We start from the raw sequence: 115,343 nt of genomic DNA on the forward strand, positions 1-115,343 counted from the left end.
AGCCGAAGTTTCTGCCTGGCTGAGGCAATCAATGGGGTGTTTGTCCTATCGGCTTCCAGCAGGTAGAGTAGTTCGCGTTGCGCCGTAACGAGGTCGGGACTATAGAGTTCGAGCAGTTTCTGTCCTTTACGAATCGGCTGGTAGGCGTACCGAACGTACAACTTCTCGATCCGCCCGCCGTAACGGGCAGGAATGGTGTAGAGTCGCCGGGTATCGTAGGTGACAATGCCGTTGGCTGTCAGCGTTACCCACTCGGTACGTCGTTCGGGTTGGACGGTCGCCACGTTGGCGACCACGAGGGCATTCGTCGGTTTCAGCAAGGCGTTCAGGTCGGCATCTACCGCAACACTGTCACCCGCACCCGGCTGTGCTTTTTTGACCAAGTCCATGCCGCAAATGGGGCAACTGCCCGGCTCGCTCTGCACAATCTGCGGGTGCATCGGGCAGGTGTATTCGGTGGCTTGACCGCCCTTGCCCGTAGGGGCGTGGTCGTGACCCGCGTGGTTGTTGGGATTGGCCGGGCCTTGCTTTTGTTGTTTGCCGTCGGATGAGCAACCGACCAGCCAAGCGAGCATTAGCAGCCCGGCCCAAATCCCCTTATTTTTCCAGTTCTTTCTCATAGCTTACCAGCATTCGGTAATAGTCACCCAGCCGGGTCAGGTAGTCCATCTGGGTCATGTTCAGCGTCTCCCAGGCATCGATCACGACGGGCAATTCGCCTTTGTTCTGTTCGTAGGCGATAAGCTGCGCGTCGTAATTCCGGCGCAACGTGGGCAGCACCCGTGTTTCGTAGTTGGCGAGTTGTTGCCGGAGGCTACGTAGGTCGGTGAGCATCTGAGCCACCATGCCCTGCGCTTCGTTGAGCATCCCTTCCCGTTGGTAGCGCATCGCCTGGATGTCGGCTTCCATGCCCTTGATCTCGGCTTTGTACATCCGCGAGGCCCACGGCACAATCGGGATCGATACCATGCCCATCAGGGTAAACTGAGTCGGCATCATGCCGCTCGGCCCCGAAAAGGGCTGCATGTGGTCGAACCGTACCCGGAAATCGGGTCGCCGTTGGGTCCGTTGCGCTTCGATACCCGCCTGCATACTCAGAATCTGTCGGTCCATTTGGAGCACGTCGGAGCGACGGGTAGCCAGCTCATCCGTTGAAGGGATCGTCGGTACGGGTTCGACGGGTCGGTACGTCGTGTCGATGCCGAAGACATCGGTCTTGGGCCGGTTCATCAGGGTGTTGAGGCCGATCCGCCGACGAGCGATCTCGGCATCGGTCATGGTCAGCATGTTTTCCAGTTCGGCCAATCGTCCGTCGGCCTTGTAGATGTTACCCAAGCTGCCTTGATTGTAGGGGTAGCGGATGTCGGCCAGCTTTTTCATGGTTTGCAGAATGCGCCGGTTTTCCAGCACCACGCTCCGCCGTTTGGTCAGCACCAGCCAGTCGAAGAATAACCCTTTGGCATCGGCCCGCAACTGGTTGAGGGTAATACCCCGCCCGGCTTCTTCTACGGCGGCTTTCGACTGTTGATAGACCTGATTAGCCCGTTGTTTGACCGGGTTGGGAATGTCCTGCTCGACCGACACCATGCCATAGCCTTTATCCCGGTCTTCCATAATCATCTGACCCGGATACGGAGCCATGAACGTACCCACACCCACCATCGGGGCCATCCAGCTTCGGGCACCCTCGGCGTAGGCGCGAGCGGCTGCGGCCCGGCTACCGAAGGGGCGCAGCAGGGGGTTCCGCTCGTCGATGCGCAGCAAGATGGTATCCAACGACAGCACCGATAGTACCGTGCGCAGCGTATCGGGCCGGGGTGCCTGTTGAGCCAATACCGGCCCACCCAGCAACAGGCCGACCAGCAGGGTGCTTGTCAGGAAACCGGTATACAGACCTTGATTAATGCGAAGCATTGAGTACGTCGAGTTTGCCGAACTTGCGGAGTTCGTATTCTTTCGTCAAGAAGAAAATCAGGGGCGTGACCAGCAGAATGTGCGTCGAGGAGGTCAGCACGCCCCCTATCATGGGCAACACGATGGGCAGCATGACATCGCTCCCCACGCCGTTGGCCCAGAGTACGGGAACCAGCCCGAACAAGGCCACCGATACGGTCATGATCTTGGGCCGAAGCCGCTTGGCGGCCCCGTTGATGACGTATTCGCGCAGTTCTTCCCGGCTGATGGTTTCGCGGGAGTTGCCCCGTTTGGCGACCAACTGCCGCATCGCATCGTTGAGGTAAATGACCATCACCACGCCCGTTTCGACGGCAATGCCGAAGAGGGCAATGAAGCCTACCGCCACCGCCACCGACAGGTTCACCCCGTAGAAATACACCATGTACGCCCCACCGATGAGCGCGAACGGAATGGTGATCAGGCTTAGAAAGGCTTCCCGCGCTGAACCGAAGGCCAGGTAGAGTGAGAGGAAAATAACGATCAATACGACCGGCGCGATGAGGAGCAACGTTTGCTTGCCCCGGATCAGGTTTTCGTACTGCCCGCTCCATTCCAGAAAATAACCGTTGGGTAACCGCAGCTCCCGGTTCACCTTGGCAATGGCGGCTTCGACGGTGCTGCCCAAATCCCGGTCACGCACGTTGAACATGACCGCCCCCCGCAGCAGCGCATTGTCGGAGGTAATCATGGGTGGTCCATCCTCGAATTTAATGGTGGCCACCGTCGAGAGGGGGATGGTGCCGAAGGCGGGCGTAGCAATGGGAATGCGCCGGATACGCTCCACGCTGTTGCGGTAATCCTGCGCCAGCCGCACGTTGATCGAAAACCGCCTGCGCCCTTCGATGGTCTGCCCGATGGGGGCACCCCCGATGGCCGATTCGACGACCTCGTTGACAGCATCGACGCTTAACCCGTAACGGCCCAGGGCCTCGCGGTTTACGTCGACGGTCAGGTATTTGCCCCCGGTAACGGGTTCGACGTAGAGGTCTTTTACGCCCGGTATCCCTTCGAGCGCGGCCTTCACCTGTTCGGAAACCGTATAGATGCTGTCGAGCGATTGCCCGTGTACCTTGATGCCCACGTCGGTACGGATGCCGGTGGAGAGCATGTTGATGCGGTTGATGATCGGCTGCGTCCACCCATTGACGACCCCCGGAATCTGAAGCTTGGCATCCAGTTCGTTGATGAGGTCTTTTTTGGTGAGGCCCGCCCGCCATTGCGCCTTGGGCTTGAGCATAATGATGGTCTCGATCATACTGATGGGCGAATTGTCGGTGGCTGTCGAGGCCCGGCCTGCCTTTCCCAGCACCTTGTCTACTTCCGGCACGGACTTGATGAGCTTGTCCTGCACCTGCAAAATCCGCTTGGCTTCAGCGTTCGACACGTCGGGCAGGGTGACGGGCATAAACAAGATGCTTTGCTCATCGAGGGGGGGCATAAATTCCGACCCCAGACTCAGCAGCATGGGTACGCTGATGGCTAAGGCCAGCAGGTTGATGCCGAGGGTGGTTTTCGGCCAACGCATCACCCAGCGGATCAGAGGTTCGTAGATCCGTTCGAGAAACCGGTTGATGGGATTAGCGTGGTCGTCCTTGAAGCGGCCTTTCATGAACAGCGAGAGCATCACCGGAGCCAGCGTAATGACCAGCACGGCATCGACCAGCAGAATAAACGTCTTGGTCCAGGCCAGCGGGTGAAACAGCTTGCCTTCCTGCCCCGTTAGCAGAAACACGGGCAAAAACGAGGTAATGATGATGACGGTCGAATAGAACACACCCCGCGATACCTGTACGCTGGATTTTTCGATGATCGCCAGTCGCTCTTCCTCCGGTATCTCGATGTAGTTCTTAGGGCCGAAGCCCAACGCTCGTTTTATCGTTTTCCACATGGTTTCCTTATCAGTTAAGCCCTGATCGCTGAAACGAGCAGAACAAAAAGTTCTGGCTAGTCTGGAAAGGCGTGATATGATCTTCGGTGATGCATCGGATCTTCCGAAACCCCCTGAGCAGCTCGTTAGTCAGGGTTTGTTCGCTGTAACGTCGCACTGGTAAACCGCTACATTTTTCTGGACCGGATTCGGAGAAGGTGCCGATGGTTACGTATCCGTTCGGGACTACGCCCAGGCGGGCCGTTGCCAGATACCGACTGATTTGGTCGGCGGTGTTCATGAAGTGGAAAGCCGCCCGGTCATGCCAAAAGTCGAAAAGGCTTTTCGGCCTGTACTCCGTGATGTCGCTGACAATCCACTCAACCCGATCTGCCCGGTTGCCCAATCGCTTTTTAGCCCGGCTCAGGGCCGCTTCACTGATATCCAGCACACTAATGTGCTCGTAGCCTTCGTCTAACAGGAAGTCCACCAGATGGCTGTCACCCCCGCCAATGTCGATGATGCGAGCTGACTTGGGTAGTTGAGCCTGCTGGATAAATGCCAGCGAGGTAGCCGGAATAATCTGCGTCCAGCTAACTTGATCGGCTTGCTTGGTTTGGTAGATAGCCTCCCAGTGCTTTTTAGGTACGTTCGTTTCCATTCGATCTGGTAGATTGGGGGGCAGGTTGGCGGGCTTGCCCATTTAGTTTGGGTTGACTTGCGTGCGTTGCCTGACCTGTCAATGGTTGGCTATCCCGCTGGGCGGTCAGTTCAGCCTGCCGGATCGCCAGATTTTTATAGGCGTTTTCGGCCATGATGATGCCGTTATCGACAATGACCCCGATGGCCAAGGCAATACCGGTAAGCGACATGATGTTGGAGGAAATGTCGAAGGCGTTGAGCAGGATAAAGCTGGTGGCGATGGTGATCGGTATCTGAATGATGATGCTGATGGCCGACCGCCAGTGTAGCAGAAACAGGATGACAACCAGCGAGACGACGATCATTTCTTCGACCAGGGTGTGGCTGATGGAAGCCACCGATTCCTGAATCAGGCCGCTCCGATCATAGACGATGTTGAACTTGACCCCTTCGGGTAACCCACGAGCTACCTCTTCCATCTTTTTCTTGACGTTGGTAATAACCTCGTCGGCGTTTTCGCCGTAGCGCATCACGACGATGCCCCCGACGGCTTCCCCCGCCCCGTTCAGATCGAAAATACCCAACCGCGTTTCCCCTGTCATTTGTACCGTCGCTACGTCGGCTACCCGCACGGGAACGCTGCTTAGGGTTTTAAGCGGAATGCTTTGAATCTGCTCGACGGATTGCAGATAGCCTGTCGTCTTGATGATGTAGCCGATACCGCTCAACTCGAACTTGCGGCCCCCGGCTTCGTTGTTGTTGGCCCGAATCGCGCCGATGACCTGGGGTACCGATAGCCCGTAGTACGTCAGCTTGTTGGGGTCGAGCGTGACCTGGTATTGCTTCTGGAAACCGCCGAATGAGGCTATCTCCGCCACGCCGGGTACGTTCTGAAGGCCGAATTTGACGTACCAGTCCTGCACCGCCCGCTGCTCACCCAAATCCATGCCCGGCGCATCGAGCGTGTACCAGAGAATGTGGCCTACCCCCGTACCATCGGGGCCGAGCGTGGGCGATACGCCACCGGGCAGCAGCCGGGCCGCGTAGTTCAATCGTTCGAGCACCCGTTCTCTGGCCCAGTACACGTCCGTATCGTCGTTGAAGATGACGTAGACGAAGCTCATGCCGAACATCGACGTACCCCGGACGTACTTCACCTGCGGCAGGCCCTGAAGATTCGTCACGAGTGGATACGTGATCTGGTCCTCGATGATCTGAGGAGATCGCCCCATCCATTCGGTAAAGACGATGACCTGATTTTCCGACAGGTCGGGGATGGCATCGATCTTACTGGTCCGCACCGAATAGATGCCCCAGGCGAACAGCCCCCCCGCCACCAGCAACACCAGAAATCGGTTCTGGAGCGAGAATTTAATGAGCCTCTCAATCATGATTAGATCCAGTCTAAAGGGTTCCGGTCTGAGGTCGTCTGGCTGCGGTAAGCGGCTGGTGTCAAACCCGTGATCTGTTTGAACTGGTTGGTCAGGTAAGCGGTGCTGCTGTAACCCAGCGTTTGCGCGATGTCGCTGATCGACAGTTCGTTGTAGCTGAGTAGCTCCTTGGCCCGCTCGACGCGCTGAAGAATCCAGAATTTTTCAATCGTCAGGTGCTCCGTTGTCGAAAACAAATGGCTCAGGTGCGGATAATCCATCCCGATTTCCTCGGCCAGGTAATCCGACAGGGTGGTTCGTAATTGGGCGGCCTCACCACTCTGAATGAGCGATCTAATCAACGTTTTAACCTGATTGACCAGGCGGGCATTTCGCTCGGAGAGCAGCTCGAAGCCCTTTGTGGTCAGCCCATCGGCGATGGCCGTCAGGTCGATAACTGCCCCTTCGACCCGCGCCCGGCCCAGCTCAATGTGATGTACCTGGTATCCCTGCCGCTCAAGCTCCTGCTGCACGGCCCAGATGCAGCGGCTACACACCATATTTTTGATTGCTAATTCCTGAACTGCCATTACGTACCGCGTTAAGTGCATCACTCAGGTGGCCCCAACAGCGGAGCCACCTGTACTCCTCAGCTACCGGATTTCTTCCTTCACCGAACCGCACTTGAGCATCTTGTCGCCGTAATAGGGATTGCGAACTTCCTTTTTGTCACTGAGCCACGAGGCTCCCTTTCCCTCAGCCGCCATCGGACAGAACTGCACGTAGGTCGGAGCGGTCTTCGGCTTGGTTGCCTTGGCCAGAGCGATCATGCTTGTCGATAAGTCCTCAAACTGTTCGCGTTGCACGGCTACGTCGGTGGTCTTGGTCATGGCCGTTGCCCTTAGTTTAGCATCAGAAAGAGCCTTCTTATCTGCCGTAGACAGGGTATTGACCTCTACCTTACCCAGCGCAGCAACCAGCTTGACTGCATTTTGCTTGGCCTTTGGTGCGTCTGTGGCAACCAGTGCGTCTTTTACCTGATAATAGGCCGTGAGAGCTGGGGTTGTGGTTTGGGCCGAAACGACGAGTGAGCTGATTGACAGGCCCAGGGCCACGATGGTTTTCTGAATTGGTTTCATCGATTGTGATTCGTTTTCGTTGACTAAAGCTTCTTTTCCCACTCAGCAATGAGTCGGTTGTTCAGGGTTACGTAATCCGTAAACTTCTCCTGTTGCGCAGCCGCAGCCGATTGACGAGCGGCTGCAATGGCTCCTTTGTAGTCGCCGGAGCGGGCCAACAACTTCGCTTGCAGGTGCAGGTAGTTGAAGGCTGGTTTCAGGGCTACGGCTTTTGTCGCCCAGGCTAACGCTTGTTTCGTATCCTTCTCGTTGTCGAAGTAGTACAGGGCTGCCTGGTAATACAGACCGGGTTTGTCTTCTTTTTTGCCGTTGATCCGCTCCAGGATCTCCGCCGTGATCCGCTCGTCGGCATTGCTGACGATGGGAAAATGCACCGACGTGTTGGCCCAGTTTAGGTAAATCATTCCCCGATTGCGGACCAGATCCTGCACCTCGATGGTGAAGGATTCGTAGAAGCGAGTTGAGGTGTCGGGCTTGACCGTGAAGCGCAGAACATCGTTCTTTTCGTCGTACCCATCCAATCCGTGGCCACCTACATGCTTATTCAAAATGATGGTCCACTGGCTTTGGGTAGGAATCGTAAATAGCGAGTAGCTGCCTGCGGGAAGTGGTTTGCCACCCAGCCGCACGGGGTCACTCGTGGTGAGGATGGTTGCATCCGAGGCTCCCGTCCGCCAGAGTTGACCGAAGGGGACCAGTCCGCCGAAGACGATACGGCCCTTTACTGCCGGTCGCGAATAGGTGATCGTCAGGTCGGTAAAACCGATTTTCTGCTGAATGGTCGTCGGTGGGCTGGGTTCGGGCAGGCTCAACTGCGCCTGAACAGGCCCGGCAAGGGCCAACAAACCAACCTCTACCATAAGCCGACAAAATGTGTTTCGTTGATTGCTCATGATGGAATACTATTATTGTTTGAGGACAATGCCATTGGGCTTCTTACCCACGGCGATGTCTTTGACCTTCGTGCGATTTTTGACATCAACCACCGATACGGTAGCCGCCCCCTGATTGGTGACGTAGGCCGTCAAGCCGTCCTTGGCGAACGCAATGGCGTGGGCATCCAGGCCCGTCTGTATCTCGCCCATCTTCATCCAGGCATTGTTCATGCGCTCGAAGACGACGACTTTGTTGCCCGTGCCGGCCTGACTAACCCACAGTTCATTCCGCACCCCATTGTAGGCTGCGTAGCCGGGGGTGAATCCCAGCGGCACCGTTTCCACGACCGACAGGGTCGCCACGTCAATGACACTGATGCTTTTTCCCTTCTCGTTATCGACGTACATCTTCCCGTCGCTGCCCGGCCACGCGCCCACCGGATCGTCGCCTACCGGGATTGTCTTCACGACGGACTTGTCGCTGACCCGGATCACCGTAACGGTGTTGCTCATACCGTTGGCGACAAACGCGTACTGGCCGTTGGTAGTCATGGTGACCTCGGCGGGTTCCATACCGACGGCTATCGTCTTTTTCAAGGCCGTCGTGCCCGCGTCATACACCAACACTTTACCAGCGTCGTCCATCTGCGAGGTCCATAGTTCCGTGCCATCGGGCGAAAACACGGCGTTGTGGTTCATCACCGGTGTTTGCTGATTCTGAGTCGTGGCCCCTGTCTTGGCATCCAGTACGACGACCCGGCCAGCCATGCCCGTCGTACCGCCCGTATGCCCGGCACTCAGGTCCATTCCCGGTACGCCCACGCCGAGCTTGGTACCGTCCGGGGAGAGGTAGATATGGTGCGGCCACATGATCATCGTGCCGTTCATATTCATGCCCGGCATGGAGGCATCACCGAACGAAATGGTCTCCTTCACTTGCTGGCTGACCAGGTCGATGACGGATACACTATTTCCTTCCGCATTGACGACATAAGCCGCTGGGTACGTAATGTTGAGGGCAGGTTGCATGTCGGTCATGTGGTTCATGTTCATGCAGCCAGACAGGACAAAAAGGGGCAGCGTAGCCGCCCAGGTGGACCGGTTTTTCATGGTCGAACGGGGTTTGTTAACGAGAAAATAGCAGGGAACACACGGCCCGAAAGGCCAGCGGATGACAGCACACAAAGGCTGTTGCACAGACAGTATGTCGAAAAGGGGACAAACGCCGATTGCCCGCTAACACGAGGGCAATAGCCCCAGTTAGCGAGTCAAAAAGCAGGTCATTAGCCTATATTAGCCAGGTACAGTTGGAAGCCAGCCGAAAACGCCCGGTTCGGGGAAGCGGGGACTGGCTGTCAGGACGAATCGGCTCGGTCGGAGCGGTCGGCAGGAGTGCTGCCAGCAAGAGCCGGAATTCGGGATTGGAAATAAATTCAGCCGGTTGTGGGGCTGAGACGGCATGACCATCAACCACGAAACGGCTGACGTCTAAATGCTCGTAGGTAAGGGTTGTTTTGCAGCAGGGCATCCGCTTGACCCCTGACCCCTCTGAAACAGGCCGTGGCGCGTCGTCCAACGTACACGCCTTTTTGCAGCCTTCCTGGGCCATGAGGAGCGTTTTGGAATGCCCCCGCATCTGACACCAATGTTCCACCATACCTACGCCAACGCTACCCATCAGGACCCAAAGGGCCATCAGGCAGCAGAATATGCGGGTATACAGTGGCGTTTTCACAATTGGCTTTTTTACACCAACAAAGGTAGAAGCCCTTTTGTGTTGATTAATTACAGGATTCAGCCCCTCAGTTATAAAATTTTTAGAAATTGACTCTGACCTTCAAGTCGAAAATCTAACCTGCTTGTTTGGTTATGCCCATCGGTAGCTCACCGCCGTTTCGGAAAAGGGATTGGGGCGGCTAAACCAACGCGCTCAACCGGACTGAACCCTCCTGTTTTGGTGAACTTCATCGTATGGTTGAAGTTCCGCATGGAGTCGGACGGGTCTATTGCCATCATATTAATGCCGTCGAGCGTAAAACGGGGCATGGCAACCGACAGAATAACCTGCTTCTCAACCAAACCCGTTGCCGTGTTTAAGTTTCTGGCAAGGGCGTGAACAACTACCTGGCTAACGGGTAAGTGAGCCTGGACTTCACGGCCTATCCGCAGCAGGCAGCTACAGACATAGTCTTGATACAATTCGTTGAATTTACTGGCCGATAAGGGTTTACGGGAAAGCTTTCCGCTGGCTAATTGGGACACGGTAAAATCAGGGACCACATCGGTAGCATTCACAAGCAGATCTACTTCAATGTGGTCGCTGGTAAACGTAAACTCCAGTCGGCTCCCTAATTCGGCAATGTCCTCAAATGGTGCGAATGCCTCAATAACCTGCCCATACACATCACTGTTCTTTGCCAGTACCTGACGGGCCAACTCCTGGCGATCCTGCCACTCTTCGTGCTGGCGGTTGTACTCAGCCTGCTTATCCCTGAACAATTGGTCGTCCTGCTGTTTAGCCTGGCCAATGGCTTCTTGCAATCGCTGACTCTTTTTAGGTCCCGACCTGAACAACTTATCCAGAAAAGAAGGCTGATATGTATCAAACTTCGCCTGCGCACTACGTTCCTGTTCGTCGGTACGTACCGGCATAACGGGTGGAGCTTCCTGTTGCATAGCGGCCCAATCTACTACGTCGCTGCAATCGCAATGCACGGTTTTGAGCACGCTGACATATTCGTTGTATTCAGCAACTGCCTGAGCGGCATCGACGATAGCCTGGTGTTTCTGAAATTCTTTGTACTGTCGGGCGGCCAAGCGGGCGCGTCGCTGTTGACTACGCTCTACGCGCCGGGCCGTTGTGGTGATAACACGGACTGCTCCTCGTAAACTCATTTCGGTTCAGGTATGATTCGTTGACTGCCTCTGGGTGGTATGTTACAGTTCCTGCTCCTCGACTTCCAGTTCAACGGCTTCGTTTTCCAATTGGAATTTCTCCCACTCAGCCCGGTCAAGGGTGTTATTGGCCAGTGCTTTTTCGACCGCCAGACTCTCGCGGTATTGTCGCGCTTCGGCGGCAATAGTCCACTTAGTATCAATACCCAGTCGTTCGATCTCCGTTTTGATGTCGGCCAACTCAACCCGAAAAAACTCCTTGCGTGGGTTGACCTTGTTCACCTGATTATTCAGGAAATGCCGGTGCAGACTGCGTTCCAGCGCGGGGGCATCGTCGCTGAATAATAGCGCGTGAACGTCGAACTCGAAGGGCACGGACGCATCGCCCAGTTCGCGCACCCGGTCAAGTGGTTCAAGCCGACGAGTCATGCCAATCTTATAGACATGATCTCCGAACGAGCCGATGTTGGAGATGATATAGACGTGACCCGATTTGGTCTGTTGAGCCATCGACAAGGCCCGCTGATTTTTCTCCTGGGCCGCCTGTAGTTTAGCGGTCAATTCCAGTAGTTGGACTTTAAAAGCGGTACGTTGTTCCTCCGAGGCTTTCGCTGCCTGCTGCTGCACTTTGTCGATAGCTTTCTGAATGGTCTCCTCCTGTTTGGCGGCATCGCGCTGCGCTTTTTCGTACTCACGACGGGCCTTCTCTTCTTCCCGGATCTGCTCCCGAATAAGTCGTTGTTCGTCGCGCTCTTTCAGCTTCAACTCGTGGGCTACAACCGCCCAGCGCAGTTCTTCCAGCCGAGCCTGCAAATATTCGGGTGTGATCCGGGCATCCTTGAAAGGTTTGCCCAAGTTATTGACCAGCGCGTAGGCATCGTTGATCTGCTGCGCCAACGTACCGTAATTATCGTGTTTCACGTTTGCCAGGATCGAATCAACTTTGCCGTTGAAGGCATCGGTAACGAAATTTTCAGCACTCGTTTTCCGCACCGCTTCTACGTAGTCGCATCGGGCAGCAGCCCGCGTTGTCATCAGCAGACGAGTACGTTCGCGAGCTTTTTTCAACTCCACGCCAGCTTCCGTAAAACCAAACGCATCGGCCAACTCGTCCAGCAGGGTAAACGACGGCACCAAGTACTGGTCTCCATAGCCGTTGATGACATTCTTCAGGGCCTGAATGGTACGTTCCAGATCAGCCGCGTTACGGGTAGCAGCCAGGGCTTCACCAGCAATCTCCTCCGCCCGCACGTTGGCATTGCTTACAATCCGATTGGCTTCTTTAGTGGCGTTGAGCAGCACGGTTTCGGCCTGGGTCTGGAGAGCACTGGCTTTGAAACCAGCCTGGTCACGGACGTCTTTTGCCTGCGAACGGGCCTGCCGCAGCTCCTCATCTGCCAGTACCCTTAACCGTTCGGCTTCCTGTTGTGCTTCCGCCAAGACGCGGTTTGCTTCGCGCTCGGCATTCTGGCGTATCTCATCGGCGTACCGTTGCGCATCAACGATAGGCCGGTACTGGCTCAGTAAATCAAGTTCCTGCTGAAATTGGGTTTCACGGCTTGCAGCGGCCTGTTTCGCCTGATCGATTTCCTGTTCTTTCGCCTTCAACTTCTTTCGTTGAGTGAACAGCAGGATCAAGGCAACAAGCAGTAGAGCGGATAGAAGTACGGACATGAAAGAGAATTATAAGTCTTGACGTATCTATTTATACAGTAGAGCAAGACTACTAAAAAGTTACGTTATCGCCTAAATCGTCGTAAAAATTTCCCGCAGCTCACCTGAAAACGCCCAGAAATACTCCCGCCCGCCAGTCCCGATGTAAGTAGCTGACGGAGCGAAACTCATAGGTAAAGTCGGCGTGGTAAAGGAACGTCAGGTATTGCTGCTGTTCGTCGACGCTGAAACCGCCCAGATCGTCGCCCGCTTCGGTGATGATGCTTACACCACCGCCTTCGTAGCACTCACACACCACGGCACGGCTTCCGGCTGGACTGTCTAAGAAAGTGGCCTGGGTTTGCACTACGTCGCCCACGATGAACAGCGGCTTCCTCTGTTGCGTTTGTACAGGTACGCATGTGCGTACCGTGGTTTCAGCAGCTACGGGATTCAGCAACCGTTCAGCCTCTTCGAGTAAACTCCAGCCCATTAATTCGTCCTCTTCGGCCTCGTGATCGGCGGCACGGGCTAGGTCTGCCCGATGATCGATCAGGAAATCAGCAATGTCAATCGTTCGCTCGAAGCCCTCTTTCTGCGGTTGCCACTTGGCCACAAACGCCCACTTGAAATCTTGATACAACATTTCAGCCACGTAGCGATTCTGGAAGATGTGCAGGCAAATTGCCAGAGCCGCCTGCGCCGGTCCCGACCCACCGTATCCCCAATTAAGGCCCGATGGCGAATGGTTACGCACCGTCAGGCTTTCGGCCAGCGATACCTCCTGCCCATCCACGAACAGGCGGCACTGCTCATCCTCACCTCGTTCAGTATCACCGGCGTGATACGTACCCCGGATGTGGAAGGTTGTTTTAGTGAGTTGAAAAAGCGGCTTTGTCATACGGCTGGTCCCTCCCACTCGGTTCCTTTGTAGTATTCATCCAAAGCAAGCATTTTCATCGAGTCTCGCTCCGCGTCTGATCGCGCCCGAAACCGTTCCGGGTCGTTAATGCCTTCAGCAATCACCACGTTCACTACGTCGCCTACACTATCGCGTATCTCATAAACCGACACAGACTCCTGATCTATAAAAAATAACTGCACGTCGTCGTGCTCCCACCCATCCACAAGCTTGTTGCGAGGGTTATCAGTGTGCTCTTCCATAGCTGAATAGAAAAATAATTAGATAGTCAAATATACAACTATTCCATTATATATCTCTTCACTGAATGGAATTTACAACGTTGGTCGAGGTTGTCGTACTTTGGGGTTCTGAACGGTCTTGGTTTGGTCGGTAGTCGGTCGCTGTTCGGTATGCGCCTGTTCTGACCTGGCAGGATTCGTCGTTACATCGGATTGCTTCACTGGACTATCGATGTTCATCGGTGTACCCGGCATCAAACCGTGCCGCTTTTCCATCGCCCGACAAAAACGACCGACCTCTCGATAGTTAAAGCTTGTTTTGGCCGTGTTTTTACCGTCCAGATCAACCCGGCTGGCTACGATGTGAAAATGCTCGTGGTCACAGTCCCGGTGCCGAAACGCGACCATCGGGTTATTCTCCATGCCAAACGTTCGGGCGAACGACTGGCAGATACGGAGCATCACCTCGTCGGGTGGGCGTTCGCCAATTGGAAACGAAAAACTCTGGTGCCAGACGGGTTTACGGATGCGGTCGTTTAGGGCGGCTACCAACTTCATGCTGTCAGCCATATCCTCTATGTTCAACCGCTGTTTCACGTCTTGTCGAAGCCGTTGGTCCGTTACAACCGATACGCCGACGTGTTGCGCGTACAGCAATTCACCGCGCAGGCGGGTCCGGTCGAGGCTCCGGTTGGTGCGGGTTTCGTAATAGCAATACTGGATGGCCCCCAGGAAGCTGGAGCCGAAGAGGGCAACTTTGCCAATCATAATCGCTTGTCGGTTTGGTAGCCGGCTCGAATGCTCTGCAATATCTTTGTTAGATCAGGCTTCTTGACCGCAGTATCATCGGCGCGTTGCAGTACGTCGATGAGCGTGTCCAACTGTTGGATCGTACCCCAATCAGTCCTGTTGTCGGCGCAGAACCGTTTCACTTCGCCGATGACTTCACCGACACCATACATCATCTCTCGGATGTCCTGTGCGTACAGTGCGTCGGACTCGGCCCGTTGGCTGAGATACAACAGGGCGGTTGTGAGCCGGTCCAACTTAGCCAGTTCCGCTGTCATGTCAGCCGGTAGCTTCCGAAGGCGGGGGAGCCGATGTAGGTTATCCAATGCACCCGACCGTAGCAGTTGCGACACGCTGATGCCCACTTGCTGACTAATCGCTTTCAACTTCTTTTTTTCGGCTTCACTCAACCGAACGTAAACGCCCGTCGAGCGTTTTTGCGGCTCTTTTTCTGACTTCTTACCCAACTGGTCAGTAGTCGATTTTGTGGTTCCCTCCCTCATTTTGTATATACAAAAACATAGCTTGCTGCACACCAAAGAGCCGGTTGCCTGATGCAACTTAGGTTCGGCAGGTACGTCGGTGGTGCAAATTGCGCGGGTTGCCTTGGTTGCTCGAGTTGCATCAAGCAACTGTGTTGTATGAGTTGTCCAATTCTATCTATTCAACTCAGTTGCTTATGGTGCAACGGGCAATTAAGTTGCAAAACTATATTTTATTATCTATTTTTGTTTAATTAATTATCTATTACACTTATGAGTGGAAAGATCATTACTATACATACATCGAAGGGTGGCATGGGAAAATCCACGCTGACAGTGGTTATAGCCTCCTATCTGGCTTATGCAGCCGGGAAACGGGTTGTCGTATTCGATTGCGATCCACCCCAACATTCGGTCGTTGATTTGCGGGAAGACGAACAGGCGGGGCAGGCCATGCTGGCTCAGGCGTTTGGTGAGTTGACCGATGCCGAATTAGCCGCGAAAGGTCAGCCCTATACCAGTGTCAACGATCAGGCGGCTTTTGAGCGGTATCGGTACAACCGGCAACAGGGCATCAGTGCCTACTACCCCATTCACCCCCTACCCTTCCAAGCTCTGAGCGAACTGGACATGGACCGGGTACGTGCTGATTTCGACTACATTTTTCTCGATATGGGCGGGCAGTTTAACGCCGGTATCCTACGTACCCTGGCTGAGACCGACGTATTGCTGGTTCCCTTCACAACGCAGCAGGTTGACGTAGCGGCCTCCATTCAGTACGTCGGGGCCATTCTGGATCGGGTCATGCGTAGCCAGCTACCTAACTATTTGACTATCCGCTGCTTTTGGAACAAGTACAAGTTCACCTTTGCCCGCCGGGCCGACGTACTGGAGACGTACTTCGCCAACCTCTTCCGCAACGATGCGCTACCAATCAGTTTCCTAAAAACCCGCCTGAACGATGCCGATGCCGGATTCGACCGGGCCAAAATGCTAACGACGGTATCATCGCCAGTGGTGCTGCCTGCGGGCCGGTACGTTCGGCGCAAGGACGACGGCAGCAGCCGACCGCCCAAACCCGCTGAGTGGCGTGAAGCGCAGTACTTACAGGACATCGTTAGTCTGGTCGCCGAGGTCAATGCACTTTTTCCCGAACTGACTAAATCAACTCGTTGATGGACCTCGACAAATATCGACGTACCCCGGCTACCACCACTGATCCGGCCCCAACGCTTGGCAGTTCAGGCGAAACGTTACGGCAGAAAGCCAATCGGTATCACGACTTTGTTGCCGACAACGTACCCACTGAGTCAGTCCCGACCACTGAGACAACAGCGTCGACCTCTTCGGCTGAACAAGTATCGAAAACAGAGATTGATGCTGGTGAGTCATCAAGTACGAAAGGCAATAAATCTAAGTCGAATAAACGCCCTTTGCCTGCGCCAAAACGGCTTACCAATCAAGAACCCGCTTCCCTGTCTGGCGTTAAGATTGTCTTTATTGAAGAGGCTATGCGGAAGCAGTATATTCAGATAGCGGGCTATGTCATGCTGAACTACGGCGTGAAGCTAACCATGACGGCCTACTTCTGCTTCCTGCACGAACAGGCCGTCGCGCAGCAATCCGACCAAACCTTCCTGAATGCCCTGGCTCAGTTTAACCAACCCCGTCCCTAAGCCTATGTTCTTACTGATTTCAACCGGTACGTTTCTCGCCCTGGCTACGCTCGCCCTGATCGTATGGGCCGGGCTGGTGCTGGTCTTTACGGGTCGTTCTAAAGCGAAAAAACATACCCGTCCCGCGCCCGCTATCAAATCGTTTTTCCAGCCAACTGCCGGAAAGATTGCGGTGGACGTACCCTTCCCGATGGCTTCGTATGATCGCACAGAATTGATACCGTTGCGCACAAAAGCCTCAACCAGTACGGCTGAGCCTATTTTAGCCCCAGAAACCCCCACTGCTTCAGCCTCTTCATCAGAGTCTATACCACCGGTATTGGACGATCCGGCTTTTGCACCCGCAGACCCAGATGAAGAGACGACATCGGATACAGCACCCGACACAGCGTCGGCACTGGAAACCACGAACGTACCCACGTACTCCGCCGACACGATCCACCCCTCCCCTACCGGTTTCCGGCTCTCGCTCGACCGGCAGTTGTTGAGCCGACTACTCAGCGACGATTTGCTTTGCCAGGAGTTCGAAGCTGTTCGCGCCCTGACCCTCGACCGGCAGCGCGATACGGGCCGCTCCTACGCCAGCCTATTCCGCGAAGCCGTAGCCGACAAGCCCGCCGACGTGCAGGCGATGCTCCTCAATTTGCTCGACGAGGAAGAAGCCAACGACTACGATTACGCAACGTCCGATTATGCTTAAGTGCGCTTTGACCGCCCAATCTGATTTATTTATTGCCTTTCCTGCTTACCCCTTGATTCGTGCGCGAACCGGGCAGGGTCTTTCGGGGCGCAACCGGCCACGCAGTGGTGAGGGCGCGACCTGAAAGATGCTGCCCCGCGCACCCGGCGGGGCTGGCCCGAAGGGCGTTCCCCGCCGTACCCCTTGATTATTTATGAGCTATTTAGCTATTTGCATATACATCAATCACTAATTCTATTACTCATGGTCAAGGAGTATATCTACGTAACTACAAATCCTATTCATAATGTTGAGCTGGTTAAGGTTGGGCGCAGCAACTCGCCGAAAGATCGCGTAAAAACCCTCTCTAATGGTCAACCGAGTAAGCATGTGCTGGAATGGTACATGGAAGTACCAGATTCACATGCTGCTGAGAAAATCGCGCACATGGTATTAAAGCCGTATAAGTATAAAAACGAGTACTTTAAAATTGGTTTTAACGAAGCCGTAGTCATAATCAAAGAAAAAGTTTGTCATGCCCTCGACCTAAATCAACCGGTCTGCTTTGAAGGCAGGAAACTTCGCGCTTTGAATAGAAAGGCTACTGCCGCTACGCTGCCAACAGCTTCAGCAACAACGGAAACGACTACAAATCAATCAGAAAAAAAAATAGCGAAAGATCAAAAAGCATCGTCAGTAGCCAGTGATGTTTCAGCGCAACTAACTCAGACCGAACGGCTGAGTCAGTTTGTTCATGAGGTACACACGAAGTGGCGCAAAGCAAACCGAAGTCTGGCCGGTTTATTTTCTAAACAGGTTGGTGATGAAGGTGAAACCTACATCAAGCGTACGCTTGAAAGCAAACACGGTTATTCAGTTGTGTTTACACCTGCTAGCCAAACCCCGGTTGACGTAATTGGCATAAAGTGGTGTGGCTATTTCTGGCACCTGGTAATGATTCAGGTTAAGACGTCAACGACAAAAACTGCCTATGAACTTAGTGGTAAGGAAACCCAAGCAATCCGAGATTTCGGACGTTTCTTGAAAGAAGAGTATCTAGCCTCTGAGTTATATAGAGACTACGCCGATAAACCGATTGCCTTCTCTGTCGGACTGGCAAATGTCAAAAATCATAGACCTGCACAGCCCCGATGTACCTTGAACAGTGCTTACTTCGTCAACTGGTACTGGAGCAAGCTGCCCCGCGAAAAGTTAGCCCGAATACAAGAACTGGTTGAGGAAGCTCATTCACTAAAATGACCTTATCCAATCATGGTCATTAGCTGGAAGCAGTGCCAAACCTACGATGAAGCCCGGCACTTCAGAAACTGCATTTATCTGCACGAATGGGGCGGCAAACCGTTTTACTGGGGCAAAGTCCACAATAGCTTCTTTGGTGGACATATGCGAACCCGCGAAGGTTTTCGGGCGAGTGGTCGATATAATGCTGGGTACAAACATTGGATAGAGGGCTGTTTGAGACACGGAGCCTCACTCTATCTTGGTCAGATCTCCACTAATGATGCCTTTACAATTGATGAGGTTGAGAATCATTTGATTGCTGCCTTTCCAAGCGAAATGAATGTCAAGCACGTCGATAGCAGGCGAGAGATTACACTCGTACACGTTGGTGAAGTACCTGGCTGCATTCTTGCGAGAATGGATGAGGCTCGATAAGTATTGCGTAAGTTACCCCTTTGATTCGTTTCACCCGCGCCGACACCCGTAGGCATCGGCGCGGGTGAACGGGTCAGGCTACCAACTCGGCGACTTCAGTTTCTATGGGTTCGCTTTCGGTTTCCATCTTCCGCTTTAGGTCGGCTACTTCGGTTTCTAAGCGGTGCAACTCGGCTTCCTGCCGGAAGGGTTGGGCAAGTTTGCGGCTAAATTCCTGCTCAATAAGCCGGGCGCGTTCCAGTTCGCGGATGAGTTGGGCGGGGGCTTCACAAGCGCGGGCAACGGCGGCTTTCAGCGAGGAAAACAACCCGTTGGCCGACCCGACCACGCCCGACACTTCCCGACCCCACTGATAGCGTACTACCGCCTGACCGGGCAAAAAATCGCCAATCAATTCCTGTGATCGCTCCCCGGTTAGAGTTAGCGGCAAGCCGTTAACCAGTATTGTTTTCGACTCCTGTACCCGGCGTTTCGCCAATCCCTTGACTTGCTCAATCAGGTATTGCACCGGTTCGCCCCATTTTTCAGTATAGGTCGTGCCGTTTACCGTCACGTTCGTCACGGCGTAGATCTGGCCGAAATGTGTTTGTAAGGTCGCCGTTTCCTGTTCCAACTCGGCCAACGTTGGGCCTTGCTGCCGGATAAACCGTTGGGCGTTTTCGACCTGCCATTGAGCATCCATCACCCCGCGTTGCCAGTTTTTACGGGCCTGCACTACCCGCGATAGTTCAAGCTGCTTTGTCGTGTACAATAGGGCGTGTTGAGAGCCTGACAGCGTCGCCATCATTTGGTCGAACGACATAGCGGCAAAATCATCGTCCGCGCTGATGTCGGCCATTTGGTCGTCGGCAATGTGGCCTTTCAAAACTTGGTTGATAAATTTTTGCTTGATGGCTAACCGCCCGTAAGCCGTAGCGTCGAGCGTCCGGTCTACGCCGTAGGTCAACACCTCTACCGGCAAGTTCCAAACGGCATGTAAGTTGCCCTGCCGAATCAGCCGCCCATTCCGTTGTTCAAAATCAGTCGGTCTATTCGGCGCGTCTAGGTGGTGAACGGCCACTAAGCGTTCCTGCACGTTTACGCCCACGCCCGCCCGTTCCGACGTACCGAGCAAGACACGTACCTCGCCCGTGCGAACTTTGGCAAAGAGCGGTTCGCGCTTGTCGGCCTCGGCGGGAACAATGGCAATTTCAGTTTCTGGTACACCCTGCGCGATTAGCTTAGCCCGTATGTCCTCAAACAGGTTGAAGCGTTTAAAATACAGGTCGGCCCCCTCAACATCGAAGAACCCTTTTATAGATGGGCTTTGGTAGTTGTCGGCAAAGACCAACTGCGTTCCCAGGTACGTAGCCGATTTGTGATAGAGACGCAACACTTCCGTTACCAACCGGTTACACTTCGACCCGGTTTCGTCGGGATTCTCGGCATCCAATAGCCGTAAATCAATGGTGGCTTTGCGGGCCTGCCCGAAACACACCAACGGAATATGTGAGTTATCGCGCTTCTCGGCCCCGCTCAGGTTCTCAAACCAACGTAGCGTTTGCTTGATGCGGTCCAACTCGTCAGCTACGCCCTCGGTCTGTGGCAGAATAATGCGCGTATGCTGCCCGTCTTTCAGTACCGGTAACGTACTGTCGCGCTGAAACTCGATCACGTCTTCGTTCAGCACCACGTCAACATGAGCGCGGTACAACTCCGACAACTGCTGTACGTTAACGAACTTCGCAAACCGCTCTACCGCCTTAAAGTTGCCCGTTGCGGTCAGTTCAAACGACTGAATCACGGTGCCGAACGCTCCGGCGAATTGGTCAAACGTGGACAGCATAGCCTTGTTCAGCCGGTCAGGGGCAATAAACCGTAAGGTCGTCCATGCTTCGGCCATCGTGTTCGATATGGGCGTACCCGTCGCCAACACCACCCGGCCCCGCCGTGCCTGCACCGTGCGGCACTTAAACAACGCGCTTAGTGCATCCTCCGAACCCGCCGTATCAATGCCTTTTACGTTCTGTCGGGCCGTGAAAAAACCAAGCCGTTTGTAGCGGTGGGCCTCGTCCAAAAACAGCGCGTCGATGCCTAATTGGTCAAACGTCAGCATCTCGTCTTTTTTGCGGTCGGCCTGCCGGATGCGTCGGTTTGCCAGTCGTAGTTTCAGTTCGTTCAGCCGTTTTACGCTCATGGGCCGGTCGCGTCCCTGCCGGGCGGCTGCGGCTATGGTGTAGGCCACCCGGTCAATTTCTTCCTGAATAAACGCTTCCTCACTGGCGGGGTCGTCGGGTATCAGTTTCAGGAAACTTTGCGGAATCAGCACCCCGTCAAAGTTGTTTGTCGCAATTCGCTGTAAGAATCGTTTGCGGTTACTGGCTTCCAGGTCGGCGGGTTGCGGTACGTAAATAATGGCCGATGGATAGAGCGTCCGCCACGCACGGGCAAAGTCGTTGAGCGTTGAGTTTTGCACCACAATCATAGGCTTGTGGGCTACGCCTAGCCGCTTCAATTCCATAGCCGCCGAAATCATCGTGAACGACTTGCCCGACCCGACAACGTGCGCCAACAAGGTATCTTGCTCCTTAATCCGCTCCACGCCCCGAAACTGGTGCAAGCGTAACTGAATCGCAGGCGATGCGCCGGGGTACTGTTTCAGGGCGGGTTCGCGGTACGTTTTGTGTACATAGCTGTTGTACAGTTCGTTGTACACGGGTTCGATGGCCGCGCTGTGGTGGTCCCGTACAAAGTCAATAAACAGGTCGTTTAGAGCCTCCTGCGCCTGTACCGCCTGACTGGTGGCTTCAATGTCCTTTACCGTTTTCTCCTTACCCTCCGGGTCAATAATCGTTTTGGTAACAACAACGGTACGTCCCTGCAACGCTGCTTCGATGAGTTGAATAGCCGTTCGGCGTGACGTACCCAACGAGCGGTTTTGCACCGATGACACGTTCCCCGCTCCTGTTACCTCGTACTGCCCCACCCGCTGGTTATAGCCAACCGTTACGCTGCTGGTCTGCACGGTTTGGCCGATAAACTGTTCAATGATGTACGTAGGAATCCAGGCCGACCCCAACCGAAACTGAATAAGCGGGGCGGGTATGGTAGCCGGTACTACGGCGGTTAATGCCCGAACATTCACAGCGTACCGGGCATCTGTTTTGGCGGCTTCGGTGGCCTGCCCTAACTTTTTTCGCACGTTCCCCGACAGGTACGTATCTCGGTCGTCCAACTGCCCCGAAACCGGATTTGGGTACGCCAATTCACCCGCTACCAGTTCACTCTTGACTGCATCAACCGGTTTTTGCATCCACCGGCTAATCTGCCCCACATTAACCCGGCCCGTTAAGGCAATAGATAAGCGTAACGCATCGGCCAACGTTTCTACCCGTTCGGGGCAATGGGTGGCGGGGTGTACGCACTGACGAAAAATATCAGCCCTGTTAATAGTATGGCCCTTCTCGGCTCGGCTCACTACCTCCAACGCCTGAACGGTAGCAAATTGCGGGTCGTAGTCCTCCAGGAACGTAACGGCCCGGTTTCGGTTGAGCGTCCCAAAATAGCGCGTGAACAGTGAATAGGCGTGGTTTAACTCCATCCGTAACTCGTCGGTGATGGCCTCCCCCCTACCCTGCTGCTCGGCGCGTCGCAATTCCGTAAAGGCTTTCTTTACCCGCTCGTATTGGGCAACAATGAGCGTTTGGCTGTAACGTTTGCCCCGAATTGTTACCGACTCCATAAACCGCGCTAATTGAGTAGCTGGCCGGGCTGCGGCTCGTGGGCTTTCTTCGTAAACGTTAGCTGGTAGTTCAGCAAGGGCCGCGCTTAGTAACTGCGGCAACTGGTCAGAGTTGGGCTGGTGTAAGGTCGGCTGATCGGCCCGGTACAGCCCGCCTTTACCCACCTCATCGGCAAAGTGCATCGTACCAAGCATCATAGCCGGGCGGCTATGGTAATACTCGTTAACCGCCAACGTTCTTGCCGACTCTAGTTCATTGCCTTTCGCGTCCGTTAATTCGGCGCGTATAGTGATTGTCCGCTCAAACGCATTGGCCGCGAAGGGCCGCGCGCTACCTAACCGCTTCCGTAAAAACAGTACGTCGGTCGTTACCTGCGTTCCGGCGTTGGCTTCAAATGCATTCGACGGTAGCCGGATGGCTCCCAATAGTTCTGCCTCGGCTTCGTTTGTCAGGAATTGGCGAAACTCTGTACCGGCTGCATCAAGCGTACCCGCCGAAGTAATCAGGGCCACAATACCGCCCGGCTTAACCAACTGCACCGACCGCCCAATGAAATAATTATGAATGGCAAATTGGTTTAGTTCGGGGTGGTTGCGGTCGTACACCGTGTAACTGCCAAAGGGTACGTTACCAATTACCAGATCAAAGCTGCCGGCTTCAAACCCGGTCTGCTCCAGACCGCAAACGTGGGTGTCAACCTCCGGGTACAGCGTTTGCAACAACTGCCCCGATAGGCTATCTTTTTCCACCGCTACCCACGCCGACCGTTCGCGCAACGTCGGGGGCATCAGTCCAATGAAATAGCCAATCCCTGCGGCTGGCTCCAAGATGCGACCGCCCGTAAACCCGAACTGCTCAACGGCCTGCCACATGGCCGCTACCACTTGGGGAGCCGTATAGAAAGCATTCAACGTGGATGCTTCGGCGGCTGTCTGCTCGGCGGGGGTTAGCAGGTCGCTCAACCGCTGCCGGGTACGTCCGTACTGGCTCCCCCACCGGCTTACGGCATCATCGACAAAAACCGTTTTGTCCGTCTGGCCCCGCTGCCACGTCTCGAACGCATTCGCTTTCCAGATGGCTGACAGCCCACCCCAACCCGTATATAAAGACAAAATTTCTTGCTCGGCTGGTGTTGCGGGTCGTTGGGCTTGCTGTAGTTGCTTGAGCGTTTCCAGCGCGGTAAAGTTGGCCCGTAATTTGGCCGTGTTGCCAATTGGTATGACAAACGAATCTGCGCTAAGCGTAAAGCCGGTTTGCTGCTCCGTTGCAGGTACGTCTATTGGCTTAACGGCTGGCGGCTGGCTGGCTCGTGTCGATAGGGCGGGTTTGGGGCGGGTAGGTGGCACTAAGCCGGGCTGACCAAACAGCGCGTATTGATTGGCAATCAGGACAACAGGCCGAACGGTGGCCGTGCGGGTGCGTGGCGTTGGGTAATGGGTCATAAATAGCTGACTAGTTTAACACTATAAAGATAGCCAAATATTCAGCTATTTTAATATCTATATAGCTATTACTCAGGCTTTTACAACCCGTTTGATTCAGACCACTTTTACCAATTACCCCTTGATTCTTTTTAGCTCAGCGTATTTCGATTTCGGTGCTATATACCCGAAACTCGACTTCATGATTGGTTAGCGTAACAAACCGGTACGGTGGGTCTGTTTGCGGGCTTTCTCTTGATATCTGTGAATCACTTATAGCCCAGCCCTCCTGCCCTACCTGAAGTGTTGGTCCTACTCGTTGTATCAACTTGACCCGCTGCCAACCTTCACCTGGTGATGTATATAGCTGTTTATCCATGTAGCAAACTAGCTGAATAGCCAACAACGAACCATTCTTTATAAAAAGTGAAATAGCTGAATATTTTTTTATTCAGCTATTTCACTAATCGACTATACATATACTCGATTAGGTATGGCGTTGTCAATTATCGCGTTCCTATATCTTGGCGTACTCGCTGCCGCAGTTGCCCAAGACGAGGGCTGAAACGATGACTTTGCCAGCAGAGCTAACAAACGCTTGTATCGTTCACGTCCCTGTTCGATAAACGCATTACCCGTTGCGTCGGCGGTTGGTTCAAAGTAAAATACCTGAAAGGGAGCCGTTTTCTGCACACCGAGCAAGACGAACCGTTTAGCGTTAAGTCCGTCCAGATAAAAGGCCGTTTGCCGGTCATATTGATACAATTCGCAACATTCCAGGAACTGCTGGTATGTGCGGGCGCGGGTCGTTTTAATATCCACGATCAGACCGTGCCGTAGCCGAAGATCTGTTTGACATTTGCACAGTAACCCGGTTTCCGGGTCGCGGAAGAGGTGCGGCTGTTCTTTCTGACCCCATTGCAACGCCCACCGGCCAAAGCGGGTGGCCCGCACAGCCGTAGCCATTTTGGTTAATCGCTCCCGGTCAATGTCAGCGGGAATTGGTCGCCCGCAACGCGGTTCCAAAACCATTTGATGAAATGCCGATCCCTCAGCATAGGCAGCGACGGGGGTTTTATTAGGCGTCGCAGTAAGAAACCGCTCAAACTCAATCAGGTCTGAATTAGAAATAGCGGGATAGGAACGATACGTCGCGGGCTGAAATAGCATGATATACGGATAGTTAATTAAAGACATAAAAAATTATTTGGTTATTTGACTAGTTAAATAGTCAAATAACCAAATAAAAAACTACACAGTTATTACTTCAGCCTCTTGTACAGCCTGTTCAGTAGACTCACCAATAGGCAGCGCGATTGAGTCTGTAGCTGGCAGGGCGAAGGTTTCGGAGAAGCTGAGGTAGTTGGCCGTTTGCTTCAACGTATCGCGCCGGTAGATCGGACAATCAGCCGCGTACTCGGCCAATGCCTGCACCGTTTGCGGATCGGCGAGGGTGTAGCTGAATCGCCCGATGAACCATGATTTCGTCGGGTCATTTTTGCTCGTCACTTTTTCCGGGCGAACCGTCAGTACCACATCACAGAGCGTTTTTGGCTCGTTGCCTTCGTAAAGCAGCTTCTTGAAGATGCCACGCAACTCGGCAAGCGTGGTGCCATTGAACATGATGCTTGATACGCAGTTGAGCGCGTCGATAAAGAACAGTTCTGCCCAGGGTTCGCGGGTGCGATTGAATAGCCCGTCCTCAAACACACGGAACACAAACGGCTGAAACGAAAACTCTTTTACTGCTTTGCCATTACTATCCAGTACAACCGTGTCACCGTCGATATTGAACTGCCCGGTTTGGGAGTTGTAGCGGTACTGTTTTGGGTCGCCCTCGATGTAGCGGAAGCGGTTAGCAATGATAACTTCACCCTGCGTGTTGGTAATTTCATGCTGGTACGATTTCATAATCGGTATAGCGGAAAAAGGAGTTAATTAGTCCGGGCTTCACCGGCCAGACGTTCCGGTTTCAACACTATAAAGATAGCTATCTATCTGGCTATTTTCAAGTTAACTAACTGATAGTCAGAGTTTTATGAACCCGATCTGATTCTGTTTCTATAAAACACCCCTTGATTCTCAGCGAATTATTAAAATACATAAATAGTTAATTATTTGAATATTCACTCCTTACTACGCTTGGGTGAAGCCAGTAATTCTTGTTCGCGTTGTTGCAGCAAGTAGCGTTGACGGCGGGTATCGAGTATACCTTCGAGTCGGCTCAGTTCAAGTTGAAAGGAAGGCGATTCGGCAAGCGTGTCTGCCTCGGTAAGTAACTTCCGCAAAGCCGGTGAATCATCCACGGTTGCCTTGGCAACTACGTAGCGATGTTGCCAGTAGCCAACGGCAAAGCTATCCCGCTCATGAGCGGCCTGTAACCAGCCATAAAATAGACCACCCATAGCCAGTCCGGCCAACACCATCCCCACCGTCAGGTAACGTACCAGTCGAAGCAACGACTGCCCAGGCTGCTCGACCTTAACCAGCTTGGGGACGAGTTTCTCCAAACAAGCTTCCACGGTCGGGGTGAGCTGATCTGAAAGCTGCGGAAGCCAATTGGTGAGCCGTTGCACTAATTCGGTACGTTGCTGCTCACCGGCATCTTGCAGGGCAGAAACCAGCGCGCCAATCAAGTGGGGATCGAAAAGCGGAGCATCCGGGGTGGTGGCCAAATCGGGTTGAGGGGGTACGGGTAGGGGAGGAGTTGACGGTTGGGGCGATTGCTTCCAGTAGGGATTAGTTGGGTACATCTGACCGGAGTTTGGCTGGGCAGGCAGCGGTCGCTGCTGACCGATCATGTCCTGTTCAGGGTGAGTAGGAGAGGGGGCTGGATTCATGGACAAAAATTTCCCTGCCGACCCGTTTCACCGGTCGGCAGGGGAGAATACAGTTAGAGTTTGGTTCGATAGGCCCGGACGGCTTCAGCAGCCGGTTCTGCCATTGTTTGCTTCGCGCTCTGCTCAGATTTCAACTCAGTGTGGGGCCGGATTGTAGGCGGTGCGCCAACTTTCAGCGGGCTGGAATCCGGCAGCGGTTCACCTTGCCGGTTCTGGAGTACGTCGTTAAGATCTTTCTGCTGCCGGGTGGGGCGTACCACCTGGTACAATGCCTGGCCCTGCCGTTGATTGATTTCATCCGATAACATCGTCAGGGCCTTAACAAGTAAACGACCATCGTTGGGGAAGTGAATACGGGTGCGGGTCACGGCCTGATTTTGCTGTGAATCGAGCAACGTCTCGCGCTGAAACTCCTGCACCTTTTTCTCCTTATCATTCGCGTCGCCATTGTAATGAAACTGCTTCGTGAAGCGATTCATTTCATCGAGAAATCGCCCTAAAAATGCTTCGTTACGTTGCTGGGCCTCGCCGGGTCCGGTTGCGCCGGGCGTGAGGGGTTGGCGGAGTTCGAGGTCAAGCTTATTGACACCCGAATACAGGTCTTTCTCCAGCTTGGCATCTTTGTGCAGTTGCAGTCGGTTGTCAAACTCATTCCCGGAGATCATGGCTCGCTCCCGCGCGAACCGGAATTCATTACCCACCTTGCCCGTCATGTACTCCGACTGTGCCAGCTTCGATATGTCGTCGGGCAAGGGCACACCGAATGCTTTGGCATACGTAAAAGCCGGAATGACCGACTGCACCATCTCGACCGACACCTTCACATAATCGTCGGGCATGATTTCCTTAAAACGAGCCTGGTGGTTGATTGCCAACTTGTGACCTTCCGACAACGTACCGTCGGCGACGTCGAACCGTTTCAATACGTCGCTGAACGTTTTGACCTCCGGGTCGAAGGCAAATTTTGGCCCCAGTACGTTCGCCAGTGGGTTAGGAGGGAGGTTTGGTCCCGAATAGGCAATCTCCGGTTTGATGCGCAGGGCCGGATCAGCCGCCGGATGGGTTAGGCCGAGGTAGTTGATGGCGAACCGAAGCCCGGCGTTATCGCCATCCTGCGCGATGACAAACTGAGCTTCCGGGTTACGATCTAGTACCTTTTGAATGAACCCCATCTGTCGGCTTCCTGGTTGGCCACCCGTTGCCATGTAGAACCGTCGTTCGCCTTCCGCTTCGGGATTCAGTTGTTTGAACGATAGCGCGTCGATGGCTGATTCGGCCACCAGAATCCGCTGCGCCTGCACTTCCTTAAAGGCGTTTCGAGCCGACTCAATCGGTAACTGAACCTGCCGGGCAACGCCCTCTTCCACGAAATCGAATGAGATGGTATCCGCGCGGGGTCGATGAACCGTACCGATGGTCCCGACAGGTAAGTCATTGCGGCCATGCATGGCCAGGGGCATGGTCAGTTTGTAAAACCGGTTCGAATGCCATATGGCCTCGCCCCGCTCGCCTGATGGAAACGACTTGAACCGCTCGTTGCGAATATCCATCGATACCAGATGCCCGTCCTGCGCGTACATCGGGAAAGCCGTGTTGTGATGGGTCGTGCCTTTGTCGGAGGTATACGAGATGTTCTTGATGCGACCGTCAAACTCCGGCGAAAACAGTACGTCTTTGTGCAGTGACCGCCCTTCGAGGTAGCGCGTATCGGTCAGGGGTGCAATGGCGTATCGACTGTGCAGGTCTTTCTCGCGGAGTTTGGTGTCGATGAGCGCGTCTTTCACTTGCTTCAGCGGGGCTGTAACGGTTTTTTGCAGCGTGTAGTCGGCTGAAGCCATAATGCGATCAACAGCTTTGAACACGTTGCGGTAGATACCGTTCTCGACCCGTTCCAGAAACTTTATCACGTCGCCCCGCCAGCCGCGCTGATCGTTCATGTCCACGAACATCTTCTGACCGTACTTGTCGCCGGTGTACACGGCCAGGCGTTCCTTCGCGTTCTTCTCGCCCCGTTCGTAGATAAGCCACTCGTCACTCGGTTTCGATTTCTTGGTGTCGAGTTGAAACCCGTAGTCTTGCAATACTACCTCCAGATCAAGATCGCGCTTGATGGCCTCGAAATCACGCACCAGCTTTTCGGTACGTGGTTTGGTGGGGGTATCACCCTCTGTCGTTTTTGCGTCAGTAGGCTGATTGGGTTTGGTGGCTTTGGAAACCTCGGCTTCCTCCTTCATACCGGTTGGCGCAGTACGTTGAGTGCCGTTGGGCGACAAGTCAATTCGCCTGTCGTCGGCGTATTTCTCCAGCGTCTGGATATTCCACGCCTTATGATAAGCCGTCGACTCGCGAACATTCTGGTAGAGGTCCGGCACGGCTAACTGACGATAAGCGACAGACCCGTCCAATTTGCCCCGGTTGGTGATGAGCGCGGCCCGGTTGGTCTGGGCGCGGGTAAACAAGTCGCCAAAGTCATTGGCCTGGAAGCCATTGATGGCCGGGTACAGGCCCACCCGTTGTGGGCCATCACCGAGGGTAAGCATCTTTTTCGGTTGCGGATTGTCAGTCAGGTCAGGGTTCGTCCGGGTCAGGACGCGGGGGCCGTACATCGCCTGGATGGCTGTATCGAGTCGTTCGAAATTGGCGCGGGTCGGCTCGATCCAGAGTTGCACATTCCCAATGGCACGGGCCGGGTCGATGGCATTCATAGCGTAGTCGCCAAACGCCAGGTAACGTACCCCCGCTTTGTTGAGGTGGCGCAGAATGGCCAATTGCTCACGAGTAGCGCGGTTTTGGGCTTTCTGTTTCATACGTTGCGCTGGGTTAGTTCGGTTGGTCAGGTACGTTCAACTCGAAGCCGCCGAGGGTCGGTTCGTGTATCCGGTGGAGATCCCCGGCCAAGACGGTTAGATCATGCTGAAGTTCTGTGAAGGCCAAAAACAAGCGTTCCCGCTCGTCGGGGGTGAGTACCTGCCAGAGATCAGGGTCGTTGACGGCGGCATTGAGTACGGTTATGGGTGGGTCGCCGGGTTCTTCGCCGTCACCAATGAAAAGGGGCTGAATCGCCTGGTGAATGCGGTCACGGCCCCATTGTTCTTCAAGGAAAGTCAGATAAAGCATACGTCAGAATTAAAGCGTTGGCTTGGAAGCTACGGCCAGTTCGTCGACTGGCCTGTTGTGCTGGACAGGGTCAATCCCACGGGATGAATGATTGGCTGGAGCGGGCAACAACGTCAGCGATAGGGTAGGAGAGTGGGTCTCCGCTGATACAGTTTGTTGAATCAAGACCGGGCTGATCGAATGCACTATCTGCTGGTGAATGTCTGTCAACATCGGGTGCCAGATCATCGCGCTGGCCTGTACAACTCCGGTAGTTTGGTTCACAGGACTCTCAAATGAAGGTCTGAATAGGTGTATAAGTCGGTTAGCCTGTGCATCACTGAGTTCAATCGGTTCTCCGTTGCTCTTATTCATTGCTTTTGTTTAATATTTTATCTAAAATTAGGTAGTATTTTAAATATTTAGCTGATATAAGGCTTATTTTTGTCTTGTGAAAGCAAACGCACAGAATGATAGTACACCCTCTATTTTGGCTAAATTGGCTGGTACTGAGCTATTATATAGAAGCTAGCCCTCTACTAAAGGCAAGAAATCAGAGTCAGGATTCAATAGCTCAATGGTACCCGATAGTTGGACAAACAGACGGACTTGACTCTGTACCAATTTCGAGAGAACCATACAGCCGAATGTGGATTGTCACGGCATTGCCAGACCAGATTACAGCTCAGTTCGTCGCGCTGTTCTGGCAATCGCCTGCATTGGCGCAAACTATCCCCTGCCTGCCACCCCTCGGCGACTGGTCGGGCAACTACATCTCATCAGGGTTTGGCTGGCGAAACCATCCGACGCTTCGCACCGTCCGACACCATGACGGTATCGACATTGCCGGTCCGCATCAGTACGTGCGGGCAGCCGCAATGGGTCAAGTGAGTACGGTCGGCTACAGCAAAACCTTGGGCCACTTCGTCTGCATCGACCACCTGAACTCGTATCGTACCGTCTATGGCCACCTTTCGCTGACGTTGGTGCGGGTAGGCCAGACATTGCGAATTGGTGAAACGCTGGGTATCACGGGTCAGTCGGGCCGGGCCACGGGCGTGCATCTCCATTACAGCATTACGAAACAGAACGTACCTGTCGATCCGATACCCTACCTCACGCTGGCAATGGATGTGGTACGTACCTATCAGCAACAGGCCCGCCGACAGACCGGGTCTCATCCTTAACCTATTTTATTACTATGCCGGAAATGACCAGCAAAGAACGCGAGGGCCACACCCAGACCGTTGAGTTATTCATTATCGCTGCCGTAGGGCTGCTATTGCTCCATTGCCTGTGGTTCTGTCATGAACTTACAGAGCCGGTTATTTGGCTACGTAGCTATTTGTATAGTTTTCTATCTACGCTCAATAATCGGCTGGGCCTGTTCCGAAATCCGTTCACTAGTAAAGCGTTTGTGCTGTTGTTGCTCTTCCTGTACGCCATCGGCTCGAAAGGCAAGATTGATCCGGGCATTGGGCGGCATCAGGTACTGCGGCACACGGGCGCGGGCCTACTGTTATTTCTAGGCTCGATACCGCTGTTGTATGCCAAAGCACTCGTTGCCCCACTGGCAGTCGACATACTGTATATCGGCCTGACGGTAGGCGGTACCATGCAATTAATTAAAGGAGGGCAGTACCTGTCGCGCATCCTCTTTACGCGGTCGCCGAACGATATTTTCAACGATACCAACGAGGAGTTTCCACAGAATGAAACCTTCGTGCAGAATGAGTTCTCGATTCATTTCCAGACGCAGTACTTTTTCAAAGGCCAGTGGCGGCAGGGGCTGATTAATATCGTGAATCCATTCCGCTCAAACATGGTGCTGGGTTTGCAGGGGTCCGGCAAAACCTTTGCCGTGCTGATTCAGGCACTCTGGCAAAGTCTTTACAAGGGCTATACGGCCTACGTCTATGATTTCAAATTTCCTGACCTGACTGAAGAAGCCTACAACGCCTATCGCAAAACGCTGGCCGAGAACACCTACGCCTGGACACCCGCCGACCAACTGGCCGAGCGCAAACGAAACCGACAACCGCTGATTCCGAAGTTCTACGTCTTGAACTTCGACGACATCGAGTTTTCGCACCGCTGCAACCCCATTCACGCCGACGGCATGACCGATGTGATGGATGCCTACGAAGCCGCCCAAACAGTAATGCTCAACTTGAACAAAACCTGGGCGCAAAAACAAGGCGAGTTCTTCCCGGAGTCGGCGATCAATTTTCTAACATCGGTATTCTGGTACCTGCGGACGGTTAGCCTGAAGTATCGAGCTTTGCTGGAAGCAGAACGAGCCAAACACGAATCAGCGCAAGACCCGGATCGGCTGGCGGCTTATCAGCGACTGGCCAACTGCTGCACCTTCCCACATACGCTGGAATTCACGAACCGACGCTACGACGAAACGTTCGCCTTGATGGAGCGCTACCCTGAAGTAGAAATCTACGTGCGACCCTTTATCGATGCCCGCGATGGTGGAGCAATGGAGCAGTTGGAAGGGCAGATCTCGTCGGTACGTATCCCAATGGCCCGGCTCTCCTCACCCACGTTGTACTGGGTCATGACGGGCCACGATTTTTCGCTCGACATCAACAACCCCGACGACCCGAAAATCCTGTGCACCGGCAACAACCCTGACCGAACGGCCATTTACGGAACGGCCTTCTCGCTTTACACGGCCCGGCTGATGAAATCGGTCAATCGGAAAGGCCGACTTAAATCGGCCCTGTTCTGGGACGAGCTACCAACGATGTTCCTCAAAGGTCTCGACATGCTGATCGCAACGGCCCGCTCGAATAAGGTCGCCACTTGGTTGGGTATCCAAGATTTCGAGCAGCTCACGCGGGACTACGGGGAGAAAGAAGCGAAGGTGATTATGAACCTGGGAGCCAACGTGTTTTCAGGTACGGTGGTCTATGAGACCGCCGAGAAGCTGTCGCGCCGATTCGGCAAAACGAACCAGGCCAAAGAGTCGATTACCTACTCGAAAAACGACACCACAATCAACGTATCGCAGCAACTAACCGAGATGATCCCGGCGGCTAAAATCTCCCGGCTCAAGCAGGGGGAGTTCGTCGGGCAATTCGTTGATAACTTCGGTGAAGAGCTGGACCTGAAAACCTTCAAGTGCCTGATCAGTGTAGACAGTGAGCAGCTAAAAAAGCCTCACAAATTGCCTCCCATGCTCGACCTCGACGGCATCATTCGTGACGTATACGGTGGTGATCCAGGTACGTTAACGTCCACCGAACGGCAGCACTACAAAACCCAGTTGCTTCAGGATAACTACCGGCGGGTAAAGGAAGATATTCAACTCCTGGTCGATTATGAGGTGGCTGAGTTTGGGATTGTGTTTAAGGAGCGAAAGGCAACGTAGTCTGCTCGGTAAGCTTACCTATTTAACTTATAGTTTAGTTGCAAAAGAGTGCTACAGTAACCTGAACGGGATGAGCAGCAGGAGGGGAGTTTAATCGCTGTTCTATATGCCTTATCATGTCGTTCGTACCTTGACGGTACCCGTACTGTTGTCCCCATATAAACCCAGTCGCAGTTCCTAAAGCAATCAGCACGATCATAAGTAGGAGTCGTCTACGTGCGTAGTTTGGTATCTTTTCAGGCATTATAGTTATTTTAAAAAAGTGAGCTCTTCGTAAGAAAGTCCCGACGTTGGTTCATAAACTCTCTTATGTTGTATGGTCGTTTCAAATAATAAGTTGATTCTTCGCACTATGTGTAAAGCTTATAAAAATACCCCTTTGTTCTTTTCTGACTGCCTTTAAGGGCAGTCAGCTTACTTGTTACAAAACGTAGTTTGCTGCGATAGCGTGGAATGCCTTCTCGTCGAGGGCGTAGCGGGCGGGTAAGTTCAGCCCGGTGTTACCATTGAATAGGGCGTGGTTAACCCCATTGTACAATAGCCAAGCGTTTGGCCCCGTACTCAAAACGCTTTCTTCAATAGCCATACGTTCCATTGCGGCATCAACCAACTTTTGTGAGATACCCACCTTACGAACCAGTTTAGCGGCCTCCTGCCGGTCGGTTACGGCGGTGTCCTGCATCAGTTTAAAAACCTCGTGCGTGGAGCTGGGAGCCTGCTGCGCGTACTGCATAAAATCACGCAGGAAATTAACCAGGAACGCCTTAAACTGATTAAGGTTAATACCTCGGTGCGTAAAGATGTGCTGATAGGCCCGGAGCGTTTCCGCGCTCTCGTACACCCATTCCAGCCCCTTCACCTTGGCTTTCTCCGGTGTTTGACCCGTTACGAGCCAATCGAGGTACTGGTCAAGGCTAATAAATTCATCCGCCCAACCCATCATGCCGTTAGAGCAGATTTGCCGGTAGTAAGCAACGCGTACTTTTTGCTGTCGTACCCGCTTCATCTCTGTACCCTGGATGGTGAACTGCGACTTACCCGTGTACGAATTGGTAAACGTTAATTGCCGCTGAATGATGTCGTTGGGGCCAACGGTCGTTTCGTCGGGCAGTAGTACGTTGATAGCGTATTCGCCGTTTCGGCTATAGCGGATATGAACCGGCTGCTCTATTCCGGCCACCTCCGTTACAGCATCGCGGATAATGGTATTCGGAACGAGCGAGTACCGGGGCGACTGAGCGGCAAAAACCTGCCGTTCCTCGTTTGGCATTGTGCCGACTATTAAGTGTTGCCGGTCGGTCGGAACCATCCGGTAGGGTTCGGGCAGCACGTCGCGGGCGGGAACGGACTTAACCGGGAAACAGATGGTATCCCATGACGTAGTGGTAAGCAGTTGGTTGTTGACATTGGCCTTTTTCATGGCGATCAGCAAGTAAAGAGTTTGAAAATCCGGCCTGTCTTTCAGGCCGTTTGCTGATATAAAAATAGCCAATTCAATAGATCATAACTAATTGAAAAACAGGTATATATGCCTTTATAGCCCACTACTGTTCACTGATTTTTTCCAATACCCCTTGATTATTTTCAGCGCACGAATACCCCTTTGCAAAGGGGTATTCATATTAAAGGTATTTTTGCTAACTGTCGATCAGAATCGTTATGGAATCGCCCCAATCTGTGTTTTTTATCGAAGGCCAAGCGGACCCGGATAAGCACCTGCAACAAACCGTCCAACTCATGATCGACGCGGAAGCCTGGATCAGCATCACGCTGAAGCAACACCCTATCAAAGGGCTTGAAGTGGATGTTAAATCGGCCAACCTAAGTGGCGAGCAACTGAACCAGATACTACAATTTGCGGTCAGTGCTACCAGCGGCCCGCCGACACCTCAGAATTAGCCAATTAACTATCCTGTTTACAGCTCAGGCATACACGCGAGCCAATGAGAGCCGTAAACCCGTCATGCGCTCAATAGTGGCGTGTAGGTCACTGGCTTCGACCTGCTCCATGACGACTTCTGTGATAGTCTGCTTTGTTTCAGTCGAAAATGTTAATTGATATAGATCTTCGCCGATGTCGTAACGTACCTGAACAGAGTTGAACTTAGAATTGGCTATGCGCCATTGCAGTACGTTCGATGCGTTGTCAAACGTGATGTTTTTGGCTCCCATCATAAAGAAGGCCATTCGACCAATCTGGTCGTAGAGGGTTTGCAGATAAGGGTTCATCGTCTTTGCCATTGCGGTACTTTATATTGGGTTATACACTGTTAGTTCTGGTCATAGGTACGTTGCATACAAGCCATTCGCCGGGATAAATACAGTTGAAACAGGGTAGCTTCAATAGCCTTGCCCACGAGCCAATGGGCAACGTCGGGCGAACACATTTGAGCCGGGTTTTCTAAATCAGCTTCAGCGATGCTCTCCCATATCGGGAAATCATCGGCGGGGTTACTAAACACAAATCCGTGCTGCCGGGCAGTGGCGACAAGGTCGCGGTTAATTCGGCTGTCGATGGCTAACCGGATGCGGGCGGGGCTGATAAAGCAATGCATAAAAGGCCGTTGAGTCAGCGTATTATCTATTGCCTCGCGCTGAACTCAATATAAATTTACAGCCTAATATTATATTTTAAAATATTGATAGTCAGTGTTTTACGCTTTCAAATCCTCTTGATTACTACGTAGTTTGCTTTTCGATTCCCCTTGATTTATACATAAAAAAACCCGCTTACGGGCGGGTGAAACAACCAATTGCAATTTGTATTACTCAGTCATAGGCTGCGGTTTGGGTTCAACATCTTTAGCGGCTTGCTGCTGTTCAATCCAAGCGCGCTTGTAAACCGCGTAACATAGACTGAATACCTGTTCGGGGGGAAGCTCAAGAAACATAGCCAGTTCGTCAACTTCGTTGATGGTGATGTTGCGAAGATTGTTTTGCCTGGTTTTGTACCAGTTGTTGTACGACATCTTCATCACCTCGGCAATTTTTGCCTGTTTTATGCCTCGGAAATCAATGAGGCCAACGATGTCTTCGTACAGTAATTTGGGTTTCTCTTCCATTTTTTGCTGAGATAATAGCGTCAAGACATATGATGAATTCGGATGTATTGACGCTGTAATTTCAGCAAAAAATGGAATATCTCCTAACAACACTGTAAATTTTATTGACTTTTTGTTTAATTTTTTATCTGACTGTTTTCGACTACTGGGAAACCGTATTTCCGTAGCAGGTCGCAGAATCCCTTTGTGTAGGACAGTTTCCCCCCATTAACCGCCTGCACCATAGTCATCAGATCGACAATGGTGTCCGCACTTGCGCAGTAACCAGCCAAGTCTGCATTGAAGGCGTGAATGACCTTGCCCAGATCTGGCTGATCGAAATAGACAATCGGAGCAAACCAGCTATGCTTTTCCCGCATGATCCGAATCTCGATCAACTCTTCGTGCGAAAGCTGACTACTGTCGAAGAGAACAATCAAGCGACTTCGACATAATGTAGAACGTAACGTAGCGGCTTGTCGAAACGCTGGCCAATCGGCTGCTATTTTGATAAGACACCCTGCCCGCTTCTCGGTTAAAGTGGTGGGAGATATCTCGATTTGACGTTGTTGGATGGAAGGCCCTACAAACCAGATTTCTTTTGATGAAATTGAAAAGAGCGTACACATACGGCGGATATGTGGCGATTTAAAGGACTTCTGGGTCCGGCCACATATCAAAAAAAGAGGTTGAACCGGATGGCTCCAACCTCTTTTCGATCAACCTAAATCCGTATTCGGCCAATCCATAAAGGGGCATTTATGTTCGGTGAACTACGTTGGCAAACGTAACATCTGACTGCTTTGCCTGGCTTGTTCAGAAGCGTACCGCCTGGCTAAAAAGTGGTACACCACGCCTTCACTCAACCGCTGATCGCTGCTGAAAAACCGATTGAAATGCATGTGCAGTAATGAAGCGATGAAATCTACTTCAGGTGGTTGCGCGGTCGATTCTGCGGTACGTACCGCTCGTAGTTGGCCAATGAGGTGATTCATTTCCGAAGGCATGGCCAGCAATCGTGTTCTGTATGCTTCTTCGCGACACAAACAGCGGGCATGCCACACCCGATACTGTTCGTTCAGGTGCTTTCTCATTGCAGGGTTGTGGCCGTGTTCGGCAAGGAACCGTTCCTGAAGGGTATTCAGTAACCTTTCTTTCTGCATGAGTGTAAAGCCAAACCCACCCAGCATCTGATCGGCCTGCTGACAGGCTACCCACCAATGCTCGTCCTCCTCCAGCTCATCTCGCCGGATGATCCAGTCAATAATCCATTGGCTATCAAGGCCAAATAGCTGTTCGCACTGTTCGATGGTTGTTGTTCCGTACCGCTCTACTTCCCGTTCATACGTATCAATCTGCACCGATTGAACCCGGTCCTGATCGATCCATCCTTGCAGACTTGCCATTAAGGTGGCCAATACTTGGGCATTCGTTTCAGGCTGGCCAAAAAACCGAAGTCGGAGGTGTGGTTCCGGGTCGTAGTAACGAACGAAAAACCATTGTTGAATATGCCCCTGCCCAATGGCTTCGTCCGTGAACGGAGCTATGACACTCGTCAATAGTTCGTCAGCCGTTTGCTCTCCCACGTACACTTTTACATACAACCACTCACTGCCTGGTAGAAACGTGCGCTGGACAGTTCGGATAGACTCAGTAAACGGCGATGGTCGATAGGGGAGGGGAGCAGCGGTTTGCCTGAACGGGATGACCAGCTCGCCCGTGAACCGCCCTCCTTCGCCCGTCAGCCAGCAGGCTTCTGGCGTGGCCAGCCATTCTACAAGACGTACCGTTTTGCGTTTTTGTAATTCCGTAAACAGAATTTGTCGGCACGGTGCTACGGTCAAGTCGAGCAACAATTCGTTGTCGGCTTCTGCCAGAGCAACGTACCGGGGCAGCGTCAACGATTGTTGTACTTGATCGACCATCGCGTTGGCAGAAACCCAGTTTGTTTGCCAGTTGAGTTGCCATTGAGCACGGGACACAACAATGTTCTGGTACGTTAGCCGGGGTAGGGCCGGTTGATCAGCCAGTGTTCCCCACGACCAACGCAGATGCAGTGACTCATCCTGATGGCTCAGATCGCTTAGGAAACGGTAGATGTCGTCGGAACCGTGATAGTTGTGAGCCGTTGAGTTACGGGGCAACACGCGTTTATCGTGTTTCTTAGACCACAGCTCAACAGTTTTACCGTCAGGCACCCGAATCCACAAATCCGACAACAATAATATATGGTCGTCACCGACCCCGCCAGGCGTTAGATATGGGATTTCATACGCCCGTAGACTTGGCCGACACACCACATTCCCAACCCGGCCCGTCGGTAAATGCACGATTTCCGCCAGTAAACAATCCGGGTATTGTTGGGCCTCCCAGTCGGTCAGTTCCTGCACTTGACGTGTTAGCACATCATCCAGCGCGGTAAAACGAGTCATCAGTGAAGCGGCAGTCGGGCCGGTCACGCTTTTCAAGACAATTTGAAACTGACCGTTGTCGATAGCTTCAGTATCCGCTCCGAGCAAATCACCCAGTACGGCCCAGCTTCGTGCCGTTATCGACGCAGGCGTTTGCTCTTTTGCTAATTGGGTTAGTTCGGCATCCGTGATCGTCTGCGCTAGTTGCCCGGTTCGGAGAAAGTCTGTCAGTTTTGCCAGTCGGAAGGCATCAAGCTGATCGGAGACGGGCATTTTTCGGTTGCTTGCCGAGATAGTGAGTTGCTGAAGTAAGGCTGAATGCCCCGATGCACCCGCCAATCCATTCGGACCGTATCCGATCCCCGATTCGTGGTCCAAGGCCACCAGCAACGGTTTGGGTTCACTACCGTACCGGTCAAAGAAACGCCGGGCAAACGTACCTAATGTTTCCGGTACGTAGTGTGTTCGAAGCGGCATCAGCCGGGTGAGCTGCTGGCTAATTTTCCCAACCACTGGTTCACCGACGGTAACGGTTGCCGATAGACGTATCATATCCGTTTGCAGCACGTCGCCGGGCAGATCGTCTTCGCCCAACATGGCCCGCATCTGTTTGTCAAGGTTTACCAGTTCGGCTACCGACAAGTCAGGCTGACACAACGTATTCTGTAACGTGGTTAATGACTGGACAACGGAGCTGGCGGCAGGAATTGACCGCAGCCGTTTCAGTACTTGCTCGAACGCAGGTGGCCCTGTTACACCCGGCTCCAGCTCACTGATGAGTACATGTTCGTTGATCAACGCATCGACGTACGTAGCGGCCTCCTTTTCAGTATCACCTGTGCATTGCTGAACCATCTCAATCAATGCCCGAGCCGTTACGCCGTTGGGTATCTGCTTTACGTGGTTCAGCAGGGCCTCAAGCAGTTCGTCACGCTCAACAGAATTGATATAGAAGGAGCGTTGCCCGTCGATTAGTCGATAGGCAGAGTATCGGTACTGCCCCCCCAGTTGATATAGGCTATTATTGAGACAATATCGAAGCTCGCTCTGTATTGCCCGATGCTGCTCCAATGACGCTATCAGCCTAGTCAGCCAGGCCATATCGGGCCGGGTACGTAGCGTACTATTGCCTGATACAAGGACACCTGAAGTCTGGTCAGAAAGGGAAATGGAACTCACTCCAGCGAACAATCCAAATGGCGTACATCGGCTGCTCATGCGAACAATGTACCGCCACAAAGCCAACCGGGCCGCTTCAGAGGGGATACATCCTGGATTATTCCGCCAATCCTGCCATACCTGATACAAAGCTGGCGATGCTACGTACAGGGCTTTTTCTGCCAGTGGCTGTTCCAACCACCAACGGAGAGTATTGTCGCCGAAATCAGCCAGGTGTTCCCACTGGGTGATCAGTTGATCAATTGAAAATAAGGGAGATCGCAGCAGTGCGAACCGGTAAGGCTGTGGCAAAGCGTTCATTCAGATAAAGCGCAAAGCAAAAGGCCGTCAGCTTAAGAGTTGACGGCCTTCGCAATTAGAGGGTGAAGATGATGGTTAGATCAATCGTCGTTGGGTACTTAATTGGCCGGGGGTTCGTTTGCGGCATCCGTGAGCCAATTGATTTACTCTTCAGGCGGTTTGCTTTGTTAGCAGTCATTGCATTAATGATTAATTGATGAAACAGATTTATTAAAAAAACAGGTACTCGCTTCGTTAAAGACCACTCCGAATCATACTGCCGACAATACCCCGGTACGTCGAGCCGACCCGAACGGTGTGTCCGTTTTGCATTTCAATCTGCTGACCGTTGGTTTGGCGAATTTTGGCCGTGTTGACAATGAAGGACCGATTCACCCGGATGAATAAGGGAGTGGGTAATAGTTTTTCCAATGCCGATACTCGCTGGTGGCTTACCACCACCTGCTCAGGCAGTTGAATTTTTACGTAGTCGCTCATGGCTTCGATCAGGATAATGTCCTGACACGAAACATTAATGAGTTTGTTGCCGTCTTTCACCGATAATTGCCCTGTTGGGCTAACTGTTGGGTAGGCTAAAGAGGGTGCAGCCGGAAGTTCATCCGCAGCCTGCATTCGCTCCTGTACTTTCGTGATTGCTCGCACGAACCGACTGAATGTGATGGGTTTCAGAAGAAAATCCACCACATTGTTTTCGAATCCTTCAAAGGCAAATTCCTGATAACCAGAGGTTACCACTACCCAGGGGGCTTTACCAGGTAAGCTTTTCAGCAACTCGTAGCCGTTCATGCGCGGCAGGTTAATATCCAGTAGCAGCAAATCGGGTTTTAAGTTTTTGTACAACTCAATAGCTTGGAGCGCGTTGCCGGCAACCCCCACTACATCCAACATGGGAAGTTGGGCCATGTGGTCGAGGATGAGTTCCTGTGCCAGCGGTTCGTCGTCAACAAGCAGACATCGTATGGGCTTTGTCATGGTACATTGTGGTGTCTTCATTCCACTTGAGTGGGATGGCTAACCGGACCGTAAACTGATCGGGTTGTTCAGCCAAGACGAGTTCATAAGCATGTTGAGGAAACAGTAACGCCAGCCGGCGTTTGACATTTTGCAGACCAATTCCTCCATCTGGTGTTGTTTGCTTTGGGATATCCGTTCGGTTGTTGACAACGGTCAGGGTTAGCCAACCCGACTCGTTGAGTTCTGTTGTCAGCGCGATCCGAACCCATCCATCACTGTACACAGCGTTCAGGCCATGTTTAAATGCATTTTCGATAAACGTTACCAGTAGGAGGGGAGGGATCTTCCAGTTGGCCATCTCAGGCTCTATCGCCGGTAATTGACACGTAATCACGCCGGGCTTATTATGTCGGATACGTTCCATGTCGATGTACCCGTAAATGAACTCCAACTCGTCAGTCAGAGGTACAAAATCTTGTCCCGTTCGGTACAACGTGTAACGCATCAACGTCGAGAGGTTTGCCAATGTATCGGCGGCTCGGTTGTCTTTTCGGTAGATGAGCGCGTAGATGTTGTTAAAGGCATTGAGCAGAAAATGCGGGTTGATTTGTTGTCGTAGAAACAGCAAGTCTTTCATCACATTCTCTTTCTCTAAAGCCAGATTATCGACTTCCAGGCGACGACGTTCCTGTTCGATGGCCAACCGGGCCTGATTTCGAGCGTATCCATCCCGCACTGCCTTGATCAACAGCGGAGAGATTACATAAGAGATAAACTGCCCATATATGAAAAAGAGAATAACCGGATTAACCAGATACGCGTACCAGGGTGCGGTTATAAATAGCTCAACCCGCCGTTCGAGGTACATAGGTAATGCGGTAAAGTGTGTTTGCGCATAGCTTAACAATACGTATGTATTGATGCACAAACACCCGTAGTACAGTAATAGCACCCCGATTAAACGCACTCCTCGCTTCCAGGTCGGTACTGATTCGTAGAGGACATAAGGCATCGCCCAGTAGCCAAGTGCAGCAAACGACAGCACTGTCGTCAGAAACTGATGCGTGTTGACAATGTGGAGCAACGTGGAATTGGGCTTATCCTGAAAGGCGCGTACAAACTGACTGTACGTAACGGCGAACATAATTCCCCAATACACTATATGGCAGACAATACGACCCCAAGTAACAGGACGTTGAAAAGGCATAGCAATCCCACTGTCGTTCTGAAGCGAAGACATAGACGGTTACAGAAAATGGGATTATTGCTTAATTAGCCCTCTTCACCTTAAGGAGATCGACGAGTAAAGTAGCCTTGGCTCCAATCTCCATATTTTTCCGACCAGGAGAAGCGGTAGCGCGAACCAATACCTGCTTCACATTCTGACCCTTATCAGGCGTTGCTTGGGTGTAAATGCTCCAAATGCGGTTTGGTCCTTCAATCCAGCTTGCTGAACTTTCTGCGCCTTCTATCGGAAATGCTTCCTGTAGGTCAAGACGGTGCCCAACATACGTGTATCCGTTAGGAATTGTTACCGTCTTTTCAACAATTACGGTTGGCCGTCCGTCCTTGTTTTCAGCGTAAATCGGAACGGTAATGGTTGAATCAGGTAGTGGGTGTCCTGATAAGAGTTGACCCGACTGGGTACTAAATGGATGCGTACTTAAAACGGTGGAAGCATAGATACTTGCTGCCACCACCAGTTCATAAACTGACGAAAGCATAACTCAATATTACGGGTTACTGATTGTCTATTAATTAGGTAGATTCGATAGTTTAACGTCTATCGAGTGTCAAATAGTGCGAATAATATTTAATTTTTTATCTGTTTTTAGATATTTCTGACTATCAGTGTGTTAGGCTCACTGACTTTTGTTAGTCAAACAACGTCGGCGTATTGGTAGGAATTGGTGTCGTCGCCGGTGAGACAATACCTTTTTCAAACGCCTCAAGAGAGTCCTCCGGCCTTGGTCGGGCATATAGTTGCTGCTTACCTGCCTGACTAACAATCGAAAAATTATTCAGGAAGTTTTCGATCTCCTTATGCTGATGCGGGTGTTCCCGATGAATCTCCCGGATGTCGATGAAAATGATGTTGTACCGGGGTTGCGTAATGACTCCCTGCTTATCCCGTTGCGAATTTAGTAGATGCTCCTGCCCGTTTTCATATTCTTGCTCCCCATTGGGTGATCGGTACTTATAATTCAGAGTTACGTAGTGATAATCACGTTGGTAGTTCGATACAGCTAAGTCATATTCATCAAGGTGCTCAAGTACCTGTTGCCAAGTTTGAATTTCTTGCTGCATAAATCCAACCTGTCCTTTTCCGTCCGACAGTGCGGCCCCTGACAACTGATCGACTTTGTTCAACAGGATCTCTCGTTTGACGATGAGTTCATTGATGTAGTTCGTAATCCGTACGATCTTGTCCTCTCTTGGTAGATCAGCGTTTTTCAATACCCAATACCGATGCTTTTTGAAAAACGTCAATCGGACAGCCGGCTTATCAAAATTCACCAACTTGATAGTTCGGCAATCAAAGTCTGCATAGTCAGCAAAGAGTGATTGAAGCCGACCATCGACAAAGTGGATAATACCAGTCCCGTTCCAATCGCCTTCAATGTCCCACTCATTACGATCAGGGTGCAACTTATCAACGGCGTTCATTAGACGAGTCAGGCCCCGCAGTTTCAGAGCGTAATCTTCAGGGGCGTAGCTTTTGCGTTTGCGGGATGCCTTCTCCATTGCGAATGAGTTTTAGCAAATATAATAAAATCGTCTAAGTTTCCTTTAAAAGGAAACTTAATACCCCTTTTGCCAATCTATCTGTTGATTTTCTACTATTTTTTGATGGCTAATTTTAGTGTAACCTCTCGATGCCGCCTTCAAAATCAAAAGTTGTTTATTTTTTATTGTTCTGAGATTGATAATAGTAGGTGTGGACAAACGATTGCTAAACGGTTGATTATCAATGGTCAGCAATGTGGATAAGTACCCCTTCGGCAATACATCAGAGTAGTTAGGCAATGTTTCAGAGTAGTTAGGCAATAAAAAAGAGTTAACATTCAGGCTTAAAGGCAAGGCATTAGAGTGGCACAGGCAATAAGTTAGAGTAAGATGGGCAATGAATTAGAGTAGTTAGGCAATAGATCAGAGTAAATCATATAGTTGTTCGCCATTTTAGGGTGGATCATAAAGTCAGGCAATAAAAAAACGGCAAAAACCTTTAAAAATTTAAATATCGTCTATTATCGGTAAAATTCTGATAGTCAGTATATTATGAATCTAAAGGCAAGAAATTTAAGTCATAAATGATGCTCTACCGACGTAAGTTGAGCAAGCATTGTCTTGGTGGCTTTGCTTTTAACTGACGAAACTAGGTACTTTAAGTGCATGAACGATGAACTGGTGATTCGTGAACCGCTCACGCTGCTATTAGGTCGGTCTGAGTTTTCTCTGTACGAGCGACGCCTTTATTGGAATATTTTGAAGGCACTCAAGGGTGAGCAGACGTTTGATGTTAAGTCATACCGGGTCGAGGATCGGCAGTTCCGCATTCACTACTCAGACGTGTTTGTCGGTGAAAATTCGCACGCGCAGACCAATGTCATCCTGAAAATCTTAGATAAAGTCACCTCGCGAAAAATCAAGATTTTTGATCAGGATAAGGGTAAATACACCTTTATCGTACCCATTCCTTATATTCACTACGAAGCGAACAAAGGGTATTTTGATATCAATATCAACTCGGTTGTGCTCCCGTTCTTTATTGACTTGAGCAAAGGCTACTCGCAGTATGAGTTGAGTGCGGCCGTATCGTTAAGCAGTGAATATTCACAAGTTCTCTTTCCACGGCTCACCCGTTTTATTGATACTGGTTTATGGCGCGTTGACGTGACAGAGCTGCGCGAGACCATGAACGCTCAGAAGTACGTCCGTTACTCCAACTTTAAGCAGATGGTCCTGTCGAACGCTGTAGCGGAGATCAATCGGAAAACGTATCTGGATGTTCAGATCGTTGAGCAGAAGGAGGGAAGGTCGGTCAAGTGGATCAACTTCATTATACGCCGTCAGGGTAACGCTAACCCCAAGGCCCGGTACTATGCGCTGGTCAATAACGACTTGCAGAAAGCCAGCGAACTTTCCCTTGCTGAAAAACAGAAGAAAGCCGCCGAGTTTTTGTACAACTATCAATTCACTGACAGCCAGAAGAAAACGATCGTACAAAACGAGCAGTATCTCAACGAGTTTTTGCGATTAGATAGCATGGTTACGCATGGGGCGGTCACTGTGGCCACGACACCCACCCGGTACATTGCGGGTATTCTCTTCAAGGATAAATCTGGCCCGAAATCAAAAAAACGGCCAAATCAGACTGATCCAGGCATTTTTTCAAAGTAGTCGCGCTCCGTTTTTTTCTTAATGTAGAATTGGGTCGTCTCAAAGAGTTCATGACGCAGATGCCGCTGCACCCAAACCGGTTCCACACCTTTGTCGATTAACAATTGACCCGCCGTATGGCGCAGGCTGTGCGCCGACATGCCTTTCCGCTTCAAGTCAAGGGCTTTAAAGTACTTATCAACCCGGTAGCGAATCTGGGCTGTTTCCAGATCGGGGAAGAGGGCAGCCGAGGCAGGAGCCGTTAGGGGAAGGCCCTCCCCAGATTGGATATATTGCCGAAGGATAGCCGAGCAGCTATCAAAAAGCTTAATAGCTTTTTTGGTGCTCTTACCTTTCCCACGCACCTGTAGTAGTCCCTTACTAAACTCAACATCACCCAGCGTCAGCCGAGTTACTTCGACGGTACGTAGGCCCTCTATCACCAATAGGGCCACGATGGCTTTGTCAGTCAAGTTATCAATACTAACCAGCAAGGCATCACGCTCGGCTTCATCGAGACTGTCCTTGTAAAAACCGCGTTCGATGGTCAGTCCCCGAATTAGGGCCACGTCGCGCAGGCCGTCTGCCTGCTCATCACTTAATCCAAGTCGAGTCCGGTGCTTGATGACCCATTCGGTTAACTGCTTGATGGTCGACAAATAAAAATTGACGGTAAACGCCGAGAGACCGCGTTGCTTTAAGTCATTGACGTACTGCCCAATCGTTTGTGCGCAGTACGTGGCGTGCCGACCTGCTTCTTGCCCCTCGAAAATATAGGTAAAGAATGCATTGAGGGCTTGGGTATAGTTTTCTTTCGATTTATCACCCCGGAGGTGTGTGGCATCGGCCAGATAACCTAGGATCAACTCGTTGGCTGCCGGTGGTACTCGTCGACGCTTAGGCGGATCAGGTGCGACCGCTGGGCAACCCTGCGCTTGGTAGAACAGAATAAACTTCTTAACCGGTGAAATCTGATTGCCTGCTTTGCCACCCGCATAGATACGTAAGCTACCTCCATCGAGCGGTAGTTTGTTCTCCAGGCAATACAGTACGAATTGCCGCGCCAACCGAGGGTAGTTACCCGGCTTCTCCAGCCAAGCTGTAAATTGGTTGATGAGTTGGCTTACCGTGACCCGCGCATTACTAGCCTGTCCGGCAATAACGGCCGTAGCGGTGTGATTTGTGGTCGCCGGTAGTGATCGTGCCATTGTCTGCGTTAATCCGGGATGCTCATCACATCAACACGCTGAACTGGATATTGTCCTTTCTCACGCGGCATTAAATGAATAAAGCGGGATGTCGCATCCTGAATGACGTTATCCTTTCCGAACAGTAAGGCTACCTGATACCCAGTAATATTGATCTGAACTGGTTTTTCCAGTTTCAAAGCTGTTTCCAGACTTTCCCGCATAATGGGTGGATACAGGCTAAAATCATCTTTGTTGAGAAAAGCAGTCAGCCAATTATGTAACTCGTTCACCGACCGACACATGTCGGGGTTGATGAGCACGTCGGGCCGTTCGGTTTTGATAAAGCCAATGGTGTACATAGTGGTTTGTCTAAGAAACGGATACCTTTTGTTGCCACATTTGCGCCACGCCTACCTGGGTCTCCAAGCGGTGGCCCTGAGCATCCACTTCAGCGGCTGATGTATACTGCTGCATCTGCTGCTCACAAACTTGCCGTAACTGATCGGCCCAAGGGATGGAATGCCGTTGAAACCCATAAAACTCATTCGTCCCGTGCTGGGCCAGAATCAGGTTCAACATGGCCTTCCCAGACAAAAACCAAGCCTGCCTAATGGTGGCATCCACGCGCCAGGCGTTGTAAGGACAATCAAACGTCATCCGGCTCAACGGAAAATGGACCAATAGGTAAGGCAGCGCGTTGCGATGAAACAGTCCAAGTTGAGCGGACTCCCGCTGCCACATTAATCGGTCGGCCTTGGCCTGCGATGAATACAGGATGATATCCAAAAAATCCGTATTTGTTTGAATCACCGGGCTGTCGGGGGCAATGCTCGGAGGTGCCGGAAAAGGTAACGGCTCGTCAACGATATAGGTGGTAATGTCGCTCAATTGAGTAGTCAGTTAGGTACGGCTGTCGCGGTTTAACATTTGACTGATCACTGCTTCAGCCTCCGGTTCTGGCAAGGCCAGCAGGTAATCACCCCAGTTCGCTGTGTTGCCAAATCGGAGGGCAAAGTTCTGTGGTAACGACGGCAAGGTAACATCCAACGAGGGCTGTAAACTGATACCGTGATTTTCGAAGTATAGCGCCAATTCGTGAATTTGACGTACCAATAGGGGCGGTGGCCCCACTAGGGCATACCGACTATCTCGCTGGCATTCCCACAAGTAGGTAGCGTCCTCATAATGGACAATTTCCCAGTGGTGAAGCAGATAAAGTTGCCGGTAATGGGGCAAATTCAGATAGAACCGGCCAAACGCCCGTTCCTTGCTGTACCAATGCGCGCGGAAATGTTTTCGGAGTTGCTGCTCAGACGCTTCGTCAGGGTCTGTTGATACACAGGCCAACTCGGCAAAACCGTCTTCCAGCGGTAGTTGTTCAAGCCGCCGGTAACAACGAATGAAGTGCAGCACGGTCTCGGTTGGAATCAACGCCGATACATTAGTCATGATCGTCGGAAGCTTCGGGGTGATGGTCTTTCAGAAGCTGGCTCAGGCGTTCTTTCCAACCCATCGCCTGGTCAATGTTGCGGTAGGCTTCCTCTCCATACCGCTGCATGGCGTAGTCCAGTAGGAATGCCTGCGTTTCTAACTCAAACTTATCGGTCCATGTCGCCCAGAATTGTTCAATCGTTAGTCCGTCCTGATCGCCGTTCCAGTAGTACGTCCAGGCATGGTCGAAGGAGCGATTCTGTCGTAAGTAAGCTACGTCCTCCCGGCTGTAATTATGCACCAGCTTGTTCAACGCGTTAATCGTGGTCAGTTCCAAGCGATAGCTACTGACTAATCTATCTGTTGTCATTGTTCGGGTTTAATAAAGCTAACCTACGTAGAATTCCAAATCTTCCCAAGGGTGTATCAAAAAAAAGGTTGACAGGGGCATCATTTCGAATTACCTTGTATCAAAAAAAAGATGCATAATCCCGATGCCGGACTGTATCAAGCCTGGTTGCAGGTAGGTCTCAACCGGCAGGAGCAGTTGATTCACATCAGCGAGTCGCCACGCGGGGAGGCTTGTGCGTTGGTGTGTCCTCACTGTCATGGGCCTTTGACGGCCAAAAAAGGCCGCATCAAAGTGCATCACTACGCGCACCTGGCGAATAGTTGTCGGCCCCTGATCCCCCACTTCGATTTCTGGGCAACGAACGTCGATGAGACGAGTTGGCCGCTGGACGAGTTTGCCCAGCGTCATGCCCAGCAGCTTTTGGCTGAACAACAACGGCTGAACGAACAACTCACGAAACTCCAAACCAACTGGCAGACCATTAAAAGCTTAATGACTGAGCTGCTCAATATCCTTGACGATGTATCACAGCCTTACAAAACCGGAACCCGACCCGCGAACCGGCAGGTTAATCAGGAGGTACTGACCGACGTACAGGCGTTTTTGGAAAGTTCTTCTTCTGACCGGGGACCGGTACCCGCCCTGCACAAGGTGCGCCACAGCCAGTTTAGTAGCTATTGGAATTTGGATCTGAAGCCCAGGAAATGGGGAAGTGTTTCAGAATGGGGCTATTCAGTTTCTCCGAGTCAGCTCTGGCAGGAAGAGCTATCTGGTACGGCATACCTGATCCCGTCGAAGCTGCGTAAACACTACGACGCCCTGATCAGCTATCACCGCACGTATAATGAACTGGCCGATCTGACGACAGAGCATGATGCGTTTGAACGAACGCTGACGCGGTTCGTAACCTTCAACTTCTATTTCCTACGTATTGACCTGCCTTCAGGTACGTTGTACAAGTCCGGCGTAACCAGTCGTCCGCTACCAGAGCGAGTAACCGAAATTGAGCGCGACCTGCGCCCGCTGGGACCGGTCATTATCGAGCCGCTAGCTCTTGTTAAACAGGTCGGGTATCTGGAAGCCTATTTTAAGCGAAAGTATGTAGCCTACCAGCACCCATTGAACACAGCAGGCGGGCCGCTAACGGAATATTTTGACTTACCACCGGATGAAGTAAGGGCGATTGTAACCGCCTTGCAATCGTTGATGCGAGACGATGCTACCCCAGCCGAACCAACGACTCGATCCGAACGAGTACGGGCAGGTATGCGCCGGGCACAGGAAGCTGGCAAGACGTTGGGGCGACCCAAAGCACCCGAACGTACCGATGCCTTTTTGCAAAAGGCAAAATCGCAGATTGTCGTGCAGCTTTTACAGGCTGGTCATTCGCTGCGCGAGATCGAACGACAAACTGGTTTTTCGATAAACACCGTTCGCAAAGTCAACGAGACACCAAAACCGCCAACGTATCATTTAGCCGACTTGATACGCGCGAAGCGAGCCAAACGAGGTGTCAATGCGGTGGCAGATGAGGTAAACAGCCATGTTCTCAACGAAGTAGCGAAACCCAGTACAATCCTTAGTGCTGAAAATGGCTACCAACCGACTCCTGATCTGTTAATGGCTTTGTGTCAATGGCTTCAGGTAGATGCCTCACAGCTTAAGCCATTTAGGCAACGGGTGGTGGCTAAGCGATCTGTTTAAGCGAAACCTGAACTAACTGTCGAGATATGTAATTTGGTACAACTCTTGCGCAAACACCCGCATAGCCGGATAATTCTGGCGGAACTCGCGGGGAGTGCAGCCGTGCTTGCTGCGGAACACACGATTGAAATACAAAATACTGTTAAACCCGCATATATAGGCTACCTCCGTGATGGTATAGGTCATATTAATCAGCAAGCGTGAGACTTGCTCCAGACGGATTTCATCCAAGCCTTTGATATTGGTACCTAGCTGGCAGTTTATTCAATGCCATATTCTTGACCAGAAGTGAGCCATAACCAACACTCTTAGATTGAGCGTTGTGTTGCGGCTCATCCACCGGATTGCTTATACCTTATTTGTTGGGTAAGACAACATCTTTCGCCCGCTCTGCCGGACTAACGCGCAACTGCTCAATCTTGCCCCCTACGACCCGGCCTTCAACGACTGTTTGGTAGGGGGCGTGCAGTTTGAACGTGACGTTCCAGTTGCGGGGCCAGGCGGGTAGCAGTCGGATAGTTCTGCCGTCGGTCTGCATCAGCATCTCCTGCAAGCCGATCATGCCCGACCCACCCCAGTTATGATCGGGTGTCCAGTCGAAGCCCGGCCCCCAGAAAGCAGGGAAACGCCGCCCCGAATTTTGCAGTTTGAGCGTCGTCAGCCGGGCGGCCTCGTCGGTCAGGCCGAGCCGGGCGCAGAAGATGTTGTCCTGCTTCCAGCCTATATAATCCTTGACTTTGGCGGCTTCGGTATCGTACCGCCACGTATTCAAAGCCAAATCAAAGTCGGGTTTGCCCAGCCCGTAGAGGTTGTAAGGAAATAGGGGGTATAACTGCGGAATCTCCGTGTTGTTAATTCGATCCCACGTCACGGCGGGGGCAATGGTTGCACGGCCTTGCATCACCCGCGTCGGGATGGGCGGGATACGGGTAAGCATGGCCTGAAAGCGTGTTCGCTTGTCGGCGGGCAAGTACCGGTTGGGCAATTCTAGTAGCCGGGTCAGCACCGCCCGAAGGCCCGCCACCGTCGTAACGGCGTTGTAGGCTGTTTTGTAGGTCTCGGCGGCACTGCCCGGATAAAGCACCAGGTGGCCCTGCTCATCGAGGGGTTTGGGACTACGTCGAAGCTGTTCCTGCTGGTAGTGTTCATCGAAAAACGTCAGGCTGCTTTCAATCAGAGGCAGGTACGTACTGACATCCTGCCCGGTGAATCGCTCTGCGTCGAGAATCATCAGGCAAAACTCCAGCACCGTGTCCCAGGTGTAGGCCACCCAGTTGTTGTATTCAACTCCTTTATCATACGTACTCGACCGTGTGGTGTTGAAAATGTGCTGATTCGCTAAGTATTCGAACGCTTGGGGCAACCCGAAATTTTCGAGTTGCTCGGTAAAACAGGCCCCGCCGTGTCCCCAGTAAAAGCGGCTCCGTCGTTCAGCATTGGGTAGTGCCTGCTGGTAAAACTCAAACTGCGGCTTCATCAGGTCCACATCACCACTTTTTAGCAGGGGCCAGTACACCAGCCGCTGGTTCTGGGCCGTGAACGTACCGCCACCCCACAGCCGAAAATCGGGCGAAAAGGCCAGATCGGGATTCACAAACACCGGGTCGTAGGTAAACAGGCCCCCGTTGAACTTGGTCGGGTACGTGCCGAAGGCGTTACAGCCGAGCAGGTAGCGAAACAACTGGTAGTTACGGCCCACCTGCCAAGGGGCCGCGCTGCTATCGGGCTGGTCGGGCTGGATGTAGATGTAGCTGCGTTCCCAGAACTGCCCCCACCACTGTCGGCTGCGTACCTGAGCAGTGTTGAGAGCTTCGTCGGCCTCGCTGATGGCCCCATTAAGAGCCTGCTGCCAGGCCCCAACGCTGGCCGATTGTGCCTGATGCAGCACCAGCGTAACCTGAGCGGTACGGACCGGCTTGCGGCTCTTCAGGCTCCAGGCGGTGAACGGGGTGTTCTGGTACGTACCCTGTGTCATTCCGGCGGGTTGCATACCTGTACCCCGCATCTCACCCCCGAAGGTCAGATTACGCAGGGGGTTCCACAGGCTGTCTTTTACCGAGGCCATGCCCTGCTGACGCACTGTGTAATCAAACACGGTCGAATCCTGGTTACGGTGGTAAAAGCGAACGCTCTTATCCGTAAACGCGACCTCATCGCGTCGTTGTACCACCGGCAGATTGGGCAGCGTTTTGTAAGACGTTGTTGGCCCTTCTTTGGTCATTAACAGGTGGTCCTGGGTACGCCAGTTCTCGTAACGTACCTGCGCGGTTACCGGATGACGGCTGCTCAAATCAACACGCACGACGGGCCGGAACACGTCTACCCAAACGTTGATACGTACCTGTTGCGTCCCCCGCCCGCCCGTCACGCTCACGTATCCCTCCCGGAGGTGCAGTTCCTGCCGAAACGTGGTTGAACTACTGAACGGATTTGGGCTGAGTGTCAGCCGTAGCCGCCCTAGTTTAGGCATGGCATTGTTTTCATCGAACGTACCGCTCCGTGACACGTACAGCAACAGATCGCCCCCTTCCACCCAGACGTTGAGGCCCACATCCCCTCCGCCACAGGGCATCGACTCCCCAGAATGGCGGCTGGGTGTCGTCCAAACGACGTTATAATCGCGTAAAGGTTGGGCCTGAGCTGTCCAGAATACGGTTAAAAACGGCATTCCTGCTAACAAAAACAGATAGCGATCAATCAGAGAATAGTTGAGCATGGCATAGCGTACAGTTTCATAGAATAAGCACTTAAGTACGTCGGCCAGTGAATCCAACAGACAGCAGTGCCTCCAGGCCGGGGCCAACGCGTACCTGACCAAACCCACTATAATACCAGATCTAACCAACTTAGTACGTGGCGTGGCTCAACAGTGGTTAGCTACTGATCAAGTGCCGGAAAGACGGGTAATTGGCCCACCCGTTTCCGAAGATCATCGTATTCACTCGGAGAAATTTTTCCTGAGTGCAGCAGGACATGCATTACCTCCCGTACTGTCTCGACACACTGCCCTTTCTTGATAAAGACCTGCTCTTCATGCTTGTATTGTTTCCATTGCCGCCAGGAACCAACGCCAAAAGCTACGGCAATGACCAAGCTAAATAGAGTCTTTACCCACAAAGCCAAGAGCAGAAAGGCTACTGTGACGACAATCATTATCACTGATACGGCTACCAATCTAATCCAAAAATTATACTGATAAATCAACTCGGTTTTAGCCTTCTCGCATCCGGTCAGGCATCGGTCGCACCATTCATAATCGATTTTGGATGTCGCCACGTTCCTAAATTTTAATCAGGCGGAGAGGTAGCCCCATTTTTGTGAAATAAGCCATGAGTATTGCAATTGACGCGCTACTCTCTGTCGCCCATAATTTCCTTTACCACCCGAAACACTGTGGTAGATGACTCCTCAATAGCCGGGCTACGGTGGTCGTACTGGTCAAACACCCGCTCGGCGCGGGTAATGGCTTGATCAATGCGTCGGCGACGGGTTTGCGGGTCAGTGGCCAGCATCAGATCGAAGAAGTTGGTGTTGATACGTTTGCTTTTACGGCCCTCATACTGCACACCATACGGTGCCAGGCACTCATTGAGTCGAGCATCATACTGTTGGCGGTGCATGGCTCCGCCCTGATGATCCAAGAAATGGAGTAGCAGCCAGTATTCAAACGATTGATTGGAATAGGCCACCCGTCCGTCACCAAACAGATGTTGAGCTAGCCGCACCGCTTCGTTAAAATCTTCAGCATCAAAGTCGTCTCTGTCGAAAACGCACCAGACTTGATCGTACTCGCTGCCCTTCAGCCGTTCTTCATCCCGAATCTGTTCGGCCCGACGTACCAGTGACAACGTGTTATACCCGGTGCCCACAGTACGTACCTGCACGTTGGGCATCTGGAATTGCCGGAAGTAGCTCACTTCCGTGTTGACACCTTCCGTCACGACTAATAGTCGAATGAACTCCGTAGCCGTTGGGTCCGCCCGATCAATAGCAAGGGCAGAGGCTCGTTTTGCCCGTTTAGCAGCCCGTTTTTCGTCGCGTTCCTCAGCCTCGCGGATGCTTTTCTGCCTACTCTTCATCGGCGACAGGTTGCAGTGTTTGGCTCACGGTTTCGTCATAGTCGTTCAGATACGGCACCGCCCCGAAGCGGCCTTGCAGATACTTCTCGCGGTAGTCGTCACCTTTGCGGACGGTGTCGGTTTTGAAATCCGACAGTGCATAAAGCGACGAAGCCCCGTACCGGTCTTTGCTGACAAACCAGATCTGATCGCGCCGAAGCAGTGGACGCGTTGGTCCACCCGCACTGAGCAGGTTGCTGTCGTGAGTGTTGAAAATCAACTGGGCGTTGTGCGGGTTGGTCTCCGGCGAATGAAACAGGCCGACAATTTTACGGACCAGGTTCGGATGTAGCTTCGATTCCAGTTCATCTACCACCAACGTATCGCCTTGTTGCAGCGTCTCCAGAATGGGGCCGGACAGGGCGAAGTATTTCTGCGTCCCCGACGATTCATCGTCCATATCGAACTCGACCGTACCCAGCGGGTTGCCGTCGGAGTCATAGCGTCGGTGCAGGGTTTTGGTACCGCCCAGAATAACCCCGTCTTTTTCCGTGAGGGCTTCGACCAGGCGTTCACGCAGGCTCGACGGTAGGTTGCCCGGCAGGTCGCTTTCGTGCTCGATGGGCTGTACGCGCACGTCGGCTATGCCCAGATCAGCCCCGGCCAGGAAATTCATGACTGCCGATTTGCCCTCGGTGTGCATAACGCGGCTGACAGTAAAACCTTCGTACCCTTCTTCCTGTAAGCCTGAAATGACGTTCAACTTGGCCAGCCAGGCAAACACGCGCCGGGCAAGCGGATCATTGAACTGAGCCGCTACCGACAGCATCAGCGCGTTGGGCCGGATCATGTCGTCTTTGGCCAGCCGCAGGCCCGTTTTGAACTGCCGGGGATTGATCACGTCGAACGTTTGCTCGTCGCGGTAGAACACTTCGATCTCTTTGGTCTTCGGGCGGTGATAGAGCCACTCCGACACTACTTTCTCAGTCGTTACCTCGAAGCCATACCGGAACAGCTCACCCTCGTGCAGAAACACCAGCTCAAACTCTGACGGGGCCTGCTCCACCTCCGGGTTGAGCCGAAACGAAACCGTCGGAATCTTATCGTTCAACTGCGTACCGCCCGACGAGCGGAGCATGAAGTGCCGCATGAAGCCCAATGCCTCAACCAGCTTACTCTTGCCGGAGGCATTGGCCCCGTAGATCGCCACACTTTTCAGCAGCCGGAACGGTCCACTATCCCGGTCGAGGGCAGGTACGTTCAGCCAATGCGTTTCCGTAGCCGGGTCTTTGTCGTAACGCGAAGCCACCAGCGACAGCTTGGCTTCATCGCGAAAGGACTTATAGTTCTTAACCGAGAATTGAACGAGCATGATAAAATACGGACGACTTTTGCACAAATAACGCAAAAACTATTTTTATTATTCCAATATGATATCCATCACGCTGACGGTTGTAGCTAAAATTGCTACTTTTGATTTTCCGTTTTACGTATTCGTATGCCCACGCTGAATTGGATTGGTAAAGACAAAGTCATCAATCACCACCTCGACGTACCGTTTCGGACGCTCGACGCGCAGTACACTTTTCAGGCCGGGCCACGTCAGGCCGATAGGTCTGCGGCCACGGCTCTTTCCGACAACCTAATCATTCACGGCGACAACCTCGAAGCCCTAAAAGCCCTGCTCCCCCGCTACGAAGGGCAGGTGAAGTGCATCTACATCGACCCGCCTTATAACACGGGTAATGAAGGCTGGGTCTACAACGACAACGTCAACGATCCTAAAATAAAACGGTGGCTGAACAGCGTCGTTGGTAAAGAAGGCGAAGACCTCAGCCGCCACGACAAATGGTTATGCATGATGTACCCCCGGCTGAAATTATTACACAAGCTGCTGGCTGAAGATGGAGCAATATTCATTTCAATTGACTATAACGAACACAGTAATTTGAAACTCATCATGGATGAGATTTTCGGGCTGAACAATTTCATCGGCGACATACTCTGGCAGAAAAAATATACGGTGGCTAACGATCACAAGACTATTGCACCAATGCACGAGTACATTCTTGTTTATCAGAAATCGTTCCGTTGGAAGAGAAACTTACTTCCACGAACTGTAGAAAACGACAGTCAATACCGATTGACGGACGAAAAAGGTCTTTTCAGACCGGATAATTATACATGCAACAAAACGGCTACTGAAAGACCCAATCTTTATTACCCAATTACACATCCTCACACGGGAGAAGATGTCTGGCCCAAACGCACCCGTGTTTGGTCTTACTCAAGAGAAGAACATGAACGACATATAAGGGAGGGTCTAATTTATTGGGGCCGAGATGGAAAGGGCAAGGTCCCATCATACAAACGTTATAAAAGTCAACTAAAGAACGCGGATGGCGTAGTTCCCCAAACTTGGTGGCCGTTTGAATTTGCGGGACACACTGATGCTGCGAAGAAAGAATTCAAAGCGATTTTCTCAGGTGAGGATGTCACTCAGCATTTTGACACGCCTAAACCCACTACACTTATTGAACGAGTTCTACAGCTTGGATCAAACCCTGGTGACATCATCCTCGACTCGTTCGCGGGTTCCGGCACTACAGCTCACGCGGTCGAAAACCTGAACCGGCAGGATGGGGGCAGGCGCAAATTTATCTTGGTAGAGATGGAAGACTACGCCGAAACGATTACGGCAGAGCGAGTAAAGCGGGTGATGAAAAGTAACCTTACCCCCCCCCTCGCAGTTACAAATAACTGATAATCAGTCATATAATAGTAGCTTTACGTACTACACATTAGGCGAGCGGCTGTTCGACGACGAGGGCAATTTGAACCCGGCGGTGAGCATCGACAAGATCCGGGAATACATCTGGTTTACCGAAACACGGACCACGTACCCCAACGCCCAGCTCACTCCTTCGGCGGAGTCCGAAACCGGTACGTACCACTTAGGTACGTATGGTGGCACGGCCTATTATTTCTGCTACGTCCCTGACGCGCAGACGACGCTCGATTTTGCCCTGCTGGGCCACGTTCAGGAGCAGGCGGAGCAGTACATCATCTACGCCGATGTCTGCACGTTGCCGGACACCTTTTTGCAGCAACACCACATCATCTTCAAAAAGATTCCGCGCGACATCGCCCGCCTGTAACCACCAACGTCATGGAACTCAAACCGTACCAACAGCAGGTCATTGCCAACCTCAGCCTGTTCCTGGACTATCTGATCCGGGTACCCGACATCCGCCATTCGTTTCAGGACTACTGGACAGACCGGGGTTTTCGACCGATGACGGGCCATACCATCGAACCCTACAAAAACAACGTTCGTGACGCGAAGGGCCTGCCCGTTCCGCACGTGTGCGTGAAGGTGCCCACGGCGGGTGGCAAAACGTTCATCGCCTGCAACGCACTCCAACCCATTTTCGGACTCATCTCGCCCAACGACGGCCCGCCCGACGTACCTAAAGCCGTTGTCTGGTTGGTGCCATCGATCTCTATTCTCGACCAGACCATCAAGAACCTGCGCGATTCGAACCACCCGTACCGGCAGAAACTAAATGCCCATTTCAACCACCGCGTCGAGGTGTTCGACAAAGCCGCCTTGCTGGCCGGATCGGGGTTCAACGCGACCGCCGTGCAGGGGCAACTGAGCATCATCGTGATGAGCTTCGATTCGCTACGGGCCAGGAACAAAGAAGACCGCAAGTTGTTTCAGGAAAACGGCAACAACCTCAGTTTCGTAGCCGGTTCTGCCGCAGCCAACCGGGAGCAGCCCGACCACGTACTGGAAGGCACGGACGAAACAGCGGTGATCAACGTCATCCGGTCGTTGCAGCCGGTGTTGGTGGTCGATGAAAGCCACAACGCCGAAAGCGAGTTGAGCGTGGAGATGCTGGCCAACCTGAATCCCAGTTTTATTCTGGATCTGACGGCCACCCCGCGCCGGAACAGCAACATCATCAGTTTCGTGGATGCGCTCGCTCTTAAGGGCGAAAATATGGTGAAGCTGCCGGTTATTGTCTATAACCAGAAAGACAAAACCGATGTCATCAACGCGGCTCTGGAACTCCAGCGCAAACTGGAGGTTCAGGCACGGGCCGAGCAAAAGCAAGTGGGTGGGCGGCTGATCCGTCCCATCGTGCTGTTTCAGGCACAATCGCAAACAGCAGCAGACAACCATACTTTCCAGCGGATCAAGGACATTCTGGTCAAGGCAGGCATCCCCTCAGTTCAGATAAAAATCAAAACCGCGTCGGTCGATGAATTGAAAGGAGTTGACCTGATGGCCGATGACTGCCCCGTGCGCTACATCATCACCGTCAATGCGCTCAAGGAAGGCTGGGACTGTCCCTATGCCTATATCCTGGCTTCGCTTGCCGACCGTTCATCGGCGGTTGATGTCGAGCAGATTCTGGGGCGGGTGCTGCGTCAGCCATACGTTCGGCAGCACCAATCGCCCTTGTTAAACCTGAGCTACGTACTGACGGCCTCATCCAAGTTTCGCGAAACGCTGCAACACGTCGTCAACGGCCTAAACAAAGCCGGCTTCAGCAGTAAAGATTACCGGGTCGTCTCCGATGAGGTAAAGCCAACCACGCCACTAATACCGGACGGACCTAATCCGTTGGCGGCTCTGTTCGACCCCAAGCTAACCAATCCAGCTACGGACCAGCCTGCACCAACGGCCACCGAAGACATCGACCCCGACCAGATAACGTACCCACCCCAAACCGCAGCCAGTGAGGCAACGAAGGGTTCAGTCTCCGCTAATCCGGTTCACTCGCCAGCCGGGAGCGGTGCCGGTGGTAGGTCGGACGTACCGCCTGACGTAGTCGATTCACCCGTCATACAGGACATTCAGCGGCAGGCTGAGGAAGAAGCCAAAGCCTTTGAGCAACAGCTTGCGGATATGAAAGATAACGGGCAGCAACCCGACGACGCGCAGCAGTCGGTAGGCCGGTACGCCATGCGCGATCACTTCAGCGAACAGGCTAAAGCCATTCGTCTGCCTCAGTTCTACATGCGCGTACCAACGGGCCTGTTCAGCACCGACGGCGAAGAGCGATTAGACCGGACGCACCTGCTGGGCGGGTTTCCGCTGGGCAAACAAAGCACCGACATCAACTTCGACAACGTGCAGGCTGACCTTTACAAGGTCGATCTGGAGCAAACTGAAAAAGGCCAATACACCCCCGCCATTGCCCGAATCGACGGGAAGACTAAAGAAGCCCTGCTGAGCAACATCCTGGCGCAGCAAAGCCGCGACACACAACTCAACAGTATGACGGGTCGCCTGATGCGTTTACTCGGGGACTTCCGGCCCATCTCCGATGCCGACGTGCGTAAGTACGTTAAGCGTATCCTCGACGAGATGGGCGAAGAGCAGTTCCGCGACCTAATTGCTCACGAACACACCTACGCCGAACGGATCAAACGCCACATCAACACGCTGACCACGGACTTTGCCGCCGAACGGTTCCGCAAGCTGCTCGACACCGACGGGGTGTTTGTAAAACCGGCCTACTCGTTGCCTGCCTCGAAAGCTCCAAAAGAAACGGCCAAGGATATCACCAAGTCGCTCTACAGCAAGGAAGAGCGCATGAATGGTTTCGAGGAGCGGGTTATTCTGGAGGTGGCTAATTTAGAAAACGTCGCCTTCTGGACGCGCAACGGCGAGCGGGGCCGTGGCTTCTGGCTCAACGGATACCTTAACCACTACCCCGACTTCATCATCGTCACCAAACGTGGCAAAATCGTGCTGCTGGAAACCAAAGGCGACGACCGTGACAACTCCGACAGCGAAGCCAAGCGTAAGCTGGGTGATTATTGGCGGCAGAAAGCCGGCGAAACGTACCGCTACTTTATGGTCTTCGAGAAAAAGGAGTTTGAGGGTACGTACACGCTGGTCGAGTTTTTAGGCGTGATGCGGGCGTTGTGAAAAATTGCCATTTAGTGTTCAATAACGTAACTTACCGCATACACTAATGCTGGCTCGTGAATCGACAGGATTTATTAGGAAAAATTAATACATATTTAGGCCGCTTTACGCAGGAAGTCAAGCAACTAAATGCAGCCAATCAATATGATATTAACATCCACTCGGAGAATGTATTAATTCCTCTTTTAAAAGAAGTTTTTGGCTATCAAGGACTTCAAAATGCAAACGTTCAATTAAAAAACGCGCCTGCTATCGATCTCATAGATTATGAAAGCGGTGTTTCTATCCAAGTAACAGCCACAGCCGATGCTGATAAAATTTCCCATACATTGAATAAATTCAAGGAGAATGAACTAAATAAACCCTTCGACCGACTAATCATTTACATCATAACTGAGAAGCAAGCAAGTTATCGAAAGGACTTTAAAAGTCTTCTTCCTGACAACTACGACTTTCAACCTGAACGTGATATTATTGACAATATTAGTTTATTTAAATACATAAGCGAACAAGTTCTTAATACACAAAAACTCAACAAAATCGCTCACTTATTGACAGATGAGTTTTCAGAGCTTAAAATAGAAGCAAGGAAGGCGACTAATGATTACATCAGTCGCACAGATGGTAAGAGCGACAGGATTTATCCTAATTTGCTTGAAATGACAGTTCCTAATCAACTGTACATTGCTGATTTACAATTTGACTTTGCACATTATCGTGAAGAATTAAAAGCTGATCTTAAAGCAAGAAAGCGATTTGGCAAATTGAGGCATCTATCCGACAAGGACGATGTTAAGTTCTTCTTTCAGCAGTCGAATTGCTCTTATTTTGATGATTATGTACTATATGACAAGAAGGTTTTAACTTTTCGCAACCTACACCATTCTACAGAATCGCTCCGACGTGTCATTGATTTGGGGACAATTACAGTCGTAACACCTGATGAGTTTATTGGAACAAATTTGGACCGAGAGAATGTGTTTAAAAAAGTATTGAATACATCACTCACGCAGGACCTGAGAAGCCGTCAGATTGAATGGGTTTACGACGAAAAAGTATTTCGCTTCCGAATGACTAGTAGACCTCCCAGGCCTCTTAAGGTTCAATGGAAGAGCAAAGTTGGGAGAAGTGTCGTATCCGGGGTCAAATCAAAAGGGAATGAAACAAAAGTTACAGACGAAGATGGTACACAACGAACGCGAAAAGGAAAGCATTATACCAGTTTCCGGCATCTCGCATTTGGCGTGACATTCAATAAGTTTGGTGAGAAGTGGTATCTGGCTATAAAACCAGATTGGAGTTTTACAAGTCCAGCGGACGGATATAAAACCAGCTCGTTGTCCGCTGTATACTCTACTGGTTTGAAAAAACTCGAAAAAAATAAAGCTGTTCTAGAAAGCTTTCAGTTTTTGGCGGGTTACCTTATCCATCTTTCTAAAGGCGATTTATGGTCGGCAGGTTTTACACTAAAATTCTCTGAATTTGCGAATTATTTTGAAATGCAACCTGCTGTTCCTGATGATGTGTGGGTAAAGTCAGAGCCAAAAGGCAAAGATGATAAGCTTCAATTAGATATTGAATTTGAGGAATGAAATTAACAAATTTACCCGAACCTCTTCTTGAGTTTGGCAACGGCAACACATCAATATGTCCTAAAGATGGTATTCGTCGTTTTGGACCATACGACATTCACCAACAAGACCGCCCTGAGAAAGTCGTCGTGGGTGTGATTGGCAAAAGTGATAGCGTTGATGTTGTTTTAACGTGGCTTTCGGAATGCAAATATATCGTTGATGCAAAACCGAGTAAGCAATCTAGGTTGTTTCCTAGCTTCATGGGATTTCAAGAGCAAAATGGATTTTGTTCTCGATTAGTTTATGAAGAAGAGTATATTCGCAGAATTAACAATACAGAATTCGAGGAAGTCTACAAGGTTGGTAGCGAAGACGATGTCATTGAAAGTGCTGTAGAATTATATGTAAGAAAAATAAAGTGGCTATCTGAAAATAAAAAACCTAGTGTCATTCTTTGCGTGGTACCTGAGTCATTCGTACAACACTTCAACCCCAATACTAAAGCTGAAGAGGGAGATGCTGTAGATGAAACATCTGATGAAGAAGAGAAAAGCAGTACTAAACAAGAATATAATTTTCGCCGTATGCTGAAAGCTCGGGCTATGAAGCATCACATCCCGATTCAAATCATTCGAGACCGAATAAATAATCCATCTGGGGAGATGCAGGATAAGGCGAGCATTGCTTGGAACCTCTTTACTGCCCTTTATTACAAAGCCGCTGGTACACCTTGGAGCCTGATACGCCCCCCGGCCTCGGTTGTATGCTATGCTGGTATCAGTTTCTACCAAAGTCGGGATCGTAAATCCATGCAGACGAGCATTGCGCAGATATTTAACGAATTGGGCAAAGGTGTAATTCTACGTGGAGAAGATCCAATTCACGTGAAAAAGAATGACCCTGTTCCACATTTAACAGCCGAACAGTCTTATCGCTTAATGAACCGTGCATTAGCCGAATATAGAGAATCCCTACATTTGGCACCTCAACGTTTAGTAGTACACAAGACATCTAATTTTACTGAAGCTGAACAAGAGGGAATTGTCGAAGCAGCACGTGAGAATCGGATTGATGCTTTAGACATGGTTACTATTCATCAAGGTACAACATTTAGGCTGTTTCGAGAAGAGCGATATCCTCCTGTTCGTGGCACATTATTAAGCTTTGATGAGAAGAACCACTTACTGTATTCACGAGGATCAGTCCCGTATTTTGAGACCTATCCAGGTCAATATATCCCAAATCCACTTCAAATTAGATTATTCCGGCACGACGCTTCTGCTGAGTTAATTTGTAACGAAATACTGGGACTTACCAAAATGAATTGGAATAACACTCAGTTTGACCGTCGACTACCAATCACGATTGAATGCGCTAGAAAGGTTGGCGATATTTTAAAGTATCTACCGGAGGGCGACGATAGTGATATGGAACTTCGATACAGCTTCTATATGTGAATCTGTCACGATCACATAATATTGCATGAAGTTAATTTTTCAACGTTGTACAAATTATAGTTTGTACGAATTGTTGAAAACCGAAATTTTCTGCTGTCTGAGTGGTGTAGATATCTTTGTCAGTGTTCACGCTTTGCGTCGTGAATTTGCTCATGCTTTGTGTCGTCGGCCCTCAAAAACAGCTTACACAGCTCGGAAATGGACATCATTTACCAAAAAGGCCATTTGTTCAACACAAATGGCCTTTTTAGCTGATCATTGGACCGGTACCAAGTAGCACCTCAATCGTACCGCTGATGAACTTATTACTGTCACTGCTCGGAGGTATCTTCATTTGTTAATGGCTCACCCACACTAGGCCGTTGAGCTATGAGGGCTTCCAATTCGACAAGTCGCTCAATCATGGTCATAGGAACTAATGCCCCTACCTTCTTGGTACCCTTTACTAGGATAAACGCTTTACCGGCATAATATGTCTGATTGACGTACTCGCCGACTTGGCGGCGAAACTCGTTCATTGCGATTGTCTCCATGCCGTAAACTTACAAAACAATCAATACCGGCGAAATGGTACAATGCCTAAGTTATATATGTTGACATGTACTTGTCAATATGTGAGTGAGCTGGTTGTGTTTTACGTCTAAAAATCACGATTAGCCTGTCCGTCATTGCGCTTCATTTGTACTGAAAGATCTATATTCACTCCTTAAAATAGGTATTGATAAGTAAACATTATCACTACTTATTCGCCATTTGTGTGAAGCAACTCATTCCATTATCTTGCCTGTTATAAGCTTCAGCCGTTTCACATGACCGAATCATCGCTCTCATTGCCCGCACCGGATGATCGACAGGAACTGGTGCCCCTCACGTTGCCGGACGACCATCCCCAGCAACGATATCTGCTGCGGGGCTTACAGGGAGCCGATAATACCGAGCGGGCCTACCGCGCCGATTTAGCCGATTACACTATTTGGTGCAGTGACTACAAGCTACCGGCTTTGCCCGCGATCCCTGCTGTGCTAGGGCAATACGTATCGGATCTGGCTCCCCGCCGCAAATGGGCCACCATTGCCCGGCGGCTTGCCGCTATCGCCAAGTGGCATCAGTTACGCGGTTACTCGTCCCCGCTCTCAGATACTTGGTTGCAGGCGACGCTTCAGGGAATTCAACGGGAACACGGTACGGCGGTCAGGCAGTCACCAGCCTTCAGTGCGGCTAAGCTTAAGGAACAGATCCGGCAACTTGACACCCAGAGCCAGGGCGTTCCCCGCTTTGGTGCCCTACGCGATAAAATCATTCTTTTATTAGGCTTTACGGGGGCCTTTCGGCGTTCCGAACTTGTGGCACTCAACGTTGACGACGCCGCCTTTTCTGAGGAGGGTGTCGTACTCAGCTACCGGGGTAGCAAAACCAATCAAACCGGTGAGACAGAACAAAAAGCCTTATTCTACAGCCCGGAAGCGGCCCTTTGCCCCGTCCGAAGCTTACGCCACTGGATCGATCTGTTAGAACGATCAACCGGTCCCTTATTCGTGCGGGTGCTGAAAAGCAACGAACTCACCGAGGAGCGGCTCACGGCACAATCCGTATCGAAAATTGTGAAGAAGCAAGTGGGGAAGGAGTACTCAGCTCACTCCCTCCGGGCCTCGTTTGTGACTACGGCCAAACTCAATGGGGCTGACGATTCGGAGATTATGCAACAAACCAAACACAAGACGACGGCCATGATTCGGCGGTACACTCGGCTCGATTCCATCCGGCAGCACAATGCGGCCAAAAAACTGGGATGGTAGCGCATTTCCTTGGTAAGAGAATACCACTTGACAAGGTGTACGAACTGGTCAAGTGTGAGCCATATATTTAATAGCTGTAGACTAAACGCGGCTATCATATGCTCTTCTATACAACAGGTCGATAAGCTGCTTACATGAGGGTGCCTCATAAGCTGCCAATAACAGAACTACGCTTCCTGATCAGAGTCGCATAGCAGGTGGTTTAGACAAGCTTTTAGCTCAGGGATCGACACGTACATATCATCTTCAAGGCCCCGCGTCCATTTGCCGACGTGGGCCTCGCCGTGAAAATAAGCCGTGTACTGCATACCCAGCGATTGCGCCAGATTGCGGAAGAAGTCGGGGTAGTAGGTTGGGGCGAACAGTTCCAGCAGGTGCGTACCGGGCTGACACCAGATAATATTGCTGAACGAGGCCCCGTGCGGCCCAACAATGACTTCCGCATTCCGGTAAATAGCTACTTGCTCCAGTACCGACCGGGGGGTATCGGCGATACAGTCAAACCCATACTGCCGAAGCAGCTCGATTACCTCTGCTTCGTTCTGCACGCGCCGCCGACCACCGCGACTGATGTACACGCGGGTACGTTGCCCGTTGGGGGGAGCCGCCTGAGCCAATACGTACCGCCGTAGTGCCTGGATGTCGGCCTGATTGGGGTAAAACCAATGGCCCGCTCCGGCCAGCAAACACTGCTGAAACGACACATCGACCAGGCGGCTATCGACCACGCGCTCCATTGGAATGTTGAGCAGGGCCAAAAAATCGCGTTCATACTGCGTGTCGAACAAGGGGTAGGCAATCAGGGCGCGGTTGAAAACCGCCTCCAAGACGGCCCCTTTGATTCGGCATAACTTGGCCGCTACCAAAATGACGTAGTCAAAGTAACCGCCCCAGACAACGCCATCCAGGTAGTGACTCCAGGGGGCAATCAACACCTCGCAGGATTGCGCTGTGCGTCTGGCTCCGTGCAACGTATTTCGGTAGTGATCGTCGGTGATCAGGTCGGTACAAAGCAGTTGCCGATCTAGCTGTATGCTACCATAAGGGTGTTGTCGGGCTGATTGCCGGGCATTATCCAGATGCCAGACAGATACCGGTTCGGTAGATACCGTAGCTGACTCAAAATAAATTTTGGTCGGATCGATGAGATCAACCACCTGGTCGAGAGCCAGCGTCGTGGCCGGACACACAGCAAGCCGAAACGGACTCAGGAGCTGTTCCGTCTCGGCTTTGGTCAAAAAGCGAAGGCCACGGGTGCGGTCAATCCGATGAATACCGTGCCGGAGTAGTTGCAGCCAAAGCCTGCCGGACAGTCTCCGCAGCCGGTTTAGTATGGTCAATCGGGAGGGTGCGATCAAGTGGGACATGGACGCGGATAATGGCACATTTATAGCATGAGGTTGCCCATATTACCGGGCAATAGCCGCTCCGAGCGACTGCTTGATACCCGTCTGAGCCTATCGGCAATACATTGACGATGCCTGATCGTCGTTAATTGGGGTGCTGCGGGGCAGGTTATAGTCAATCCAGCGATTTATGCAGGAAGCCGGGTACGTTTAGCGAAGTCAGCCTGATCGTTATTGCTTCAGAACAATGCCGTTGGGTTTTTTGCCCACCACAATGTCGTTGAGCTTCGTGCGCGTCGATACGTCGATGACCGAGACCGTTGCCGCTCCCTGATTGGTCACGTAGGCCGTGCGCCCGTCTTTAGTGAACGTGATGGCGTGGGCATCCAGGCCCGTCTGAATCTCGGCGTGTAGCATCCAGACCCCGCCCATGCGCTCAAATACAGCCACCTTGGTGCCGGTTCCGGCCTGACTGACCCACAACTCCTTGCTAATCGGGTTGTAAGCCGCATAGCCCGGCGTGAACCCTAATTTCACGGTCTCTACGACACTCAACGTACCTACGTCGATGACGCTGATGCTTTGGCCTTTTTCGTTATCGACATACATCCGGCCATCGGCTCCCGGCCAGGCACCCACCGGGTCATCGCCCACCGGAATGGTCTTGGCAACCTGCTTGTCGGCCACGCGAATCACTGTGACCGTGTTGCTCATGCCATTGGCCACAAACGCATACTGCCCATTGGCCGACATCGTGACCTCCGCCGGTTCCATCCCGACCGCGATGGTGTTTTTCAGGGCCATCGTGGTGGCGTTGTAAACCAGCACGTTCCCGGCATCGTCCATCTGCGAGGTCCAGATTTCGGACCCATCCAGCGAAAACACGGCGTTGTGGTTCATGATGGGCGTTTGCTGATTAGTCGTCAACAGGCCTTTTTGGGTGTCAAGTACCAGCACCCGCCCTTTCATGCCATCGGCTCCGCCGCTGTGGCCGCCGCTGAGGTCCATGCCCGGTACGCCCACCCCCAGCTTGCTGCCATCGGGAGAGAGGTAGATGTGGTGCGGCCACATAATTAGGTTGTCCATGTTCATGCCCGCCATCGTTTGCGACGAGGGATGCCCCAGCGAGATCGTTTCCCGGACCTGGTTGGTTGCCAGCTCAATGACGGATATACTGTTGCCCTCGGCATTGACCACGTAAGCGGCGGGGTACGTGATGTTGAGTTCGGTTTGGGCGGGTTTCATGTGGTTCATGTCGTGCGTGTTGCAACCGACGAGAACCAACGACAGCCATGCCGCCAGGGGCGTAGCCGTCGCCCGGATCGACTTGTTCATAAGACGATAGAAAATAAGATGGATGAAAAACAGAAGGGTACGGCTACCGCCGACAGTGCGGGGTGAGCCGATGGTAAACGCGCGAAACCCGCCGACCGGGACGCGTAGGCATCCGTCGGCGAGCGCGGCTTAAACCAGGTGGCTTAAATTAGCCAGCCACAGAGGGAAGTGAGCCGAAAACGCCCGGTTCGGTGCAGTGGGTCGTCGGCGACAAGCGGTGCCGTTGCTGGTACGTCGGTAACCAGCAGCGCGGCAAGCAAAAACTGAAACTGGGGCAGGGGTACGTAGGCCAACGCAGGCGAAACCAGTGTCGCCGACGCATCGGCCACTACGCTATTGACATCAACGTGCTGATAAGTAAGTGTGGTTTTGCAGCAAGCTGCCCGGTTGAGGGAGGGTTGATCCGACGGGGAGATCGGTACGTTGTCAACTCGGCACGTTGGCTTGCAGGGCTGCTCGGCCAGCAGGGTCGTTTTAGAATAGCCCTTCATCAAACACCAGTGCTCGATGATACCCACACCCATGCCGCTTGCCAGGACGGTGGCAGCCAGCAGCAGATCAGACGGGTGAGCCAGGGCGTTTTCATGGAGGTGTCGGACTAATTCCGGTGCAAACGTAAGGGCTTCAGGGGTAATAATTTTTACAGGATTCGTCAGGGTGCTTACAAAATTTATAGAAACGTACACGATACCGAGCCAACGGCCTGATCGGGATAACTTCACCACGACGAGTCAGTTGTAGTCATAACAACATAAATAAGAATGCTATGACAACTCAACTCGTGCCAACTATGTATCAGGCCTGTATCGATGCCTGCCAGGCCTGCGCCACATCGTGTGACGCCTGCGCCGAAGCCTGCCTTTCCGAACAGGATGTGGCGATGATGGTAGCTTGCATCCGCCTCGACCGCGATTGTGCCAAAATCTGCTACATGGCGATCTCGTTCATGGCGAGCGGTAGCCCTCACGCTGCCGACGTGTGCCAGCTTTGCGCTCACCTCTGCGAAGCCTGCGCCAATGAATGTGAAAAACACGCGCAACACCACGACCACTGCCGCCAGTGTGCCGAAGCCTGCCGCCGGTGCGCCGAGGCTTGCCGGAAAATGGCGCAGGGCGCGCACAACACGGCGGCGTGACAGCCGCATCGTCTGCTTTGTTGGCAACGGAACCGCCGACAAAGCAGACGATAGCTATTCTCTTTTTGACTACCCGTTGCATTTGCTGGGTACGTACCTTTGCTGCCGTGAAGTGGCTGACAACCATACTGGCTATTTATCTGATGATGCTCTCGTTATGGCCCTGCGCCGACGAGGCCATGACCACTCGCGTCCCGGTAACGACGGACGTGGTGGTGGCCGCGCCACCGAGCCATCCCGCTTCGCACCAACACGACCACGACCAGTGTACACCGTTCTGTACCTGCTCCTGCTGCGCGGCAACCATCACGGCAATACCCCGCTTTAGCTACTCGCTCGGCCCGGCGGTACGTTTCGTCGCCATCACCACCGATGGCTTCTGCTACGCTCCCACCCGCTGGGTCGCCCCCCCTGCCACCATCTGGCAACCCCCACAACGACGGGTCTGAACCCCCTCGCCGGTCACGCTAAGCTGCGTTGCCATGCCCAAAAACGGCGTGGTTGTGCCGTTTGTGCGCGTCCGGCATCTTTCTACTATCCATTTGTTCAGACACGATTATGCTGGATCGCATCATCCGTTTTTCCATTCACAATAAGCTTATCATCGGGCTGTTCACCCTGGCCCTCATCGTGTGGGGGGGCTATTCGCTGGTCCGATTGCCCATCGATGCCCTGCCCGACATTACCAACAATCAGGTGCAGGTCATCACCCAAAGCCCGGCCCTGGCGGCGCAGGAAATTGAACGGCTCGTGACGTTTCCCATCGAGCAAACAATGGCGACCATTCCCGACATTGTGGAAATTCGCTCGTTTTCGCGGTTTGGTTTGTCGGTCGTGACCATCGTTTTCAAGGACGACACCGACGTGTACTGGGCCAGGCAGCAGATCAGCGAACGGCTGGTTGATGCCCGCAGTCAGATACCCGCCGGAACCGGCGAACCAACCATCGGCCCGGTCTCCACCGGTCTGGGCGAGATTTATCAGTACGTGATCTACGCCAAACCCGGCTTCGACAATCGCTATACTCCCACCGAACTGCGCTCCATTCAGGATTGGGTCGTGCGTCGGCAATTGCTGGGTACGCCCGGCGTGGCCGACGTGAGCAGTTTCGGGGGGCTGCTGAAACAGTACGAAATCGCTATCGACCCCGACCGGCTGCGGTCGTATGGGCTGAGTATTGCCGACCTGTTTACGGCCCTCTCGCGCAACAACCAGAATACGGGCGGGGCCTATATCGACAAAAAGCCCAACGCTTATTTTATCCGTACCGAGGGCCTGGTGACCAACTTAGACGACATCGGGCGGATTGTGATTCGGCGCACAGCGGGCCGAACGCCCATCCTGATCCGCGATGTGGCCACGGTGCAGTTTGGGTCGGCGGTGCGCTACGGAGCACTCACCCGCAACGGCGAAGGCGAAGCCGTAGGTGCGCTGGTGCTGATGCTCAAAGGTGAAAACGCCAACATCGTGATCGGGCGGGTGAAGACCCGCATCGAACAGATTCGCCGGACGCTGCCCGAAGGCATTGATATTCACGCCTTTCTGGATCGCTCCGAACTGGTGGGGCGGGCCATCGGCACCGTTACCAAAAACCTGATCGAAGGCGCGTTGATCGTGATTTTTGTCCTGATCCTGTTTCTGGGCAACCTGCGGGCGGGGCTGATTGTGGCCTCGGTGATTCCGCTGGCGATGCTGTTTGCGGTCAGCCTGATGAACTTCTTTGGCGTGTCGGGCAACCTGATGAGCCTGGGTGCCATTGACTTTGGCCTGATCGTGGACGGGGCCGTGATTATCGTGGAAGCCTCGCTGCACCACCTGGGCCTGATCAAACTGTCGCGGCTCACCCAACAGCAAATGGACGACGAAGTGTATGAATCGGCCTCGCGGATTCGGACGTCGGCGGCTTTCGGGGAGATCATCATCCTGATTGTGTACCTGCCGATTCTGGCCCTGGTGGGTATCGAGGGCAAAATGTTCGGGCCGATGGCGCAGGTGGTGGCCTTCGCCATCGCGGGGGCCTTTATCCTCTCGCTGACCTACGTACCCATGATGTCGGCCCTGTTTCTGAGCAAGAATCTAGTGCATACGCAAACGGTCTCCGACCGGATGATGGCCTTTTTCCACCGGGGTTACGAGCCACTGCTGCGGGGAGCGATGCGGATGAAAGCCCTGGTGCTGGGTGTGTCGGCCCTGCTGCTGGGGGGAGCGGTATGGCTCTTCACCACGCTGGGGGGCGAGTTTATCCCGCAACTCAACGAGGGTGATTTTGCCGTCGAGATGCGCGTTCGCACGGGCAGTTCGCTCAGCCAGACCATCGACAAATCGCTTCAGGCGAGTACGTTACTACGCAATCAGTTCCCTGAAGTGCGCGAGGTGATCGCGAAGATCGGGGCCGGTGAGATTCCCACCGACCCCATGCCCGTAGAAGCCTGCGATCTGATGGTGATTCTCAAACCCCAGGCTGAGTGGACCTCAGCGGGCAACATGGACGAATTAGCTACTAAGATGGCCGAAGCCCTCGAAGCGATTCCGGGCGTGGAATTCGGTTTTCAGCAACCCATCCAGATGCGTTTCAACGAACTGATTTCAGGGGCCAAACAGGACGTGGCCATCAAAATTTTCGGGGAAGACCTTGCTGAACTGACCCGGCTGGCGGCTCAGGTGAAGGGGCTAATCGGGGGCGTGTCGGGTGCAACCGATCTCTACGTCGAGCAGGTATCGGGGTTGCCCCAGATTGTGGTGCAGGTGGACCGTGAAGCCCTGGCCCGCTATGGCCTGAGCGTAGACGAGGTCAACCAAACCATTTCGGCGGCTTTCGCCGGGCAGAGCGCGGGCCTCGTGTATGAAGGCGAACGACGCTATGACCTCACCGTGCGGCTGGCCCAAAACCAACGCAGCAGCATCGACGATGTCCGCGCCCTGACGATTCCCGTGGCCGATGGACCGCCCGTGCCACTGGCGCAGGTAGCCAGCGTGGAGCTACGCCCCGGCCCCAACCAGATTCAGCGCGAAGATGCCAAACGGCGATTGCAGGTCGGGTTCAACGTGCGGGGCCGCGATGTAGAAAGTGTGGTGCTGGAACTCCAAAACAAGCTGAACCGCCAGATCAAGTTTCCACCCGGCTATTACGTCACCTACGGCGGGCAGTTCGAGAACCTCATCGAAGCCCGCGACCGGCTCTCCATTGCCGTGCCGGTGGCCCTGACCCTGATTTTCCTGTTGCTGTTTCTCACGTTTGGCTCCGTCCGGCAGTCGCTGCTGATATTCTCGGCCATTCCGTTAGCCGCCATCGGGGGCGTGCTGGCCCTGTGGCTGCGCGATATGCCCTTTAGCATTTCGGCGGGTGTGGGGTTCATTGCGCTGTTTGGCGTGGCCGTGCTGAACGGCATCGTGCTGATTGGCGAATTCAACCGGCTTCGGCTCAACGGCGAAACCGATTTGGTCAAGGTTATTTTCGAGGGTACGGCGGTGCGGCTCCGGCCCGTGCTGATGACGGCGACGGTGGCTTCGCTGGGCTTTTTGCCGATGGCCCTGTCCAGCTCTGCCGGGGCTGAGGTGCAAAAGCCGCTGGCGACGGTCGTGATTGGTGGGCTGATTACGGCTACGCTGCTAACCCTGTTTGTGCTGCCGGTGCTGTACGTGCTGATCGAACGGCGGTTTGGCAAGACATTCGGTCAGCCAACGCCCGCAGCCAAACCGGAGTCGGTGCCCTTGGCTAACTGGCTGTTGATCGGGCTGTTGGGGCTGGGTACGTTATGGACGACCTCCGCACAGGCTCAGGTCACGGCCCAGCCTTCGCCGGTTCGGTCCAATGCCGGCACCGACCTGTCGCTGGCTCAGGCGTTGCAACAGGCTACGACCAACAACCCGCAGCTACGGGTGTCGCAACTGAACGTTGGCTACCAACAGGCGTTGCGCAGCACAGCGGGCGACGTGGGCAAAACCGACATTGGTACCACCCTCGGCCAGTATAACAGCCGCTACTTCGATCAGTCGATTACAGTGGGGCAGCGGTTGCCCAACCCGGCCCTGGTGCGGGGGTTGCGTTCGCTGGCCGATGCCCGCACCGCCGGGGCCGAAGCCGACGGTCGGCTGACCCGCGCTGAGTTGATCCGGCAGGTGAAGGCGGTGTACTACCAGCTTTGGTACGTGCAGTCGCTGGCCGGGTATCTCCGCAGTCAGGACAGTTTGTACGCGGCCATTGCGCGGGGGGCCGAGGTACGTCGGCGCACGGGCGAGGGTACGTTGCTGGAACAAACAGCCGCCGAGGTGCAACGCCGACAGGCGCAGACGGCCCTGAGTCAGAACGCGCTGGATGGGCAGATTCTGGCCCGACAGTTGCAAACCCTTCTCGCGTCGCCCGCCCCGCCCACCCTGCCCAATGAACCCCTGTCGGAGCGGACCTTGCCCGGTATCGACTCCTCGCTGGTGGCTCAAAACCCCGAACTGGCCCTCTTGCAGCAGCAAATTGACGTGGCCCGGCGCGAAACCGACGTGGAAGCCGCCCGGCTGAAACCTGACTTTAGCGTGAGCCTCACCAACCAGTCGCTACGGGGCTTCGCGCCGTTAGGAAATGGAGAAGGGGAACAGTTCAACAACTTCGGCAATCGCTTCACCTACGGGCAGGTGGGCCTGTCGATTCCGCTGTTTGCCAAACCACTCAAGGCCCGCGTGGAAGCCGCCCGCCTGGGTCAGCAACGGGCCGAGGCCCAGCGCACGGCCCGCCAGCGAACGCTGGAAGGCGAGGTAGCCACGAGTATTAAGACGTACCAGAAAAACCGGCAGGCCCTGGCCTACTACCGCGAATCGGCCCTGCCCCAGGCCGCGCTGATCCGGGAACAGGTGACGAAAGCCTACCGGGCGGGCGAGATCGGGTACGTTGAACTGCTGCAAAATCTACGCACCGTCAGTGAGATTCAGACCGGCTACGTGGCGGCCCTCAACGACCTCAATCAAACGCTAATCAACCTCGACTTTTTGTTGGGACGAACCGACTCATGAAACGCATCCATCTGATTATCAAGTCCATTTTCCTGCTTTCCCTTGTCTTCATGACGGCCTGCAAGCAGCAGCCGAACGAATCGGCCACGCAGGAAGCAACCACCAAAGCCGATTCGGCCACCGCAGGCGGAGCCGAGAAAGAGGAAGAAGCGGGTCTGATCGAACTGACCGAAGCGCAGTACCAGACCGTTGGCGTGAAACTGGGCCAGTTGGAACGTCGGCAAATGAGCCAGTTGATTCGGGTGAACGGGTCGCTCACGGTCCCCCCCGGTCAGCAGGTGTCGGTCGCTACGCCCTACGGCGGCATTCTGAAATCGGCCAATCTGCTGGCCGGAACACCGGTTCGGCGGGGGCAAACGCTGGCCGTGCTGGAAAACCCGGAGTTTATCCGCCTTCAGCAGGAATACCTGGAAACGATGAGTCAGCTCACGTTTCAGCAGCAGGAATTTGAGCGGCAGCGCGAGTTAAGCCAAGAGAACGTCGGCGCGTTGAAAACATTTCAGCAGGCCACGGCTCAACTGGGTACGTTGCGGGCGCGGGTGGGTGGCCTGCGGCAGCAACTCGCCCTGCTGGGCCTGAACCCGGCGAAGCTGACACCCGAAACCATCACCCGCACGATGAGCGTTCGGGCACCCATCGGCGGTACGCTCACCCAGGTCAACGTGAACCGGGGCAGCTACGTAGCCGCCAACGACGTGCTGTTTGAGATCATGAACACGGCGGGCCTGCTGGTTGAACTGACCCTGTTCGAGGGCGACCTGAGCCGGGTGTCGGTGGGGCAACGGGTGCGGGTGTCGGTGGTGGGCGTAGCGAGTGAGCGCACGGGGCGTATCAAACTCGTCAACCGCGAGGTTGGCCCCGACCGGACGGTGAAGGTCTACGCGAGCCTGGACAACCCGGCATCAAATGCCCTGCGGCCAGGTACGTTCGTGAAGGCGGTGATCGAAACGGGGGCGGCCAATGAACCGGCCCTGCCCGAACCCGCCATTGTACAGGCCGGCAACAGTAGCCAGATTTTTGTGTTTGCGGGCAAAGAAAACCACGAAGGAACGGTCCATTACCGATTTCGGCCCGTACCGGTGCGGGCGGGTGCCGCCGAGAATGGCTACCGGGCCGTGACGCTGCCCACGGGCGTAGCGGCGGATGCCCAGGTGGTGCTGACGGGTGCTTACGACATTCTGTCGGCCAGTGCCGGGGGCGACGAAGGCGGGGGTCACGATCATTGATAAACACCTGCTTACGAACGCGATTCGTCGGCGACTACTAGCCAGATCGACGGTTGATTGTCGCCGACGGATTGCTTCTTTTCAGCTTTTTAACCCTCATCATTAACTGTATTATGCGCTATATACTTCTGACAATCAGTCTACTAGTAGTTTTTGTCGACGCGGCCCCGCTGTTTGGTCAGTCGGCAACGCCCCCCACGGCCACGAGCAGCCCGGCTCCGCGCCGACCCTCGCCGTTGCGGGCCATCGGACACACGTTCTATTCGGAAAAAAGCGAGTTGTTTGCCGAATTCAGGCCCCTGCTCGTTGGGCAGCCCAACCGATTTACGGCCCACCTGACCCGGTTGGGTACTCTTTTTACGCCCTACACTGAAGGCGAAGCCACGCTGACGCTCGAAACGGCGGGCAAGCTCAACTACCGCGAAATAATTCAGAAACCCGCAGCACCGGGCATCTTTCGCTTTGCCGTAAAACCGGAAACCACCGGCCTGAGCAAGATCACGATTTCCTTCGTTACGTCTGTCGGCACCGAGCAATTTGTGATTGACGGCGTGATGGTATACGACACGGAATCGGCGGCGGTGGCTTCCCAACCGAAGCCGGAACCCGAAACGGGCGACGTGGCCTACTATAAAGAAAAATCGTGGCTGGTTCCCTTCGCCACCGCCCCGGTTGCCCTGGGGAAACTGGCGGGAGCCAACGTGCTTTTGGTGCCGCAGAAAGCCCTGATTCGGGCGAATGGCGGGGTGTATGTCTATCGCCAACAAGACCCGGAACACTTTCGCAAACAGGCCGTTACCATTGGCCGCACCGATGCCGAAAACGCGGAGGTGCTTAGCGGCCTGCGGGCAGGCGACCGAATCGTGACCGTCGGAGCCGACCAGATCAACTAACGGATGCCGACAACGAACGCCTTTTCCCGGTTGTTGGAACCGTTTCAGGCCCTTCGGAGCCGGGTTTTCACCCTCCTGTATGTCGCCCAGACAGTCAGTTTACTGGGTGATGCCTTTACGTGGGTGGGCCTGGCACTGTTAGCTTACCAGTTTGGCCGGGAGCAGTCGGCGGTGATTCTGTCGTCGGCTTTGACGCTCCGGGTGCTGGCGTTCATCCTATTCTCGCCCTTTGCCGGTGTATTGGCCGACCGCGCAGACCGCAAACAGATTCTCTACGTCACTCACTTCGTCCGCATGGGTATTGTCGCCTGTCTGCCATTTGTAACGGCGCAGTGGCAGATCTATAGCCTGGTGTTTCTGCTCAACGTGTTCAATGCGTTTTTCACCCCAACCTACAAAGCCATTATTCCGCAGGTGGTCGATAAACGCTACTACCGGCAGGCCATCGGCTTATCGACGGCGACGTTTCAACTGCTGGGGGTGCTGGGGCCGGGTCTGGCCGGCATCCTGGCCGTGTGGCTGGGGGCGCGGGACATTTTCTTTGTCGATGCTGTCTCGTTTGTTTTGGCCGGTGTCCTGATTCTGCTGTTGCCGGGTACGTTGCTGAAGACCCAACCGGCGGATAAACCGGTGAGCAAACCCCTGTCGGCCTGGGCCGACGTGAAGAACGGGGCCGCGCTGCTGTTTGGTACGCCCGTGATCCGGTTCGCACTGGCTATCGAGTTTGTGTCGGCAGTGGCTGGTGCTCAGATCCTGGTCAACACCATCGGCCACGTCAAAGACGAACTGGCCCTGACCGATGCCCACTACGGCTGGGTCATGGCGGCTTTTGGCATTGGGGCAACGGTAGCCGCGTTTGGGTCGGGTATTCTGGACACGACGCCGAGTCGGCGAAAGTCGCTCATTGGGGGGGCATTGCTGTTGGGTGTCGCCATTGCGGGGGCCAACTACGTGGGGTATCCGGTGCTGCTCCTACTGTGGGTGTTGGCCGGGCTGGGGCAAAGTTTAGCCGAAATTCCGTCGGAAACGCTGATTGGTGAGCAGATCGAGGATCGGCAGCAGGGCAAGGTATTTGGTTCGCATTTCGCGTTCTCGCATTTGTGGTGGGCCATCGCCTATCCCATCGCGGGTTTCACGGGCAGTCGGTTTCCGGGTCAGAATTTTCTGTACGGCGGGCTGCTCACGCTGGGCTTACTGGGCCTGGTGCTGGTGCTGTTTCGGTCCAAACCCACCAACGCGAACCCGGTGACGACCGCGCAGCTAACCTGAAGAGTTAAAGACAGAACGCACGATGGCTCCACTTTTTCAACAAATCCTGACCTACGCCCTGCTACCCACGGTCGCCTTGACGGGCGGGGGTTTGCTTGCCCTGTTCATTCGCTTCGGTGTTCAGGCTCGTTCCGCCATCCTGCACTTTGCTGCCGGGGTAGTGTTCTCGGTTGTGGCAGTCGAGATTCTGCCCGACGTGGTGCGGCTGCACGATCCGTGGCTGACGGCTCTGGGTTTTAGCGCGGGTATTGGCCTGATGTTACTCATTCGTCAGCTCACCGAAGTACCGGTTGAGCCAAACACCGGCTCGCCTGCCGCACCGACCGGACAGTTTCCGCTGGCTTTTCTGCTGGCCATTGGGGTCGATCTGTTCATCGACGGCCTGCTGCTGGGGGTTGGTTTTGCTGCCGGGTCCAAAGAAGGTGTTTTGCTGGCGTTTGCGCTGGGTATAGAGGTGCTGTCGCTGGGGCTGGCTACGGCCACCTCCCTGACCAATGACGGTGTGACTCGTTCCCGAATCATCCGCCTGCTGCTGGGTTTGTCGGCTTTGTTCTTTGTCAGTGCCGTTGGCGGGGCGACCCTGCTGCACAACCTGCCCGAAACCGGCTTAGACATTGTGCTCTCTTTCGGGCTGGCGGCTCTGCTGTTTTTAGTGACGGAGGAACTGCTCGTTGAGGCCCACGAAGAACCCGAAAAGCCCTGGCTGACGGCCACCTTCTTCGCCGGGTTTCTCTTGTTTTTGGTGCTGGGCATGGTGGCTTAAGCCGGTACTCTAAACGTAATTAACACGATACCATAACGCTATGTCCGGTAAACAAATCTGGTTGCCCAAATTAACTGCCTTTCAGCGGTCATTGATCGCGCTAAGTGTTGGTCTGCTTGTTTGGCTGCTGACGGCTGACCGATTTGTCCTCCAAACCCGGCTGCTATTGTCGTTGCTGGCTTACGGGCTTTTTATGCTGATCTTGATCTGGGCCATCATTGGCTGGGCAGATGCCCGTCAGGTCGCCAGGCGGGAAGATGCCAGTCGGCCCGTAATTTTTCTGCTTACGGTGGGTGGCGCACTGGCAAGCCTGTTCGCCGTGGTGGGGATGCTGGGTTCATTGCGGGGACTATCAACCGCCGAAACGACCCGGCATGTGTTGCTGTCGGGCCTGACGGTGGGGAGTGCCTGGACGCTCATTCACAGCGTTTTTACGCTGCACTACGCGCACCTGTACTACTATGACGCGCAGGACACCCGGCAGGAAGGCGGTCTGGAATTTCCGGGTACGAAATCACCAGACTACCTTGATTTTGCTTACTTCTCATTCGTTGTCGGAATGACCTGTCAGGTTTCTGATGTCGCGGTTTCCCAACAACGGCTTCGCCGACTGACGCTTCTGCACGGGGTGCTATCGTTTGCCTTCAACACGCTCATTATTGCTTTTAGCATTAACACGGTTTCCAGTTTATTCTAACTTGTTTGACCACCAGAAGACAGACTCACCTGGCTCTCGTTACCTGTCAACGAACTATGGACGCAATCTTTATTGGTAGCTTAACGCTGAGTCTGCTCCACGCACTGATACCCAGCCATTGGCTGCCGTTTGTCACCATCGGCCAAACCGAGCGGTGGAGCGGGCGGCAAACGCTGACGGTTACGGCCATTGCGGGGCTGGCCCACACGGTGAGCACTACGCTATTGGGCGTACTGGTGAGTCTGGCGGGCTGGCAACTGGCCGAGAATTACCACGATCTCTCGGAGCGGGCGATCCCCCTGCTCCTGCTTGCCCTGGGGCTGTGGTATCTGATGCAACACCTGCGCCACCGCCACGTTCACGACCATATCGACGCGAACAGGGCGCGGAAAGCTCGTTCCTTCACCGCGTTGCTGCTGTCGCTGGGGCTGGCCATGTTTCTGTCGCCCTGTCTGGAAATCGAAGCGTATTTCCTCAGTGCAGGCGCGAAGGGCTGGAAGGCCGTAGCGTTGGTCGCCCTGATCTACAACGTGGTAACGCTTTCGGGTATGCTCCTGATGGTGAGCATTGGCCGACGGGGGCTACAGCGAGTTGACCCGCATTGGTTCGAGCATCACGAAAACCTGATTACCGGCCTGACACTCGTTGGGCTGGCCGTACTTAATTTTTTCATCGAATTTTAAATAGATTATGGCAGACGAACATAACCATGACGATGGTCACGACCACGGTGACGATGTCGAACTAATTGAAGAAGGGACAACGCCTGCCGCTGTGGCGGCTGAGAAAAAAGGGCCGTTCCAAACCTGGCGTACCTACGCCCCTGCCATCATCAGCTTAGTACTCCTGCTGGGCGGTATCGTGCTGGACAACTACGCGAAAGACTGGTTCAACGACCCCATCCGGCTTATCTGGTACGTGGTGGCCTATCTGCCCGTTGGCTGGCCGGTACTGAAACGGGCGTGGAGCAGCAGCATCCGGGGCGACGTATTTACCGAATTTTTCCTGATGGGCGTAGCCACCCTCGGTGCATTTGCCATCCGCGAATACCCTGAAGGCGTGGCCGTGATGTTGTTTTACACCATCGGCGAGTTGTTTCAGGATGCCGCCGTGCTGCGGGCGCGCCGGTCGATCAAAGCCCTGCTCGACGTGCGGCCCGACGAGGTGACGGTACTTAAAAACGGAAAAGCACAGGTGGTGCAGGCGGCAACGGTGGCCGTGGGCGACATCGTGCAGATCAAACCCGGCGAGAAAGTTGGCTTAGATGGTACGATGCGTTCGGACACAGGTACGTTCGATACGGCAGCTCTGACGGGCGAGAGTGTGCCGCGCACCATCGAGAAAGGCGAAGCGGTGCTGGCGGGCATGATTAACCGGCAGTCGCTGGTGGAGATGGATGTGACTACGCCCTACCAAGATTCTAAGCTGTCGCGCATTCTCAAACTCGTGCAGCAGGCCACGGGCCGCAAAGCACAGACGCAGGAGTTCATTGCCCGTTTTGCCAAGATCTACACCCCGATTATCTGTCTGCTGGCGGTGCTGATTACGGTCGTACCGTACTTCTTCGTGGCTGATTATCAATTCAGTGACTGGCTTTATCGGGGTTTGGTGTTTTTGGTGATCGGTTGCCCCTGCGCGTTGGTGATTTCCATTCCGCTGGGCTACTTCGGAGGTATCGGGGCCGGGTCGCGGCAGGGTATCCTGTTCAAAGGCTCGGTGTTTCTGGATCTGATGACCCAGCTAAAAACGGTCGTCATGGACAAGACCGGTACGTTGACCAAAGGGGTTTTCAAGGTGCAGGAAGTGAAACCCGTCGGCGTAGATGCCCTTGAACTGGCCCGGCTAACGGCAGCCCTGGAAAGCAAATCGACCCACCCGGTGGCTACGGCGATAATCGACTACGCCGGTCTGAACGCCGGAGGAAAAGGCTACGAAACCGTATCGGTCGATGGCGTAGAAGAGATTGCCGGGCACGGGCTGAAAGGCCGGGTCGAAGGAAAAGACATGCTGGCCGGAAACGCTAAACTACTCCGCAAATTCAACGTGGCGTTCGACGAGGCCCTGACCCAAATCCCCTTTACCATCGTTATGACGGCCCTCGATGGGCAGTTTGCGGGTTACTTCACCATCGCCGATGAGGCGAAACCGGACGCAGTCGAAGCCGTGAAACGACTGAAAGACTTCGGCATCCGCACCGTCATGTTATCGGGTGATAAGTCGGCGGTCGTCGAGATTGTAGCCAAACAGGTCGGTGTAGACGAGTGGCACGGCGATCTGCTGCCCGAAGACAAAGTGGCGCAGGTCGAGCGGCTCAAAGCGGATTTGGCGGGTAACCCCAAAGCCAAACTGGCCTTCGTCGGCGACGGGGTCAACGACGCGCCGGTGGTCGCTTTGGCCGACGTAGGTATGGCGATGGGGGGCCTCGGCTCCGACGCGACCATCGAAACCGCCGACGTAATTATTCAGAACGACGAACCGGCCAAGATTGCCACCGCCATTGCCATTGGCCGGGCCACGCGCCGGATCGTCTGGCAAAACATTACCCTCTCGATGGTGGTCAAAGCCATCGTGCTCGTGCTGGGTGCGGGCGGACTGGCGACGATGTGGGAAGCGGTCTTCGCCGACGTGGGCGTGGCCCTGCTGGCTATTCTGAACGCGGTTCGGGTGCAGAATCTAAAGTTTGACTAATTTTACACCTGACTTCTTGATTTCTAACGGATGAAACTAACCGGATTACTGGGACTTGCAACCGCTTTTATGTCGTCGCTTTGCTGTACGGTTCCCTTGCTGGCTTTCGTTGTCGGAGCAACCAGTACGGCTGGTTACTGGGCATGGCTTGAACCGTTACGACCCTATACAATTGCCCTGACGATTGGCGCGCTAGGATGGGCTTGGTATCAGCAGCTAAAACCACAAAAAACAATGGAATGCGCCTGTGAAACGACTAAAACGGTTTTCTGGCAGACTAAAGCCTTCCTGAGCTTGATCACAGGAATAGCCCTGCTTCTGTTGGCTTCTCCTTCGTATTCAAACTGGTTTTATCCAGGTAAAACCCTGGCGAACCAATCCATTTCATCGGATATACAACAGGTAGTGTATGTGACGATTAAAGGGATGACTTGTGGAGGGTGCGAACAACATGTGAAGAGCGAAATAACCAAACTGAAAGGAATTGCAGCGACTGCTATATCGTATCCACAAGGTCGGGCAGTTGTCAGGTTCGATCCCAAACAAACTTCGGCAGCAGCCATCAGAGAAGCCGTTTCTGCTACGGGCTATCAGGTCACAGCGGTAAAAATAGCCCCAGAGTTATGACACTTGTTTTAGAATCCGTATTGACCTGCCCGCAGTGCGGCCATCAGCAGACCGAAACCATGCCAATCGATGCCTGCCAGTTTTTTTACGATTGCACAAACTGCACGACAGTTCTCCGGCCAATAGTTGGCGACTGTTGTGTTTTCTGCTCATACGGATCTGTAAAATGCCCGCCGATGCAGGAAAATAAGGTCTGCTGCGGCCATTAATCTAGACAGGAGTTTCATTTTCGGTAAGAGCCGGTGGGCTGGCGACCATGTGGGAAGCGGTCTTCGCCAACGTAGGCGTAGCGATGCTGGCTATTCTGAACGCCGTTTGGGTGCAGCATCTAAAGTTTAAGTGAGTACAATCAACAAGACCCGTAGCTATCCGCTACGGGTCTTGTTGAAAGCAAACCGGCAGAACACGCCCCAATCAGGCTACCGGGTCCGAATGCTCTTTATCGTGCCCTTCGGCGTGATGCTCAGCAGCCGCGTGGGCATGCTCATCGGCCAGGCTGTGTTGACCATACGCCATATAGGCTGCATGGGCCTCTTGTTCGTGTTCGCCAGCCTCGTGGAGTTGCTGGGCCTTTTCGTGGTATTCGGCGGCTTTACGGAAATGGTAAGCGGCTTCTTTGTGATGTTCGTGTGCCATTTTTAACGTTGGTAGACATGAATATTGGTTTTACAACTGTTTGCTGTGTTGAAAGTTCAAATTCTCAAACCATAAGCCATGAAAAAATTACTCACCTCCTTATTCTGTCTGCTGTTCCCCCTGCTAACCCAGGCCCACAGTTATTGGCTCGAACTGAAAGGGTCCGGCAAAGTCGGCGAACCCATGACGGTCCAATGCTACTTCGGCGAACTCGACAATGGGGTGCGCGAAAAAGGGGCCGCTCTGAAGGGTATCAACGCCTTCACCGCGTCGGTGCTGCTGCCCGATGGTAGCCGGGAGCCGCTTACGCTCACGCCCGCCGAAAACTGCTACCAGGCGCAGTTCACCCCCAAACAGGTAGGTACGTACCAGGTGCTGCTGGTCAACGACACCCGCGCCGTGCAGGACTGGACTACACACGGAATGGGCATCGTGCGCCCCCGCGAATACCTTCGGGCCGTCTGTCAGGTCGGTGGGGGTACGTTGTCGGCTAAACCCGTTTTCTATTTGGATGCCACCCCTCAAAGCAAGCCAACGTCCGTTCTGCTTACGAAAGACGGTGCCCCCTATGCCAACGCATTGGTTAAACTGACCCCGCCCAACGGCAAGCCGGGCAAGCTAACAGCCAATGCCAACGGCCTGCTGACCCTCCCCACCGCCGGAGCCGGGCAGTACGTTATCGACGTGGATTTTATGGACAAAACGCCTGGGCAGTATCAGGGGAAAGCCTACCAGGCCGTTCGCAACAAAATGGCCCTGACTCTTACCGTGCAACCATAAATCGTCCCGAATGAGCAGCTAAAAGCCGGTCTTGGGTCAGCGTAGCTACCCAAGCCGAGTCTGCTCCCTCGCCCCGCCCGATCAATTCGCCGTAGTGGTTATAAAACAGAAAACCCCGGCTCTGACCACAGTAGCGGCACAGATGAAGAACAAACACCTCCTGCCCCCGATATTGGGCCTGATGTACTTCCCAACCGTAATGATAGGTCGGCCACGATTGGGCATTTCGAATCATCTGGTTCAGCCAGCGCAGTTTATGAACGGGCTGTTCGCACCAGTGCCGGTTAGCCGGGGGAAGACTATCCCGGTGAGGCTGAATAACCAACAGGCCCAGGCTGATAAGGAGAAAAAGTTTCATGCAGACAGAGTTTAGGAATAGTCATGGGGTACTTTGATTAGAAATACGTCGAAAAGCCAAATTGAAAACCGGCTGTCCTGCTGGGCGGATTACCCAGCAGGTCTGTCTGCCAGTGGTAGCGGTAGTTGGCCCGCACCACGGTTGTGGGGGAAGGGCGGAAACTCAGGCCCGGCACGATGGCCCAGAGATCATCGCGCAACGGATCGCCCGTCTCGGCGAACGTCCCTACGTTATAATCGACCCGCTCGACGCGCAGGGCCGCGTTGACGACGGCTTTTTTCCAGCCGAACAGCACTTTCTTCACCAGCGGATGCACGATGTCGATCCAGCCTCCCTGTTGCCTCCGGCCAAACTGCTGCGTATAGGTGGCGGGTACGTCGATGCTGGCCCACACAAATTCGCTGTTGATGAATGTACCGGTGGGCAGGGTGGTATTAAAATCCAATGCCCACAGATCCACCCGCCGCCGCTGATCCAGCACCAGCCCATCGACCTGGAATTTATTGTACACGCCCCCCATCCACGACAGGCCGATTTCGCCCCATTTCCGCCGTTTGAAAGCCGTTTTGAGCGTCACCAGCGGCACCCCGTTGAAACTTTCGTCAAAGCGGTCGCGGTTGGCTTTGGTTGCAGGCAGAAACGTGCGGTTCTCCGTGTTAGCGATGATCTGATCGTCGAAGCCGTTAGTCAGGTACGCTTCATATGCCCACACCCAGTCGCGGCTGTACTTCTTGCCAAATAGCCCGAAGCCCACGTTGCTCCAGGTTGAAGGGATGATCGTGACTGACGACAGTGGCCGGTCGATGAATTCCCACTTGGGGCCGTCGTGGTTCTGGTTGAACGAGCCAATCGGATTCATAATAATGCCCCCCCGCAGATTGAGCAGCGGAGTCAGCTCGATGTCCATCGCCGCAAACTCGATGTTGATTTCCTTCGTACCGTCCTCAAATTCGATCTCGGAGAGAAACTTGATCCGCCGATTAATGCTCGAAGCCAGGAAAATGGTCATCCGTCGGGCCTGAAAGGAAAGGCCATCGGTTTTGCCATTAGTCTGCATATACTGGCTGTTGGCTTCCAGATAGCCACCAATCGACACGGGTGCCTTCGTTGAGGTAAGAAACGGGCGGTCGTAGGTAGCGTCCATGTTGATCTTGAGCGTACCCTGCTCCTGTTTACCCTTGCGAAGCGTCGAGTCCCGGTAGAACAAGTCGGCAAAAGCCTTGGGCATGGGGGTCGAATCGGCGGCCATCGCTCCGGTTACAGCCGGAACCGAGGCAGACGTAAGGGGGGTCGAAACAGCTTGTGCATAAGCGGTCATTGTCGTCAGCACGTACCCAATTAGTAGCTGTAGTGTTCTCATAATCAGGCGATGTTGATGTAGATGTACTGGTCGTCGGTCGTTACGTCATAGCGTTTTAAACTCTCCTCGGCGGGACCTTCGGTTACCCGCCCATCGGTGTCGTATTCGCTGCCGTGGGCCGGACACGATAGGTATCCGTCGTGGGCATTGAGGTCATTGCCCTGATGGGTGCATTGCATCAGCACCGCCGTGTAGTTGTCGCCTCCAACCCGGCGCAGGTAAATCGGGTGGGTCTGATTTTTCATCTCAACCACCATAAACGGGCGTTGCCGTTTCCCGTTGGGGTCGAGGTCAAACTCTTTTTTACTGATTTGAATCGCCCATCCTTTGATGCGGGGGGCCTGCGCGTAATAGACGCTTGCGCAGCTCGTTAGGGTGGCCGTCAGCACCGATGTGCTGAGGCAGGCCATACCACAGGTTTTTAAAAAGTCCTGCCGGTTTAGTATCGCTTCTTTTTTCATGAGTGAACGCGTTGAGGTTAGAGGGAATCCAGAAAACGGAGCAGCTTATCGCGTTCAGCCTGAGCCAGTTTAGCGTACTTTTCCACGCTACGACTGGCTTCCCCGCCGTGCAGGCGGATGGCCTCGTTTACGGAGTGAGCGCGACCATCGTGGAGCAGGAACACCCGCCCGCCCTGCGAATTCTGCGACAGGCCCAAACCCCAGAGCGGTGGTGTCTTCCACTCGGCATTTTTAGCCATTCCTTCGGTATAACCGTCGTCAAGCCCTGCACCCATGTCGTGCAGGAGCAGATCCGTATAGGGCGAGAAAGCGCGGTCCGTCAGCGCGGCCACATCCGACGGCCCCGTTTTCCAGTCGGGTGTGTGGCATTTGCCGCAATCCAGGCTTATGAACAATTGTTTACCGGCCACCACCATCGGGTCAGTGGGGGTACGTTGTACCGGTACCTTTAGTGTTCGCAGGTAAAAAACGACTGCATTGACTTTCGCCGACGACACCTCCGGGTCATCTACGCCGTCATCCTGCCCCGACACATCATAGTTTACGGGATCTTCCGAATCAAACTCGGAGGTGATACCCATATCCTGCTTGTAAGCATTGACGGTCTGGTGCAGCAGGTCGATGGCGGCTGCTTTTTTGCCAAACCGCCCAACGTACCTGCCCTGCTGCACTTTATGAAACCATTGCGGCTTAAAGTAATCGGGGGCCTGAATCCAGTTGGGTACACCCGAAATGCCATCCCCATCCCGGTCGGTTGGGTCGGCGTTTGCCAGAATCTGCTCGTCGGAGAGAGCAGCCAGTAGGCCCAGGCCAGTGTTGGCGGGTGGTGTAAACCTGGAGAATGTCACCCCTACCGGCAGCCGTTCGGCTACATGGCCCGGAATAGCCCGGTTCTGAAGTTGCGGCCCGCCCTGCTCCATAAATTGGTTTCCCGTATCGTCGTGCTGTCCGAAGCGGGTGAGCGTGGTGAATGGCGTTCCTTTGCCATCACCTGCATGGCAGGAACCGCAAGAGTTGGCGACGAAAATAGGACCCAAGCCTGTTGCGGGCGTAAAAATATCGCGGTTAAAAGCGGCATCCCCCAGCAAGAACCGGGCATTCTGTTCGGGTGTCAGCTCGGCAATTGGCCCATCGAGCAGGGCATCGTTGGCGGGAGCCGCAGGCAGCAGAGCCTCACAGGCTACAATGCCAAAAACGACGGTTGCCAGTAATAGACACAGTATAGTTATCTTCTTCATCAGAAAGCAGAAAAAAGGTGAGTAGCACGACACAGCACTCCCGGTCGTCATAGACTAGCAGGCTGTTTAGTGCCAATAGCAGACCTGAACAGGTCTGTTAATGCAAGAAGCGGAGTGAAATGGGCGGGCCGCGTAGCGTGGGCCGGGCCAGCGTGACCGTTCGTTCCTTAGATGTTGGTGCGACAGGAACGGAACGGATGATAAAGCGCACCCACAGGAGCAGAAAAGCGATCAGCAGGGCGAAGGTGGGTACGAATGCTACGTTACTGATCGCATCCAGCAACACCAATTCATGGGTCGTGTGCGGATTAGCCGACAGCGGGCACGATTTGGCAAACAGATTGTAAGGGTGCGCGTGGGTGATAATCTGCCCGTTTGCTAACCGGTGAGCATGGCGAAAAACCACCGAGTTGATTTGCATCAACATGAGTAGTCCAAGCAACAGCCGGGCGATCCATTGTCGTATGTTTACTCGCAGTAACAACTATCTGTCAAGGCGATTAAAAGAGTTTAACGCACTTACTTCACAGGCATAACATACGGAGTAATCAAAAGTTTAGATTACCCTAAATTTTTATTTTGACTAACGAAAATGCGTTATTTTGTCAACTGCTTTTGTATCACCTTAAAAAAGGATTGAGTGCAATCTATGAAAAATACTTATCCGCAAATTTTTCTACATGCACGTCGCCAACTGCCGGGAATACTGTTCGGGGGCGAAACCTGGCGATAACAGACACACTCCTTGTTCGTTGCGAAACCATGAAACAGTACGTTGTTACCGGCCTGATATGGCTGACCTCACAGGCTTGCTGGGCGCAGGCGAAACCGACAAAGGCAATGGAAACCAACTTGAAACAGAAAATCGCACTGGCCTGCAAGCTCACTGATCGCGATCAGATCAAGCGAATGAATGAGTTGCACCAAACGCTGTTCAAGAAAGTAGCCCGAACGGTCGAACATCCGAACAGCTATGAATTGGTCTTCAACCAGTCAGATGACGCAACGCTTGCGGACCTGACCGAATTTATCAGGTTTGAACGGCAGTGCTGTCCCTGGCTGGTCTTTCACCTGACATGTCAGCCCGAACAAGGCCCGATATCGTTGGAAATGGGCAATTCAGCAGAAACCAAGCAAATGGTATATCTGGTCATGGAACTGGATAAACTCCCCCTCTCTGCTTCCAGGTGAGTGGCATATAGGTCAACTAAAGGGATGCCCTCTACGGACTGCGAACATCGCGTGAAAGCGAAGTAACTCGGCTCATAGAGGTTACAATCGTCGCTATTCAAACAAACCAACTGATATGGCTCTTCTCTTAGAATCTGAATTGACCTGCCCTCATTGCAGCTACCAACAGACTGAAATCATGCCAACTGATGCCTGTCAGTTTTTTTACGAATGAGCAAAAAACACAACAGTCCTCCGCCCAAAGGCCGGAGACTGTTGTGTTTTTTGCTCATACGGATCTGTAAAATGCCCGCCGGTCCAGGGAAAGATGTTCTGTTGTAGTCAATAAACCTACATAGTTACTTCATTCCTGGGTACGTCCCGGTTCCAATGCCCTCCTAGCCCGTTGCTCGGTACGCAGTCGTCAGCCTTGGCAGCTTCGTCTTTACGCGGCTGAAATGGAGTTTCTAAATCAGTTTTTCGGTCGCTATTTCCGCTCAAACTGGCAAAACGTGAACGCCTGCTTGGCTCCAGATGGGGTTTGGTGCTCGGTAGTTTCGCAGTGCCGTTTGGTAAAGTGTGCGCTGAACTGCCGGGCCAGCGTATCGGGGGCGTACTGCCGGACGGGTAGGCCGCTACAGTGGGTCGGGCCGTTTTCGGCGAACGTACCTACTGTCAGTATCCCCCCCGTTTTGATCCCGGCTTTCGCCACAGCCAGATAACGGGCGACCTCGGCGGGGGTGGTTAGAAAGTGGAACGCAGCCCGGTCGTGCCAGATGTCAAACGGCTGATCGGGTTGGTAGCTAGTGATGTCCGCCACGATCCAGGATACTAGGTCGGCTCGGTTGCCCAGACGCCGTTTGGCCCGCTCCAACGCACTCATTGAGATGTCCAGCACCGTCAGGTTAACAAAGCCCAGATCCAGCAACGCGTCTACCAGGCGACTGTCGCCGCCCCCTACATCGATAAGACGGGCCTGTGGGGATAAGCCAAACGACACTATGGTATCGACCGAGCGTTGGGGATAGGCTTCGTACCAGCTAACCGTCTCAGCGGCTTTAGTCTGGTAGACTTGGTTCCAATGGGTCTGATCCATATGAATGGCTGGTTTATAGAACAAAGAATGGCAGCTTTCCAGAGAAAGTCAACGTCTCAAAAAGCATTACCCCGTTATCGGTAAGCGATCAGTTCTCTTTTTAAAACGGGCAGCTTATGTTCTTAATCAGTAGAATGTCCACTTAGCAAAGGTCTGAGTACTGTTGAGGACGTAAACAGCAGAAAACGGGCGCGACCTCGTGTGATAACCTGTAGCCGGGAACCGCTAATTAGGTCGGTTACAGGAAATTGATTAGCGATCACTCACCAAAAATTGACCGTTGTGATTCTGAGCACAATACCATGCCACTAAATAAGATGTTTGTATGATTGTCAGTATCTTATCATCGTTAATGCAGGGGATTGGCCCACTTATTGCGGCAGTTTGGCCAACGTGCTGACCGCACTGAGTGATGAAACAGCTTCCCGCCCCCGGCCATCGACGCAGCTACGCCGCCACGGAGAAACATGCCTGCCTTGAACCTGTCTTAGCCGGGCAACAATCCGAACAGCAGGCCGCTCAGCTAGCCGGGGTGGCTCATCGGACTGTGCAGCGATGGCTCCGTCAGTATAAACAACACGGGCTGGCTGGGTTAGATACCGCCTGTCGGGCCGATCAAAAAAAGCCCCGCCCGTTGAATACAGGGTGGCAGGAAGTTACCCGGGCGTTGGCCCTGGCACGCCCGGCGTATCAGGTTTCGGACATCCATGCCTGGATTGTCAACCAGGCCACCCTGACGAAACGAACGCCCCCCGCTTACCCAACCGTACGCCGCTGGTTTGGCCAAATTGACCCCGCTCTGTTGGTCTTAGCCCGTAAAGGGCCCGAAGCCTACCGACAGGAATGCGAACTGGTGTACCGCTGGGAAACTGCCTACCCCAACGCGCTGTGGCAGGCTGACCACACGCCGCTGGATGTGGCCGTGGTCGATGAAAAGGGGAACGTTGTGCGGCCCTGGCTAACCTTGATCGAGGATGACTACAGTCGCTGTGTCTGTGGCTTCTATCTCTCGGTCGACCATCCCAATGCGTTGCACACGGCCTTAGCGTTGCGCCATGCCATCTATCCCAAAGGCAAAGCCAACTGGCCGGTATGTGGCATTCCTCAACGCCTCTACTCCGACCGGGGGCGCGACTTTCTCTCCAAGCATTTAGCCGAGATCTGTTTACGACTGCACGTCGAGGTCGTCCGTACCCGGCCCCGGCGGCCCCGGGGAAAAGGCAAAATCGAACGCTTATTTGGCAGTCTCAACACGGGTTTATTGCGGACCTTACCCGGTTACACGAAAGCACCGGCCCCTGACCCCGACCTACCCTTGTTGACCCTGAAGCAGTTGGAGGCAAAGTTAGAGGTGTTTATTACCGACGTGTATTTAGTTCGCGCCCATCGCTCGACGGGCCAGACACCTCTAGAACGCTGGCAGGCGGGCGGTTTCGTGCCGCAGCAACCGGTAGATTGGTCCGTACTGGACACCCTGTTACTAACCGTGAGCAAGCCCCGTCGAATACTTAAGGATGGTATTCACTTCCGAGGGTTGCGGTATCTCTCCACGGTGCTGACGGCGTACGTGGGCGAGTGGGTGACGATTCGGTATGACCCCCGTGACTTGGCCGAAATTCGGGTCTATCTGGGCGAGGAATGTATCGGCAAAGCGGTTTGTGTACGCATCAGCGATCAAACGGTGAGTCTGAAGGAACTCGATAAGGCCCGCCGTCAGGTCAATGCCGACCGGCGCACTAAACTCCGGCAGGCCCGTGACTACCTGGATGCCCTGACGCCGACAGCCGCACTGGCTGCCTCGTCGGTGGCGACCACCGCCCCGGATGCTGTGCCTGTGGTGGAGCTACTGCATCCTACACCCAGTTCAACGGCGTTAAAACTGTATGCCTATGGCCATCGAACTGAATAAGCCCTTTGAAGACCAGACGGGGGTTCGCTTCATCCAGATGCCGGGCAGCCGCTGGTTTGATGAGTTCGCGACGGCCTGCGGGCAGTATCGCTACATCGGCCTGTGCTACGGGGCGGCGGGGGTGGGTAAGACGTGGTCAGCACGCTACTTTTCCCAGTGGGAAACAGCCCAGCGCGTCCTGAAGCAAGCCTACTACGATTCCCCCGTGCTAACGCCGCCGAATCGGGAACCTCTGGTCAAAGCCATTTATTACACCGCGCCGGTCACCAACACGCCCCGCCGGTTACAGGAGGATCTCGCCCTCGATTTCAATACGTATCGGCAGGTAGGTCGCTTGTCGGAAGAGCTAAACCGTACCCTGCTACCGACGGTGCCCGCTATTCTGCTGGTCGATGAAGCGGATCGGCTCAACGTGAACTCCCTAGAATTCTTACGCGATCTCTACGACCACCACGGCTTTGAGCTGGTGTTGATTGGTATGCCTGGTCTGGAGAAGCGGCTCAAACGCTACCCACAGTTGTATTCCCGAGTGGGTTTTGCCCATCATTTTCGGGAGTTGGCCAATCAGGATTTAACCATGCTGCTCACCGGGCGAGATCAGGCCAATCAACCGTTGCTGGTTCACCCGCCGTTCGCCGATGAGCTGACCTTGGGGGCGGTGGTTCGGACTTGCCGGGGAAACATGCGCCTGCTGACACGTCTATTGAGCCAGATTGACCGGATTGTCGCAATAAATCAATTGAAGCATGTAACCCTGGAGGTGGTTCAAAAAGCCAGCCTGCTGCTGACGATTGGCCCGCCGGATTAACCCGCCCGTCAACCCGTTCCATTCAGGATGTCAACCCACCGCTCTATGCCCGTCAGCCGCCTGCTGCCCACCGAACTGGATCCGTCCGTCTGTTGCTCGCCCACCTATCTGTGGTTAGTCCATGCGCAATACGATGATGTTATCGATCAGTATCCGCAACCCATTATCGCCTTCTTACAGTATTGTGCCGGTACAGGCCAGCCGGCTGACCGGGACAGCCTGGGCGCGTACCTGGTCCATGTTCAGCGGCAGGCGATCATGGGCGTGGGGCGGTTTCTAAGCCTTAGTTTTCGTCTGGCGGCTCCAGGGCTGTTATCGCCTGCGCGCTGGCAGCAGCAGCCTCAAGTTCCCCCGTATTGTCTCTCCGAGCTGATTCGCTACTGGGGTTGGTCCCAGCGACGGATCGGCCCCATGACGCTGAATGGACTGACCCATTGGTTCGCTTTTGTGCAGCAGCGGGGGTGGCGGGGACAACTTTGTGTGGAGTGGGTTGATGCCTATCTGGCCGAGGGTCGAGCGCAAGGCGTATCCGAAGTAGTGTTAGCCCTGCGTTTGGCGAGTATTCGTCGCTGGGCTGGCGAGTTGTGTCGGTTGCGCACGAAGCTTCGGTTGGAACCTAGTCAATTGCCTGTATTGGCTCTGTTGAGTCAGTATCACGATGAGGTAGCCGGTTGGCCTCTGCCAGCTCAACCCACTGAGTCCGATGATCACGCGTATCTGAAGGCGACGTATCGGAACTGGGCCGCTGACCAACTAATTGCCGAGTGGCTTCGTCGGGGTGTCACGTTAGCCAGTTTACCGCACTTGCGCTATAGTCAGATCAAGTATGAACACGAGCTTGGTGTGGTGCTGCGCTTTACGGACGGGCGGACCAGGCCCCGTGTGCTCAGTGCAGTGGAACTGTATTTGTATGACGACCATATGCGTTTGGCCAAGGGGATCTCGACTCATTCGGACGACGCAGTGCTCTTCGCCGATTGGGCGCAACGTTGGCCTCGGCTACGCCATCACCTTCGCCGCCGACGGTGGCAGCCCAAAAAAGCCCCCGATGAATGGCCGCAGCAGGTCTACTACCAAACGGAAGGAGTTAAATTATTGGAACGGTTGAGATGGCGGCACGTTCATTTTCAACTGCCGCCTTGCCGCTGAGGCTCCCAGCGGGTAGTCAATAGCCATTTGTGTTGAACAAATGGCCTTTCTGACTAATGAGGCCTGTTTGTAGGTTGTATGGGCTGTTTTTTAAGCCAGACGACACAAAGCATGAGCACTTTGACGACACAAAGCGTGAACACTGACATATCTTATTCGATTGATGTGTGTTACGGTCAGGCAACCAGAATCTGGTTGAACGCTACAGTTCGATAAGCCCTCGGAAGGGGTGCGGTATCTGTTGTCGGCAATAGTGCGAAGACGGTAAATTTGATAGTTTTGCAACTGTATCATTCAAAACTTATGAACGAGAATCCACCGAACCATGCCACCAATGAGGAGCTTAAAAGACAGAATGCGGCATTGATGCAAAAACTTCATGATGCTAATCAGCAGGTTACCGTTCAGCAGAACGATAGCCAGGAAAAGCTGCTTAAAATGGGGTCCGAACTGTTAGACACGTACCTCAAAAATAAAGCTAATACTGAGCGTTTCCTTGCTGAGAAACAGGCGGAGTATCAGCACAAAGAACTAGAAACGGTTGAGCGGCTCGATTTCAGAGATAAAATTTATAAAGGGCTAATGCTCATTTTTCTGATTGCCGCTTTACTCGGCTCCACTCAATTTGGAGTATTTGACAAATTGGCTCCAATAATCAGCCTTCTGATCGGTTTGTTATTCAAAAACAGTTTAATCTCTGAATTTTTTACCGCAACGAAGAAGCGGTCAGGTGACATTGAGGAAGAATAAAATTATGTCAATGAAATTTAATGTATTGAAAAGTAAAAAGCTGCTACAAAGGGCCATAAACTTGCCCAATCGAATTATTGATGACGAGGATTTCTCACACAGTAAAGTGGTGGATTGACAGTTGGCCGAAGGGCAATATGAGCGAAAACGTGTAAGCTTGTTATACGAGGTTCAAGAGTTAATGCTTGAAACACGCAGCTTTATAAAAGCTGTCTACGGCATTGATAATGAATGCTTTAGATAGATTCACAAAATAGGATTCACTTCGGAAAATAAAGGGTTTGTGATGAATACGTTTAATGTAAATTACAATAAATACTGGCAAGAAGGGAAAGGGGAGATTATTTCATTGTTGAGTAACATCGTTTCGGAAGAAGAAGCCAAAGCAGAACAGGAAATTCATAATAAAAAAGACGTTCCATATTTTCAACTTTGCCTGTTTGCCTTGTTGTTTCTCGGTTTGGTTACCGTTGTTTGGCAACTACCAGCCTCGGTATACGAGCAGTTTATTGCTGGCGATAAAATCAGTCAGGCCAGAGCGGTGTTATCAATTTGCACTGGCTGTTTATCGCTGATTGTTGTGAAGCCCGATAGTTGGAAAGAGTTGTTAACTGCCTTTGTAGCATCTGCTTTAATTTTTATACCTCTTCTGAAGTGAGTTCGATAAGTCGATCCACTTGGTCAGGACGGAGATACTGTATTAAAGCCTCTCTCGAAGCCTTCAATACAGCCTCAGTTGAAAGCAAATTTGCTTCATAAAGCCGTAAGTAATCACCCCGGTTAAGACGGATAGGCAGTGACAATAAACCAAGAGCAGCTTTGGGTAGTCCCGTTTCCAGTTGTTTAAGCAAGATGTCAACATCCTGCGCCATCTCATCAGGCATCGGAATCAGCATAATACTGGCGATCTCGTAAGCTGCCCGAAGGTAGAGCCGTGTCCGGTCCGCAATACCCCGAACGTCTCCAGCTCCAATGTTGCCGGCATATGGTGTAACCGAGTAATGGCTTTCTATTTGCGCTATAGGGTGCCCGTTTATCCAAACCCACAAGATGGCCGCTCGTTTACAACGTCCATTATAATCGGGGGCATCTTTGGCACCCCACTGAAGGGCTTGTACTACTGGACGACCGTAACGCCTATCAACTTCGACAGCCCAAGTTCCTTCCTTTGTTGCTTTCTTCGCGATAGGCGTATAGCCCCCAACCTCTTCCAGCACTTGTAGATGTGCCATCAACGTCTCGGCTGTGAGGCCCCCCGAAATACGTTTTAGAAGCATTACCAACTTTAAAGCAGTTGAAAAGGCAAGGTTAGATCGACCGCAAGCTTTGCCTAACAAGCTCAATCGAAGCATACCCAGCTCTTCCTCAATGAACCCGTAGGCTTCCATTTGATATAGCACAATCGACAGGCGAGTTTGTATCTCGTCCTGCCAATTCAATCGTTGCCGACCAGCCAGATAACCACCGTATGTCCTCGACAAAAGCCGAATAATTTGATCCTTAGGAATTTCTTTCACTTGTGACAGCAGACGCAGTATCCAAGTGTCGGTCTGCTCAGGTTCGAACGACGAACGAATTGGTTCGGGTTGTCCTCTGACATAGCGATTAAATAGGCGTTGCCGTTCGTCAGGAGTTTCGGCCAACATAATGCTGCGACCCTGCTCGGACAATCCCAACCGACCAGCCCGACCAGCCATGTTCTTATATTCAGCGACGGTAAAAGATTGCCGCGTCTCTCCGTAAAAGAAGTTCTCAACAATTATGACCGTCGATGCCGGCGTGTTAATACCAGCAGCTACCGTCGTCGTTGCGACTAACACTCGAACCGGACTGTTAATCGCTCTAAATGTCTGTTCAACAACGGTACGTTCCTGACGGTTGAGGTCCGAGTTGTGAAAAGCGGTGCCCCCCACCAAAGCCTTTCTTAAGTCGGAAGAGGCCGATGACGGGTCCGAGTCAACCAGTTTGGACAACGCATCGTTAGCAGGCGGCAAACCCAGGGCGTTAGCCAGATAAATAGAACAGCCTACCGTCGAGCCTTTTTGATTTCTAAAGATCAGTATCTGTTCCTGACGAGCTACCAAATCGATGACTAATGGCACAATTACATCCTGACTCCCCGGTTTATCCTTCCGCCGAACGATTCGGTATGCAGGGAGCAATTGCTCGGCCCGTTCCTGACCGGTTGGGTCTATATACTGAAACACCCCCGACCGGTCAAGTACGCCCTCAATTAATGGGATGGGTCTTTTCTTAGTAAATAGAAGTTGACAATCGAGCCATTCATTGAAATAATTAATGCTACCAATTACTGCGGATAGCGTTACGATTTGGCAATCAACGCCTTGCTCCCTTGCCGTCAGCAGATTCGTTAAAATCAACTCGACCGTGATACCCCGGTTCGTATCAGTGATAAATTGTGCCTCGTCTAACACAATCAATCCTATCTTACTAAGCAACGCTGGGACGCCGACGGAGAGATTGAGGAACATTTCATACGTAAGCAGGGCTATGTCATATTTGCCCTTGATGAACGAAGTGGTATCATCGGTGTAATCGCCTGTACACCGAATGACTCGTTGGTTTAGTAGGGTGCCATAGAAGTCGGAAAAGTCATCAAATTTCTCACCGACGATGGCTCGGTAGGGTAAAAGGAACACGGCTTTACGCCCTTGAGTAATGGCTTTCGCGGCTGCCATTTCGCCAACAAACGTCTTGCCGGAACTGGTAGGAGCTACAATTACGGCTGATTTACCATCCAAGATGCGTAGTTCATTGACCGCTTCTAACTGTAGCTCATTCAACCCGTTCGGAAACCGATTGGTCCATTGCTCAAGCAAGGGCAGAGACAAGCCAAAGTTAGCTAGTTGACTGATCGTCGCACTTACCTTTACGTTGTTTGTCTCGGGAAACGCCCGTAGAAAAGTTGGGCCTGGCACTAAGGGAGGGAAGTTTAACCCTCCTTCGATGAGGTTAAAATAGATGGGAGTCTGTTCCCACCCGTATTGAGCTGTTATAGCGCGTACCCGTTTAGCCGAATCATCCATCAACTGTCCGATACTAATTCCCTCGGCAGAGTTAATAAACGTTTGTAGAAGAGCATGAGTGAATAAACCATGTCCTTTCCATTCATAAGCCGGCTGATCATCTTTTGATGCAGCTATGATAACGCGCCCTTTACCTTGCAGGTCAGCGACTGTCGTCAAATTGCTCCGAGGAACTGGCAGATCGGCAAGCACGCGGGCGGTCGCCCCTCCGCTGAAACAACAGTCCAGAATAACAATAACAACTCGGGCTTTTGAGTCAGCTAGATTGGTTGCTAACTCATCCATTGGAATGGTTGACGTGTCGATGGCTGCAACATCGGCATCATGTGGTACTAACTGATGAGCTTCCGTACCATGTCCAGCGAAATAGAACAATGCAACATCGTCCATTTCCGCTGCCACCAATGTTTCGTTTAGTGCCTGACGAATATTAGCTGTGGTGGCCTCCTCGTTTATCAACAGTTTGGCCTCAAGAGCAGGCATGGAGTCGACAAAGAGCGAATACATGGCTGTAGCATCTCTTGTTGCTCCAGCAAGGTCACTTATGAATGAACTGGCGTGCTTATCAACGCCAATGAACGTAGCCCGAAAAGTCATGGTGTGGTAAATACAGGTGGATCGTTACTGTAAGTCAGCCTTTCGCTTAAAAGCTCCGATAGGCAATGATCGAGGGACTTCGGCCCGATCCTGTTCCGACATTAATCCGCTACGATGGCTTCCGTTTCTTCAGATACTGTGAGATAGCCTCCCACACAACCTCGCGTATGTCGACTTCATCGTCAAGGGCGATCTGCTTTATGGCCTTAGACATGTTCCTGGGTACTTTAACATTCAACTGGACTAATTCATCGTCTTTGTTGATTGCCGATTTGGTTGCAGGCTTGTCCACCTCAGCCACCGGATTCACTTCCTGAATGGGTGTCTGTGACGGCTCATTCTTTAATTTATCGGCCAGTCTGGCTTTTCGTTCTGCAAGGGTCTCTGCCATGTTGGTGTTCGTTTACAGTTGGTCGATGATTTCTTCGGCCAGATCGGCCATCTCTTCGTGTGCTTTGGTATCCTCTAACTGCACAATGCCGCCTGCAACCACAGATCGGATATAGCTGACTCGTTCGTGAATTCGTGTAGTCAGCGTCGGTATGGGATACGCATCGAGGATATCTTTGATTTCCCGATTCATCGACGTGCGTGGTTTCACCATATTCAATACAATTCCCGCTTTCAGATCGGCCCGTTCCTGCTGACTCTGCTGAAGCATAGCCATCGTCGCTTTCAGGGCCATTGCGTCCAGGTAGCTTACTTTAGTGGGTACAAGCACGAAGTCCGAGATAGAAAATAAGTCGTTTAGTCGGTTGGTTAGGTACGGGGGCGTATCAATGATGATAATATCCAGTTCCGGGTACGTTCCCTCCTGCAAGGCTTCGTAGCTCACCAGCGTTATACCGTCCAGCAACGTATCAAGGCCCTGCACACTGCCCTGCAAGTCAGTATCAACGATACCTACGCGTTTGATGTCTTTTAGATAGAAAGCCAGGTTCAGCGCGAGTGTCGTTTTACCGACACCCCCTTTCTGGTGAGCCACAGTGATAATCTTCATGGTCGGCGATCAGCTTACAGGTTTTGCCTAGGCAAGTAGCAAAATTTATCTATCTAAAAAAATAGTCAACTATTTATAAACTAATTAACTATAAAACTATTCAACTAACCAACTGATTATCAATGATGTTTTCATGCTTTACCCGTACACACCGACTACGAATAATTCAGTTTGTCAGCGAGACGGTACGTTCAAATGTGAAGATGCCGACAATCTGTTGCGTGGTCGAAAAAATGTCTGAGGCTTTAACCACTGTTATCTGACCACTACGCGGAGTGCCATTCACAAACTGATATAACGTAATGGGAAAGGTATAGGTCACCTGGCGCGCACCACTGGTTCCGGCAATTGTCCTGTTGACTACCGTGACGGCATTGTAATCAGTAAGGATGTCTTTTTTAATGGTAAAATACCCGCCGTTCGTCGTGCCAGTCGCGGTATAATTAACGGCGTAGGTACCCAAATCGAGAGCGGTATACGTACCCGCCGTACCCTGTCCCGACAGCACGAAGCGGACAGAATCTTCCTTCACCACCGTTTCTACTTTATAAACCTGTCCTTTTAGCTGTCCGCGCTCCTCTGTGTAGCCATTCGCTAAGGCAAGCTTGATGCACGTGTACGTACCACTCAGCCGAACTGACGATTTGCTCGATTGCTCGTTCTGTTGCTCAAGGGATAAAGGCACTTCCTGTTGGCTACCCGAACAACCAATTAGACAATAAAAACTAATGACACCGATAAGAAAGACGAGTACGATTTTCTGAACTATAGTAAACATAGCGAACAAAGAGGATAAAACGTATAGCAAATATATGGGTACCTAATCACTCAGAAAAGCAACGCCTATATGTTCACCTGCACGTTCTAAAATGTATTCAATGAGTTGATAAACCAACTCATTGGTTATCAGTATACATCTAGCTTAATCAGAATATTTCAATAATTTTTTACCTATTAATATTTAATATTTTAAATATTTACGGCATCTTTGCATTGTCATCTGGCCGGAGACGTAACGCTTTATTCCAACTTTTTCATGAAACGAATGTACACCGTCGGGCGGGGGCTGTTGCTACTTGCGCTGACAAACGGTATGGCAGTTGCCCAAAATGTCGACCAAACCAAAGGTATAGGAGCTGGGGTACAGGTACTGACCCAAACAACTAAGGATTTACAGGATTACTTCCGGCCCATGACGACAGTGATGTACGTCATAGCCGCTATCGTCGGCATCTTCGGGGCGTTCCGCATCTACTCTAAAATGCAGGCGGGCGATCAGGACGTGCAGAAATCGGCGGTTAACTGGGGCGGTTCGGTGCTCTTCCTGCTGGCTTTCGCAGCCATTCTGGAAGCCGTCTTTTTCCAGACACCTTAACCAACTCCCACTGATGTTCCCGGTGAAAACTTTGCTCATTATGGGCTGCCTGTTAGTCGCGCTAACAGCAACCGCGCAGAACGTTGACCTGAGTGGCAACCCCGCTGCTTCAGTCGGCATTGATGGTCAGTTTACGAATCCGATCTTGAGTCGGTTGCCGACCTTTTTAAAGTTTGTCTGGGCAGTGTGCGGCCTCAGTGCTTTAATCGGCGGGCTACGTATCTATGCCCGCGTACAGGCCGGAACGGGTGAATTTGCCGTGGAAACCTGGCGATTAGCCTCAGCCGTCATCGGTTTGGCGATCATTGCCTCGTTCCTGCAAGGCTGGGTGAGCTACCGAATGCCTGCCGTAACAGCGGCCCGGTTTGGATCAGACAGGCTCATCTACCGGGGCAGTGAAGATGAATCCGAAATCGCTGACTCGTCGCCCGGCGATGTGGCCGCTACGCCGTATCGACCCGGCATGGATGCCCGCGTCGATTCAATTCGGAACTACTACCGCACAGCATCTGACTCTCTGCGTCAACACACCCGACTGACCCGATGATTCTGCTCTACGACGAATTTCAGGCTTACGGGCAGGTCAAATCAATTGGGTTGTGGCTGTGTGCGTTCGGGGCTATCGTGGCTGGTTTCCGCATCTATCAGCAGTGGAACCGGGGTGAAGAGGTAGAAGGGCCAGTTGTGCTATGGCTCACGGGCATTGCGTTCTGCGGGGGCATGGTGTTTCTGGTTGATCGCTTCATTCTGAGTGGGGCCTTTTCCTCTTCGTTCGGGGGCAGTGACTACCTCGCCCAAACCTATACCCAGTCAATGGCGGTCGAGAGTAGCCGGGCGGCTCTGCTGCTGGGTATCGTGGTGGCTATCGTCGGGTTAATTCGGGTGTTTCAGAAGTTCCGCCGGGGCGACGACGATCTCTACGACTTTCTGTTCAAGTGGTTTGGCTCGCTGGCCTTCCTGTTTTTGATGAGTACAATCATTTCCGCTATGCTATGAAATCCTTTCCCATCCACCGGGGAGCCGACAACGAAATCGAATTTCGGGGCCTCCGGGGCCAATACTTCTACTACGCAGCCGGTGGGCTGATTGCGTCGGTCTTCGCTACGTTGCTGGGGTACGTACTGGGCGCGCCCATCCTACTGGCTATCCTGCTACTAATCATTGGTGCTGGTGGTACGTTGGCCTGGTGCTACACCCGCAACGACCGTTACGGACGCTGGGGGTCCGTTAAGCAACAGGTACGTCAGCTAAAACCCTCGTTCGTGTGTCAGTACCAGTCGTTTAATCGGCTGTTACCCGTTCGGACAACTACAACCCGAAAAGTCCGATGAAAAAGTCTAAAACGCTGGCTGATCTGTTTCCAATTCTCTGCATTGATGAGACCACGCATTGTGTCGTCTCTAAAAACGCTGATATCACGGCTGCATTCGAGGTGCAGGCCCCTGAGATTTTTGCGGTGTCCGACGGGGAGTACGATACGTTGCATGACATCCTGATCCGGGCGACTAAGGTGTTGCCGACGGGCTACATGGTGCATAAACAAGACTTCTTTATCGAAGACGTATATACACCCCCGTTCGGTAGTGAATTTCTGAGAACCTCAAATTATGTAGCGTGGGAAAACGAGCGGCATTTTGCTGACCGCCCCTACCTGCGGCACCGGTGCTATCTGTACGTAACGCGCCCGGCATCGCCCCCACTTAAGCGAACGAGCAGTCAGTCGTCGTTACTGAAACGGCATCTGGTGCCGAAAGAGGTACTGGACACACGTACCTGGGCGGAGTTTGTCGATGTGGTTAATCAGTTTGCGGCCATTTACCAAGATTCGGGGAAGATCAAACTTCAGCGATTGGGGCCAGACGAGTTACTCGACAATGGCGAACAAACGGGGCTGTATCAACGGTACTTCTCGCTTTCGCTCGATGATCCGACGCTGCATGACGTGGAGTTAACCGATGGTCTGAAAGTGGCCGGTCAGCAGACCTATACCTATGCCATTTCGGAACTGGGTGATTTTCCCAACGAGGTCTATAACTCGGCCCGGTTGGAGCAGTTCTCCACCGACAGCAGTCACTTCCCCATTTCGACAGGGTCCGCCTTGGGGATGTTGCTACCCTTCAACCACATTTATAATCAGGTGTTGTTGATCGACGACGGCGATGCACTGACGAATCAGTTGGTGCGGGAAGTGAAACGGCATCACTCGTTCGCGGCCTGGTCGAAGGAAAACGAAGTCAGCATCCGCTCGAAGGACGCGTTCATGGAAGAAGTCAAAGACCGGAACCGGCGGGTGGTGCGGGCGCATTACAACGTACTGGTTTTTCACCGTGACCCCGACGTGGCCGATACGTACCGGTCGCAAGCAGCAGCGGCTATTTCCAAGCTGGGCTTCAAGCCGAAGCTGGCCAGCCACGATGCCGAAACGTTGTTCTGGTCGTGCATACCGGGTAACATCGCCGAGATTGGGGCCGATAACCTGGCCACCTGTTTTCTAGAAGAAGCCACCGCCCTTTGGAACACGGAGACCAATTACCGCGACGATTTTTTCTGTAAAAACGGTCTGCTCCTGACCGACCGCTTTGGTCGGCCCTGCATGGTGGACCCGTTCTTCGAGCCGATGCAGCGCGGCATTATCGCTAACCGGAATTTCATGGTTGTGGGCCCGTCGGGGTCGGGTAAGTCATTCACCATGAACAACATGGTCTATTACCTGCTCAGCCACGGTATACACGTGAGCTTAGTCGACGTGGGGGGTTCCTACAAACGATTGTGCTCGCTGATGGGAGGCCGCTACATTACTTACGAGCCGGACAATCCGATTGAGTTCAACCCGTTCTACAGTGCCGACCTCGACCCTGACGAAGAAACCAAAGATGCCCTGGCAAACCTGCTAATGGCCCTTTGGAAAAAAGACGGGGAGCCAACCACCAAAGCCGAAGAGGTAACGGTGGCCAACATCGTGCACGAGTACTACGGGGCCATACGCCGGGCGCGTCAGGCCGGAGACGAGTTATTCCCCTGTTTCGACAGCTTCTATGAGTTCACCCGCGATACGTACCCCGCTATTTTCGAGCGGAACATGGGGTCGGAGAAGGAATTCAACCTGAATAACTTCCTGTACGTGCTACGCCCCTTTCATGCCGACAATCAGTACGGGTATCTGCTCAATTCGCGCCGGAACATCGATTTGATGGAGTTGCCGTTCGTGATCTACGAATTGGATAACATCAAGGACCACCCGGTGCTGTTTCCGATCACGACGATCATGATTATGAATACGTACGTGCGGAAGTTGTTCAGCGTGAAGGGCGTGTTGAAAATGCTCATTATCGAGGAAGCCTGGAAGGCACTGGCGAAAGAGAACTTTGCTCAGTTTCTGAAATGGTGTTCCAAAACGGTGCGAAAACACTGGGGATCATTGGGCGTAGTAACGCAGGAGGTGGACGATCTGGTGGGTAACGCGATTGTGAAAGACGCGATCATCAACAACTCGCCGATCAAGTTTCTGCTCGATCAGCACAACTACGAAAAGCGATTTACCGAAGTAATGCAGACGTTGTCGTTGTCGGAAAAGCAGGCCAACATCATCCTGAGCATTAACAAAGGCAAAGACCCCAATCGACCACCGTACAATGACCTCGCATTGCTGCTGGGCGATTATTGCAAGGTCTACGGTGTGGAGGTGAGCCGCACGGCCTACGGCACGTTCACAACCGAACGGCAGGAAGTAGAAGCCATTAACGACCTCGCTAAAGCACATTACGGCAATGAATTAGAGTCGGCGGTGAAAGGCTGGGCACGGGGCGAACGAGCCGGGGGCTACCTACCAGTCAACTCGGCAGGCGTACCGCTGCTTCATCCAAACGGTCAGCCGCCAAAAGCATTGAATGGCAGCAGCCAAACGTAACGCCAATCAGACAATCCATTTCGTTTATGAAAACCATACGTTTACTCCGGGTGGTCGGGCTATTGCTGTGCCTGTTGTTGGTCACGCCCACCCTACAAGCTCAATTCGTGGTCTCAGACCCGATCCACACGGCGGTATCGAACCTGATGCAGTTGATTCAGAAACCGTCGTTTAAAACGATGGTCGATGCCGTCGAAAAGCTCAAAAAGGTGAAAGGAGCCGTACAGAGCTACCACCGGGGGCAGCAGTTGATTCAGACCGTGCAGCAGACCACGCGCACGCTGCAAAGTATCTCGACGGTCATCAGCAAAGACGGCCACATCTACCCGGCAGAATATTCGCTCATCGCCGACGATCTGAGCGCGATGGGAACCCACGCCAACGACATCCTGAAAGATATGCGACAGGGTACGTCGCAGAACCTCTTCGAGATAAATGATCAGGGCCGGATCGAGTGGATTTTCCGGGCCTACGAGAGTGCGAAGAAGTTTCAGGGGCTGGTCAACAACTATTACTACAAAGTGCGGGCTATGTCGTTGCGCCGGGTACGTTCGCAAAAAGACTGGATGATGACCAGTCGCCTATACGCCATTGCCGAGCCAACGCTGAACAAAACCGGTAGCTACCAGGAGGTGCAGTTCATGCTGGGCGAAAAAGGCTACGACGATGATTACACCGACCGCACGAAGTCGGCCCTCGACGAAGAAACCATTGCCCGGCAACAACGGGAAAAGCAGGCCGAAATCGACCGGAAAACCGCCCTGATGCAGGAATGCCAGGACCGGCTACAGATTGCCGATTTGCAGGGGGAGCAACAGGCATACGCCGAGATGAAGTTCATCTACCCGCCTTACTTCGACCCGGAGAAAAAGGGCAAGCCCAACGGGTACGTGGACCCCTACGACGGCCATATTATTTCGGACGAAGAGTTTGGCATCTTGGTCCGCATCCGGGGCCGACAGATTGCCACCGAAAAGCGGTCAGCTATTCAGCGTGAATGCCAGGAGAAGATGAGCAGTAGTGGAGGCTAAACGTCTGACACAGAACCGTAAAACGTACCAATCCGCTTACATCTTATGCTTTTCGACGCTTACAAAACCTTGCTGGGCCTCTACGCCGACATGACGGCCTCCACGATGGATATCACCGCCCTGATCGAGTCGAAGATTCGGGCCGTTGCCGGCATTGGGGCATTGGTGTACATCTTCTCCCGGCTGATTCCCGACGTGATGCAGAACGGCACGATTAACTTTTTCCCGTACCTGCGTCCATTCATGCTGATGGTGCTGATCGGCCTATCACCCCGCATTTGCAACGGCATCGACAAGCTGGGGGAAAGCATCCGCACGGCGGTCGAGCGGCAGAACGGTACGTTGTACGAGAAGATTGCCGAACAGACCAACCTGCTCCAACAAACAGTCGATGCCAAGTGGCAGGAGATTGGTGAGCACCCCGAATTGTTCCGGCAGGTTGACCCCAACTTTGACCCTGATGCGTTCGGCTCCAGCCTGAAACTCAGCTTTGCTGAATACTCTGAGAAGTTCAAATACGAACTGCTCTCCTACACGCAGGACGTTCTGTTGGCTCTAATGCAACTGGCCGAGTGCATCCTGTTTCTGATCTCGTTCACGTACCGCCTGGTACTGCGGATGGGTGCGCCGATTGCCATTGCGTTGGCCGTGTTCCCCGGCATGACGGGCAACATTGCCGAGTGGTTTGGCAAGTACATCAACTACACGCTACTGCCTGCGGTCGCGGCTGTGTACTCGTCCATCGCCTTCAAGGTCACGCTCAAATACCTCAGCTACTACGACCCCAAGACGATTGTGCTGGGCAACGCAGGCGGGGCCGAAGCCCATACACCCGAATACATGGGATTGGCCTTTATCGGTATTCTGGTCATGTGCCTGATTGGCTATTGCCAGGTGCCATCGATGACCAATATGCTCGTAACAGTTGGGGGTGTGGGGGCAATGGTACAGGGAGCCACGCGCATGGCCCGGTCGGGGGCAGGTACGTTAGCATCACCAGTTACCAAACCACTCAAAGCCGCTGGGCATTCGGTGGCGGCACGGGTTGGCGGAGGTATCACCAACGTAGCCCGATTAGGCGGCAATGTAGCCGGTGGGGTGGCGAAAGCACCCTTCACGATGGCTGCTCATGTGGCAGGCGGGGCGGCACGGGGTGCACGGGCCGGGGCCTCGTCGGGTGGCAACGTCCTAAGCCGGGGCGTAAAGGGGGTAGCCGGGGGGATTGTCGGGGCTGTCATTGGTAGCGGAGCGGGGGCCGTCGCTGCTGCCGAAGGAGCTACGCGCGGGGCGTACCGAAAGACTTTTCCCAATAAGAAAAATCAACTCTAATCTATTGCCTTTACGACTCTGATCTATTGCTTTTCACGTCATGAACTCGATTAATTATCATCATAACCACTTGTTAAACAGCCATAAACAACTTGTGTGGCTAACCGTCAGCGGTATGACCTTTTGTGCGTTGACCGTACTGACCTGCATTGTCTGGAGCTTTGGTCGGTATCGGCAGGCTACGCGAAACACCTTCGTCTTTCATGACAAAGGAGCGGCTATTTCTATCTATGACCAGCGAAGTAATCCGCTGTTAGTCAAATCAGTAGTGAGTAACCCTTACCAACGTACCCGATGAAACAGCTTTTGCAACTGGAAAAAGACTTTCAGCGGGGCCGCTGGCTGCTGGTGGCAGCGTTTGGCTTCAGCCTGATTATCTCGCTTACGGCGGTGGTATTGGCTTTCAAATACAGCAATGAGTTCAGCAAGCGTATTTACCTCGTAAACCGGGGCGAAGCCATTCAGGTAACGTGCGGCAATGTAACGGACAACCGCCCGGCAGAACTGCGGCATCACGTCGGTCGTTTTCACGAGTTATTCTTCACCGTGTCGCCCGACCCAAAATCCATCGACGAAAACATTCGGCGGGCGATGTTTCTCTGCGACGAATCGGCCAAGAGGCTGTACAACAACCTGTCGGAGCAAAATTTCTACCGCGACATGGTGCAGGGTAACGTCACGCAACGGGTGCAGATCGACTCAGTCGTGGCCGACCTGCGGCACTACCCCTACCAAGCAGTCACCTACGCCCGGCTGGTACAGGAACGGGCAACGGCCATCGTCCACCGCAACCTAGTCACGGAAACCACCCTGGTCGACGTGAATCGTTCGGACAACTCGCCCAATGGACTGTTGATGCGGGATTTTCATATTCTCTCATCCCGCGTTACGCAGGAATACAGCAAATAAGATGCTTCGCTTTCGCTCCCGTATCTCGACGGTTACCGATACCGATAAGCTGACAAACGAACAGCACCCAGCGTTCCGGCTGGGTACGTTCCTCGGCAGTTGGCTAACGGCTCGTGAACAACAATTGGCTAACTGGCTCAATCAGGCGCAGCACCGGATCAGCTTTCAGTTACGAAATATCCTTTTAGGACTGATTGGCCTGTTTTTTCTACTCTATTTCATTGCCTTACTGACCTAATCATGGTGCATAATCAACCCGAACAAGACCCTTTATTTGATACATCGTCGGACCAAACACCTGCACCGGGCAACGAAACCCTGCAAAAAAGCAAGTTGGGCCGTAAACAGCTATTCCTGTTGCTGGGTGGTTTTGTGTTTCTCCTGGGGGTTGCCATTTTCGGTTTTATGGGTGGGTTCATCCAATCCTATTCGACCACTGAACCGAGTATTCCCAATGATGCCGGAGCCTCGTCGCTGGCTCCGCCCGAAGCCCGTCCGCACAGCCTTGACCATCGCGAAAAGTACGACAAGTACGGCTTTGACGGAGCCTCGCTCAGTCCTACTACATCGGGGGCGATGGACCGGCAGGCCGCAGCAGGCACCCAACTGCTCACGGGGAAAGACCCTTCGGCCTTGCGCGGATCAAATGAGTCGCTGAGTGAGTCGGACTTGCAGGTAATGAGCCGACAAAACGGCCCAATGACTACACCGTATCAAACGGCCACCGAGCGCAAAACACTGCGACAGCGGCAATTGAATCGACAATTTGGTCATCAGCAAGCCGAGCGAGAAGCTATTTACCGAACTATGCACCGCTCACCCAAAGGCAAAGAACAGCTAGCCGAAGAACGGGTTACCCGGCGCGAACGCGACCTCGACCGGCAGACTGCCGATGCGCTGCTGAAGCAAATGGAAACAGCTAATCAGCGGTTTGCAGGTACGTCAGCAGGCGGTCAGGGAGCCGCAACAGGTACGTCGCTCAACATGAATGAGTACCAGCAGTTGAAGCAACTGCATAACGGCGAGTTTCCCCCCTCCTACCGAGCCTACTTCAAACGGGAAATTGAAGCCGAAAATGGGGCAAAAACAGGCGAACGTGATGCTTCTGTTGCCAACTCCCTAAGCGACGAAGCTGACTTACCAGCGCGAAAGGCAATAAATTTAAGTAACGTTGGCTTTTACGGACTGAGTAGCCAAACCCGTATAGATCCCGTTCCTAAAGCTGGCTCCGGTCAATCCATTCCGGCAGTCATCCACGGTGACGGTGAGGCCATAACAGTACAACAGGGCAGTTCTGTCAAGATCCGGCTCCTCAACGAAACGCCCCTGCGGGTGGCTGGCAAGTGGGTAACGCTGCCCGCTCACACGCTCTTAACGGGTACGTGTTCCATTGGGCAGGACCGGCTCAACATCACCGTTACGAGTCTACGAATAGGGTCGGAGATTTATCCGATTAGCTTCAATGTCTTCGATTTAGACGGTCGAGCCGGGTTGTCGGTGCCTAACCTGTCTCAAAAGAACCAACTCGCGCAGGGCGCGGCCCGTTCGGCGGGTCAGGCAGTATCGTCACCGTATTATTTCGTACCACAAGGATCCTTCGGGCAGCAGGTGGGTGGTCAGATGGCTATGCAGGTCACGAACACAGCCTTCCAGGGAATTCGCTCGCTGCTACAGACCAAGCTAAATGCGGTTAAAGTGACCGTCAAGCCCAATTACCGGGTTTTCCTCCGCTCCGAAGGGGCCAATTCAATGGCAACTGAATAACAAGTTTTTCTTCCAACTTACATGACACGCTTTATCCTACTCTATTTTCTTGCCTTTAGCGCGTGGACGGCCCACGCTCAGTCCATGAAAGCCACGAAGGCGACGCGGGCGTTCTCATCATTGGATAAACCGGTACGTACTAAAACGTCCCTGTATGCGGCTATTCAGCCGTTGGCCGTGAAGGGAATTTCCTCGTCCGTTCCCAGCATCCCTTCGGCAGTGACTACGCCAATGGTGGTTCAGACACCGTCAAAACAACGCGATGAGAAAACGCTTAATCCAGCCAATCTACCCGTCAACGTAGCGAACCCGGCACTGGTGGGGTCCATCCGTACTAAACCGTACATACTCCCCATTGATCGGGCTGCGGTCAGAGGGTCGTATCCGTTGGGCATTTCGGATCGAAAGACAACGCACATCATCTTTCCGGCCCGAATTCAGGAGTTTGATGCTGGTACGGATTACGTATTAGCTCAGATCCCCGAAACAGTAAGGAACGTACTACGCATCAAAGCCAATCCGAAGGCAACCGCTTTTTGCCGGGCTGATTCAGGCCGCGAAACAAACATGACGGTGATGACAGAAGATGGTGGTTTTTACTCGTTTCTGGTTCGTTACCAGGACGAGCCGGAGGTGCTGAACATCAACATGGCCAACAACCTATCGGCGGACGAATATACCAGCCGGACGCTGGGCATCAACCGGGCCACCACCATTACCCTGACCGCTTCGGCAACAGCGACTAACGGAACTCCACCGGTGAGCGACTTGCTCTACCAGTGTCAGCGTATCGCGGATCGTAAGGCATTCATTCGCAACATTGGTGCCTCGACCATGCGAATCAGCAACCTACTGACGGGCATCTATGTAGCTGACAAGGTGATGTATATGCAGTTCACCATTCGCAACGACAGTCAGATTGACTACGAGGTCGATTTCGTTAAGTTTTACGTCCGCGACAAGGATGTACTCAAGCGTATGGCCGCGCAGGAGGTCGAGCTAAAACCTCACACGCATTATCCTGAGTCGTTGACGCTGCTTCGCGCCAAAGCGGAACGTACCGTCGTATACGCACTGCCGGTAACGACAATAACTGAGGATAAAATCATTGACGTGGAGCTGTATGAGAAGAACGGCGGGCGGCACCTGCGTTATCAGATTGAAGCGGACGTAGTACTGTTAGCCAAACCCCTGTGAGTCATGCGACGTATTTTGTTTTTTCTATCACTGAGTTTTTCATCGCTATTACCCGCCCTCGCCCAGGTTCATTTGAAAGGGCAACAGTTTATCGAGATACAAGCGGGTTTGACGGATGATTTCCGCCTGATCAAAAACCAACTGGGCATCAACGCCCTAATCAGTACGGGTCGGTACAACCGACAGTACAACGCTTGGAAAATGACCGTAAGCTACGTACACAAACAACACGCTCTTGCTGATTCGGGAGGTAACCTAACGCTGCGTCAGTTCGGCGTTGGTTGGGGTTATGAGTTTAACCTGTGGCGAAATACAACCCGTACCCGATTTGTCCGGGGAGTGGTACAGCCGACCGTTTTCTACGAAACAGTCTGCAACCCGCAGAAGACCCTCTCTGACACCCTTCAATCAAGTGCAGGTACGTCCCGATTCCTGTTGGGGGGCGACGTTGGCTTAGAGTTGGAGTGGTCGCCAATCCTATTCAGTGTTCGGCAACGCTGGCTGCCCAAATCAACCCTTCAGCCGTTTCATACGCTGCTTTCGATTGGGTGGCGGTTTCACCAATGACAAGCTGGTCTATTCACCAGTACACATAACCTGTTTTTGACTACCTGTTGCATAAAGATTTGCCGTACCTTTGTGTTTGTGAAGTGGATGACGATCATAATAGCCCTCTACGTACTTGGCCTTTCTGTATGGCCTTGTGCAGATGAAGCCCTGCCGACAAATCGGCAAGAGCGGGGGGCTGTCTTGATCGCAGCATCAGTTCCGGTGCCAGCCCCCGTGCATGACCACCATGATGCCTGCACACCCTTCTGCACTTGTGCCTGTTGCGCGGCTACGATCAATATTACTCCGCACTTTAGTTACAGTGTAATGCCAACGGTTGAGCTTGTACCGATAGCAACAGCCATTTTTCAGTATGTCCCCGTTCAGTGGGCGTCTCCGCTTTCTGCCATCTGGCAACCCCCTCAACTTCGGGTCTGAACACCCTCGCCGTACGCGTTGGCTGCTTGTGCTACGTCCTTTCGGGCGGTAGCACGGCTGTCTATACACGTCCGGCATTTTCATATTGTCCATTTGTTCAGACCCGATCATGCTGGATCGCATCATCCATTTTTCTATTCAGAACAAGCTCATCATTGGCCTCTTTACGCTGGCCCTGGTGATCTGGGGCGGCTACTCGCTGAGTCGGCTGCCCATCGATGCCCTGCCCGACATCACCAACAATCAGGTGCAGGTCATCACCCAAAGCCCGGCCCTGTCGGCCCCCGACGTGGAACGGCTTATTAGTTTTCCCATCGAACAAACGATGGCCACCCTGCCTGACTTAGTCGAGGTACGTTCCATATCCCGTTTCGGCCTGTCGGTCGTCACCATCGTCCTTCAGGATAACGTTGACATCTATCTAGCCCGTCAGCAGGTTTTCGAGCGACTTCAACAAGCGCGCTCTCAGATTCCTGCTGACGCGGGCAATCCCGAACTGGCCCCGGTCACGACGGGCCTGGGCGAAATTTACCAGTACGTTCTGCGGGCTAAACCCGGTTACGAAAAACGCTACCCGGCGATGGAACTGCGCTCGATTCAGGATTGGATCGTTCGGCGGCAACTGCTGGGCACCAAGGGCGTGGCCGATGTGAGCAGCTTCGGCGGTTTTCTCAAACAGTATGAAGTAGCCGTCGATCCTCAACGGCTACGGGCCTCCGGGGTAACGATGGACGATCTGTTCACGGCACTCCAAAAAAACAACCGGAATACCGGCGGAGCCTACATCGACCGTCGGCCCAATGCCTATTTTATTCGCTCGGAAGGGCTGATTAATACCGTGGCGGACATCGGTAAAATCATGGTGCGTCGGAATCCCAACGGCATACCGGTATTGGTGCGCGATGTCGCCCAGGTAGGGCTGGGGTCGGCGGTTCGCTATGGAGCGATGACCCGCAATGGCGAGGGCGAAGTGGTTGGGGCTATTGTGATGATGCTCAAAGGGGCCAATTCATCTCAGGTAATCGGAAACGTCAAGCAGCGCATCGAGCAAATCAAGAAGTCGTTGCCCGAAGGCGTGGAAATTCACGCTTTCCTCGACCGCACAAAACTTGTTAACCGCGCCATTGGCACGGTGCAAAAGAACCTCATCGAGGGGGCATTGATCGTGATTTTTGTGTTGGTACTGCTGCTGGGTAACTGGCGGGCGGGCTTGGTGGTGGCCTCGGTGATTCCACTGGCCATGCTCTTTGCCGTATCGCTGATGAATCTGTTCGGCGTGTCGGGCAACCTGATGAGCCTGGGGGCCATCGACTTCGGGTTGATCGTCGATGGAGCCGTCATCATCGTGGAAGCAACCCTGCACCACATCGCCCTGAAGAACTTCCGGCATAACCTTTCGCAAACTCAGATGGACGAGGAGGTGTACGAATCGGCCAGCCGCATCCGTTCCTCGGCAGCTTTTGGCGAGATTATCATTTTGATCGTGTACCTGCCCATTCTGGCCTTAGTAGGTGTGGAAGGCAAGATGTTTCGACCGATGGCCCAAACGGTCGCGTTTGCCATTCTGGGGGCGTTCATTCTCTCGCTCACCTACGTACCGATGGCCTCGGCCCTGCTACTGAGTAAGAAACCGGTCAAGGAGGGAACGCGTACCATCTCCGACCGCATTATGGGCTTTTTCCACCGATTGTATGACCCGGCCATCCGTTGGACACTGAGCCATAGAGGGCTGGTGGTTGGTTTATCCGTTGGCCTGTTTGCCGTCGCACTGTTCATCTTCAGTCGATTAGGCGGAGAGTTCATCCCGCAGTTGGACGAGGGAGATTTTGCCGTCGAAACCCGCGTGATGACGGGCGCGTCACTCTCGCAGTCGGCAGATGCTTCACTGCAAGCCGGTAAGGTGTTGAAAGACAACTTCCCGGAGGTGATTGAAGTCGTGAGTAAGATTGGGGCCAGCGAGATTCCTACAGATCCGATGCCCATTGAGGCCGCCGACGTAATGGTTATTCTCAAAGACCGGAGCGAGTGGACCTCAGCGAGCAGCCGGGAGGAACTGGCGGAGAAGATGCAGGAGAAGTTGAACCAGATTCCGGGCGTGAGTTTTGGTTTTCTGCAACCGATCCAGATGCGCTTCAGCGAGTTGATATCCGGCGTGAAGCAGGACATTGCCATTAAGCTCTATGGCGAAGACCTCAATGTCTTAGCCGATTACGCGGCCCGCATTGGCCGGGTGGCAGGTACGGTACCGGGTGCCGAAGACCTCTACGTGGAGCAGGTATCGGGACTCCCTCAGATCGTGGTGAATTACGACCGCGATGCGCTGTCGCGTTTTGGTTTGTCGGTTGAGGATGCCAACCGCTACCTACAGGCCGCGTTTGCCGGTTCGTCGGCGGGGTTAGTGTATGAGGGCGAACGGCGGTATGATTTGGTGGTGCGCCTACAGCAGCAGAGCCGTCAACGGCTCGAAGACGTACAGAATCTGTTGGTAACGACGGTAGACGGTCAAGCTGTCCCGTTGGGGCAACTTGCGGATGTCTCGTTTCAGAATAGCGTCAACCAGATTCAACGCGAAGATGCCAAACGGCGCATCATCGTGGCCTTCAATGTGAGGGGCCGCGACGTGGAAAGCGTCGTCAACGAACTGCAACGCAAACTGGATGCTCAGATTAAGCTGCCAGTCGGGTATTACGTCACTTACGGGGGGCAGTTTCAGAATCTTCAGGAAGCTAAAGACCGGCTCAGTATCGCCGTGCCGGTGGCGTTGGGGCTGATTTTCCTCCTGCTCTTCTTTACGTTCGGTTCGGTGCGGCAAAGCCTGCTCATCTTCTCCGCCATTCCGCTGTCGGCTATCGGGGGCGTGATCGCGCTCTGGCTCCGCGATATGCCGTTTAGTATCTCGGCGGGGGTAGGCTTTATCGCCCTCTTTGGGGTGGCGGTGTTGAACGGCATCGTACTGATTGGTGAGTTTAACCACCTCAAGGCTGAGTCGGAGTTGGACCTGCGTGACCGAATTTTGCAGGGCACGGCCACCCGGCTACGCCCCGTGATGATGACCGCCCTGGTGGCCTCACTCGGCTTTTTGCCGATGGCTTTGGCAACCACCGCCGGTGCGGAGGTGCAACGTCCTTTAGCAACTGTCGTGATCGGCGGGTTGGTATCAGCTACGCTCCTAACCTTGCTGGTATTGCCGTGTCTGTACTGGTGGGAGCAAACTGGTTTCGGGAAACGCAACGTTGGCAGGACACCCGCTATGGCGAGTAAACTAGTTAGTTTACTGTTGATCGAAACGCTGATTGTGGTGGGAATAAATACGGCGAAAGCGCAGATACCCCAATTAGCTACAAGCCCTCTAACGCTCGACGCGGCTTTACAACAGGCTATCGCCAACAACGGTACAAGTCGCATCAGTACGCTGGGCGTTGCGCAGCAGCAAACCGGTCGCCGGGCGGCCCGCGAAATCGGGGCTACCAGTTTCGGATGGACCGGTGGGCAGTACAACAGCATCAACTTCGACAACAACTTTACCGTTACTCAAACCCTGCCGAATCCAAAACTGGTGCGCCAACTAGGCCGACTCGCCGATGCGAACGTCACGGGCGCGGAAGCACAGGCGCGGCTCACGCAGAACGGCTTACGAGCGCAGGTGAAAGCGGCCTACTTCGATTTGTTGTACCTGGCCGAACGACGGCGGTTGCTGTGGGCGCAGGACAGCCTGCTGGTAGCATTTCGGTCGGCTACGGAGCTGCGGCAACGTACCGGTGAAGGCACGGCGGTGGAAGTTGCCACGGCGACCAACCAGTTGGGCGAGATTCGTAATGCACTGGCGCAAACCGAAGCCGACCGACAAATTGCCCTGAGTCGGCTACAAACGTTGCTCAACACTGACGGCCCTGTCAGTTTATCCGACTCAACGCTCACGCGCCGGACGTTACCCGCCCTGACCGACTCGGCTACGCTGGCTCAAACGCCCGAACTGACTTTGTTGCGGCAGCAGATCGACATAGCGGCCCGCCAAACCGATGTCGAGCAGGCCCGGCTGCTTCCCTCCTTCTCGGTGGGTTATTTCAATCAGTCGCTCATCGGTACGTACCTGGTTGGTCAGCAGGAGGTGTACTATGGAGGAGGTCGGCGATTCCAAGGGTTGACGGCGGGCGTAGCTATTCCAATCTTCCGAAAACCGCAGCAGGCTCGCGTGGAAGCCGCCCGGCTGGGGCAGCAGGTCAGCGAAGCCACACTGGCTCTGACCCAACGCAATTTGCAGGGTGAGCTAAGGGCCACCATCCAGGAAATTCGGAAGCTGCAAAGTTCGCTCACGTACTATGAACAAACGGGATTGCCAACCGCCCGGCTGCTGGCCGACAAAGCCGGTGTGGCCTTTCGGGCGGGTGAAATTGGCTACCTCCAGTATTCGCAGGCCATCACGCAGG

General features: G+C 53.2%; 105 protein-coding genes and 1 pseudogene (1 of these 106 running past the window's edge). 49 read left to right on the forward strand and 57 right to left on the reverse strand.

The window, feature by feature from the left end; translation table 11 throughout:
• The 16 genes from ACAW74_RS27520 to ACAW74_RS27595 form a co-directional block, all read right to left on the reverse strand.
• Positions 1 to 620: heavy metal-binding domain-containing protein (locus tag ACAW74_RS27520; protein ID WP_370701482.1), on the reverse strand; the 620-nt coding region annotated here is incomplete at its 3' end.
• Positions 598 to 1,914: a TolC family protein gene (locus ACAW74_RS27525; protein WP_370701483.1), complete on the reverse strand. Its 1,317-nt coding sequence runs from the start codon at positions 1,912 to 1,914 to the stop codon at positions 598 to 600. The genes ACAW74_RS27520 and ACAW74_RS27525, both read right to left, overlap by 23 nt.
• On the reverse strand, positions 1,901 to 3,844 hold the full coding sequence (locus tag ACAW74_RS27530) for an efflux RND transporter permease subunit (protein WP_370701484.1): 1,944 nt from the start codon (positions 3,842 to 3,844) through the stop codon (positions 1,901 to 1,903). The genes ACAW74_RS27525 and ACAW74_RS27530 overlap by 14 nt, the downstream gene beginning before the upstream one ends.
• Before the next feature lie 10 nt (positions 3,845 to 3,854).
• A complete protein-coding gene (locus ACAW74_RS27535) occupies positions 3,855 to 4,484 on the reverse strand; it encodes a class I SAM-dependent methyltransferase (protein WP_129606245.1) in 630 nt (209 codons plus the stop codon).
• On the reverse strand, positions 4,465 to 5,856 hold the full coding sequence (locus ACAW74_RS27540) for an efflux RND transporter permease subunit (protein ID WP_240699486.1): 1,392 nt from the start codon (positions 5,854 to 5,856) through the stop codon (positions 4,465 to 4,467). Before ACAW74_RS27540 ends, ACAW74_RS27535 begins: the two co-directional genes overlap by 20 nt.
• 2 nt (positions 5,857 to 5,858) lie before the next feature.
• Entirely contained in the window at positions 5,859 to 6,425 is a 567-nt protein-coding gene (locus ACAW74_RS27545) for a helix-turn-helix domain-containing protein (RefSeq protein ID WP_370701485.1), read from the reverse strand.
• 63 nt (positions 6,426 to 6,488) lie between these two features.
• Positions 6,489 to 6,974, reverse strand: coding sequence for a DUF3347 domain-containing protein (locus ACAW74_RS27550; protein WP_129606249.1), 486 nt, complete (start codon positions 6,972 to 6,974; stop codon positions 6,489 to 6,491).
• A gap of 23 nt (positions 6,975 to 6,997) precedes the next feature.
• Positions 6,998 to 7,867, reverse strand: coding sequence for a DUF2911 domain-containing protein (locus ACAW74_RS27555; RefSeq protein WP_370701486.1), 870 nt, complete (start codon positions 7,865 to 7,867; stop codon positions 6,998 to 7,000).
• Between the two features lie 12 nt (positions 7,868 to 7,879).
• Entirely contained in the window at positions 7,880 to 8,959 is a 1,080-nt protein-coding gene (locus ACAW74_RS27560) for a YncE family protein (protein ID WP_129606251.1), read from the reverse strand.
• Between the two features lie 178 nt (positions 8,960 to 9,137).
• Entirely contained in the window at positions 9,138 to 9,584 is a 447-nt protein-coding gene (locus tag ACAW74_RS27565) for a hypothetical protein (protein ID WP_370701487.1), read from the reverse strand.
• Positions 9,585 to 9,733: 149 nt separating this feature from the next.
• Entirely contained in the window at positions 9,734 to 10,744 is a 1,011-nt protein-coding gene (locus tag ACAW74_RS27570; protein WP_165358972.1) for a hypothetical protein, read from the reverse strand.
• Between the two features lie 42 nt (positions 10,745 to 10,786).
• Positions 10,787 to 12,418, reverse strand: a complete 1,632-nt coding sequence (locus ACAW74_RS27575) for an SNIPE associated domain-containing protein (protein WP_370701488.1) — start codon at positions 12,416 to 12,418, stop codon at positions 10,787 to 10,789.
• A gap of 100 nt (positions 12,419 to 12,518) precedes the next feature.
• Positions 12,519 to 13,298, reverse strand: coding sequence for a DUF6166 domain-containing protein (locus ACAW74_RS27580; protein WP_370701489.1), 780 nt, complete (start codon positions 13,296 to 13,298; stop codon positions 12,519 to 12,521).
• Positions 13,295 to 13,561 (reverse strand): hypothetical protein, encoded by a 267-nt coding sequence (locus ACAW74_RS27585; protein ID WP_370701490.1) that lies wholly within the window; start codon positions 13,559 to 13,561, stop codon positions 13,295 to 13,297. Before ACAW74_RS27585 ends, ACAW74_RS27580 begins: the two co-directional genes overlap by 4 nt.
• A gap of 72 nt (positions 13,562 to 13,633) precedes the next feature.
• On the reverse strand, positions 13,634 to 14,308 hold the full coding sequence (locus ACAW74_RS27590) for a relaxase/mobilization nuclease domain-containing protein (protein WP_129606266.1): 675 nt from the start codon (positions 14,306 to 14,308) through the stop codon (positions 13,634 to 13,636).
• Positions 14,305 to 14,832 (reverse strand): plasmid mobilization protein, encoded by a 528-nt coding sequence (locus ACAW74_RS27595; protein ID WP_370701491.1) that lies wholly within the window; start codon positions 14,830 to 14,832, stop codon positions 14,305 to 14,307. The genes ACAW74_RS27590 and ACAW74_RS27595 overlap by 4 nt, the downstream gene beginning before the upstream one ends.
• A 252-nt stretch (positions 14,833 to 15,084) precedes the next feature.
• On the opposite strand from ACAW74_RS27595, the gene ACAW74_RS27600 reads away from it, so the two are divergent.
• The 4 genes from ACAW74_RS27600 (at position 15,085) to ACAW74_RS27615 (ending at position 18,426) form a co-directional block, all read left to right on the forward strand.
• A complete protein-coding gene (locus ACAW74_RS27600) occupies positions 15,085 to 15,987 on the forward strand; it encodes a ParA family protein (RefSeq protein ID WP_370701492.1) in 903 nt (300 codons plus the stop codon).
• Positions 15,987 to 16,487, forward strand: coding sequence for a hypothetical protein (locus tag ACAW74_RS27605; RefSeq protein ID WP_370701493.1), 501 nt, complete (start codon positions 15,987 to 15,989; stop codon positions 16,485 to 16,487). The genes ACAW74_RS27600 and ACAW74_RS27605 overlap by 1 nt, the downstream gene beginning before the upstream one ends.
• A gap of 4 nt (positions 16,488 to 16,491) precedes the next feature.
• Positions 16,492 to 17,187: a hypothetical protein gene (locus ACAW74_RS27610; protein WP_370701494.1), complete on the forward strand. Its 696-nt coding sequence runs from the start codon at positions 16,492 to 16,494 to the stop codon at positions 17,185 to 17,187.
• A 243-nt stretch (positions 17,188 to 17,430) separates the two neighbouring features.
• Complete coding sequence (locus ACAW74_RS27615; RefSeq protein ID WP_370701495.1) at positions 17,431 to 18,426, forward strand: GIY-YIG nuclease family protein; 996 nt, start codon at positions 17,431 to 17,433, stop codon at positions 18,424 to 18,426.
• Here the strand turns inward: ACAW74_RS27615 and ACAW74_RS27620 are convergent.
• The 7 genes from ACAW74_RS27620 to ACAW74_RS27650 all read right to left on the reverse strand — a co-directional run bounded on the left by ACAW74_RS27620 (position 18,418) and on the right by ACAW74_RS27650 (position 29,943).
• Positions 18,418 to 18,570, reverse strand: coding sequence for a hypothetical protein (locus tag ACAW74_RS27620; RefSeq protein ID WP_370701496.1), 153 nt, complete (start codon positions 18,568 to 18,570; stop codon positions 18,418 to 18,420). The genes ACAW74_RS27615 and ACAW74_RS27620 overlap by 9 nt on opposite strands.
• A gap of 346 nt (positions 18,571 to 18,916) precedes the next feature.
• Complete coding sequence (locus ACAW74_RS27625; protein WP_370701497.1) at positions 18,917 to 24,007, reverse strand: helicase-like domain-containing protein; 5,091 nt, start codon at positions 24,005 to 24,007, stop codon at positions 18,917 to 18,919.
• 450 nt (positions 24,008 to 24,457) lie between these two features.
• The gene (locus tag ACAW74_RS27630; protein ID WP_240699489.1) at positions 24,458 to 25,183 is read right to left on the reverse strand and encodes a PD-(D/E)XK nuclease-like domain-containing protein; all 726 of its coding nucleotides are present in this window, start codon (positions 25,181 to 25,183) and stop codon (positions 24,458 to 24,460) included.
• Between the two features lie 54 nt (positions 25,184 to 25,237).
• Positions 25,238 to 25,897, reverse strand: a complete 660-nt coding sequence (locus ACAW74_RS27635) for a hypothetical protein (RefSeq protein WP_370701498.1) — start codon at positions 25,895 to 25,897, stop codon at positions 25,238 to 25,240.
• A 215-nt stretch (positions 25,898 to 26,112) separates the two neighbouring features.
• Entirely contained in the window at positions 26,113 to 26,826 is a 714-nt protein-coding gene (locus ACAW74_RS27640) for a hypothetical protein (RefSeq protein ID WP_129606279.1), read from the reverse strand.
• Positions 26,827 to 26,879: 53 nt separating this feature from the next.
• Entirely contained in the window at positions 26,880 to 29,633 is a 2,754-nt protein-coding gene (locus ACAW74_RS27645) for a toprim domain-containing protein (RefSeq protein ID WP_370701499.1), read from the reverse strand.
• A gap of 13 nt (positions 29,634 to 29,646) precedes the next feature.
• The gene (locus ACAW74_RS27650) at positions 29,647 to 29,943 is read right to left on the reverse strand and encodes a hypothetical protein (protein ID WP_370701500.1); all 297 of its coding nucleotides are present in this window, start codon (positions 29,941 to 29,943) and stop codon (positions 29,647 to 29,649) included.
• A gap of 626 nt (positions 29,944 to 30,569) precedes the next feature.
• On the opposite strand from ACAW74_RS27650, the gene ACAW74_RS27655 reads away from it, so the two are divergent.
• On the forward strand, positions 30,570 to 31,109 hold the full coding sequence (locus ACAW74_RS27655; protein WP_129606039.1) for a M23 family metallopeptidase: 540 nt from the start codon (positions 30,570 to 30,572) through the stop codon (positions 31,107 to 31,109).
• A 14-nt stretch (positions 31,110 to 31,123) separates the two neighbouring features.
• Positions 31,124 to 33,304, forward strand: a complete 2,181-nt coding sequence (locus tag ACAW74_RS27660) for a YWFCY domain-containing protein (protein WP_129606041.1) — start codon at positions 31,124 to 31,126, stop codon at positions 33,302 to 33,304.
• Positions 33,305 to 33,725: 421 nt separating this feature from the next.
• On the opposite strand, the gene ACAW74_RS27665 is transcribed toward ACAW74_RS27660, so the two are convergent.
• Positions 33,726 to 34,724, reverse strand: a complete 999-nt coding sequence (locus tag ACAW74_RS27665; protein ID WP_370701501.1) for a DUF932 domain-containing protein — start codon at positions 34,722 to 34,724, stop codon at positions 33,726 to 33,728.
• Between the two features lie 239 nt (positions 34,725 to 34,963).
• Between ACAW74_RS27665 and ACAW74_RS27670 the strand changes: the two genes are divergently transcribed.
• Positions 34,964 to 35,203, forward strand: coding sequence for a hypothetical protein (locus ACAW74_RS27670; RefSeq protein ID WP_129606047.1), 240 nt, complete (start codon positions 34,964 to 34,966; stop codon positions 35,201 to 35,203).
• 24 nt (positions 35,204 to 35,227) lie between these two features.
• Here ACAW74_RS27670 and ACAW74_RS27675 read toward each other — a convergent pair whose 3' ends face one another.
• The 9 genes from ACAW74_RS27675 to ACAW74_RS27715 form a co-directional block, all read right to left on the reverse strand.
• A complete protein-coding gene (locus tag ACAW74_RS27675) occupies positions 35,228 to 35,545 on the reverse strand; it encodes a hypothetical protein (protein WP_129606049.1) in 318 nt (105 codons plus the stop codon).
• A gap of 29 nt (positions 35,546 to 35,574) precedes the next feature.
• Positions 35,575 to 35,859, reverse strand: a complete 285-nt coding sequence (locus ACAW74_RS27680) for a hypothetical protein (protein ID WP_129606051.1) — start codon at positions 35,857 to 35,859, stop codon at positions 35,575 to 35,577.
• A 210-nt stretch (positions 35,860 to 36,069) separates the two neighbouring features.
• A complete protein-coding gene (locus ACAW74_RS27685; RefSeq protein WP_129606053.1) occupies positions 36,070 to 36,366 on the reverse strand; it encodes a helix-turn-helix domain-containing protein in 297 nt (98 codons plus the stop codon).
• Between the two features lie 116 nt (positions 36,367 to 36,482).
• The gene (locus ACAW74_RS27690) at positions 36,483 to 36,974 is read right to left on the reverse strand and encodes a hypothetical protein (protein WP_129606055.1); all 492 of its coding nucleotides are present in this window, start codon (positions 36,972 to 36,974) and stop codon (positions 36,483 to 36,485) included.
• 144 nt (positions 36,975 to 37,118) lie between these two features.
• Entirely contained in the window at positions 37,119 to 40,235 is a 3,117-nt protein-coding gene (locus ACAW74_RS27695) for a lantibiotic dehydratase (RefSeq protein WP_370701502.1), read from the reverse strand.
• A gap of 234 nt (positions 40,236 to 40,469) precedes the next feature.
• The gene (locus ACAW74_RS27700; protein ID WP_129606059.1) at positions 40,470 to 41,207 is read right to left on the reverse strand and encodes a LytR/AlgR family response regulator transcription factor; all 738 of its coding nucleotides are present in this window, start codon (positions 41,205 to 41,207) and stop codon (positions 40,470 to 40,472) included.
• Positions 41,176 to 42,429: a sensor histidine kinase gene (locus tag ACAW74_RS27705; RefSeq protein WP_240699475.1), complete on the reverse strand. Its 1,254-nt coding sequence runs from the start codon at positions 42,427 to 42,429 to the stop codon at positions 41,176 to 41,178. Before ACAW74_RS27705 ends, ACAW74_RS27700 begins: the two co-directional genes overlap by 32 nt.
• A 28-nt stretch (positions 42,430 to 42,457) precedes the next feature.
• Complete coding sequence (locus ACAW74_RS27710; RefSeq protein ID WP_129606061.1) at positions 42,458 to 42,913, reverse strand: hypothetical protein; 456 nt, start codon at positions 42,911 to 42,913, stop codon at positions 42,458 to 42,460.
• A 151-nt stretch (positions 42,914 to 43,064) separates the two neighbouring features.
• Positions 43,065 to 43,934, reverse strand: a complete 870-nt coding sequence (locus ACAW74_RS27715) for a hypothetical protein (RefSeq protein ID WP_370701503.1) — start codon at positions 43,932 to 43,934, stop codon at positions 43,065 to 43,067.
• A gap of 648 nt (positions 43,935 to 44,582) precedes the next feature.
• Here ACAW74_RS27715 and ACAW74_RS27720 point away from each other — a divergent pair.
• Positions 44,583 to 45,590 carry a replication initiation protein gene (locus ACAW74_RS27720; RefSeq protein ID WP_370701504.1) on the forward strand — a complete coding sequence of 336 codons (1,008 nt, stop codon included), beginning with the start codon at positions 44,583 to 44,585 and terminating at the stop codon, positions 45,588 to 45,590.
• Here the strand turns inward: ACAW74_RS27720 and ACAW74_RS27725 are convergent.
• The 5 genes from ACAW74_RS27725 to ACAW74_RS27745 are packed head-to-tail and all read right to left on the reverse strand — an operon-like array spanning position 45,560 to position 48,560.
• Positions 45,560 to 46,777 (reverse strand): tyrosine-type recombinase/integrase, encoded by a 1,218-nt coding sequence (locus ACAW74_RS27725; RefSeq protein ID WP_370701505.1) that lies wholly within the window; start codon positions 46,775 to 46,777, stop codon positions 45,560 to 45,562. The two genes, ACAW74_RS27720 and ACAW74_RS27725, sit on opposite strands and share 31 nt — an antisense overlap.
• Positions 46,778 to 46,785: 8 nt before the next feature.
• Entirely contained in the window at positions 46,786 to 47,118 is a 333-nt protein-coding gene (locus ACAW74_RS27730; protein WP_370701506.1) for a hypothetical protein, read from the reverse strand.
• Between the two features lie 10 nt (positions 47,119 to 47,128).
• Positions 47,129 to 47,647 (reverse strand): hypothetical protein, encoded by a 519-nt coding sequence (locus ACAW74_RS27735; protein ID WP_370701507.1) that lies wholly within the window; start codon positions 47,645 to 47,647, stop codon positions 47,129 to 47,131.
• Between the two features lie 12 nt (positions 47,648 to 47,659).
• Complete coding sequence (locus tag ACAW74_RS27740; protein WP_370701508.1) at positions 47,660 to 48,208, reverse strand: hypothetical protein; 549 nt, start codon at positions 48,206 to 48,208, stop codon at positions 47,660 to 47,662.
• Positions 48,201 to 48,560 (reverse strand): hypothetical protein, encoded by a 360-nt coding sequence (locus ACAW74_RS27745; RefSeq protein WP_370701509.1) that lies wholly within the window; start codon positions 48,558 to 48,560, stop codon positions 48,201 to 48,203. Before ACAW74_RS27745 ends, ACAW74_RS27740 begins: the two co-directional genes overlap by 8 nt.
• 111 nt (positions 48,561 to 48,671) lie before the next feature.
• On the opposite strand from ACAW74_RS27745, the gene ACAW74_RS27750 reads away from it, so the two are divergent.
• Positions 48,672 to 50,246: a competence protein CoiA family protein gene (locus ACAW74_RS27750; protein WP_370701510.1), complete on the forward strand. Its 1,575-nt coding sequence runs from the start codon at positions 48,672 to 48,674 to the stop codon at positions 50,244 to 50,246.
• 12 nt (positions 50,247 to 50,258) lie between these two features.
• On the opposite strand, the gene ACAW74_RS27755 is transcribed toward ACAW74_RS27750, so the two are convergent.
• The 5 genes from ACAW74_RS27755 to ACAW74_RS27775 all read right to left on the reverse strand — a co-directional run bounded on the left by ACAW74_RS27755 (position 50,259) and on the right by ACAW74_RS27775 (position 55,676).
• Positions 50,259 to 50,477: a helix-turn-helix domain-containing protein gene (locus ACAW74_RS27755; RefSeq protein ID WP_370701511.1), complete on the reverse strand. Its 219-nt coding sequence runs from the start codon at positions 50,475 to 50,477 to the stop codon at positions 50,259 to 50,261.
• Between the two features lie 124 nt (positions 50,478 to 50,601).
• Positions 50,602 to 52,962, reverse strand: a complete 2,361-nt coding sequence (locus ACAW74_RS27760) for a DUF5703 domain-containing protein (protein WP_370701512.1) — start codon at positions 52,960 to 52,962, stop codon at positions 50,602 to 50,604.
• 161 nt (positions 52,963 to 53,123) lie between these two features.
• On the reverse strand, positions 53,124 to 53,522 hold the full coding sequence (locus ACAW74_RS27765; protein WP_129606074.1) for a hypothetical protein: 399 nt from the start codon (positions 53,520 to 53,522) through the stop codon (positions 53,124 to 53,126).
• Between the two features lie 74 nt (positions 53,523 to 53,596).
• On the reverse strand, positions 53,597 to 54,325 hold the full coding sequence (locus ACAW74_RS27770; protein ID WP_370701513.1) for an RloB family protein: 729 nt from the start codon (positions 54,323 to 54,325) through the stop codon (positions 53,597 to 53,599).
• On the reverse strand, positions 54,315 to 55,676 hold the full coding sequence (locus tag ACAW74_RS27775; RefSeq protein ID WP_370701514.1) for an AAA family ATPase: 1,362 nt from the start codon (positions 55,674 to 55,676) through the stop codon (positions 54,315 to 54,317). The genes ACAW74_RS27770 and ACAW74_RS27775 overlap by 11 nt, the downstream gene beginning before the upstream one ends.
• A gap of 126 nt (positions 55,677 to 55,802) precedes the next feature.
• Here ACAW74_RS27775 and ACAW74_RS27780 point away from each other — a divergent pair, with 126 nt between their 5' ends.
• The 6 genes from ACAW74_RS27780 (at position 55,803) to ACAW74_RS27805 (ending at position 65,078) form a co-directional block, all read left to right on the forward strand.
• Positions 55,803 to 57,068 carry a site-specific DNA-methyltransferase gene (locus ACAW74_RS27780; RefSeq protein ID WP_370701515.1) on the forward strand — a complete coding sequence of 422 codons (1,266 nt, stop codon included), beginning with the start codon at positions 55,803 to 55,805 and terminating at the stop codon, positions 57,066 to 57,068.
• Positions 57,069 to 57,150: 82 nt separating this feature from the next.
• Positions 57,151 to 57,462: a hypothetical protein gene (locus ACAW74_RS27785; RefSeq protein ID WP_370701516.1), complete on the forward strand. Its 312-nt coding sequence runs from the start codon at positions 57,151 to 57,153 to the stop codon at positions 57,460 to 57,462.
• A gap of 11 nt (positions 57,463 to 57,473) precedes the next feature.
• The gene (locus ACAW74_RS27790; RefSeq protein ID WP_370701517.1) at positions 57,474 to 60,251 is read left to right on the forward strand and encodes a DEAD/DEAH box helicase; all 2,778 of its coding nucleotides are present in this window, start codon (positions 57,474 to 57,476) and stop codon (positions 60,249 to 60,251) included.
• A gap of 56 nt (positions 60,252 to 60,307) precedes the next feature.
• Positions 60,308 to 61,843, forward strand: coding sequence for an SMEK domain-containing protein (locus ACAW74_RS27795; protein ID WP_370701518.1), 1,536 nt, complete (start codon positions 60,308 to 60,310; stop codon positions 61,841 to 61,843).
• Entirely contained in the window at positions 61,840 to 63,282 is a 1,443-nt protein-coding gene (locus tag ACAW74_RS27800; protein ID WP_370701519.1) for an argonaute/piwi family protein, read from the forward strand. The genes ACAW74_RS27795 and ACAW74_RS27800 overlap by 4 nt, the downstream gene beginning before the upstream one ends.
• 809 nt (positions 63,283 to 64,091) lie before the next feature.
• The gene (locus ACAW74_RS27805; protein ID WP_370701520.1) at positions 64,092 to 65,078 is read left to right on the forward strand and encodes a site-specific integrase; all 987 of its coding nucleotides are present in this window, start codon (positions 64,092 to 64,094) and stop codon (positions 65,076 to 65,078) included.
• A 167-nt stretch (positions 65,079 to 65,245) separates the two neighbouring features.
• Here ACAW74_RS27805 and ACAW74_RS27810 read toward each other — a convergent pair whose 3' ends face one another.
• The 3 genes from ACAW74_RS27810 to ACAW74_RS27820 all read right to left on the reverse strand — a co-directional run bounded on the left by ACAW74_RS27810 (position 65,246) and on the right by ACAW74_RS27820 (position 68,481).
• Positions 65,246 to 66,316, reverse strand: coding sequence for a glycosyltransferase family 61 protein (locus ACAW74_RS27810; RefSeq protein ID WP_370701521.1), 1,071 nt, complete (start codon positions 66,314 to 66,316; stop codon positions 65,246 to 65,248).
• Between the two features lie 339 nt (positions 66,317 to 66,655).
• Entirely contained in the window at positions 66,656 to 67,759 is a 1,104-nt protein-coding gene (locus tag ACAW74_RS27815; protein WP_370701522.1) for a YncE family protein, read from the reverse strand.
• 143 nt (positions 67,760 to 67,902) lie between these two features.
• Positions 67,903 to 68,481, reverse strand: coding sequence for a hypothetical protein (locus ACAW74_RS27820; protein WP_370701523.1), 579 nt, complete (start codon positions 68,479 to 68,481; stop codon positions 67,903 to 67,905).
• Between the two features lie 44 nt (positions 68,482 to 68,525).
• Between ACAW74_RS27820 and ACAW74_RS27825 the strand changes: the two genes are divergently transcribed.
• From ACAW74_RS27825 to ACAW74_RS27880, 12 genes are all read left to right on the forward strand, one after another.
• Positions 68,526 to 68,894 carry a four-helix bundle copper-binding protein gene (locus ACAW74_RS27825; RefSeq protein ID WP_370701524.1) on the forward strand — a complete coding sequence of 123 codons (369 nt, stop codon included), beginning with the start codon at positions 68,526 to 68,528 and terminating at the stop codon, positions 68,892 to 68,894.
• 65 nt (positions 68,895 to 68,959) lie between these two features.
• Entirely contained in the window at positions 68,960 to 69,343 is a 384-nt protein-coding gene (locus ACAW74_RS27830; RefSeq protein WP_370701525.1) for a DUF6660 family protein, read from the forward strand.
• A gap of 109 nt (positions 69,344 to 69,452) precedes the next feature.
• Positions 69,453 to 73,895 (forward strand): CusA/CzcA family heavy metal efflux RND transporter, encoded by a 4,443-nt coding sequence (locus tag ACAW74_RS27835; RefSeq protein WP_370701526.1) that lies wholly within the window; start codon positions 69,453 to 69,455, stop codon positions 73,893 to 73,895.
• Positions 73,892 to 75,121, forward strand: coding sequence for an efflux RND transporter periplasmic adaptor subunit (locus ACAW74_RS27840; RefSeq protein ID WP_370701527.1), 1,230 nt, complete (start codon positions 73,892 to 73,894; stop codon positions 75,119 to 75,121). The genes ACAW74_RS27835 and ACAW74_RS27840 overlap by 4 nt, the downstream gene beginning before the upstream one ends.
• A 113-nt stretch (positions 75,122 to 75,234) precedes the next feature.
• The gene (locus tag ACAW74_RS27845; protein ID WP_370701528.1) at positions 75,235 to 76,014 is read left to right on the forward strand and encodes a permuted SH3 domain-containing protein; all 780 of its coding nucleotides are present in this window, start codon (positions 75,235 to 75,237) and stop codon (positions 76,012 to 76,014) included.
• A gap of 3 nt (positions 76,015 to 76,017) precedes the next feature.
• Positions 76,018 to 77,283, forward strand: coding sequence for an MFS transporter (locus ACAW74_RS27850; RefSeq protein ID WP_370701529.1), 1,266 nt, complete (start codon positions 76,018 to 76,020; stop codon positions 77,281 to 77,283).
• 22 nt (positions 77,284 to 77,305) lie between these two features.
• Positions 77,306 to 78,046 (forward strand): ZIP family metal transporter, encoded by a 741-nt coding sequence (locus tag ACAW74_RS27855; RefSeq protein WP_370701530.1) that lies wholly within the window; start codon positions 77,306 to 77,308, stop codon positions 78,044 to 78,046.
• A gap of 40 nt (positions 78,047 to 78,086) precedes the next feature.
• The gene (locus ACAW74_RS27860; RefSeq protein ID WP_370701531.1) at positions 78,087 to 78,743 is read left to right on the forward strand and encodes a DUF1345 domain-containing protein; all 657 of its coding nucleotides are present in this window, start codon (positions 78,087 to 78,089) and stop codon (positions 78,741 to 78,743) included.
• Positions 78,744 to 78,799: 56 nt separating this feature from the next.
• Positions 78,800 to 79,426, forward strand: a complete 627-nt coding sequence (locus tag ACAW74_RS27865; RefSeq protein WP_370701532.1) for a hypothetical protein — start codon at positions 78,800 to 78,802, stop codon at positions 79,424 to 79,426.
• Positions 79,427 to 79,433: 7 nt separating this feature from the next.
• Entirely contained in the window at positions 79,434 to 81,431 is a 1,998-nt protein-coding gene (locus ACAW74_RS27870; protein WP_370701533.1) for a heavy metal translocating P-type ATPase, read from the forward strand.
• Between the two features lie 30 nt (positions 81,432 to 81,461).
• Positions 81,462 to 82,058 carry a mercuric transport protein MerTP gene (merTP, locus tag ACAW74_RS27875; RefSeq protein WP_370701534.1) on the forward strand — a complete coding sequence of 199 codons (597 nt, stop codon included), beginning with the start codon at positions 81,462 to 81,464 and terminating at the stop codon, positions 82,056 to 82,058.
• Entirely contained in the window at positions 82,055 to 82,267 is a 213-nt protein-coding gene (locus ACAW74_RS27880; protein ID WP_370701535.1) for a GDCCVxC domain-containing (seleno)protein, read from the forward strand. The genes merTP and ACAW74_RS27880 overlap by 4 nt, the downstream gene beginning before the upstream one ends.
• 205 nt (positions 82,268 to 82,472) lie before the next feature.
• Here ACAW74_RS27880 and ACAW74_RS27885 read toward each other — a convergent pair whose 3' ends face one another.
• Entirely contained in the window at positions 82,473 to 82,694 is a 222-nt protein-coding gene (locus ACAW74_RS27885) for a hypothetical protein (RefSeq protein WP_077923909.1), read from the reverse strand.
• 78 nt (positions 82,695 to 82,772) lie between these two features.
• Here ACAW74_RS27885 and ACAW74_RS27890 point away from each other — a divergent pair, with 78 nt between their 5' ends.
• Positions 82,773 to 83,474, forward strand: coding sequence for a DUF4198 domain-containing protein (locus ACAW74_RS27890; RefSeq protein ID WP_370701536.1), 702 nt, complete (start codon positions 82,773 to 82,775; stop codon positions 83,472 to 83,474).
• On the opposite strand, the gene ACAW74_RS27895 is transcribed toward ACAW74_RS27890, so the two are convergent.
• From ACAW74_RS27895 to ACAW74_RS27915, 5 genes are all read right to left on the reverse strand, one after another.
• Positions 83,458 to 83,832, reverse strand: a complete 375-nt coding sequence (locus tag ACAW74_RS27895; protein ID WP_370701537.1) for a hypothetical protein — start codon at positions 83,830 to 83,832, stop codon at positions 83,458 to 83,460. The two genes, ACAW74_RS27890 and ACAW74_RS27895, sit on opposite strands and share 17 nt — an antisense overlap.
• A gap of 37 nt (positions 83,833 to 83,869) precedes the next feature.
• Complete coding sequence (locus ACAW74_RS27900; protein WP_370701538.1) at positions 83,870 to 85,192, reverse strand: hypothetical protein; 1,323 nt, start codon at positions 85,190 to 85,192, stop codon at positions 83,870 to 83,872.
• A 2-nt stretch (positions 85,193 to 85,194) separates the two neighbouring features.
• Positions 85,195 to 85,653 carry a QcrA and Rieske domain-containing protein gene (locus tag ACAW74_RS27905; RefSeq protein WP_370701539.1) on the reverse strand — a complete coding sequence of 153 codons (459 nt, stop codon included), beginning with the start codon at positions 85,651 to 85,653 and terminating at the stop codon, positions 85,195 to 85,197.
• A 17-nt stretch (positions 85,654 to 85,670) separates the two neighbouring features.
• The gene (locus ACAW74_RS27910; RefSeq protein ID WP_370701540.1) at positions 85,671 to 86,891 is read right to left on the reverse strand and encodes a di-heme oxidoredictase family protein; all 1,221 of its coding nucleotides are present in this window, start codon (positions 86,889 to 86,891) and stop codon (positions 85,671 to 85,673) included.
• A gap of 97 nt (positions 86,892 to 86,988) precedes the next feature.
• The gene (locus ACAW74_RS27915) at positions 86,989 to 87,375 is read right to left on the reverse strand and encodes a DUF8478 family putative metalloprotein (protein WP_502918618.1); all 387 of its coding nucleotides are present in this window, start codon (positions 87,373 to 87,375) and stop codon (positions 86,989 to 86,991) included.
• A 278-nt stretch (positions 87,376 to 87,653) separates the two neighbouring features.
• Between ACAW74_RS27915 and ACAW74_RS27920 the strand changes: the two genes are divergently transcribed.
• Both ACAW74_RS27920 and ACAW74_RS28700 read left to right on the forward strand, forming a co-directional pair.
• A complete protein-coding gene (locus tag ACAW74_RS27920; protein WP_370701542.1) occupies positions 87,654 to 88,082 on the forward strand; it encodes a hypothetical protein in 429 nt (142 codons plus the stop codon).
• A 235-nt stretch (positions 88,083 to 88,317) separates the two neighbouring features.
• Positions 88,318 to 88,410: pseudogene (locus ACAW74_RS28700) on the forward strand (GDCCVxC domain-containing (seleno)protein); the annotation flags it as partial.
• Between the two features lie 138 nt (positions 88,411 to 88,548).
• On the opposite strand, the gene ACAW74_RS27930 reads toward ACAW74_RS28700, so the two are convergent.
• Positions 88,549 to 89,157 carry a class I SAM-dependent methyltransferase gene (locus ACAW74_RS27930; RefSeq protein ID WP_370701543.1) on the reverse strand — a complete coding sequence of 203 codons (609 nt, stop codon included), beginning with the start codon at positions 89,155 to 89,157 and terminating at the stop codon, positions 88,549 to 88,551.
• Between the two features lie 412 nt (positions 89,158 to 89,569).
• On the opposite strand from ACAW74_RS27930, the gene ACAW74_RS27935 reads away from it, so the two are divergent.
• The 5 genes from ACAW74_RS27935 to ACAW74_RS27955 all read left to right on the forward strand — a co-directional run bounded on the left by ACAW74_RS27935 (position 89,570) and on the right by ACAW74_RS27955 (position 94,431).
• Positions 89,570 to 91,066: a TnsB C-terminal domain-containing protein gene (locus ACAW74_RS27935; RefSeq protein ID WP_370701544.1), complete on the forward strand. Its 1,497-nt coding sequence runs from the start codon at positions 89,570 to 89,572 to the stop codon at positions 91,064 to 91,066.
• Positions 91,047 to 91,874 (forward strand): AAA family ATPase, encoded by an 828-nt coding sequence (locus ACAW74_RS27940; RefSeq protein ID WP_370701545.1) that lies wholly within the window; start codon positions 91,047 to 91,049, stop codon positions 91,872 to 91,874. Before ACAW74_RS27935 ends, ACAW74_RS27940 begins: the two co-directional genes overlap by 20 nt.
• Before the next feature lie 45 nt (positions 91,875 to 91,919).
• Positions 91,920 to 93,023, forward strand: a complete 1,104-nt coding sequence (locus tag ACAW74_RS27945; protein ID WP_370701546.1) for a hypothetical protein — start codon at positions 91,920 to 91,922, stop codon at positions 93,021 to 93,023.
• A 303-nt stretch (positions 93,024 to 93,326) separates the two neighbouring features.
• Positions 93,327 to 93,773, forward strand: a complete 447-nt coding sequence (locus ACAW74_RS27950) for a hypothetical protein (RefSeq protein ID WP_370701547.1) — start codon at positions 93,327 to 93,329, stop codon at positions 93,771 to 93,773.
• A 286-nt stretch (positions 93,774 to 94,059) separates the two neighbouring features.
• The gene (locus ACAW74_RS27955; RefSeq protein WP_370701548.1) at positions 94,060 to 94,431 is read left to right on the forward strand and encodes a hypothetical protein; all 372 of its coding nucleotides are present in this window, start codon (positions 94,060 to 94,062) and stop codon (positions 94,429 to 94,431) included.
• On the opposite strand, the gene ACAW74_RS27960 is transcribed toward ACAW74_RS27955, so the two are convergent.
• From ACAW74_RS27960 to ACAW74_RS27975, 4 genes are all read right to left on the reverse strand, one after another.
• Positions 94,412 to 97,417 (reverse strand): DEAD/DEAH box helicase, encoded by a 3,006-nt coding sequence (locus tag ACAW74_RS27960; RefSeq protein ID WP_129606088.1) that lies wholly within the window; start codon positions 97,415 to 97,417, stop codon positions 94,412 to 94,414. The two genes, ACAW74_RS27955 and ACAW74_RS27960, sit on opposite strands and share 20 nt — an antisense overlap.
• A gap of 109 nt (positions 97,418 to 97,526) precedes the next feature.
• Positions 97,527 to 97,808 carry a hypothetical protein gene (locus tag ACAW74_RS27965; protein WP_370701549.1) on the reverse strand — a complete coding sequence of 94 codons (282 nt, stop codon included), beginning with the start codon at positions 97,806 to 97,808 and terminating at the stop codon, positions 97,527 to 97,529.
• A gap of 12 nt (positions 97,809 to 97,820) precedes the next feature.
• Positions 97,821 to 98,417, reverse strand: coding sequence for a nucleotide-binding protein (locus ACAW74_RS27970; RefSeq protein ID WP_129606093.1), 597 nt, complete (start codon positions 98,415 to 98,417; stop codon positions 97,821 to 97,823).
• Between the two features lie 166 nt (positions 98,418 to 98,583).
• Entirely contained in the window at positions 98,584 to 99,102 is a 519-nt protein-coding gene (locus ACAW74_RS27975) for a hypothetical protein (protein WP_240699479.1), read from the reverse strand.
• 351 nt (positions 99,103 to 99,453) lie between these two features.
• Here ACAW74_RS27975 and ACAW74_RS27980 point away from each other — a divergent pair, with 351 nt between their 5' ends.
• The 14 genes from ACAW74_RS27980 to ACAW74_RS28045 all read left to right on the forward strand — a co-directional run.
• The gene (locus ACAW74_RS27980) at positions 99,454 to 99,792 is read left to right on the forward strand and encodes a DUF4134 domain-containing protein (RefSeq protein WP_129606095.1); all 339 of its coding nucleotides are present in this window, start codon (positions 99,454 to 99,456) and stop codon (positions 99,790 to 99,792) included.
• A 13-nt stretch (positions 99,793 to 99,805) separates the two neighbouring features.
• On the forward strand, positions 99,806 to 100,339 hold the full coding sequence (locus ACAW74_RS27985; RefSeq protein WP_129606097.1) for a DUF4134 family protein: 534 nt from the start codon (positions 99,806 to 99,808) through the stop codon (positions 100,337 to 100,339).
• Complete coding sequence (locus ACAW74_RS27990) at positions 100,336 to 100,788, forward strand: DUF4134 family protein (protein WP_370701550.1); 453 nt, start codon at positions 100,336 to 100,338, stop codon at positions 100,786 to 100,788. The genes ACAW74_RS27985 and ACAW74_RS27990 overlap by 4 nt, the downstream gene beginning before the upstream one ends.
• Positions 100,785 to 101,123: a DUF4133 domain-containing protein gene (locus ACAW74_RS27995; protein ID WP_370701551.1), complete on the forward strand. Its 339-nt coding sequence runs from the start codon at positions 100,785 to 100,787 to the stop codon at positions 101,121 to 101,123. Before ACAW74_RS27990 ends, ACAW74_RS27995 begins: the two co-directional genes overlap by 4 nt.
• Positions 101,120 to 103,699: a TraG family conjugative transposon ATPase gene (locus tag ACAW74_RS28000; RefSeq protein WP_370701552.1), complete on the forward strand. Its 2,580-nt coding sequence runs from the start codon at positions 101,120 to 101,122 to the stop codon at positions 103,697 to 103,699. The genes ACAW74_RS27995 and ACAW74_RS28000 overlap by 4 nt, the downstream gene beginning before the upstream one ends.
• 26 nt (positions 103,700 to 103,725) lie before the next feature.
• Positions 103,726 to 104,730: a hypothetical protein gene (locus tag ACAW74_RS28005; RefSeq protein ID WP_370701553.1), complete on the forward strand. Its 1,005-nt coding sequence runs from the start codon at positions 103,726 to 103,728 to the stop codon at positions 104,728 to 104,730.
• A gap of 45 nt (positions 104,731 to 104,775) precedes the next feature.
• A complete protein-coding gene (locus tag ACAW74_RS28010; protein ID WP_370701554.1) occupies positions 104,776 to 106,059 on the forward strand; it encodes a TraJ family protein in 1,284 nt (427 codons plus the stop codon).
• A gap of 294 nt (positions 106,060 to 106,353) precedes the next feature.
• Positions 106,354 to 106,968: a conjugative transposon protein TraK gene (traK, locus tag ACAW74_RS28015; RefSeq protein ID WP_129606109.1), complete on the forward strand. Its 615-nt coding sequence runs from the start codon at positions 106,354 to 106,356 to the stop codon at positions 106,966 to 106,968.
• A gap of 1 nt (position 106,969) precedes the next feature.
• Complete coding sequence (locus tag ACAW74_RS28020) at positions 106,970 to 107,206, forward strand: hypothetical protein (RefSeq protein WP_129606111.1); 237 nt, start codon at positions 106,970 to 106,972, stop codon at positions 107,204 to 107,206.
• A 2-nt stretch (positions 107,207 to 107,208) separates the two neighbouring features.
• A complete protein-coding gene (gene traM / locus ACAW74_RS28025) occupies positions 107,209 to 108,732 on the forward strand; it encodes a conjugative transposon protein TraM (protein WP_370701555.1) in 1,524 nt (507 codons plus the stop codon).
• A gap of 21 nt (positions 108,733 to 108,753) precedes the next feature.
• Positions 108,754 to 109,929: a conjugative transposon protein TraN gene (gene traN / locus ACAW74_RS28030; RefSeq protein WP_370701556.1), complete on the forward strand. Its 1,176-nt coding sequence runs from the start codon at positions 108,754 to 108,756 to the stop codon at positions 109,927 to 109,929.
• Positions 109,930 to 109,932: 3 nt separating this feature from the next.
• Positions 109,933 to 110,496 (forward strand): conjugal transfer protein TraO, encoded by a 564-nt coding sequence (locus ACAW74_RS28035; RefSeq protein ID WP_370701557.1) that lies wholly within the window; start codon positions 109,933 to 109,935, stop codon positions 110,494 to 110,496.
• 87 nt (positions 110,497 to 110,583) lie between these two features.
• Positions 110,584 to 110,916: a DUF6660 family protein gene (locus tag ACAW74_RS28040; protein ID WP_370701558.1), complete on the forward strand. Its 333-nt coding sequence runs from the start codon at positions 110,584 to 110,586 to the stop codon at positions 110,914 to 110,916.
• Between the two features lie 109 nt (positions 110,917 to 111,025).
• Positions 111,026 to 115,343 carry the 5' portion of a CusA/CzcA family heavy metal efflux RND transporter gene (locus tag ACAW74_RS28045; RefSeq protein WP_370701559.1) on the forward strand. 89 nt of this gene lie beyond the right edge of the window, so the window shows 4,318 of its 4,407 coding nt (coding positions 1–4,318); its start codon is at positions 111,026 to 111,028; its stop codon lies off the right edge, out of view.

This window comes from Fibrella musci, assembly GCF_041321105.1.
Lineage (GTDB): Bacteria > Bacteroidota > Bacteroidia > Cytophagales > Spirosomataceae > Fibrella > Fibrella musci.

What these genes read in the sequence shown, in the direction of transcription:
- ACAW74_RS27525 (WP_370701483.1), bottom strand. Translation starts at nt 1,914, where the DNA reads ATGCTTCGCATTAATCAAGGTCTGTATACCGGTTTCCTGACAAGCACC.
- ACAW74_RS27530 (WP_370701484.1), bottom strand. Translation starts at nt 3,844, where the DNA reads ATGTGGAAAACGATAAAACGAGCGTTGGGCTTCGGCCCTAAGAACTAC.
- ACAW74_RS27535 (WP_129606245.1), bottom strand. Translation starts at nt 4,484, where the DNA reads ATGGAAACGAACGTACCTAAAAAGCACTGGGAGGCTATCTACCAAACC.
- ACAW74_RS27540 (WP_240699486.1), bottom strand. Translation starts at nt 5,856, where the DNA reads ATGATTGAGAGGCTCATTAAATTCTCGCTCCAGAACCGATTTCTGGTG.
- ACAW74_RS27545 (WP_370701485.1), bottom strand. Translation starts at nt 6,425, where the DNA reads ATGGCAGTTCAGGAATTAGCAATCAAAAATATGGTGTGTAGCCGCTGC.
- ACAW74_RS27550 (WP_129606249.1), bottom strand. Translation starts at nt 6,974, where the DNA reads ATGAAACCAATTCAGAAAACCATCGTGGCCCTGGGCCTGTCAATCAGC.
- ACAW74_RS27555 (WP_370701486.1), bottom strand. Translation starts at nt 7,867, where the DNA reads ATGAGCAATCAACGAAACACATTTTGTCGGCTTATGGTAGAGGTTGGT.
- ACAW74_RS27560 (WP_129606251.1), bottom strand. Translation starts at nt 8,959, where the DNA reads ATGAAAAACCGGTCCACCTGGGCGGCTACGCTGCCCCTTTTTGTCCTG.
- ACAW74_RS27570 (WP_165358972.1), bottom strand. Translation starts at nt 10,744, where the DNA reads ATGAGTTTACGAGGAGCAGTCCGTGTTATCACCACAACGGCCCGGCGC.
- ACAW74_RS27575 (WP_370701488.1), bottom strand. Translation starts at nt 12,418, where the DNA reads ATGTCCGTACTTCTATCCGCTCTACTGCTTGTTGCCTTGATCCTGCTG.
- ACAW74_RS27580 (WP_370701489.1), bottom strand. Translation starts at nt 13,298, where the DNA reads ATGACAAAGCCGCTTTTTCAACTCACTAAAACAACCTTCCACATCCGG.
- ACAW74_RS27585 (WP_370701490.1), bottom strand. Translation starts at nt 13,561, where the DNA reads ATGGAAGAGCACACTGATAACCCTCGCAACAAGCTTGTGGATGGGTGG.
- ACAW74_RS27590 (WP_129606266.1), bottom strand. Translation starts at nt 14,308, where the DNA reads ATGATTGGCAAAGTTGCCCTCTTCGGCTCCAGCTTCCTGGGGGCCATC.
- ACAW74_RS27595 (WP_370701491.1), bottom strand. Translation starts at nt 14,832, where the DNA reads ATGAGGGAGGGAACCACAAAATCGACTACTGACCAGTTGGGTAAGAAG.
- ACAW74_RS27600 (WP_370701492.1), top strand. Translation starts at nt 15,085, where the DNA reads ATGAGTGGAAAGATCATTACTATACATACATCGAAGGGTGGCATGGGA.
- ACAW74_RS27605 (WP_370701493.1), top strand. Translation starts at nt 15,987, where the DNA reads ATGGACCTCGACAAATATCGACGTACCCCGGCTACCACCACTGATCCG.
- ACAW74_RS27610 (WP_370701494.1), top strand. Translation starts at nt 16,492, where the DNA reads ATGTTCTTACTGATTTCAACCGGTACGTTTCTCGCCCTGGCTACGCTC.
- ACAW74_RS27615 (WP_370701495.1), top strand. Translation starts at nt 17,431, where the DNA reads ATGGTCAAGGAGTATATCTACGTAACTACAAATCCTATTCATAATGTT.
- ACAW74_RS27620 (WP_370701496.1), bottom strand. Translation starts at nt 18,570, where the DNA reads ATGTCCACCAAAGAAGCTATTGTGGACTTTGCCCCAGTAAAACGGTTT.
- ACAW74_RS27625 (WP_370701497.1), bottom strand. Translation starts at nt 24,007, where the DNA reads ATGACCCATTACCCAACGCCACGCACCCGCACGGCCACCGTTCGGCCT.
- ACAW74_RS27630 (WP_240699489.1), bottom strand. Translation starts at nt 25,183, where the DNA reads ATGTCTTTAATTAACTATCCGTATATCATGCTATTTCAGCCCGCGACG.
- ACAW74_RS27635 (WP_370701498.1), bottom strand. Translation starts at nt 25,897, where the DNA reads ATGAAATCGTACCAGCATGAAATTACCAACACGCAGGGTGAAGTTATC.
- ACAW74_RS27640 (WP_129606279.1), bottom strand. Translation starts at nt 26,826, where the DNA reads ATGAATCCAGCCCCCTCTCCTACTCACCCTGAACAGGACATGATCGGT.
- ACAW74_RS27645 (WP_370701499.1), bottom strand. Translation starts at nt 29,633, where the DNA reads ATGAAACAGAAAGCCCAAAACCGCGCTACTCGTGAGCAATTGGCCATT.
- ACAW74_RS27650 (WP_370701500.1), bottom strand. Translation starts at nt 29,943, where the DNA reads ATGCTTTATCTGACTTTCCTTGAAGAACAATGGGGCCGTGACCGCATT.
- ACAW74_RS27655 (WP_129606039.1), top strand. Translation starts at nt 30,570, where the DNA reads ATGTGGATTGTCACGGCATTGCCAGACCAGATTACAGCTCAGTTCGTC.
- ACAW74_RS27660 (WP_129606041.1), top strand. Translation starts at nt 31,124, where the DNA reads ATGCCGGAAATGACCAGCAAAGAACGCGAGGGCCACACCCAGACCGTT.
- ACAW74_RS27665 (WP_370701501.1), bottom strand. Translation starts at nt 34,724, where the DNA reads ATGAAAAAGGCCAATGTCAACAACCAACTGCTTACCACTACGTCATGG.
- ACAW74_RS27670 (WP_129606047.1), top strand. Translation starts at nt 34,964, where the DNA reads ATGGAATCGCCCCAATCTGTGTTTTTTATCGAAGGCCAAGCGGACCCG.
- ACAW74_RS27675 (WP_129606049.1), bottom strand. Translation starts at nt 35,545, where the DNA reads ATGGCAAAGACGATGAACCCTTATCTGCAAACCCTCTACGACCAGATT.
- ACAW74_RS27680 (WP_129606051.1), bottom strand. Translation starts at nt 35,859, where the DNA reads ATGCATTGCTTTATCAGCCCCGCCCGCATCCGGTTAGCCATCGACAGC.
- ACAW74_RS27685 (WP_129606053.1), bottom strand. Translation starts at nt 36,366, where the DNA reads ATGGAAGAGAAACCCAAATTACTGTACGAAGACATCGTTGGCCTCATT.
- ACAW74_RS27690 (WP_129606055.1), bottom strand. Translation starts at nt 36,974, where the DNA reads ATGTGTACGCTCTTTTCAATTTCATCAAAAGAAATCTGGTTTGTAGGG.
- ACAW74_RS27695 (WP_370701502.1), bottom strand. Translation starts at nt 40,235, where the DNA reads ATGAACGCTTTGCCACAGCCTTACCGGTTCGCACTGCTGCGATCTCCC.
- ACAW74_RS27700 (WP_129606059.1), bottom strand. Translation starts at nt 41,207, where the DNA reads ATGACAAAGCCCATACGATGTCTGCTTGTTGACGACGAACCGCTGGCA.
- ACAW74_RS27705 (WP_240699475.1), bottom strand. Translation starts at nt 42,429, where the DNA reads ATGTCTTCGCTTCAGAACGACAGTGGGATTGCTATGCCTTTTCAACGT.
- ACAW74_RS27710 (WP_129606061.1), bottom strand. Translation starts at nt 42,913, where the DNA reads ATGCTTTCGTCAGTTTATGAACTGGTGGTGGCAGCAAGTATCTATGCT.
- ACAW74_RS27715 (WP_370701503.1), bottom strand. Translation starts at nt 43,934, where the DNA reads ATGGAGAAGGCATCCCGCAAACGCAAAAGCTACGCCCCTGAAGATTAC.
- ACAW74_RS27720 (WP_370701504.1), top strand. Translation starts at nt 44,583, where the DNA reads ATGAACGATGAACTGGTGATTCGTGAACCGCTCACGCTGCTATTAGGT.
- ACAW74_RS27725 (WP_370701505.1), bottom strand. Translation starts at nt 46,777, where the DNA reads ATGGCACGATCACTACCGGCGACCACAAATCACACCGCTACGGCCGTT.
- ACAW74_RS27730 (WP_370701506.1), bottom strand. Translation starts at nt 47,118, where the DNA reads ATGTACACCATTGGCTTTATCAAAACCGAACGGCCCGACGTGCTCATC.
- ACAW74_RS27740 (WP_370701508.1), bottom strand. Translation starts at nt 48,208, where the DNA reads ATGACTAATGTATCGGCGTTGATTCCAACCGAGACCGTGCTGCACTTC.
- ACAW74_RS27745 (WP_370701509.1), bottom strand. Translation starts at nt 48,560, where the DNA reads ATGACAACAGATAGATTAGTCAGTAGCTATCGCTTGGAACTGACCACG.
- ACAW74_RS27750 (WP_370701510.1), top strand. Translation starts at nt 48,672, where the DNA reads ATGCATAATCCCGATGCCGGACTGTATCAAGCCTGGTTGCAGGTAGGT.
- ACAW74_RS27760 (WP_370701512.1), bottom strand. Translation starts at nt 52,962, where the DNA reads ATGCTCAACTATTCTCTGATTGATCGCTATCTGTTTTTGTTAGCAGGA.
- ACAW74_RS27770 (WP_370701513.1), bottom strand. Translation starts at nt 54,325, where the DNA reads ATGAAGAGTAGGCAGAAAAGCATCCGCGAGGCTGAGGAACGCGACGAA.
- ACAW74_RS27775 (WP_370701514.1), bottom strand. Translation starts at nt 55,676, where the DNA reads ATGCTCGTTCAATTCTCGGTTAAGAACTATAAGTCCTTTCGCGATGAA.
- ACAW74_RS27780 (WP_370701515.1), top strand. Translation starts at nt 55,803, where the DNA reads ATGCCCACGCTGAATTGGATTGGTAAAGACAAAGTCATCAATCACCAC.
- ACAW74_RS27790 (WP_370701517.1), top strand. Translation starts at nt 57,474, where the DNA reads ATGGAACTCAAACCGTACCAACAGCAGGTCATTGCCAACCTCAGCCTG.
- ACAW74_RS27800 (WP_370701519.1), top strand. Translation starts at nt 61,840, where the DNA reads ATGAAATTAACAAATTTACCCGAACCTCTTCTTGAGTTTGGCAACGGC.
- ACAW74_RS27805 (WP_370701520.1), top strand. Translation starts at nt 64,092, where the DNA reads ATGACCGAATCATCGCTCTCATTGCCCGCACCGGATGATCGACAGGAA.
- ACAW74_RS27815 (WP_370701522.1), bottom strand. Translation starts at nt 67,759, where the DNA reads ATGAACAAGTCGATCCGGGCGACGGCTACGCCCCTGGCGGCATGGCTG.
- ACAW74_RS27825 (WP_370701524.1), top strand. Translation starts at nt 68,526, where the DNA reads ATGACAACTCAACTCGTGCCAACTATGTATCAGGCCTGTATCGATGCC.
- ACAW74_RS27835 (WP_370701526.1), top strand. Translation starts at nt 69,453, where the DNA reads ATGCTGGATCGCATCATCCGTTTTTCCATTCACAATAAGCTTATCATC.
- ACAW74_RS27840 (WP_370701527.1), top strand. Translation starts at nt 73,892, where the DNA reads ATGAAACGCATCCATCTGATTATCAAGTCCATTTTCCTGCTTTCCCTT.
- ACAW74_RS27845 (WP_370701528.1), top strand. Translation starts at nt 75,235, where the DNA reads ATGCGCTATATACTTCTGACAATCAGTCTACTAGTAGTTTTTGTCGAC.
- ACAW74_RS27850 (WP_370701529.1), top strand. Translation starts at nt 76,018, where the DNA reads ATGCCGACAACGAACGCCTTTTCCCGGTTGTTGGAACCGTTTCAGGCC.
- ACAW74_RS27855 (WP_370701530.1), top strand. Translation starts at nt 77,306, where the DNA reads ATGGCTCCACTTTTTCAACAAATCCTGACCTACGCCCTGCTACCCACG.
- ACAW74_RS27860 (WP_370701531.1), top strand. Translation starts at nt 78,087, where the DNA reads ATGTCCGGTAAACAAATCTGGTTGCCCAAATTAACTGCCTTTCAGCGG.
- ACAW74_RS27865 (WP_370701532.1), top strand. Translation starts at nt 78,800, where the DNA reads ATGGACGCAATCTTTATTGGTAGCTTAACGCTGAGTCTGCTCCACGCA.
- ACAW74_RS27870 (WP_370701533.1), top strand. Translation starts at nt 79,434, where the DNA reads ATGGCAGACGAACATAACCATGACGATGGTCACGACCACGGTGACGAT.
- merTP (WP_370701534.1), top strand. Translation starts at nt 81,462, where the DNA reads ATGAAACTAACCGGATTACTGGGACTTGCAACCGCTTTTATGTCGTCG.
- ACAW74_RS27880 (WP_370701535.1), top strand. Translation starts at nt 82,055, where the DNA reads ATGACACTTGTTTTAGAATCCGTATTGACCTGCCCGCAGTGCGGCCAT.
- ACAW74_RS27885 (WP_077923909.1), bottom strand. Translation starts at nt 82,694, where the DNA reads ATGGCACACGAACATCACAAAGAAGCCGCTTACCATTTCCGTAAAGCC.
- ACAW74_RS27890 (WP_370701536.1), top strand. Translation starts at nt 82,773, where the DNA reads ATGAAAAAATTACTCACCTCCTTATTCTGTCTGCTGTTCCCCCTGCTA.
- ACAW74_RS27895 (WP_370701537.1), bottom strand. Translation starts at nt 83,832, where the DNA reads ATGAAACTTTTTCTCCTTATCAGCCTGGGCCTGTTGGTTATTCAGCCT.
- ACAW74_RS27900 (WP_370701538.1), bottom strand. Translation starts at nt 85,192, where the DNA reads ATGAGAACACTACAGCTACTAATTGGGTACGTGCTGACGACAATGACC.
- ACAW74_RS27905 (WP_370701539.1), bottom strand. Translation starts at nt 85,653, where the DNA reads ATGAAAAAAGAAGCGATACTAAACCGGCAGGACTTTTTAAAAACCTGT.
- ACAW74_RS27910 (WP_370701540.1), bottom strand. Translation starts at nt 86,891, where the DNA reads ATGAAGAAGATAACTATACTGTGTCTATTACTGGCAACCGTCGTTTTT.
- ACAW74_RS27920 (WP_370701542.1), top strand. Translation starts at nt 87,654, where the DNA reads ATGAAACAGTACGTTGTTACCGGCCTGATATGGCTGACCTCACAGGCT.
- ACAW74_RS27930 (WP_370701543.1), bottom strand. Translation starts at nt 89,157, where the DNA reads ATGGATCAGACCCATTGGAACCAAGTCTACCAGACTAAAGCCGCTGAG.
- ACAW74_RS27935 (WP_370701544.1), top strand. Translation starts at nt 89,570, where the DNA reads ATGAAACAGCTTCCCGCCCCCGGCCATCGACGCAGCTACGCCGCCACG.
- ACAW74_RS27940 (WP_370701545.1), top strand. Translation starts at nt 91,047, where the DNA reads ATGGCCATCGAACTGAATAAGCCCTTTGAAGACCAGACGGGGGTTCGC.
- ACAW74_RS27945 (WP_370701546.1), top strand. Translation starts at nt 91,920, where the DNA reads ATGCCCGTCAGCCGCCTGCTGCCCACCGAACTGGATCCGTCCGTCTGT.
- ACAW74_RS27950 (WP_370701547.1), top strand. Translation starts at nt 93,327, where the DNA reads ATGAACGAGAATCCACCGAACCATGCCACCAATGAGGAGCTTAAAAGA.
- ACAW74_RS27955 (WP_370701548.1), top strand. Translation starts at nt 94,060, where the DNA reads ATGAATACGTTTAATGTAAATTACAATAAATACTGGCAAGAAGGGAAA.
- ACAW74_RS27960 (WP_129606088.1), bottom strand. Translation starts at nt 97,417, where the DNA reads ATGACTTTTCGGGCTACGTTCATTGGCGTTGATAAGCACGCCAGTTCA.
- ACAW74_RS27965 (WP_370701549.1), bottom strand. Translation starts at nt 97,808, where the DNA reads ATGGCAGAGACCCTTGCAGAACGAAAAGCCAGACTGGCCGATAAATTA.
- ACAW74_RS27970 (WP_129606093.1), bottom strand. Translation starts at nt 98,417, where the DNA reads ATGAAGATTATCACTGTGGCTCACCAGAAAGGGGGTGTCGGTAAAACG.
- ACAW74_RS27980 (WP_129606095.1), top strand. Translation starts at nt 99,454, where the DNA reads ATGAAACGAATGTACACCGTCGGGCGGGGGCTGTTGCTACTTGCGCTG.
- ACAW74_RS27985 (WP_129606097.1), top strand. Translation starts at nt 99,806, where the DNA reads ATGTTCCCGGTGAAAACTTTGCTCATTATGGGCTGCCTGTTAGTCGCG.
- ACAW74_RS27990 (WP_370701550.1), top strand. Translation starts at nt 100,336, where the DNA reads ATGATTCTGCTCTACGACGAATTTCAGGCTTACGGGCAGGTCAAATCA.
- ACAW74_RS27995 (WP_370701551.1), top strand. Translation starts at nt 100,785, where the DNA reads ATGAAATCCTTTCCCATCCACCGGGGAGCCGACAACGAAATCGAATTT.
- ACAW74_RS28000 (WP_370701552.1), top strand. Translation starts at nt 101,120, where the DNA reads ATGAAAAAGTCTAAAACGCTGGCTGATCTGTTTCCAATTCTCTGCATT.
- ACAW74_RS28005 (WP_370701553.1), top strand. Translation starts at nt 103,726, where the DNA reads ATGAAAACCATACGTTTACTCCGGGTGGTCGGGCTATTGCTGTGCCTG.
- ACAW74_RS28010 (WP_370701554.1), top strand. Translation starts at nt 104,776, where the DNA reads ATGCTTTTCGACGCTTACAAAACCTTGCTGGGCCTCTACGCCGACATG.
- traK (WP_129606109.1), top strand. Translation starts at nt 106,354, where the DNA reads ATGAAACAGCTTTTGCAACTGGAAAAAGACTTTCAGCGGGGCCGCTGG.
- ACAW74_RS28020 (WP_129606111.1), top strand. Translation starts at nt 106,970, where the DNA reads ATGCTTCGCTTTCGCTCCCGTATCTCGACGGTTACCGATACCGATAAG.
- traM (WP_370701555.1), top strand. Translation starts at nt 107,209, where the DNA reads ATGGTGCATAATCAACCCGAACAAGACCCTTTATTTGATACATCGTCG.
- traN (WP_370701556.1), top strand. Translation starts at nt 108,754, where the DNA reads ATGACACGCTTTATCCTACTCTATTTTCTTGCCTTTAGCGCGTGGACG.
- ACAW74_RS28035 (WP_370701557.1), top strand. Translation starts at nt 109,933, where the DNA reads ATGCGACGTATTTTGTTTTTTCTATCACTGAGTTTTTCATCGCTATTA.
- ACAW74_RS28040 (WP_370701558.1), top strand. Translation starts at nt 110,584, where the DNA reads ATGACGATCATAATAGCCCTCTACGTACTTGGCCTTTCTGTATGGCCT.